We start from the raw sequence: 112705 nt of genomic DNA, 5'->3' as shown, positions 1-112705 counted from the left end.
ACCAGACGAATTCAACGGGAGGGGGCCATGCGAGCAATCATCAGCAAAGAGCCATGGTGGGCGATGCCACCGAAACCGGGTCAGGATGAGTCCGAGCTGGAATGGGGCTGGCTGGTTCACTATAGCGAAGGTGAGCCGCGCTTCGAATTCGTGAGGGAGCGGCCGACGGACAGTGAGATCCGCAACCGCAAAAGTTGCAGGATCACCCCGTCGGCGGAGTGATCCTTTGGTCGGGATCAGGCCTTTACAATCACTTCGAAACCACCAAAGACCAGGCGCTGACCATCGAATGGCATCGGATTGACGTCCGGCTGCATGCGCGGATCGTTCATGAGTTTGTCCATGCCCGCATTACGGGTGGCCTTGTCGGGCCAAATGATCCAGCTGAATACCACGGTTTCATCTTCCTTGAGTTTCACCGCCATGGGAAACGAGGTCAGCTTGCCGTCCGGCACATCGTCGCCCCAGCACTCGGTGACGCTGAGCGCGCCGCTTTCCTTGAAAATGACGGCGGCGGTTTCGGCGTGTTTCTTGAATTTCTCGCGATTGGCGGTGGGTACGGCAGCGAGGAAGCCATCAACGTAGGACATGGTGTTTCTCCTTCGGCTATGGAACGGTCTGCTGGTTAGTCGATTCCGCAGGGCTCCAATCGACAGCGCCGTTGCCCGAACTGACCGGCGGTATGTCGGCACTCCCCGCCAGGTTGCCCTCGATCTGCGCAGCCAGGTAGAACGTTCCCGCCATCACGCCGGTGGTCGGGTTTTGCACCAGCTTCATCCAGGCCTTGTCGAACGTATTGCCCAGGCTGCTGCGAATCAGCGCCTCACTGTCCGGACGGTCGGCGGCCTGAATCATCGCGCGGATTCCCGCCACCCCCACCGTAATAAGCCCTCCCGCCAGTCGCCCGGCCGCAGCCGCCACCGCGCTGGCCGCCCCACGCGGGGCCATTTCCGCTTCCATCCGCTGGCTGGCGCGCTTGGCCACCGGCGCCATCGCCGTATCAGTCGACCCAACGCCCCTGTCGCCGCCGGCCTTGTGAATCTTTTCGATCAACGCCGCGTAGGCCGGCAACGTATTCAGCGGTTGGGTGCGTACAACCTGATACAGCGACGCATCGCGAGCAGATGGCGGGCCCAGAGCAATCGCCGGGATTTTCTGGAGGCGGCCATTGAGCTGAGCCATCGGCACGCCGTGACGCTGGGAGATTTTCTGTAATTCTTCCTGAAGAATGTCCACGTAGAAGGCCGTCGCCAGACCAAGAATCGCGTCGGGATCGATCTCCACCGCGACCGGCGCCAGCACGCGCTTCTGGTATTGCTCCAGCAGGTAGGCCGCCAGGCGCTTGGCCGAGGCATCCTGCTCGCCCGCAGCGCTGAGGGAGTACCAGCTGACCTTCATCGATAGCCATTCCTGGGTCCAGTAACTGCTGAACCAGGGAATAAAGTTCTCTTCAGTCAGTTGGTAGACGCGGGTACGCCAGTAATCCATGGCGCCGCGGGCGTAGATCTTGGTCTGTTCGGTGGCTGATTGCGACGCTGCGACAATCTCCTGGTCCACTTGGCGCCAAGTACTGTCGGCCACCACCACAATCGGCACCACCACCGGGGCACGCACAGGCGTGGCGCATCCCGCCAACACCACCATCACGGCGACGATCAGCGAACGCAGGTTCAAGATCGCGGTTTCCTACGGTGATCCCCGGACGGAATGTCCGGAGTTCGAAAAGCCTATTTATTTGAGTATAGGTGGCGGTGTTTGTTCGCTTGGGGTTGGTGGTGATTTTCAGGGCCTCATCGCGGGCAAGCCCGCTCCCACAGGGATTGGCGTCGTTCGCAAATCTGAGTTTCACCACAGACCACTGTGGGAGCGGGCTTGCCCGCGATGAGGCCCTCCAGAACACTAAAAAATCCGCTATCAACGCCGTCGATACTCACCATCGCGATGATTGCCTTCCGCTCAAAATCCGCCAGGCGCAGGATCAACCCATCCCAAGGCAAAACCCCACACCGGAGGGGAAAATCATGTTGATCCATCTCCTGACCTGCCTGGCCCTGACGGCCATTACCCTGACTGTTTTTTCCTACATCGTCCTCGCCGAGGAGCGCAGATCATGATCCACGCCATTACCCTCTCCGTAAGCTTCCCGGTGTTCGGCAACAACTTCTATTCGCAGGAATTCGTCTCTCGCAAAGAGCTGTCGCTGGTGTTCGACAAAAAATTCGAGGCCTTGCTGATACCGGCAGCCGCGAACCACTTCAACAACGAAGTGGTCGGGCTCAATGATCAGTTCCGGTTTCTCAATGACGTCTTGGTTGAACATCTGCTGGAGATCGAATTGGCTCAAAGCGCCCCTCGGTCGTCCCGTGCGTTCACGTTCTAGGATGAAGCGGGCCGACGAACGGCCCGCACCTTGCCGCTGTTCCCACCGCCGCAGAAAAACCGGTCTGCACCGTCGGACTCAAGCCCTGACACGCCGACACCGGTTGGCAGCTTGAGGCTTTCCAGCACCTCGCCGGTGTTCGGGTCTACTCGCCGCAATTCACCTTCCTCTCCTTCCCATGTGCCGTGCCAGAGTGCGCCTTCCACCCAGGTCACCCCAGTGACAAATCGGTTGGACTCGATCGTGCGAAGAATCTTGCCGCTGTCGGGGTCGATCTGATGGATCTTGCGCTCCCGATACTGACCCACCCACAGCGTGCCTTCGGCCCACGCGAGCCCTGAGTCGCCACCGCCGCCGGGCGCTGGAATGGTGCCGAGTACCTGGCCGTTCGAAGGATCGATTTTCTGAATGCGATCCTCGGCGATCTGGAACAGGTGCTGGCCGTCAAAGGCTGTCCCGGCATGCGCGACGATATCAATTGAGCGCAGTGTCTGCCCGCTGGTCGGGTCGAGGGCGTTGAGTTTTTCTCCGGAAGCGAACCAGACGTGCTGTCCGTCATAAGAAACGCCATGCACGCTCTCGACGCCCGGAAAGGGACCGTATTCGCGGATGATTTCGGCGGATGATTGCTTCATGGTTGCATCCTCTTCGTTGGGGGGTGGAATGGATCCTAGACACCCGGCACCCAAGCTGTGAGTAACAAAGTCGTCGCGAATCCCGGCATTGGCGGCGTCATCCAGCGCCGGGCCCGCCCGCGGCCAAACGACTGCACTTTGCCGGCGGTGGCCAGCGAATCGAGTGCCCGTTGCACGGTGCGCTGACTGGCCTTCAACGCCAAGGCGAGCGCCGAACTCGACCACGACTCGCCGTCCGCCAGGAAAGCGAGCAGCGCCGCCTGCGGCTCTTCGACGGGCTGCGCCAGCACCACAACGTCGTCCGCAATCAATGGTTGCAGCGTAAACCCGCGCTTCGTCGCACTGACACCGGCCAGAGGCTTCAACGCCGTGCGAAGCCGACCGATTTCGACGCGCAGCCTTGCGCGATGGGATTCATCAGTGAGCTTCAAGCGAAAGGCCTGGGTGATCAGTGTTTCCCTCGCCACGTCCGCGGGCCAGGCTTCGGCCAGCGCCCGCAGGAGGGTAAACAACACCGGGCGTTTGGCCAGGGACACCGACATCCCGGAAGCGCGCACGCCGTATCGGCACGCGTCCACCACCAGGGATGTCGAACCGAGCAGCACTTCCACTTCATCCAGCAACAGGGGGCGCTCTTCGCCCCGGGCGATCAACCGCGCGGCGGGCGTGTTGAGGACTTGAACGGCGTGTTCAACCTCGGCGGTCAGTGCAGGAATGCCGGCGACGAATGCCGCGCGTTCGGCCCTTTCCAGCGCAGACCGCGCCCGCCTTGTCTCGAGTCGCCGCACGGCGATCCCTGCCACCACCAGCTCATGAACGGCGCGCAATGCCGGCGGCAGTGGCGCGGGGTCGAGCTCGGCGAGCAACCCATCGACCTCATCAAGATGCCCGATCAACAATAAACGTCGAATCTGCAAATACCGCGCATGGGCCGCATTCAGGCCATCGCCGTGCGCCTCCAGTGTCACTCGTGCCGCTTCGAGCGCTTTCACTGGCCAGCCGAGATCCCTTGAAGCCAGGGCGATTTCGGCCTCGGCGACCACACACCGCGCGCGGGCCACAGGCGCTTTCGGACCGAAGGCGCGGGCGGCACGGCGCACCAATTCCTTTGCCCGAACCAGATCGCCCAACTGCGCCATGGCGATGCCGCGAAGCGCCAGTGCAGGTGCATCGTCGCGCAGGGCAACCCGGTTCAGCGCGCCGAGGGGATCACCCGCCGCGAGTGCGTGCGCTGCAGCGGTGATCAGCGAGTCCATTTGAAATGCGCCACAGGTGTCACTCCCACGGTTCGATGCCCGTTGATGAGTCTATCTCACGGCCACCAAACAGCCCGCTGGTTAAGCGCAATCCCTGTGGGAGCGAGCTGTGGCGAGGGGATTTATCCCCGCTGGACTGCGAAGCAGGCCCAAGATTTTGGGGCGGCTGCGCCACCCAACGGGGATAAATCCCCTCGCCACAGCTCGCTCCCACAGGGATTGTGTTCAACCGGCCAGGTGTGATCACCGCAGGCGTTTTGCGTCTTGGCCCCACTCGCGCGGGCTGGTGCCGGTTTTACGCCGAAAAGCCCGGGCCAATGCCGAGGGGCTTTCGTAGCCGACTTCATCGGCGATCAGCGCAATCGACTTGCCTTCACGCAAACGTTTCTGCGCCAGGCTGATGCGCCAGCTCACCAGGTAGTCGACCGGCGTCTGCCCCACCACCGAGCGGAAGTATTCGGCGAAACTGGCCCGGGACATGTTGGCCGCCGCCGACAGTTCGGCCACGGTCCAGGCTTTGCCGGGCGAGTCATGCATCAGGCTCAACGGGCGCGCCAGGCGCGGATCGGCGAGACCGGCCATCATGCCGGGCGTCTGATCACGACTGGTCAGAATGTGCCGCAACAACTGAATCACCAGCAGTTCGAACAGCCGGTCCATCATCGCTTCGCGGCCACAAATGCCACCGAACGCCTCGCTGAATAGCCAGTCCAGCGTACCGGCCATGGTCGGGATGCTGTCGAGTTTGAGCACCAGGTATTCAGGCAGCGCGGCCGCGAGGGCATTGCCCGACCCACCGTCGAACTCCAGGGTGGCGCACACCAGTTGAGTGCCCGACGCTTCGTTGGCGAACAACCGATGACGATAGGGCCGCGGGAAAAAAATAAGCGTCGGCTCATTGAGATGCAGGTCTCGCTCATCCGCGAGTTTGAGCGTCAGTTCCCCGGCCTGAAGCAAATGCAGGTGGCCGGTGGCCTGCTCGCCATCAAAAGCCGTGACGCCGCAAAAATCCCCACTGTGGAAGGTTCCGGCACTGATACCGAAATGCGTGAGCAAGGTGGACAAGCGATCCATGGAACGACTCCCGGGGACATATCTGGACGATCTGTCGCATATCCTCGACGATTTGCACCCTCAAGGCCAGCGTTGATCAATAGCATGGACCCCGTACCCAGCGCATACCGCGCTTGAATCGACGGAGCATCACCCATGAGCCGCATCACTACCCTGAGCCTTGAACAAGCCACCGAAACCACCCGCCCGCTGCTGGAAGGCGTGCAGAAAAAAATCGGCTTCTTGCCCAATGTCTTCAAGACGCTGGCCCATGCCCCTGCCGTGCTGGCTGCCTATCTGCAACAGTCGGTGGCCCTGGGCAAAACGTCCCTGACCGCCCCTGAGAAAGAAGCCATTTTTTTGGCCACCTCGCAGGTCAACGGTTGCGACTACTGCCTGGCGGCACACACCCTGTTTGCCGGCAAGGCCGGGCTGTCTGCACAAGACATCCTTAGTGCTCGACACGGCCAACTCAATGCCTTTGCCACGTTGGCCCAGCAAATTACTGAAAGTCGCGGCCACCTGAGCAACGAGCAAATTGAAGCGGCGCGTGCAGCCGGGATCACCGACGCCAAAATCATCGAGGTGGTCGCCCACATTGCCTCGCAGACCCTGACCAACTACCTCAACAATCTGGCCCTGACCGAGATCGACTTTCCTGCGATCGACGCTTGAATCGCATCTCCAATCTGAGGAGTAAACGCTATGAGCACTGTGACGCTTTACACCACTGACACCTGCCCTTATTGCCGCAATGCCAAGGCGCTGCTGGCCAGCAAAGGCATCGCCACCCGGGAAATCAACGTTCAGTCGGAGCCCGGCAAATTCCAGGAGATGCTCACCCGCAGCGGTCGTCGCAGCGTGCCGCAGATTTTCATCGATGACACCCATGTCGGAGGCTTCGACGACCTGGCCAAACTGGACCGTCAAGGTGCCTTGATGTCGATGCTGGCCTGAAGCAGTGATTCAGAGTCCCTTCCCCTTGCCCGGCAAGATTTCTATTACCCCATAGAAGTCTTGCCAGGTTGTTTTGCCACTATTCAATTATTTTCCGGCGCTGGTAGGCCGACAAGCCTTCCGTATCTGAACAAAAAAATCCCGCCCAGGAACACCTGAGCGGGATTTTTCTATGCGGCCAGCTTAGGCAATCGGGATCAGCGGATCCGCCGCAGCCCATGCCGTTTCGCGATTGGCCACGGGTGGGTAGATCCACACGGTGTTGATCTGGGTTTTCAGCGACTTGCCCTCCTCCTTGATCAGCTTGACCTGGCGGTCCCAACCCTCGGTGTAGACCGCGCCCCAGGCGCCCAAATCCAGGCAGGTCACATACTTCGGCTGACTGTACGGCGTCGGGTCCACGCCGAGGATCTGCGCGGCGACGTTGTTGCCCGCATGCCGGCCCAGGACGATGGCGTGTTGGCACGTCATCAGGGCGTAGTTGCCGATGTCATCAGAAGCAGCGTAAGCCACGTCGCCCGTAGCGAAAATGTCGTCCTGGCCGATGACTTTCAGATGCGCGTCGACGTGCAGGCGGCCAAGGTGATCGCGTTCGGCCGGGATCTGCTCGGTCAGCGAGCTTGCCCGTACACCGGTGGTCCAGACCACGGTCTTGGCGTCGATGCGTTGACCATCGGCCAGGGTCACACCGTTTTCATCGACGGCAACCACCGAAGATTTCAAGCGCCATTGCACGCCCAGCTCAGTGCTGGCTTCGGCGATCGACTGGGCGATCTCGCTGCCCATGGACGCACCGACTTTTTCACCGCGATCAACGATGATCACTTCAATGTCGGCTTTGTCACCGAGGATGGCCCGCAAGCGCGCCGGCATTTCGGTCGCCGTTTCAATCCCGGTGAAACCGCCACCGGCCACCACTACGGTATTGCGGGCTTTGCTGTCTGGCAGGTTGGCCAAAGATTTCAGGTGGTTTTCCAGGCGTACGGCTTGTTCGATCTGGTCTACGTCGAAGGCATGTTTGACCACGCCGGGAGTGTTGGGCAACGCCAGACCGCTGCCGGTGGCCAGAACGAGTTTGTCGTAGCTGCACACCTGTTTGGCACCCGACGCATCGGTGTAGCCAACGTGTTTTTGCTGCACATCGATGGTTTCTGCGGCGCCCTTGATGAACTTCACACCCACGGCATCGAACAGGTCGCCGATGGGTGCGGCGAGCTGATGAGCATTCGGCTCGTAGAAACGCGGACGCACACGCAGCTCGGCCTGAGGCGCCAGTACCGTGACTTCTACGTCGTTGTGATGATGGATGTCGAACAGGCGCGTGGCGCTCAACGCTGTCCACATACCACCGAAGCCTGCGCCGATGACCAGAATGTGCTGTTTCATTGTTTAACTCCGAAGAAGACCAAAGACTGAACCCGTCGCCGAGCTGACAACGGCGACTATAGTGATCCGAGTTGCAAGAAGCAACGACCTTCTATCGATGGTTGCCATCACACATCCAGACACCCCTGATACCCAGATCAAGCCTCTGATCTATAGCTGCACAGTGCAGAAAGACGATTTACCCAGGCCGATGGTTCGTTGCGCCTCAAACCATCGGCTGGTAGTATTGGCGACTCACTCAGTCGGAGATGACCATGTCTCTTTACAGCGCAGGCGTTGAATACGGCATTCACTGCCTGCTTTTTCTGGTAGGCGATTACGGCGATAGCCGTGAGGCAAGCGTGCGCGACCTCGCTGAGCTGCAAGGCGTGCCGCTGGATTACCTGGCGAAAATCTTCACCAAGATGGCCAAGGCCAAACTGGTGGTGGCGACCGAGGGCGTGCGCGGCGGGTTCAAGCTTGCGCGGCCGGCGGACGAAATCAGCGTGCTGGATATCGTCAACGCCATCGATGGCCAGAAGCTGATCTTCGATTGCCGTGATATCCGCGGGCGCTGTGCGTTGTTTGACGGTTCACCGCCGACGTGGGCCGTGGAAGGTCATTGCTCGGTGCACGCGGTGATGATGACTGCGCAGAAACGCATGGAAGACGCCCTCGCCCAGCAGACCATTCTCGACCTGGCCCGCAGGGTCGGACGCAAAGCCCCGGCCGACTTCAGCGCCCAGGTGGACACGTGGATGAATGATCGTCGGGAAAAGAAAAGCGGCACCAGCACGCCGGTCGATCAGGAGCAGATCCCGCTGGCTGATATTTCTGACTGAATGTGAAGGTCGCGGGCTAGCCTATGGGCAAACCCGATCGGAGCGCTCTATGATTGAACCCCATGACGACCCTGCCTGCGATCCGCCAACCCTGCCCGCCCGGCGCCTGCGACTGCGGGCGTGACCCGCTGCTCGAAACACCGGGCGCGGACGTGCGCATTCTGTTGCTGACCCGCTCGGAAGAAAAACGCCTGATCGAACGCCTGGAAACCCTCCAGAGCCTGGCGGACCTGGAAAAATTGCAAAACCGCATGTACGCACAACTGGGCATCCGCGTGGAGATCGCCCCAAGCTTCAACGAAGTACGGACCATGCGCGGCATCAGCATCACCCTCGGCGAATTGCCCGGCCTGTGCCGTAAAACCCGACAGTCGATCCCGGCCGCCATCCGCCGCAGCCTCGAGAATCGCCCGCAGATTGCCTACGATATTCTCAACGCCAACGACCTGTTGCGCGACGCCTGAGGTCAGCCCCATGAACCTCGTTCTCGAATTCCCCGTGACCGACGAAATACTGACGTCGTATGCGCTGGTAATCGGCGCTGACCTGCCGGGTTATCGCAATCACATTTATCGGGTGCTGAACTTCTACAGCGCCATCAGCGGCATTGAAGGCCTGCCCTCCGATGCCGTGCAAATCGCGGCGGCGTTTCATGATCTGGGCATCTGGACGGACGGCACCATCGATTACCTGGAACCCTCGCTTCGCCAGGCCACCGACTATCTTGCCAATCGGCAACTGTCGCACTTAAGCGAAGAAGTGACGGCGCTGATCCTGGAACACCACAAAGTGCGGCCCTACGCTGCCGATCATGCGCTCAGCGTCGAGCCCTTCCGGCGCGCCGATGTCATTGATGTGTCCCTCGGGCTGCTGACGTTCGGCCTGCCACGGGCCTACATCAGAACGGTGAAATCGGCGCTGCCCAATCATGGCTTTCACGGGATGCTGCTCAGGCAAACCGCGCGGCAATTCCTTCGTTCCCCGCTCAAGCCGCTGCCCATGTTTCGTTGGTGATACAGGTGCCGGCCACGACGTCGCCTGCTCATTGAAAAAGCCCATTAACAGGATCAGCGGTCGTACGCAGACGGCCCGGCGCTGCTATGCCTTCACAAGGGGCAAGAAGCTGTAGACACAGCGCCACCGTGGTCCCGGCGCCAACCCGGTGCGCACAGACAAACAGGTGCCAATCCATTGAAGGAGGTGGCAAATGTTATTCATCGTCAGTTGGTCGATCAATCCGGAAAACCGCAACAAGGCAATCGAGCGTTTTCTCAAGACCGGGGCCGTACCACCCGCCGGCGTCAAGATGCTCGGGCGCTGGCATGCCGTTGGCGGTTCAAGCGGTTTTGGCGTGGCAGAAGCCAGTGATCTGGTGCAGATACAAAAGTGGGTGCTGGAGTGGAACGACGTCATGAAGATGGAGGTTAAGGCGGCACTGACCGATGAACAGATGGCGCCGTTGTTGGCGGGCACGGTCGGCAAGTAGCCGTCATCAGGCGGCGGGTACTGCTCGCCGCCTCACGACTCGAAAGTACCTTCATACTGACTGGAAATTTCTCCGTGCGAACCTACGCTCATCGCGAAGGATCCGGTTTCAGCCAGGGTTGTCTTGCCTGGACTGGCCGGGCCGACCCTGCGCTGAACCCACGGAGTAGAAAATATATGAACCTGTCGCAGAAACTGTTCATCGGCGCTGCACTTGCCAGCCTGTTGCTCGGCGGCTGCACCTCGAAAATCACCGAAAAAGACCAGTATTCAGGCTTCCTGTCCAACTACAACAACTTGCAGCAAGTCACCACTACCAGCGGCGAAACCGCCATGCGCTGGGTGAGTCCGTCCTGGAATCCGGATGCCTACAACACCGTCGCGTTCAACAAGCTGGAGCTGTACCCGGCGCCGCAGCCCAGCGAGCGGGTCAATCGGCAAACCCTGGATGAACTGCAGAACTACATGAGCAGCAAGGCCAAAGGCGTGCTGGGCCAGAAATACAAGGTTGTATCGAGCGCAAAAGCAGCGCCGGCCGGTTCGAAAACCCTGATCGTGCGCTCGGCGATCACCGGGGTGAATGCCGAGAACGAAGGCATGAAATGGTATGAAGTGGTGCCTGTCGCGGCCGTGGTCGGTGGTGTTTCGGCTGCCAGCGGGCATCGGGATCAGGACACCACGTTGTTCATCGAGGCCGAGTTCGTCGATGCGAGCAACAACCAGACAGTGGCCAAGGTTGTACGCAAAGTGTTTGGCAGCACGCTGGAAAACGCCAGCCAGAAAATCACCGCCAAAGACTTCAAGGTCGCGATCGACAAACTGACCAGCGATCTGCAGGCGTTTATCCGCTAACGGCAACGCGATCCGTAGCAGCTGCCGAGCAGCGCGAGGCTGCGTTCGGCGACGCAGTCGTCGTGAAATCAGGCCGCACGGTGCATCAGGATGACCGCATGCGCAGGTTTTACGACGACTGCGTCGCCGAACGCAGCCTCGCGCTGCTCGGCAGCTGCTACAAAGGATGCGGTTAACCAAGGGGGCTATTTTTTCATGCCGACCCGCCGACGCATGTCGGCGGTGATCGCTTGCCGGGTTTTCCTCAGGTCCGCCCAGGGCTCGTCACCCACTTCGGCCAGGCGCTCGTGCACGTTTTGGATGTTCCACTGATTACCGCCCTTCAATTGCGCTACCTCTTCACGAAAGACCGGCACCGACACCGGCATCCCTTCGCGGGTGCGCGCGGCGTAGGCGCAAATGGTGGTCGCGCCCAGACCATTGCGCAGGTAATCGATGAAAATCCGCCCGACCCGATTCTTCGGTCCCGACACCGCGGAAAAACGCTCCGGCAGCAACTTGGCCATGTGGCTGACAATCGCATGGCTGAAGTCCTTCACCTCATCCCAACCCAGCTTGCGAGTCAGCGGCACCACCAGGTGAATCCCCTTGCCGCCGCTGGTCTTGAGGAAGGCCTTGAGCCCGAGTTCATCGAGCACCGACAGGGTCAGTTGGGTCGCCTCGACCATGCTTTTCCACGGCAGCGCCGGGTCCGGGTCGAGATCAAGGACGAAGCGGTCAGGTTTATCGAGGTTGTCCGAGGTGGCGTTCCAGGTATGCAGTTCCACGGTGCTCATCTGCACGGCGCCAATCAGCGCTTCAGCGTTGTTGATGATCATCACCGGTTGGCCAGTGAGTTCCTTGTCCAGCGTGGTGATCCCGGGAATGGCCAGGCGCTCGGCGTTCTTCTGGAAGAACAGTTCGCCGGCAATGCCGTCCGGAGCACGCACCAGCGCCACTGGCCGGTCCTTGAGCTCGGGCAAAATCCATTCGGCGACACTGGCGTAATACTCCGCCAGTTGCACTTTGGTGGTGCCGCTGCTGGCATCAATCACCCGGTCCGGGTGAGTAATGCGCACCTTGCCTGCACCGAGGCCGATTTGTGAGGGCGCGGGCGCTGCCTTGGCAGGCTGCTTTTTCGCCGCGGCGGCCGGTTTGTCAGCGGCGGCTTTCTTGGTGGTCTGGGCTTTCACGGCTTTCGGACGCTCCTCGGTGATGTCTTCGGCGGGTTTGTCATCGCGCAGCCCATGGAACACCGCGTGGCGCACCGAGCCGTCCTTGGTCATCTCGGCGAACGCGATTTCTGCGAGCAAGACGGGTTTGAGCCAATGCACGCCCTTGGCTTCAAAACCCGTGGGTGGATTAACCACCGCGGGCTTCTTCGCCAGCAACGGTTTCAGCTGTTCGTAAATGTGCTTGAGCGTGGTCTCGTTGAAACCTGTGCCGACCTTGCCGGCGTAGCGCAACTCGCCGCTGTCACGGTCATGCAGGCCCAGCAGCAACGCTCCGAAGGCATTGCGCGCACCTTTGGGATCGGTATAGCCGACCACGACGAATTCCTGCCGATGCTTGCACTTGAGCTTGATCCAGTCACTGCTGCGCCGGGACACGTACGGCGAGCCCAGGCGCTTGCCGATCAACCCTTCCATCTGCATCTGACAGGCGCTGTTGAGCAAGGCTTCGGGCTCTTCGCCGAACGCGTCGGAGAAGCGCAGCAGCGGATCTTTACTGGGTTTGAGCACCGTCGCCAGCGCGACCCGCCGTTCCTCGACCGGCACCTCGCGCAGGTCCACGCCATTGAGGTAAGGCATGTCGAACAGGTAGTAAACGATGTTGCCGCTGCGATTGGATTCGAAGGCATTTTGCAGCGCCTGAAAGTCCGGCACTCCCTGCTCGTCGGCCACCACCATTTCACCGTCGAGCCAGGCAGATTCGAGGCCCAGCGACGCTAACGCCTCGGCCTGTTTCGGCAGTTTGTGGGTCCAGTCGTGGCCGTTGCGGGTGAAGAGTTTCACCTCGTCATGGTCGATGCGGGCCATGATCCGATAGCCATCGAACTTGATCTCATAGCTCCACTCGCCCTGCGGGGCTTTTTCCACCAGCGTCGCCAGTTCGGGTTTGAGCTGGTCGGGCAGTTTGGCTTTGTGCGCCCCGGTGAGTTGGGCTGACTGTGCTTTAGGCGCGACCTTGCGCGCCGGCTTCTTCACCGATTTGGGTTTGTCGGCGGTCTTGGCCTTTTTGGGGAGGATGGTGCGGTCACTGAGCACGCTGTCCGGCTCGGCGACGACCACGTCGTAATCGCTTTCAGGTTTCGCCGCGCCGTCCTGATGCTTGATCAGAAACCATTGCTCCTGTTTGCCCGGCATGTGTGTGCGCACCAGGTTCCACAGGCCACCGAGTTTCTCGCCTTTGAGTTCGAACTTGAGCTTGCCCTTGGCGTACGCCTTGGCCGGATCTTCCTGGGGGATCCACACGCCACGGTCCCAGACAATCACGTCGCCAGCGCCGTAATGCCCTTCGGGAATGCTGCCCTCGAACGTGGCGTAATCGATCGGATGGTCTTCAACGTGGACCGCCAAGCGCTTGACCTTGGGGTCCAGCGAAGGGCCTTTCGGCACGGCCCAACTCTTCAAGGCGCCGTCGAGTTCCAGGCGAAAGTCATAGTGCAACCGCGAGGCATCATGCTTCTGAATACAGAACTGCAAGGCATGGTCTTTCGCGGTTTTCTTGCCCGAGCGTTTCGCGGCGGGTTCAGAGGTCGCCGAGAAGTCGCGCATGCGGTTGTAGTCGTCCAGATTCTTGCTCATGGCGCACCTGCCGACTCAACGCTTCCCCCAATGCCGGGGCCGACGCGCGTAACGATCAGGGCCACGACCGCAATTCGCTCGACCCGTTGATAGCCAGGGGTCAGTAGTTCTTCACCAAACACGTCGGGATCCAGTTCGCGATAGGTCCAGCCGAACATGGGCGACTCCAGACGCGGGATCAGCGCCTCCAGAAACGGATCCTGACCTTCAATCATTGCCACCCCCGTGTACAACACCAAAGAGCCACCGGGCGCCAGGCGATACAACGCCTGCTCGACGATGCGCAACGACAATTGCGCACCCAACTCACCGCCACCATGGCGATAAGCACGCTCGGCGGGGTCGGCCATGTACGGTGGATTGGCGACGATCAGGTCGAAATGGCCGTCGACGTCCTGCAGCACATCGCTGGCTTCGACGGTGACATTGGAGACTTCGGCAAGCGCCGCGTTGACTGCCGTGAGGCGCAAAGCCGCTGGATTGATATCGACGGCCAGCACTTCGGCCTCATGGCGTGCCCGGGCAATCACAATCGCCCCGACACCCGCGCCGCAACCAATGTCCACGGCGCGTCTGATCGGTGCGAAGTTTTGTTGTAGGTGCGCATGAATCAGCTGCGCGAAACGGTAGGTGTCCGGGCCGAAGAACACCGCATCCGCCGCATCGGTGGGGAACCCCGAGTGCACGAACAGCAGGTCATCCAGGCTGGACCAGCGCACGCAACTTTTCAGTCGGCCGTTGCTTTCTTGAAGGACGCCCGCCTGCTGCAACTGCCGCTGCTCGTCTGTCGACAAAAGGCCTGGTTCAAATGAACGCGACCAGCCGAACACATCGCGCAGAGTCCGGGCGTTTTGCCCGAAGGCACGGTCATTGACCCGCCGATGGGTGAGCGGCGTCGGGGTAATGAACCGGTAGCCATCGGCCTGCAAGCGCCGCCCCAGTTGCACCAACGCCAGATCGGCAGCGTCCAGTTGCTCTTCCTGATTCATGCAGTGCTCCTATCGCAGGCTGGATTTGAGTTCGATAAACCGTCGCGTAGCCATCAGGCCGGCCGGATGAGAATGCCGATGGGCCGACAGCCACGGGATCAACACCGGCATCTGTTCGTGTGCGGCGAGCCCGTCCAACGCAGTTTGCAGGCTCTGGATATCCGGGTCGTTGTCAGACACCGTCGCCTCTGTCGCGACACTCGTGCCCCGGCGAACCGCTGCGGCTGCGCGCTCAGGCGTCCAGTCGCCGGCGATCCAGTCATGCAGCAGCTGTTTTTCGTAAGGGCTGAACACCCCGAACATGGCGGCGCCGTCCCCCTCGATCAACTGCCAGAAACGGCTGGCTTGAGGATCCTGCTGACGTTTGATCCAGCCTTTGTTTTCCAGGGCGGTGAGGAAACCGGGCAACTGTTCTGGCGCCGACAGCCATTGGTTGACGGTCTTGCCTTCGAAACGGCAGTAGTCGGAATGCATGTGCTGGCCGAACGGACGCTTGCGCTCAAGCATGTTGAGCAACTCGGCGTCGAGGTCGAACGATTCGATGATCGCGCGACTGCCCTGCCCCAGATCGTTGAGCCGATAACCCAACGCGACCCGGCGCAGAAAGTCTTCGCGGTCGCCTTCCACCGGCAGGAGTTGCAGCACCGACTGCACCGCTTTGTGCGCATGACCGGTGCTGGCATTGTCGATGGTCACGTGCAGCGTGAAGTAGTACGGATCGATGCCCAATTCGCTGAGTTCATAGGCACTGATCAGCAAATGCAGCGGCAGTTGTTCGTAGCCGAGGTTGTAGCCGATCACCTCGGGCAGAAACTCGTCGGCGGATTCGCCCAGCGCCAGTTGTATCGCGCCTTGCAGGTAGTGCTCGTCGGCGATCACCCCGGTGTCTTGCAAGCCATGTTCGGCGAGCAGCTTGCGGTATATCACCACATGATTTTGCGCCGGATTGCCGTCGCCCAACTCTTCCAGATAGGTGCAAATCAGCCCCTCGAAACGCGGGTCGCGCCAATGACGCAACAGGCCATACAGCCACGCACCGTCGACCAGTTTGGTCGGGGCAACGGCTTGCAGGAAAAACAGTGCGTGCGCCTTGTTAGTGAAGAATTGCCGGGGCCCGCCGTCCTTGCGTTGTTTCAGGTATTCGGCGTATTGGCCGGCGACATCGACGCTGTGCTGTTCGACGAACGATTGCAGGGCCGACAAGTCATTCGGCATGTCCTGCGGCAGGTCGGTGGCGTGTTCGAGCTGCGCCTCGAGAAAGGTTCGGGCGAGTGCGCGCCGTTGCTCGGGATCATCGCCAAGCAGCATGTGTTCATAGGCCTGTTTCAGGCTCCCGTCGGGCGGGATCGGGTGTTCGTGGGCGGGCCGCGATTCAAGTCGTGTCAGGGCAGTCATGGGCGCATCTCTCGGTCTGAGGCCAGTGGCAGGACGCTGAATCAACGCGTCTCTACTTCAGAAGAGCGATTTGCCCGGAAAAAAATTCAATCGGCGTTGAAATTGCCCTGACGGACGGGCCTGTGGTGCGGCGTTCAGTCGGCGCGCCAGGCATATACTCAGCGGGTGTTTACTCATCTTCGGAGAGCAATCATGCGAACGGTGCACGTCATCGAGCAATCGCCGGCGCCGGTGAACGTCGTGGGCGAAGCAATCACCATCCTGGCCGGCGGCGATCTGAGTAAACCCTTTGAAATGCATATCCAGGAAGGCGTGCAAGGCGGAGGGCCGCCACCGCACTTTCACCCGTGGGACGAGGCGTTTTACGTGGTCGACGGCCAGGTCGAAGTGACCGTGGAGGGGACGTCCACCACCGTCTCGGCCGGGGGTTACGTGCACATTCCCGGGGGTTCCATCCATGCCTACAAGAACATCAGCCCTACCGCGAAGATGATTGGCGTGGTGTCTGACCCGCGTGGCGGGCAGTTTTTTGCGGCCGTGCATCAATTAAGAGTGCCGGAGGATTTGCCCCGGATACTGGAGATTGCCGAAGCGCATGGGGTGATCTTCCTGATCCCGAAATCACGACCGAGCCTGTAGCAGCTGCCGAGCAGCGCGAGGCTGCGTTCGGCGACGAAGTCGTCGTAAAACCTGCGCATGCGGTTATCCTGGTGCACCGCGCGGCCTGATTTCACGACGACTTCGTCGCCGAACGCTGCCTCGCGCTGCTCGGCAGCTGCTACAGGTCGACGGTGTTCGGGATTACATCACTTATGCCACGCCACCCTTGGCCTGCTGCTCCAGATGCACTTGCAACTCCGGATCGATTTTCAGCGCGGCAGCCAGTTCATCCAGATAATTGCGCTCGGCATCCTGCTGATCGTCCACCAGCATCACGCTAGCGAGGTACATTTCCGCAGCAATTGCCGGATCTGTCGCCGACTGCGCCACATCAGCAGCATCCAGCGGCCGGGCAACTTCGTCATCCAGCCATTGCTGCAGTTCCGGGTCATCGGTATGGCGGCCGATTTCGGTGCTGATCATCTGCTTCTCGGAATCGTCGATCCGGCCATCGGCCTTCGCTGCAGCTATTAATGCGCGCAGGACTGCATGGCTGTGGTCCTCGATTTCCGGGCCGGATAAAAGATCCACGGTGCGCGGTGCCTGTTGCGGCGCAGCAGCCTGATTGCGTTGCCACGCCTGATACGCCTGAAAGGCCATCATCCCGAGCGACGCCAGGGCCGCGTAGTTGGTGCCACCCCCCGAGCGAGTCCGGGTCGCGCCGCCCATGGGCGAACCGCCGCCCAGCAGGCCACCGAGCAAACCACCCAATCCGCCACCGCCCACGCTTGAGCCGGCGCCACCGCCCAACAGCCCGCCCAGCAATCCACCAAGACCGCCGCCGATGCCTCCCTGAGCGGATCTGCCATCCTGTTGCGCCCCGGTGCCTTGGCCCCGCAGGAGTTGTTCGAGCAAATCGCTGGTGTTCATGACGACGTCCTCATCGATTGGAGTGACCGGTCAGGCAACAATAGTCCTCGCTACTAAATGCGCCACCACCGTTTGGCCTGAAGCACCTTATTTAAGTGAACATCAGTGCGGATTAATCCAGAGTATTTCCTGGCGGCCCAGCTAAGATTTACAGACGATGAACCTTATTCCCCGATTTTCGGTCGATACCTGCAACCAAAATGGTTTGCCGCCGCCCTTGATGATGAGGGTGATGACTGGCTTGCTTTACTTTCTGGAGAACGCCCCTGTGATATCCACCCTACACATCGCCAGGCTCAAAGCATGGGGCGCCCATGGTTTTACCGCCACCGGCGTGGTCACTGCCTTCCTCGCCACCCTCGCCTTGCTGGAGAATCAGGCCACCAACTGCCTGCTGTGGCTGGGCGTGGCCCTGATCGTCGATGGGCTGGACGGTGCCCTGGCGCGCAAGGTCAATGTGCAGTCGGTGCTGCCGAGCTTCGATGGATCGATCCTCGATCTGGTGATCGACTACCTGACGTATGTGTTCATCCCCGCGCTGTTCATCTATCGCTACATCCCGTTGCCGGACTACACGCTGCTGCTGACCGTGTCGCTGATTCTGGTCTCGTCGCTGTTTTGCTTCTGCAACGTCAACATGAAAAGCAAGGACAACTACTTCCAGGGCTTCCCCGCCGCGTGGAACGTGGTTGCCTTATGCCTGTACATCATCGCCCCGTCGCCGTGGATTACCTTCCTGACCGTCATCGGCCTGGCCTTGTTGACCGTGACGCGAATGAAATTCCTGCACCCGTTCCGCGTGCGCAAGTTCATGCCGATCAACATCGCCGTGACCGCCATCTGGTTGCTGTGCAGCTTGTCGCTGGTGGTCAACCATCCGGTCATCAACCCGATGGTCATGGGGCTTTGGCTGCTGATGTCGGCTTACTTCCTCGGCATCTGCATCTGGCGCACCGCCATGGAGTGGTTTGACGGATCGCGTCACAAGTAACCCGACATGGCCATCCATATCGTACGACTCGGCTCACCCCGCTCGACCGATGAAGGCCTTCGGATCGGCACGGTACGCCGCCCACCTCGCGGTGTACCGAAGGCCGAGTTTGCCAGTAGGGATTTTTATGATGTGTGGCAGCCGCTGCTTTCGCCGAGTGCGGAATTGGTGGCCGAGGCCAAAGCGGCTGAGGATGAAAAGGCCTGGGAAACGTTCAGGCGCAAGTTCAAGGCTGAAATGAACCATCCAGCGCCCAATCAGTTGCTGGATCTGCTGGCTGCCCTCTCCCATCAAACTTCGCTGGCGGTTGGGTGTTATTGCGAGGAAGAGGCGCATTGCCATCGATCGGTATTGCGCGAGCTGCTGGAAGCACGCGGCGCCCGGATTAAGTGATTATCCCCTGTGGGAGCGAGCCTGCTCGCGATGACTGCTTCCCAGCCGATGTAGATATCGACTGACACTCCGCCATCGCGAGCAGGCTCACTCCCACAGGGGATTTGTGTGTTCAAGGGATTGAGGTAGCACTATGAAACCGCAAATAAGGGCCGCCACTGCAGCCGACGTGGATGCCATCAGCCAGGTCATCATCCAGTCGCTCCGCCAGTCCAATGCCCTGGACTATCCACCCGAAGTCATCGCGCAGGTGGAAAAAAGCTTTTCAACCGAGTCCATTCACGCGTTGTTGAGCCAACGCCAGGTCTTCGTTGCAACGATCGACAGTCATGTCGTGGCCACGGCCAGCCTTGATCACGATGTGGTGCGCAGCGTATTTGTCGATCCCGAACACCAAAGAGCAGGCCTCGGCCGACATTTGATGGCAACGATCGAAACCCTCGCCACCGAGGCGAAAATCGAGGTATTGCGCGTCCCCTCCTCCATCACCGCAGAAGCCTTCTACTCCAGGCTGGGCTTTCGAAAAGTCCGCGACGAATTCCACGGTGTCGAGCGCACCATCATCATGGAACTGCACTTGTCCCGGGGCTGACGGACGGGAGGTCGATCATGGTCAATACTTAAGGATTGAATGACCGCTGTCTCTTCGTTCATCCACGGGAGGTTCGCCATGTCTGGTCAATCACGTTTCATGCTGGTCGCCTCGCCATTGATGGAGCACAGCCCCGCCTTCGACAGGGCTGCGGCGCTGGCCAAGGCCGAAGACGCGGCGTTGCACATCGTGGCTTTCGATTATCTGGAAGGCTTGGCCACCGCCAGCCTGGTCAACGAAAAGGCCCTGGAGCAGATGCGCTTGGGCTACGTCGATCGGCACCGTCAGTGGCTGGAAGAACAAGCCCGGCCCTTGCGCAAGATCGGTGTCCACGTCACCACCGAGGTGGCATGGGTCGAAAAACCGCTGGAAGAAATCCTTATTCACCTCAAAGAACAGCCGATGGACGTGCTGATCAAGGCGCTGGAGCACGAATCGCTGCTGTCGCGGCTGATGTTTACCCCGCTCGACGTGCATCTGCTGCGTGAATGCCCGGTGCCGCTGCATTTCGTCAGCCATGCCGTTCACGCCCTGCCACGCCGGATCGTCGCGGCGGTCGACCCTTTCCATCGCGATGATCACTACAAAACGTTCAACGACCGGATCCTTCATGAAGCGGCGAAACTGGCGAGTGCCTGTAACGCCGAACTGGATGTGGTCTACGCCTACGACCTTTCATCCATCAGCGCGGACGAGTTCGGCTTCGACAATGGTTCGGCGTTTTTCAATTCAGGCAAGGCCAAGACCCTGTTCGACTACCAGGAAGACGCCTTCAACGAATTGGCTGAGCGCAACGGCATCGCGCCCGAGCAGCGGCACATGATCATGGGCAACCCGGCCAAGGTCCTGACTCGCTATGCCGATGCGTATGACGTCGACGTGATTGTCATGGGCCGGGTCGGTCATCGCGGTTTGGGCCGGTTGATTGGCAGCACGGTGGAGCATTTGCTGTACAAAATGCCGTGCAGTGTGTGGGTGGTGTACACCGAGCGGGTGGATGAGTGACCGCTTTCGACAAAACACCACAATCCCTGTAGGAGCGAGGCTTGCCCGCGAAAACGGAGTGTCAGGCAACATATTTATCGATTGACACACCGCCTTCGCGGGCAAGCCTCGCTCCTACAGGGGTTTTGTGTTGTTGGTTCAGCGTCGGGTGATGACGACCTCCAGGTATTCACTCGGCACCACCAGCGACTTCTCTCCCGCCCTGTTCATCTTGTTGATCAGTCCGCCCAGGTCGCTTTCCAAGGCCTGGCCACTTTCGGGAGGCAACGCCGCGAAGGCCTTGTGAACCGGGCCGTACCAGGTGCGGAAGGTGTCAATAAAGTGCGCCGCCGAGCGATAACGGAAATTGAAGGTGCGACGCGTCACCTGGACCTGGAAGTCGCGCTCATCGAAGTGCGTGTGCAACCAGGCTTCGGTTCCCCAGTTTGAAGGCGGTTGCGCGCCTGCCGGTGGCGGCAGATGACGGCCCAGGGTCTTGAACATCTGGCCGACAAAACCTTCAGGCGTCCAGTTGGCCAAACCGATGCGGCCGCCGGGGCGACACACTCTGGCCAGTTCCGAAGCCGCTTTGGGCTGGTCTGGCGTAAACATCACACCGAAGGTCGAGAGCACGGCATCGAAGCTCGCGTCCTCAAACGGCAGCGCCTCGGCATCGGCAACCTGGAAGGTCACTTCCAGACGTTCTGCCCGGGCCCGGTCTTCACCACGTTCCAGCAGCGCCGCGACATAGTCAGTGGAAGTGACGTTGCAGCCCCGGCGTGCGGCGGCCAGCGTCGCATTGCCATTGCCGGCAGCCACGTCCAGGACCCGCTCGTCGCAGAGCAAATCACAGGCTTCGGCCAGTTGCTCGCCGACAATCTGCAGGGTGGTGCCGATCACGGCGTAGTCGCCGCTGGCCCAGGAGGCCATCTGGCGGTTTTTCAAGGCAGTGAGATCAAGGGGGGTACTCATTGAATCTGCTCCGTACAAGTTGGAACGCTGCCCCGGCTTACTCCGCCGTGGTCGGATCGATGATGTTCATGACTTGAGAAATGCGGTTGGCCGGGAAACCGCTCTGCCTGGCGTGCTCCTGGATCAGCGCTTCGCTGGGCGAGATGTACACGCAGTACAACTTGTCGCCCGTGACATAACTCTGAAGCCACTGCACCTCCGGCAGCTCGCGCAACGCCCGGCAGGACTTTTGCGAAGCGGCTTTCAAATCCCTTTCTGACAGTGTTCCAGCACCTGGAATCTCGCGCTCGATAACGAACTTCGGCATGGCAACCTCTCATTCTTGTTATGGATGACAGGGTCGGCAGTGGCCCTGTAGGCAAACTATCGCCCTGCCGCACGCCTGCGTCCTGCCCGATCGTCGGGCAACACTGCCCGATCGTCCGGAGAATTCACGTTTGGCGCAGACGCGCTCACAATCAGAAAGCCCTCAGCCCGGGAAACCACCATGGACGCCCTGTCCCAAACCCTGCGCGTCGTCCGCCTGGTCGGTGCGATTTTCATCAATGCCAGGTTCACTGCGCCCTGGTGCTACCAATCGCCCAGTGCCGACACCGCGGCACCGTTTCTGGAGCCCGGCGCAGAGCGGGTGGTGATCTTTCACTTGATCACCGAAGGCGAGTGCTATGTCGAGATGGGCAACGATCCGCCACTGCGACTGACGGCTGGCGATGTGGTGGTGTTCCCTCAGGGCGACGCCCATCGCATGAGTTCTCAACCGGGACTGACGCCGGTCACCGGCAAGCGCCTGGACGTGGTGCTGGCGCGGCGTCCACGGCAACTGAGCTACGGCGGTGGCGGCGCGGTCACGCGTCTGGTGTGCGGTTATCTGGCGTGCGATACGCGGCTGGCGGGCATGTTGCTCACGGGATTGCCGGCCGTGGTCCGGGTCAATGTGCGCGGCTCGAATGCCGGTATCTGGCTGGAATCTTCGGTTCGTTATGCCCTGGCCGAAGCGCGCTCGCCCAGGCCTGGCGGTGAAGGTGTACTGGCGAAACTGGCCGAGGTGTTGTTCATCGAAGTGCTGCGTCTGTACATGAACGAACACGGTGAAGGCCGGACCGGTTGGCTGGCGGGTGTGGGTGACCGGATCGTCGGCGCTGCCCTCAACGCGTTACACAAAAAACCCTGTCACGCCTGGACGCTGGATGAACTGGCGCGGACTGCCGGGACGTCAAGGTCGGTGCTGGCGGAGCGCTTTGCGCAATTGGTGGGGAGTTCGCCGATGCAGTACCTGACGCAGTGGCGGATGCTGCTGGCGGCCAATCTGTTACGCAGCAGTAACAGCTCGTTGATGCGGATTGCCGAAGAGGTGGGCTACCAGACCGACACGGCGTTCAGCCGGGCTTTTCGTCGAGAGTACGGTGCGCCACCGGCAGCCTGGCGGCGCAATCAGGAGAAAAAACCAATGGCCCACGGCGCGCAGCCAGTGAGCCATTGATGTCGAGGGTTACGCGGCAGGTGCCTTGGCCTCTTCCAGCAGTTGCTGAATCATTTTCTCCTGGGTTTCGTAGGCGCCTTCACCGAAGTGGGTGTAACGCACCTGGCCCTTGGCGTCGATCAGGTAGTGAGCGGGCCAGTACTGGTTGTCGAAAGCGCGCCAGATCGCGTAGTTGTTGTCGATGGCCACCGGGTAGGTAATGCCGAGCTCTTTGACCTGATCCTTGACGTTGTCGATGATGCGCTCGTAACCGTATTCAGGGGTGTGGACACCGACGACCACCAGGCCATCCTTCTCGTATTTCTTCGCCCAGTCCTTCACGTACGGCAAGGTGTGCTGGCAGTTGATGCAGTCGTAAGTCCAGAAGTCCACCAGCACCACTTTGCCTTTGAGCGAGTCATTGCTCAGCGCTGGCGAGTTGAGCCATTGGACCGCACCGGACAGCGACGGCATGGCGCCCTGGGCGTTGTCCATGGACGAGTCTGCCTTGACCTTGCTGACAAAGTAGTCGACGACTTTCGGCACGGTTTCCAGCACACCTTTCTCGAGGCTGCTGACGCCTTCGGATGAAGTACCGGCGAGCAGGTTTCTATCGGCACCGGTGGAAATCACCGCAACGGTGGCCAACACAGCTACACCTGCACCACGACGCAGCCAACCGGTGACCGGGATCGACACTTTCAAGCGATTGACCAGGCCGCGACCGAAAAAGATCAAAGTACCCAGCGACAACGCGCTGCCCAGGCCGTACGCCAGCAGCAACAGGCTGGTCTGGGCGTTGGCGCCTTGCAGCATGGCACCGGTGAGAATCACCCCGAGGATCGGTCCAGCGCACGGCGCCCAAAGCAGACCCGTGGCCACGCCGATCATGACCGAACCCAGCGGGCCGGACATTTTGCGGGTGTCGGGGTCTAGGCGATTGCCCAGCGCCACGAACGGACGGGCCATCCAGTCACCGACACGGGCGGAAATCAGCGACAGAGCAAACAACCCCATCACGAAGAGCGCGACGTGGCGACCGGTGTTGTTGGCTTGCACCACCCATTCACTGCTGACCACCGCCAGGCTGGAGATCAGGGCGAAGGTCAGGACCATGCCGCCGAGGGTGAGCAGGATCGAGGAACGGGTACGTTTGACCCCGGCGAACAGGAACGGCACGACCGGGAGGATGCAAGGGCTGAGGACGGTCAATATGCCGCCCAGGAAAGCGATGAGAAACATGGGATCACCTAAACATGTGGAGGGTGGCGATTCACACCAATTCCCTGTGGGAGCGGGCTTGCCCGCGATGAGGCCAGTACATTCAACATTGATGTCGACTGACACTCCGCTTTCGCGGGCAAGCCCGCTCCCACAGGATCGGTGGGGTTCACAAAACAGTGTTCGGGCTTCAGGCCGTCTGGTTATCCAGCTGCTGGCCCTGCGGCGTACGGCTTGCACCGTCCTGTGCCAGGAAGGCATGACCGCCCTGCTCCGCCACAGGCGTTAACTGGAAGCAGGTCGCGCTGCCGCAGCTTTTCTGTTCAACCGCGGCATTGGCATGGGCCGCCGCGCCGGCGACGGAGAAGGCAACAGCGGTCCAGAAGCGAGTGATGTTGTTCATGGTGTTCTTCCTGTTTTAAAGGGGATTGGCAATCGGTCAGCGAAGGACTCAGTTGTCCGAGTTGCAGCCGTCCGCAAATTTGCGGTAATCCAGCACCTGGGTTTTGTGCTGGGAGTCCAGGTAGGTCAGCTTGGCATTCACAATCCCGCAGGAAGGCGCAGCGTCTTCTTTCACCGACACCACTTTCTTTATGTCCAGGTGGCTGCCGTAGGTGTAGGTTTTGGCGCTGACATCGGCGGCTTCGGCGCGGGCCGACAAGGTGCAGATGTTCAGGGCGGCAAACAGGCAAGCGGCGTAGATGGCTTTGGTGTTCATGGTGTTTTCCTCAAGGCTTCAATGGGTAGGTCGTTCAATTGAGCCGAGGCGTCTGGTTTGCCTCGATGGAACCCATTAGAAACTCGCGAGGTATCTCGTCTGTGTCGAAAACAGCCGCGTGTAAATCGGTACGTATCAAAGTCGGCCCCTGATACAGAGCGATACAAAACCGCTGGAAAACCGCATTTTTACGTTTGCGTGTATCCGCCGCTACGCCAGATACACTGCAATACAAAGGGGGGCGGGCGAGCGGGCCAAGGCTCGATAGACTGCGCAACATCCCCCATTGATAGAGGCTTGGCCCCATGGAACACGTCGATCACATTCTCATCGTGGACGATGACCGCGAGATCCGGGAACTGGTAGGCAACTACCTCAAAAAGAACGGCCTGCGCACCACGGTCGTCGCCGACGGGCGTCAGATGCGTACCTTCCTTGACTCCACGCCGGTGGACCTGATCGTGCTCGACATCATGATGCCGGGCGACGACGGCCTGATGCTTTGCCGCGAGTTGCGCGCCGGCAAACACAAGGCCACCCCGGTGCTGATGCTCACCGCCCGCAACGACGAAACCGACCGCATCATCGGCCTGGAAATGGGCGCCGACGATTACCAGGTCAAGCCCTTCGCCGCCCGTGAACTGCTGGCGCGAATCAACGCCGTGCTGCGCCGCACGCGGATGCTGCCGCCGAACCTGGTGGTCACCGAAAGCGGCCGCCTGCTGGCGTTCGGGCGTTGGCGCCTGGACACCTCGGCGCGGCACTTGCTGGATGAAGACGGCACCATGGTCGCGCTCAGCGGCGCTGAATATCGATTGCTGCGGGTGTTCCTCGATCACCCACAGCGGGTACTCAATCGTGACCAGTTGCTGAATCTGACCCAAGGCCGCGACGCCGATCTGTTTGACCGTTCCATCGACTTGCTGGTCAGCCGTTTGCGCCAGCGCTTGCTGGACGATGCCCGCGAACCGGCCTACATCAAAACCGTGCGCAGCGAAGGCTATGTGTTTTCCCTGCCGGTGGAAGTGCTCGGTGCGCCGTCATGAACCTTTCGCTGCGTTGGCCGCGCACCCTCGCCTCCCGGTTGTCGCTGATCTTTCTGATCGGCCTGATCCTGGCCCAGGCGTTGTCCTTCGGCGCGCAGTACTACGAGCGTTACGAAAGCGCGAAAAACACCATGCTCGGCAACCTGGAAACCGACGTCTCGACCTCCATCGCGATCCTCGACCGCTTGCCGGCCGAAGAGCGCATGAGCTGGCTGCAACAACTGAACCGCCGCAACTATCGTTATTTGCTGGACGAAGGTTCACCGGGCGTGGCCATGAGGGATACGCCCATCGCGATGACCTCGATCAAAGACGCCATCGGCAAGGATTACCCGATGACCGTGACGGACATTCCCGGCGAGCAGAAACACTTTCAAGTCCACCTGAAACTCGCGGACGGCAGCCCGGTGACCATCGACGTGAGGCCATCGATGATACCGTTGTCGCCGTGGTTGCCCATCGTCCTACTGGGTCAGTTGGCGCTGATGATTCTCTGCACCTGGCTGGCCGTGCGAATCGCCATCCGCCCCCTCACCCGCCTTGCCGAGGCCGTGGACAACCTTGATCCCAACACCCACGCGGTGCACCTGGACGAAAAAGGCCCGACCGAAGTCGCCCATGCCGCCATCGCCTTCAATTCGATGCAGGCGCGCATCGCCGCGTACCTGAAGGAGCGCATGCAACTGCTGGCAGCGATTTCCCACGACCTGCAAACCCCGATCACCCGCATGAAACTGCGCGCCGAATTCATGGACGACTCCAACGAAAAAGACAAACTGTGGAACGACCTCGGCGAGATGGAGCATCTGGTGCGCGAAGGCGTGGCGTATGCCCGCAGCGTTCACGGCGCCACCGAAGAAAATCGTCGCACCGATCTGGATTCGTTCCTCGATAGCCTGGTGTTTGACTATCAGGACGTGGGCAAAGACGTGCAGCTCAGTGGCAAATGTGGCGCGGTGATCGATATCCGGCCGCATGCCTTGCGGCGGATCCTGGTGAACCTGACGGATAACGCACTGAAGTTCGCCGGGGCCGCTGAACTGAAGGTGGAAGCGAAAAATGGCAGCTTATCGGTGAAGGTCATGGATCGCGGACCGGGCATTGCCGAAGAGGAACTGGCCCACGTGATGGAACCGTTTTATCGGGTAGAGAATTCACGCAACCGCAGCACCGGCGGCACCGGTCTGGGGCTGGCGATTGCGCAGCAATTGGCATTGGCGCTCGGGGGATCGTTGACGTTGAGCAATCGTGAGGGCGGCGGGTTGTGTGCGGAGTTGAAGCTGCCCGTACGCTCTTTGTAGGAGCGAGGCTTGCCCGCGAAGAACGATGACGCGGTTCCCATTTGATACCGCGTAACGGCCTTCGCGGGCAAGCCTCGCTCCTACAGAAGCCAAACTGGCAGACCCGAAGGCAATGGAAAGCCTTTATATTGTCGGACACTGTCGCGCTACGCGCGCCGACAGCAACCGACACTTATATGGATATTGGCAAATGGATGACAACCGACGGCCCATCAAGACGCGCTCTGCGGGCTGGGCAAAACACATCACCGACCTTCTGGTGAAAAGAGACATTTCCCCCAATCAGATCTCCGTCGCCAGCATCGCCTTCGCGCTCGCCGGGGCGGTGGCGCTGATTATCGATAACGGTCTTGTCGGCTCGCTCCTCTGCGCTGTCGGCATTCAATTGCGCCTGCTGTGCAACCTCTTCGACGGGATGGTGGCGATCGAAGGCGGCAAGAAATCCGATATCGGCAGCCTCTACAACGAACTCCCCGACCGCATTGCCGACAGCTTGCTGATCGTCGCGCTGGGGTACGCCATCGGCTACTCCGATCTCGGCTGGTTTGCTGCGTTGGCCGCGGCACTGACTGCGTATGTCAGGGTGTTCGGCGGCTCGATTGGCCTGAAGCAGAGCTTCATGGGACCCATGGCCAAGCAGCATCGAATGGCCGTGATGACCGCAGGCCTCGTGCTGAATGCCGTCGAAGCCACGGTTTATGGCACTCACTACGTGCTGCTGATCGCGCTGGTCGTCATCGCCGCCGGATCCGCCGCGACCTGTGTCACGCGAACCCTGGCCATCGCACGCCAGCTGAAGGGGAATCACCATGTGGATCAGTAACGCGCTGATTTCTGTTCTTCGATTCGTCATCGGCGTCACGGCCCGCTGGGAAAGCCCGCCGGACCTGACACGCCAGCGCATCTACTTTGCCAATCACTCCAGTCACATGGACACCCTAGCAATCATCGCCGCCCTGCCACCGGAAGCCCGAGTGAACGTGAAGCCGGTTGCGGCCGCTGACTACTGGGGGAAGAACAAATTTCTGTCGTACATCTCGCAGAAAGGCCTGAATGCCGTGCTGATCGATCGTAACCCCGCGCCCGGCGTCAACGTGCTGGAGCCGATTTTTGATGTGGTGCGCGCCGGCCATTCGATCATCATCTTTCCGGAAGGCACGCGCGGCACCGAGGCGTTGCCCGGCCCTTTCAAATCGGGCCTGTACCGCTTGGCCGAGACATTCCCCGAGGTGGACCTGGTGCCCATCTACCTGGAAAACCTGCATCGCTCCATGCCAAAAGGCAAACACGTCCCGCTGCCCATCATCTGCACGATCCGTATCGGCGACCCGCTGCCACGGATCAGCGGCGAGGAAAAACAGGTGTTTCTGGATCGGGCGCGTGAAGCGATTGTGAGGTTGTCGGAATGAATCTTGATGAAAAGTTTTTGTGGTTCTTCGGCGCCATTGCCGCCCTGTTGGCGATCGCTTCGATCATCGGCCGGATACTGGCCAGGCGAGCCACAACAGAAGGCTCGATCTCGACCATCGAAAACCTCAATCAGCGTGTAAATGCCTGGTGGGGCATGGTCATCATTTTCTTCGTGTCCTACCTGCTGGGCGGGAACGCGACGGTCATTCTGTTCGGCTTCATTTCACTGTTCGCGCTCCGGGAGTTCATCACCCTGACGCCGACCCGTCTTGGCGACCATAACGCGCTGTTCTCGGCGTTTTTCATTCTGATCCCGCTGCAATACGTGCTGATCGGCACGCATTGGTATTCGCTGTTTACGCTGTTGATTCCGGTGTACGCCTTCCTGCTGTTGCCAGCGATTGCGGTGCTGAGCCAGGACACCGACGCCTTCCTGGAACGGGCGGCCAAGATTCAGTGGGGGGTGATGATTTGCGTCTACTGCATCAGCCACGCGCCTGCCCTGTTGCTGCTGGACCTGGAAGGCTTCAAGGGACAAAACGCGTTGCTGCTGTTTTACCTGGTGTTCGTCGTTCAATTGAGTGACGTGTTGCAGTACGTGTTCGGCAAACTGTTCGGCAAGCACAAGGTTGCACCGCTGGTGAGTCCGTCGAAAACAGTAGAAGGATTGGTCGGTGGTGGCCTGGCCGCTACGCTGATTGGCGGGTGCATGTTCTGGATGACACCGTTCAGTTTTTGGCAGTCGCTGCTGATGTCGCTGGTGATCGTGGTGATGGGTTTTCTGGGTGGGCTGGTGATGTCCGCCATTAAACGCAGCCTGAGTGCGAAGGATTGGGGGACGATGATCAAGGGCCATGGCGGCATGCTGGATCGGATGGATTCGATTTGCTTCGCGGCGCCGATCTTCTTTCACCTGACGCGGTATTTCTTTTCCGCCCCATAAAAATCGCAGCCTGTGAGGTCGCAAACACACCAAATACCCTTGTGGGAGCGGGCTTGCCCGCGATGACGGACTTTCAGCCAACATCAACGTTGGATGTGCCGACCTCATCGCGGGCAAGTCGAGTCGTCGCACCGCCGCTCCCACAGGTTTTTGGGTATTTGGGCAGTTGCCGTCAAGCGACGATGCCAACCACCCCTTCCCCATGCATCTGCCGCAACAATGCCGCCCCACCCTCCATAAACTCTGGCGACCCGGCGGCCCCCGCCTCCACCGCCAACCCTTCAAGCTGCGCCCGCCCATCGAACTCGGGAAATTCCTCGATTCGCTGCAACAGCCGCCACGCCAACGGGCTCAGCTCAGAAAATTTCACACTCCAGTCCTCGGCCCGACGCACCAACAATAACGTGGGTTGAGGCGGTGCAATGTCCGGCTGATGATCCGGCCCCACCAACTGCACCGGCCACGCATACGCCAACGGCCACGCCAGCGGCGACACCTGCAACGGTCGATCCAGCAACAACCCGGCATCGCTGGTCGCCAACGGTTCAGCCTCGGATTGCTGCAAGGCCATCTCGACCCACTCGTAATGCGCCAGCTCCACCATGAACGGCGGCCACACGCCCTCGCTCAATGCTTGCGGCCCGGAGGCCAGGAACTCGACGAACTCCTTGGCGATTTCACCGAATTTCGGCGTGTGCGCGCGGTAGTCCCGCAGGAAGATTCGCACCAGCGAACGCCAGTGTTCATCACCGAGAATTTTGATCAGCACCGGAAAGGTCCCGCTGAGCAGCGCCGACAGATTCGCGAAAATCAGGTCGCGGTAAACCTGGGCCCGCGCAGTGTTCATTTCGCTGGGCGGCGCGCAGTGCTCGGGATCGCGCAGGTAAAGGCCCATTGCCGTTTGCTGTTGAAAAAGATTCGACTTATCCACGGTTCACCCCCTCGGCCTGCAAACGGCGAATGGTCTGCAATTCCGCCACCAGTTCAGAAAACGCCGGGAAGTTGAAATCCCGCTCCAGCAACGTCGGTTGCGCGCCAAATCGAGCGTAAGCCTGGGCCAGCATCGACCAGACCACCGGTTTCACCGACGCGCCATGGGTGTCGATTTTCAACGTATCGGACTCATCGAAGTGCCCGGCCACGTGCATCGCCACCACCCGGCCCGCATCGATGCCCGCCAGGAAGGTCTGCGGATCGAAACCATGATTGATCGAGTTGACGTAGACATTGTTGACGTCCAGCAACAGGTCGCAATCGGCTTCACGCAGGACCGCGTTGGTGAACGTCACTTCGTCCATGTCCTGCTGGGGCGCGGCGTAGTAGGACACGTTTTCCACCGCCAGGCGCCGACCGAGAATGTCCTGCGCCTGGCGAATTCGCGCGGCCACGTGATGCACCGCTTCTTCGGTAAACGGCAGCGGCAACAAGTCGTAGAGATGACCGTCATCGCTGCAATAGCTCAGGTGCTCGCTGTACAGCGGCACGTTGTATTGATCGAGAAACACGCGGACTTCCTGGAGAAACCCGACATCCAGCGGCGACGGCCCACCCAACGACAGGGACAAGCCGTGACAGGACAACGGAAACCGCTCGGCCAGGGCACGCAACGCATGGCCATGGGCGCCGCCGATGTCGATCCAGTTCTCCGGCGCGACTTCCAGAAAGTCGAAATCGCCGTTACGGGCGGCCTGAAGGTCTTTCATTAAACCGCGACGCAGGCCAAGCCCGACGGTCGCTTTCGCTGAGGTGATGGGGGTCTGCATGATGTCGGTCTCAAGGGTTGCCAGTACGGAATCACAGTTAACCGAGGTGCTGTATCGGGGTTGTGTTCCGGTCCGGCGGTAAATCGCAGCGGTTGTATCGCCGGCGGGTCTGTACACACTTCGGTACAGACCCTTCGGCAGGCGTTACGCCAAGTCGTATTTCTCGCGCACCAGATGGCCGATGCCGATGCGATCGAGCACGTCCATCGGGCACAGGAAGGTCACGCGGACGGTGCCCGGCAAGCGGCTGATGTCGATCGAGCCGGTGATGGTCGCGCGGTTGAGCACTTCGTCATACGGCAGGCCGGTGACCGATGCGGCGCGTTTCAAGCCGTTCTCAACGGCGACGTTGAGGTTCTCGCCGCTGCCGATAAAGGTGATCGGGCCGCTCTGCTCGATGGCGTGCTGGCCCCAGCGCTCGCCCAACTCACGGACTTTCTGCCGCTGTTCGGCATTCATTGGCCGGGCCATCGGTGGCAGATCGTCGAGGTTTTGCAGAAGGATCGGCCCTTCGATCGTGAGGTTTTTCACCACTTGGACCACCACTTCGGTTTCCCCGGAGCAATCGGTGGCGTGCCCGGCGATCTCGCCGTTGCCTTGCTGGGCGTGCATGTCGCCCATGTACACCCCGGCCCCCGGCACTTTCACCGGGCAGATCAAGACGCAGCCTTCGCGAATCGAGTTGGTGTCCATGTGGCCGTCGGTCTTGGCCGCGTGCAGTTCTTCGCGGGTCATGCCGAAACGGTGCGGGGCGTTGATCAGGTATTGGCCGAAGTCGGCGCAGTTGTGCGAATCGGGCAAGTCACGGGATGGCGTGGTGCCGATGTTGCCGAGGAACGGGCGCATGTGCGCGGCAACGCCGGGGATGTCGGCGCGGGCCAGGGACAGGATCGAATGCTGGGCCGCGAACTCGGGCAGCGCCGACATTTCGGAAGCATTGCCGGCCAGTTGGTTGGCGACGTCCTGATTGACCGTCAGGCTGACCTGGTTTTGCGCATCGAACACGATCACGTAACCATGGCTGAAGCGGAACGCGCTGACCTCGGCGCCACAGTTGTTACAACGAATCGACTCTTCGCCGATGCCTTCGACATGGCTGGCCGGGTGGTCAGTGCCGCACTTGGAGCAGAATTTGGCGACGAACGGGTCGCCGTTGTAGCGCCCCTCCACGAAGCTCATGACCCCGGACGACGTCGCCAGCGAGGTGACGCGCATGCGTTTGATCTTGATTGCCACCGCATCGCCGATTTCCGCACCGGCAATGGCCACCGGTTGCGTCACTTCGTGGCCGCCCTCGAAGGCCGGCGTGATCATCGGGCCCCAACAGCCCGGCGGTGTGCCGGTGATCAGGGTGCCGCCGTCGGCGAGCGGACCGAGCATTGGCTGGCTAGGGCCGATGAGGCCGTTGGTGTACTGATCGACGCGCAGGTGATTGACGGGGGTGGATTTCAGGTCGGTTTCAGGCAGGAGCGTGGTCATTATTGTTCCCTTGGCGGAGTCACGAGCGAAGACGGCCGCCTGGTGCGACGACCTAAAAGTGCCTCGACAGCCCCGGATTTCGGGCGCTGGACAGCCTTTACAGTTCATCGCAGGTTTGTATCTGGTCTGTGTTCGGCAGTGCCGTGGTATTGAAGGGAACTGTATCGGGAAGGCGGTTGGATACAGTGCGATACACACCGCAAATCCCCTGTGGGAGCTAGCCTGCTAGCGATGGGCGTTAACGATGACGCCTGCTGTCTGAATGAACGCGGTGTCTGGACCTCCATCGCTAGCAGGCTAGCTCCCACAGGGGATCAGTGGTGTCTGGGAGATGGGCTTTCGTCGCTTCAGACGGCGGCGCATGTTCCGCGAACTAAACTTAGTGCACCCAGGACGCGGTTATCGTCCTGTTCATTCCCACGACCACCGCCCAGGGGTGAACGCCTCGAAAAACAAGGCCTCTGGACCGTGATCCTGTTGAAGGAGCACACGTGATGGACGAGGCCAGACTCAATGATTTCATGGGCAAACTGGTGAACGACATGGGCGGCGCGGCGATGCTCGCCAATGTCATCCTCGGCGAAGAGCTCGGCCTGTACCGGGCCATGGCCGACAGTCAGCCAATCACCCCTGAAACACTCGCCGACAAAACCGGCTGCAACCCCCGCCTGCTGCGCGAATGGCTCAGCGCCCACGCCGCTTCCGGTTACATGGAACACCGGGACGGCCAGTTCCGCCTGCCCGAAGAGCAAGCCCTGGCATTGGCCATCGAAGACTCACCGGTCTACATCGCGGGCGGTGTCGGGGTGGTCGCGTCGTTTTTCCATGACAAGGACAAACTGGTCAACGCCATGCGCGGCAACGGCGCCCTGGCCTGGGGCGATCACCATCCGTGCATGTTCAGCGGCACGGAGCGGTTCTTCCGGCCCGGTTACAAGGCGCATCTGATCGCCGAGTGGCTGCCGGCCCTGGAGGGTGTGGTCGCCAAACTGCAGGCGGGCGCCAAAGTCGCCGACATCGGCTGCGGCCACGGTGCTTCCACCGTGATCATGGCCCAGGCGTTCCCGGACTCGCGGTTCGTCGGTTTCGACTACCACGCACCGTCCGTCACCGTCGCCACCCAGCGCGCCGAAGAAGGTGGCGTTTCCGGGCGCGCGCGGTTCTTCCAGGGCACCGCGAAAAGCTTCCCCGGCGATGACTATGACCTGGTCTGCTACTTCGACTGCCTGCACGATATGGGCGACCCGGTGGGCGCGGCAAAACACGCCTATGAATCGCTGAAACCGGACGGCACGGTGCTGCTGGTGGAACCGTTCGCCAACGACTCCCTCGACGACAACGTCACCCCGGTTGGCCGGCTGTTCTACGCCGCGTCGACCTTTATTTGCACACCGAACTCGCTGTCCCAGGAGGTCGGACTCGGGCTCGGTGCACAGGCCGGTGAAGCGCGGTTGCGCAAGGTTTTCACCGAAGCGGGGTTCAAGAGTTTCCGCCGGGCCACGGAAACGCCGTTCAACCTGATTCTGGAGGCGCGAAAATAACCACCACTGACTGCTCGCTGCCCCCCCTGTAGCAGCTGTCGAGTGAAACGAGGCTGCGATCTTTTGACGTTGGTTTTTAAAAAACAAGATCAAAAGATCGCAGCCTCGTTTCACTCGACAGCTGCTACAGGGGATCGAGGGGATTGCGTTCGGGCAGGTTAGCAAGTGCTACCCTGCAAACACTCAAGGTCCACCGGAGTGTTGAACATGCTCGACCGCCGCATCCGCGAACAACTCGATCGGCTCCAGCAGCTGATGGCCGATCAACCGTTTGTGGTGCTGACCGGCGCCGGCATCAGCACCCCGTCGGGCATTCCGGACTACCGCGACAACCAGGGCGTGCGCCGCGGCCGGCAACCGATGATGTATCAGGAGTTTCTGTCGGCCCCGGAATCACGCCGACGCTACTGGGCGCGGGCGATGCTCGGCTGGCCGCGCGTGCGCCAGGCTCAGCCGAACGTGGCCCACGAAGCCTTGGCCAGCTTGCAAAGTACGCGGCAGATCAGCGGGCTGATTACCCAGAACGTCGACACCCTGCACGACCAGGCCGGCAGCCATGATGTGATCGAACTCCACGGCAGCCTGCACCGGGTGTTGTGCCTGGACTGCGGGCAGCGCAGCGAGCGGGATTCGATTCAGCAATTGATGGAAGCGCAGAATCCCTATCTGGCCGGAGTCGATGCGGTGCAGGCGCCGGATGGCGACACGCTGCTGGATGCGGCGTTCGAGGCGCGGTTCCAGGTGCCGCACTGTCCGCATTGCGCGGGGGAGCGGATGAAACCGGACGTGGTGTTTTTTGGCGAGAATGTGGCGCAGGTGACGGCCGCCAAAGCGATGGCTGCGGTGGAACAGGCTGCGGGGTTGTTGGTGGTGGGGTCGTCGCTGATGGCGTATTCGGCATTTCGGTTATGCCGGGTGGTCGCGGATCAGGGGAAGCCGTTGATTGCGATCAATCTGGGCAAGACTCGGGCGGATGATCTCCTCGACCTGAAGATTGAAGCCTCCTGCGAACAGCTGTTGCCTTTGCTGGCCCAGCGCCTCTCTTCCTGATCACCCAGAAACCCTGTGGGAGCGGGCTTGCCCGCGATGAGGCCGACACATCCAAAATATTTATCGACTGACACACCGCCATCGCGGGCAAGCCCGCTCCCACAGGGTCTAGGTTGATCAGGAAGACAATCGTTGGCCAAGGTTTTCGGCCTTGAGGATATCGAACAACGCCTGCGCCGCCGCCGACAGTTCCACCCCAGGCTTGGTCAGCACCCCGATCGCCCGCTCCACCACCGGGTCGCGCAAGGTAATGCACCGCGCGCCCAGCTCGCGCATCTGCCCCGCGCACAACGCCGGCACCGCGCTCACGCCCAACCCGCTGGCCACCATTCGCCCGACCGTCGCCAGTTGATGGCTCTCGAACTCCACCGGCAATTTCATCCCACGCGCCTGCAAGTGTTCTTCCAGCATCACCCGCACCGTCGACGGGCGCTGCAAGGTAATGAACGGTTCCTTGAGCAAGGTCTGCCAATCGATGTCTTGCCGTTCGGCCAACGGCGAATCGTCCGGCACCACGGCAACAAAACGGTCCCTATACAACGGCGTGAATTCCAGGGATGAACTCTGCGTCGGCTCAAACGCGACCCCCAGTTCCACCTGCCGGTCGCGCACCATTTCCAGCACTTGTTCGTTGATCACGTCGTTCACCGTGACGTTGACTTTGGGATAACGGGCGCGAAAGGTCTTGAGGATCGGCGGCAGCAGATTGCCGGCAAATGAGGGCATCGCCGCCAGGGTCACGCGTCCGCGCTGGAGGGTGAAGCGTTGGCGCAGCTCATCCTCGGCATTGTCCCAGTCCGCAATCAACCGGCGCGCCAGTGGCACCAATGATTCGCCTTCGGCCGTCAACGCCACATTGCGCGTGTTGCGGGTGAACAACCGCCCGCCCAGCCCCTCCTCCAGGGCCTTGATGGTCAGGCTCAATGCCGATTGCGACAGGTGCAACCGTTCGCAGGCTACGGCAAAGCTCAGGCTCTGGGCCACGGCCAGGAATGCGCGGATCTGCTTGACTGTCATCTCGCTTCGCTCCAGTTGTACGCTACAAGCTTTAAGCTGCAAGGAGTCTGTGGGAGCACGGCTTGCCGGCGATGGCGTTCTGGAGATCGCCTTCGCGAGCAGGCTCGCTCCTACAAGGGTAATTGGTGAGTTTTATCTATCAATCAACCTTAAAAATCAACTTAACAAATGAATTTGTCAGCGCGACACTCACTTCCACTACGGCTAGCCAGCCGCCCACAAAGAATAAAAGAGGTGCATATGGCAGGTTTCGACAAGCGCGTGAGTTCCTATGAGGAAGCTCTGGCAGGTCTTGAAGACGGCATGACCGTGATCGCCGGCGGCTTCGGCCTGTGCGGGATCCCGGAAAACCTGATCGCCGAGATCAAGCGCAAAGGCACCCGTGACCTCACCGTGGTTTCCAACAATTGCGGCGTCGACGGTTTCGGCCTCGGTGTGCTGCTGGAAGACCGGCAGATCAAAAAAGTCGTGGCCTCCTACGTTGGCGAGAACAAGCTGTTCGAAGACCAACTGCTGAAAGGCGAAATCGAAGTCGTCCTGACCCCGCAAGGCACCCTCGCTGAAAAAATGCGCGCAGGCGGTGCCGGCATCCCCGCTTTCTTCACCGCCACCGGTGTTGGCACCCCCGTTGCCGACGGCAAGGAAGTGCGCGAATTCCATGGTCGCCAGTACCTGATGGAAGAATCCATCACCGGTGACTTCGCCATCGTCAAAGGCTGGAAAGCCGACCATTTCGGCAACGTGATCTATCGCCACACCGCCCAGAACTTCAACCCGCTGGCTGCCACTGCCGGCAAGATCACCGTGGTCGAAGTCGAAGAAATCGTCGAACCCGGCGAGCTGGACCCGTCGCAGATCCACACCCCTGGCATCTACGTCGACCGGGTCATTTGCGGCACATTCGAGAAGCGCATCGAACAGCGCACCGTGCGTAAGTGATCTCCAGCCCCCGGACTTGAAGGAAAAATAACAATGGCACTTTCCCGCGAACAAATGGCTCAACGCGTCGCCCGCGAAATGCAGGACGGCTTTTACGTGAACCTGGGCATCGGCATTCCGACCCTCGTCGCCAACTACATCCCTGAAGGCATGGAAGTCATGCTGCAGTCGGAAAACGGCCTGCTCGGCATGGGCCCCTTTCCTACTGAAGAAACCATCGATGCCGACATGATCAACGCCGGCAAGCAAACCGTGACCGCGCGTATCGGCGCGTCGATCTTTTCCTCGGCCGAGTCCTTCGCGATGATTCGCGGTGGTCATGTCGACCTGACCGTGCTGGGCGCCTTTGAAGTTGATGTGCAAGGCAACATCGCCTCGTGGATGATCCCGGGCAAGCTGGTCAAGGGCATGGGCGGCGCGATGGACCTGGTGGCCGGTGCAGACAACATCATCGTCATCATGACCCACGCGTCCAAGGACGGTGAGTCCAAACTCCTGTCCAAATGCAGCCTGCCGCTGACCGGCGCCGGGTGCATCAAGCGTGTGCTGACTGACCTGGCTTATCTTGAAATCGAAAACGGCGCGTTCATTCTCAAAGAACGTGCGCCGGGCGTCAGCGTCGAAGAGATTGTCGCCAAGACCGCCGGTAAACTGATCGTGCCGGATCACGTTCCGGAAATGCAGTTCGCTGCCCAGTGAGGAATCATTCCATGCAAGAAGTCGTCATTGTCGCCGCCACCCGTACTGCCATTGGCAGTTTCCAGGGTGCCTTGGCGAATGTTTCCGCCGTTGACCTCGGCGCTGCGGTAATCCGTCAGTTGCTGGCGCAAACCGGCCTGGACGTTGCCGAAGTTGATGAAGTGATCATGGGCCAGGTATTGACCGCCGGTGCCGGGCAAAACCCTGCGCGCCAGTCCGCGATCAAGGCCGGCCTGCCGTTTACCGTGCCGGCCATGACCCTGAACAAGGTCTGCGGCTCGGGCTTGAAAGCGCTGCACCTGGCTACTCAGGCGATTCGCTGCGGCGACGCCGACGTGATCATTGCCGGCGGCCAGGAAAACATGAGCCTGTCCAACTACGTCATGCCCGGTGCCCGCACCGGTCTGCGCATGGGTCACGCGCAAATCGTCGACACCATGATCAGCGACGGCCTGTGGGATGCGTTCAACGGTTACCACATGGGCATCACCGCCGAGAACCTGGCGGACAAGTACAGCCTGACCCGCGAGCAACAGGACGCCTTCGCCGCGGCCTCGCAGCAGAAAGCCACGGCTGCCATCGAAGCCGGGCGTTTTGTCGATGAGATCACGCCGATCCTGATTCCTCAGCGCAAGGGCGATCCGCTGTCCTTCGCCACCGATGAGCAGCCACGCGCCGGCACCACCGCTGAAGCGCTGGGCAAACTGAAACCGGCCTTCAAGAAGGACGGTTCGGTGACCGCCGGTAACGCCTCGTCCCTGAACGACGGTGCCGCCGCCGTGATCCTGATGAGCGCCGACAAGGCCAAGGCTCTGGGCCTGCCAGTGCTGGCGAAAATCGCTGCTTACGCCAACGCGGGCGTTGACCCGGCAATCATGGGCATCGGCCCGGTATCGGCTACTCGTCGTTGCTTGAGCAAGGCCGGCTGGTCCATCGACCAACTGGACCTGATCGAAGCCAACGAAGCCTTCGCCGCGCAATCCCTGGCGGTGGCCAAGGACCTGGAATGGGACTTGAACAAGGTCAACGTCAACGGCGGCGCCATCGCCCTGGGTCACCCGATCGGTGCGTCGGGTTGCCGGGTGCTGGTGACCTTGCTGCACGAAATGATCAAGCGTGACGCCAAGAAAGGCCTCGCCACCTTGTGCATCGGTGGCGGTCAGGGTGTAGCGCTGGCGATCGAGCGGGCGTAAAGCGTTCAACAGACTGCGCGGGGACCCACGAAGAGCTGCCGCGGTCTGGCAAAACACCCGGTGCGACTCATGTCGCACCGGGTCCTACAGTCAGTCACAAATCTGCACCGCACCACATACTTTGTAGCAGCTGGCGAAGCCTGCGTTCGGCTGCGAAGCAGTCGTAAAATCAGGCAATGCGGTGTATCAGAAAGACCATGTACTCAGGTTTCACGACTGCTTCGCAGCCGAACGCAGCCTCGCGCTGCTCGGCAGCTGCTACAGGTCGTGGTTTCAGGCAAATTTCACCAGGTTCAGCGTGGGCAACGGTCCGCCCGGAAACTGCGCCAGTCGCGCGCCGACACTCAATTCCCCAAGATCAATCCCGAAGAAGCCCAATCGCTCGGTCAACCCGATCACTTGTGCGTTCGCCTCGGCATTGTCGCCAGACACAAACAGCACCCTTTGACCGCCCTCCGCCGCCGGATCGCTCTCCAGCAAACGCGCCGCCAGATGATTGAACGCCTTGACCACTCGCGCTCCGGTCACCCACTCGGCAAATACTTCGCTCGACATCCGCCCGTTCAGATCAACCGCTTTGAACAACGGCGCCTCAATCGAATTGTTGGCGTCGATGACGATCCGCCCGCCGAAATCCGGCAGGCCGGCCAATGCGAGCGGCAGCTTCGACCAGTTGACCGCCACCAGCACGATCGCTTGGGCAGCGGCTTCTTCACGGGTGCCGGCGCGTGCCGTCGGCCCGAGTTCTTGCACCAGCGCGGCCAGGCTTTCGGGGCCACGGCTGTTGGCGATCACGACTTCAATGCCTTGGCGCGAAAGGGCCCGGGCAAAGGCTGAGCCGATGGCGCCGGCACCGATGATTCCAATTGTGTTCATGATTGTTTACTCCGAGGGGTTGTCGTTGGAGTGAATACTGCGCTTGCGATTAGGGCTTGATTAGGCGGTAATGCCTTGAATGTTTTTCAAGCATTGCTATCAGGTGCAAGCCATGGAAACCCTCGCCAACCTTGAGTCTTTTGTCCGCAGTGCCGAAACCGGCAGCTTTTCTGCGGCGGCACGTTTGCTCGCGCTGACACCCGCTGCCGTCAGCCGCAACGTGGCGATGTTGGAAAGGAACATCGGTGTGCGACTGTTCCAGCGCTCGACCCGCAAGCTATCGCTGACCGAGGCGGGTGAACGTTTTCTGGCGAGCATCGGCGGTAATTTGCAGGCATTGCAGTCGGCGATCAGCGCGGTGAGCAGCGATCAAGGTGAACCTGCCGGGGTGCTCAAGGTCAGCCTGGCGCCGACGTTTGGCATCGGTCATGTGCTGCCGTTGCTGCCGGAATTCCTCAAGCGTTACCCGCTGGTCAAACCGGAATGGCACTTCGAAAACCGTCAGGTGGACCTGATTGCCGAGGGGTATGACGCGGCCATTGGCGGCGGTTTCGAGTTGACGCCTGGGGTCATCTCTCGAACATTGGCGGCGGCGGATATCGTGGCCGTGGCTTCACCGGGCTACCTTGCGCAACACAGCCTGCCCGACAACCCGGCAGACCTGGCCCGATTGCATGGCATCGTGATGCGCGGCACCCGCACCGGACGGATCCGGCAGTGGGTCATGCAGGATGGTGCGGGCAATGAGGCGCAGGCGATTTTGAACGAAAACATCGTCCTAAATGACCCGGCTGCCATGCGTGAGGCGGCGATCCTCGGTTTGGGCGTGTCGCTGCTGGTGTTGCCGGACGTGGCCGCGAATATCCAGCGCGGCGAACTGGTGCGCCTGCTGCCCGATTGGCATGCCGACGCGGGGCCGATTTCGTTGTACTACCCGAGCCGGACGTTGATGCCGGCCAAGACCCGGGTGTTCATTGATTTTGTGGTTGATGCATTTCAGAAATAGACCGCGTCATCGTTCATCGCGGGCAAGTCGAATCGTCGCACCGCCGCTCCCACAGGGATCGTCAAGCGCCACAAATGTGTATACGACGACTAACCTGTGGGAGCGGGCTTGCCCGCGATGAGGCCAGCCCAGTCACCCGAGAAACTGAAAGATCAGCCAGCTATTCGCCCCACTGATCACCACAAACAACCCCCAAGCCAACACCCGCGTCGGCCAGCGATTCACCAACGCCCCCATCAATGCGTGATCGTTGGTCATGCGAATCAACGGATACAACGCGAACGGCAACTGCAAACTCAGCACCACCTGACTCAACACCAGCAGCTTGCCGATCGCGTTGTCGCCCATCAGCCAGACGCCGATAAACGCCGGGATCAACGCCAGCCCCCGGGTAATCAGCCGCCGTTGCCAGCAAGGAATCCGCAGGTTCAGATAGCCCTCCATGATCACCTGCCCCGCGATTGTCCCGGTAAAGGTCGAGCTCTGCCCGGAAGCGAGCAACGCGACCCCGAACAACACGCTGGCCAACGCACCGCCCACCAGCGGATCGAGCAAGTGATAGGCATCCTGGATGTCGACCACATCGGTATGCCCGCTCTTGTGAAACGCCGCCGCGGCGAGGATCAGGATCGCCGCATTGACCAGCAGCGCCAAGGCCAGTGAGCCAATGGTATCGATCCGCGCCAGTTTGACCGCATCCTGCTTGCTGGCCAGGTCCTTGCCGATCATTCGGGTCTGTACGATCGAGGTGTGCAGGTACAAGTTATGCGGCATCACCGTGGCCCCGAGAATGCCGATGGCCAGGTACAGCGGCGCGGCATCGCCAAGGGCTGACAGGGACGGCGTAAAACCACGGGCGACATCAGGCCAGTAGGGCTTGATCAGCAGCAACTCGACGAAGAAGCACACGCCGATGGTGCTCACCAGCACCAGCATGATCGCCTCCAATCGGCGGAAACCGCGGTTTTGCAGGGCCAGCACCAACAACGTGTCGAACGCGGTCAGCGCAATGCCAACGGTCAGCGAACAGCCCAGCAGCAGATGGAAGGCCAGTGCACAGCCGAGCACTTCCGCCAGATCGGTGGCGATGATCGAGATTTCCGCCAGCACCCATTGAGTCCGCGCGGTCCGCGTGCTGTAGCGCTCCCGGGACAGTTGCGCCAGGTCACGACCGGTGGCGATGCCCAGGCGCGAACACAGACACTGCACCACCATCCCCGCCAGGCTCGCCAGCAGCACCACGAACAACAGGCTGTAACCAAACCGCGAACCCGCCTCGATGGCGGTGGCCCAATTGCCCGGGTCCATGTAGCCGATGGACACCAGCAAACCGGGACCGGCAAAGCGCAGGACCCGTTTGAAGAACGACGCACGCGGGTCAACCGCAACGCTGCCGGCCACTTCCGGAGGACAAAACGGCGCCGTGCCGATTTTGGGCAAACTGAATTTCACGCAAACATCCGTCGACAGGTGGAAAAACGCAGCTTAGACGTTTCAGCCTGTGCGCCCAAGGGGCAAATGCCCGAGTATCAGGCGCCGTGTCGGCGGAAGAACAACGTCACCTGGCCTAACTCAACGCCGAACTTGGTCATGGCGGAGCGGTTGGCCATGGTGTTTTCGTCCAGCAAGTACATCCAGTCATCGAAATGCACCTGGTAGACCTTGTCATCCACCGGCAGGCTGAGCTCATAGCGCCAGTGCAAAGCGTTGCCGGCCACCTCACCGCGAGATTCCCCGACCACATCGCCGGCCGTGCCGCGCCAACGGCCTGGACCGTCAGGGTACAACGTCCACACGCGGGTCTGTTTCGTGCCGTCGCTGTAGGTAAAGGCTTCATGCATGATCAGGTTCTGGCCGTCCATTCGACTGTTGATCAACACATGAAAACGCTTGATCACCTCGCCCGAGCGTTTCTGGAACATTCCCCAGCCATCCACTCGCCCGACGAAGAACCCCGGCAGATCGAGCTTGGGGGTTTGCTCGCTGTAGCGCTGCACATCAACGCTGCAACCGGCCAGGCAGACGAACAACACCAGCAGCAGTTTCTTCAGCATGTCATGCACCTCAAGGATTGGCGCTGCCCAGCAACTGCTGGCGCAACTCGGGATTACGCGTACGTGGGTCGAGCCAGATAGCGAAAAAGGCCCGAGCGAATTGCAAGTCTTTCACTTCGTGTTGCAGTTGCTGGCCGACAAAGAACCGCGCGCCCTGTCCCGGCAAATAAATGCCAGTAATGCGGGTGCCGGCTTTTACATCGACGAACGACTGTTGCATCTGCACCTTCCAGCGCTCGAGTTGCTCGGTGCTGACCGAGGCGCCGGACAATCGCTTGATTTCATCGACACTGGCCTGCACCAGATCATCGCGGGAAATGCTGCGTTGATAGATCAGTTCCAGGGCAAACGGCTGGTCCAGCGCCAATGGCCGTGCCGCACTCCAGAGCCGGGCGTTGTAGACATCAAACCCAAACACCTGAAACTCGCCGGCGCCGATAATCTGCGCACCGGGCAATGCCTCCTGCCAATTGGCCAGGGCCTGGGTGCCTAACAATCCCAGCAACAACACACTGTGGTGCAGGCGAAACCGGGGTCTGTTCATCGCAATCTTTTTACCGTGGGAACCTGCTAAAAACTTATACGCAAAGCATCTATTTGTACAATTATTTGACCGATGGCTTTGTATACAAAATCCATTAAGTTCTAGAGCAATTCAACGTCCGCGGTGCTAACGTTGGCGCCTCACTCAGGTCGGAGACGCGTGCGTGTTGATGCTTAAACTGGTGGTGATTCCTGGTTTTCTGTTGCTGATTTCCCTCGCGGGTAAACGCTGGGGCCCGAGCGTGGCCGGTTGGCTGTCGGGATTGCCGGTGGTGGTCGGGCCGATTCTGTTCTTCCTCGCCATCGAGCAAGGCGAAGTGTTTGCCGCGCAGTCAGCGACGGCGGCGTTGTCAGCGATGTTCGCGATGATTGCCTTCTGCGTGACCTACGCCCAGGTCGCTCAACGGGCGGGATGGCCATGGGCATTAACGATTTCACTGCTGGTCTGGGCGACCGTGGCGGTGGTGCTCTCGCTAATACCGCCCTCGCTGGCGTTCTCGGTGATCGCGGCCGCCACCGCACTGTTGGCGGCGCCGTACCTGTTTCCCAGCGTGCAACCCATCGTTTCCGGTCCAGCGCCAAAGTCCGACAAACTGCTGCTGCGCATGATTGCCGGCGCCCTGCTCACCCTCGCCGTGACGTTACTCGCCAGCACCGTCGGCGAAGGCTGGAGCGGTCTGCTCGCGGTGTTCCCGGTGCTCGGCAGCGTGATGGCGGTGTTTTCCCAGCAAACTCGCGGCCCGGCGTTTACCGCCGCATTGTTGCGGGCGACCGCGACCGGCATGTATTCGTTCGCGGCGTTTTGCCTGGTGTTGGCGCTGGCGTTGCCCGAGATGGGCATGAGCGCGTTTGCGCTGGGGGTTGCGGTGTCCGTGGGCATGCTGGGAATCACCCGGCGCTTGCTGGCGCGACCGGTCAACCCGACGACCGTGGCTGGACGATCAGCGATCAAACGCTAAGCTCCATCACATCCAGAGGGCCAGGATGTCGCCCGCTACGTGCTGAAGGAACAGACATGAGTCTCGCAACGTCCCTCGTCAGTACTCCCCACTCAGCCACCGCCGTGGGTGTGATCGCGATATTTCTCTGGTCCTGCCTGGCGCTGTTGACCACCCTCACCGAAGGTATTCCACCCTTTGAACTGCTGACCCTGAGCTTCGGCATAGCGTTTGTGGCGAGCCTGGTGATTCTGGGTCGACACGGGCTCGCCGGCTTCAGCAGCTGGCGCCAGCCCTGGGCCGTTTGGGCGACCGGGTTCGTGGGCATTTTCGTTTATCACGCGCTGTATTTTTTCGCGCTCAAAGTCGCCCCGGCGGCCGAGGCCAGCCTGATCAACTACCTGTGGCCGTTGTTGCTGGTGCTGCTCTCGGCGCTCTCGGCCGGGGAAAAGCTGCACAAACGGCAAATGCTTGGCGCGCTGCTGGGACTGGCCGGTACCGCGTTTATCATGCGACAACATAGCCCGGAGGCCGGCGCTTCGATGCCGATCGCCGGTTATCTCGCGGCCTTCGGCTGTGCGCTGATCTGGGCTGGTTATTCGGTGATCAACCGACGCTTCAGCAACGTGCCCAGCAGCATCATCGGTGGGATCTGCGGTATGTCGGCCGTGTCAGGCCTGATTTGTCATTTGGCCTTTGAAACCACGGTGCGGCCTGATCCCGGCCAATGGGCAGCGATTGTGGTGCTCGGCCTCGGGCCGGTCGGGATGGCATTTCTTGCCTGGGACCACGCCACCAAACACGGCAGTCTGGCGACACTGGGGGCGCTGTCCTACCTGGCGCCGTTGATTTCTACGTTATTGCTGATCGCCGTGGGACGCAGTCATGCCGGTCCGATCCTGATCGTCCCCGCGGTGTTGATTATCGCCGGGGCGGTGATTGCCACGTCGCGAGCAAGCGAAAAAGCCCCCGCAACACGTTCGATCGTTCCGAACGAGTAGAGCAAAAACCTCGTACGTCAATCGAACGGGTTTGCCCCACCATCAGCCTCAGTTCCTAACCCACTGACTGAGGCCTACACCATGAAGTTCTTTTTCCACCCTTCGCCGAACCCGATGAAAGTTGCCCTGCTGCTTGAAGAACTGCAAACGCCCTACGAATTGATCGGCGTTGATACCTTCAAGGGCGAGCAACATTTGCCAGCCTTTCTGGCAATCAACCCGAACGCCAAGGTTCCGGCCCTGATCGACGGTGACGCCACCGTGTTCGACTCCCAGGCCATACTGCTGCATTTGGCGCAAAAGCATCAGCGCTTCCTGCCGACCTCCTTCGCCGGCCAGGCCGAGCTCCTGTCATGGCTGATGTTCATCGCCACCGGCCTGTCGCCGTTCTCGGGTCAAGCCGTGCATTTCCTGCACCACGCACCGGAAGACCTGGCCTACGCGAAAAACCGCTACCTCAAGGAAGTCGAACGCCACTACCGCGTGCTCGACAAGCGTCTGGCCGATCATCAATACCTGGCCGGCGACACCTACAGCATCGCCGACATGGCGCTGTGGGGCTGGGCCAGCTACGCGCCGTACATCCTCGGCGAGAACGGTTTGGCGGCCTACCCGAACGTCAAGCGTCTGTTCGATGAAATCAGCACCCGCCCGGCGGCCCAGCGTGCGCAGGGCCTGAAAGAGAAACTGGTGTTGAAGGCCGAATTCGACGAAGAAACCCGCCGCAATCTGTTTCCACAGAATCAGGCGCAGTAGTTTCCGGGGGCGATCAAAAACCACCGTCCCGCCGCACTCCTGTAGCAGCTGCCGAGCCTGCGAGGCTGCGTTCGGCTGCGCAGCAGTCGTGAAATCAGGCACCGCGCCGTATCAGTAGAACCGTGCATTCAGGATTTACGACTGCTGCGCAGCCGAACGCAGCCTCGCAGGCTCGGCAGCTGCTACAAGGGCGGTTTCGGGAGCTGATACAAATCGTATTCCATGGGATGATTGCGGCGAATGCGCGATCATCCCTGGAGTTTCCGAATGTCATTGTTGAGTAAAAAAGCCGTTGTCCTGTTACTGACGGCGGCCGCCAGCCTGGGGGCTTTGAATGCCTATGCCGCCAAGGCCACTGCCAGCGACAAAGCGCCTGCACAAGAGGTCTCGATGCTCGGCGGCAAGTTCAAGTTCACCCTGCCCAAGGGCTTCATCGCCAACCCGTTGCCCGCCGGCGACGCGGCGGCCGGTACTGCCGGGGCAACGGGCACCATGTACACCAATCAGACCACTAAAACCGTGGTGATCGCGGCCGAAAACACCATCCCCGGTGGCGCCAACGTCAAAGACAACGACGGTCCGTTCCTCGACTCCGCGGCGTCCGACTTCGCCACCGAGCAAGCCAAGGCGCTGCCGGACTTCACCAAGCTCAGCGAAAAAAGCCTGACCCAAAAAGGCACCGGCCTGGGCCTGCGGCAGATCGACAGCACCGCCACCCAGGGCGGCGGTAAAACCCTCGACACCACACTGATGGCCGCGTCCAACACGCGCATGGCGATCGTTCAGGTGATTTCCCGCCTCAGCGACAATGGCGGCCACGAGACGCTGGTCAAACAGATCGTCACCGGCAAATAAGACTCAAGGGTTGAGGCGCTGCAACCAGGCGCTCAGATCCTGTATTTCGGTGGCACTGATGCTGTGGCCAACGCCAGGATAGGCGTGAAATTCAGGCTTGAGTGACAGGCTCTGCAACAGGCTGTCGGCCTCGGTGCCGTCGATGTAGGGCAAGCGTTTGTCTGCCGTGCCATGACCGATGAAGATCGCCAGCTTCTGGCGTTTTTCATCCGGTTTGAGCTCGGATTTCAGCACCGGTAGAATCCGCCCGCTCAGCGCCGCAATCCCGCCCACCGCCTCGGGATGACGCAACGCCACCTCATAAGACATGATCGCGCCCTGGCTGAAACCCACCAGGAACACCTTGTCGGGTTCGGTGTGATATTTCTTCGCGGCCTGGGCGATGAAATCCAGCAGCACCTGGCCGCTGGCCTTCAGATCATCGGTTTCACCGTTGTAGCCAGCGTTGCCCTTCTCGCGGAACCACTTGTAACTACCCTCCTCCATCACCATCGGCGCTCGCACAGACAGGAAGTTGTACTGCGCCGGTAACTCATCCTTGATGCCGAACAGATCCTCCTCATTACTGCCGTAACCGTGGAGGAAAATTACCAACGGCTGGTTGCGGGATTCGGGGTTGGCCTGCTCCAGGTACTTGAGCGGCAGATCGGTGTGCAGTGGGGTTTCAGCGTGGACTGTGGTCGAGGCCAGCAACGTCAGCAGAGCGAGAAACTTCAACATAAACCTTCCTTCATGGAGCGCAGGATTCGGGGGAGAGCCTAACACCGTGAAGCTTGCCGGGGGACATTCGGCGCTGCTGATGCAGTCATCGCGGGCAAGCCCGCTCCCACAGGTTTTGTGAACACCGAAAATACTGTGGGAGCGGGCTTGCCCGCGATGAGGCCCGAAAGAACAGCGACAATCCTCAGTCGTTTACCAGTTTCCCCACCCGAATCGGCTCACGCCCCGCCACCTTTGCCTGCCACGTTCCTGGCTGCGTATACCGCCCGCGATCAATCGCAAACAACACGCCGCTGGTCCCGGCGCGCACGGTGGTTACGCGGTCGCTCAGCGGATCAACCACCTCAAACAGCGCATCACCCTTCTCCACCCACTCACCCGAATCACGCAGGAAACTAACCACCCCGTGATGCGGCGCGAACAGGTATTCGGTGCCCTCGAACGGCATGCCTTCGCAGCACCCGCTCGGGGCTGCAGGCCAGGTGCCGCTGATGAAACCCTGCTCGGCGAGGAACCCGAGAATCGCTTCGCAATTGGCCTGGGCCTGATCGACCCGGGTGTCGCCCATGCCGCCCAGCTCCAGCGTGGTCGCCAGGTTGGCCGGCGGAATCGCCGCCTCGGGAAAGCCCCGCGCCAGGCGCAACCACGGCGATGAACAGGACTCATCAAAAGAACTGCCGCCGGAATCTTCACAGAGCAATGCCACCCCGGCCTTCAGGCGTGCCGCCAGGGACTGCCACTGCGGCCAGTGTTGTGGCAAGGCATACAGATGAATCGCCGCGTCGAAATCGCAGTGCAGATCCAGGGTGATGTCGGCCTCGCAAGCGTGGCGCAACAGCAAGCGATGCATGGCTTCCAGCTGCGAGGCCGGCGCCGGCAAGTCGTCGAGGACCCTGCCCATGGTTTGGCGAATCAGCGCGATATTGGCCTGCGCATCGTTACCCAACCGGTCGCCAATCAACTCGGCCACCGGGGCGCTGAGTTCGACGAAGGAACGGTTGAAGTTCTTGCCGCTGCCCAGCTCGAAGCGGCCCATGTGGCTGCCTTGCAGATGCTGGTCGAGGCCGATTGGATTGGCCACCGGCACCAGTTCGATCACGCCCTGCAACTGGCCCTGGGTCTCGAGTTCCGCCAAGCGCTTCTTCAGCTCCCACGCCGTGCGCATGCCGGGCAACTCGTCGGCGTGCAGGCTGGCCTGGATGTAGACCTTGCGGGTGCCGGCGCCATAACGAAACACGCTGAGGGTGCGTTCGGTGCCCAGGTGGCTCCAGGGCAGTGAATGGTCGATGCGTTGCATGGAGACTCCAATATAAGGGGCACTGAAATACCCTGTGGGAGTGAGCCTGCTCGCGATAGCGGTGTGTCAGACAGCAAATTTTTCACTGAAAAATCGCCATCGCGAGCAGGCTCACTCCTACAAGGGATCTCATTTCAACAGAGAGAGCGCATAAAAAAAGTGGCAACCGCGTCAACGGTTGCCACTTTTTGCACGGCGTGATTACTGGCCGTAAACGTCAAAGTCGAAGTACTTGTCTTGCACTTGCTTGTACTTACCGTTGGCGCGGATTTCGGTGATGGCGGTGTTGAATTTGTCTGCCAGTTCGGTATCGCCCTTGCGCACCGCAATACCGGCGCCGCCGCCGAAGTACTTGGCGTCTTCGTAAGTCGGGCCGACGAAAGCGAAACCTTTACCGGCGTCGGTTTTCAGGAAACCGTCGTCCAGGTTGACCGAGTCGGCCAGCAGCGCATCAACGCGGCCAGAGACCATGTCCAGGTTGGCTTCCTGCTGGGAGCCGTAGCGAATCAGGTTGATACCGGCCGGCACCAGCACTTCAGTGGCGAAGCGGTCGTGGGTACTGGCGCGCAGCACACCGACTTTCTTGCCTTTGAGTTCGGTCAGCGGGTCTTTGATGTCGGTGCCGGCCTTCATCACGAAGCGCGCCGGGGTGTGGTAGTACTTGATGGTGAAATCGACGTTCTTTTTGCGATCGTCAGTGATGGTCATGGACGACAGGATCGCGTCGATTTTCTTCACTTTCAGTGCCGGGATCAGGCCATCGAACTCTTGCTCGACCCAGGTGCACTTCACTTTCATCTGCTCGCACAGTGCGTCGCCGATATCGACGTCGAAACCGGTGAGTTTGCCGTCAGGGGTTTTCATCGAGAATGGCGGGTAACCGGCTTCGATACCGATGCGGATCGGCTTGGCCTCATCGGCCACAGCGGTCAGGGACAACATCGACAGTGCCAGGGCACCAAACATCACTAGCTTCTTCATTTATAACTCCTGTGTGCGGAGACTTTTATTGGCAGCTTTCGAATGACTTTCGGTCGGTGACGATCGAAGTGGCCGGCAGTCTAGAGCGGCTTTCAGCGAGCAAATTGTGTTTAAGCGACAAATACTTATAGAAAAGTGGCCCGCTAATTCAAAGCCCTTGAAGCGTGCGCCAAGGCGGTGCAAGGACTGTAGGACACGCCCTTTTTTCAGACAAAACCTACACGCAAAAACTACAAGAGAGTACCGATGCCGACTTTGAATCTGATCCAGCACCACCCCGCCGAAGGTCCTGGCGCCATAGCCGATTGGGCCGCGTCTCGAGGGATGACGCTGAACGTCTTTCGCGCCGACCTCGGCCAGTTACCGCCGGTGAGTGCGGCGCCTGTAATTGTGCTGGGTGGGCCTTATGAATCCAGTGCCGGGCCGGCGTGGCTGGAAGCGGAACGGCAGTGGCTGGCGGCCAGCCTGGACCAGGGCGCGGCGGTGTTTGCGATTTGTCTGGGGGCGCAGCTCCTGGCCCTGAGTCTGGGCGGGAAGGTGCGGCGGATGGATCGGACTGAAACCGGCTGGACTAACGTTAGGTTCGTCGATGGCCAGACGCTGAGGGTGCTGGAGTGGCACGAAGATGCGTTCGACTTGCCGCCCAATGCGCAATTGCTGGCCAGCAGCGAACAATGTGAACAGCAGATGTATCGCGTGGGGTCGACGCGGGTGGGGTTGCAGTTTCATCCGGAGTGGAATGCCGCGTCGGTGGCGATGCTCAATGAACACTTCGCCGAGGATTCACCGCTGCCCCGCGGGCAACAGGACAGCGCCACCCATGCAGCCGTGTTTGAGTGGTTGCAGGTGACGCTGGATGGGTGGTGGGCAGTGGCGGATTAAAAAAGCAAGATCAAAAGCTCGCAGCCTCGTTTCACTCGACAGCTGCTACAGGTCTACGCAATCCCCTGTAGCAGCTGTCGAGTGAAACGAGGCTGCGAGCTTTTCCACTACCTCAACATTCGCAACCGATCACGGTGCTGGCAGGCCGTTGCACCGCAACACTCAATTCCAACCCTTCATCCAGCCACCCGGTCACGCCGCCGATCATCTCCTTGACCGGATACCCCAGCGCCGCCAGTTTCACCGCTGCCTTGTGCACACCGTTACAGTGCGGCCCGGCGCAATAGACCACGAACAAGGTGGATGTCGGGTAGTCCGCCAGGCCCTCGGCGGTGAGCAGGCGCCCCGGAATGTTGATCGCACCCGGTACATGCCCGCGTTCGAACGCTAACGGTCCGCGCACGTCCACCAGGACAAAATCCACCTCGCCGGCCTGTTGACTGCTGTACACGTCGGAACAGTCGGTTTCAAAGGTCAGACGGTTGCTGAAGTGCATCAGGGCAATGGCCGAAGGTGCTGCGGGAATGGCACGGACCTGGCTGGTCATGGGCTGTACTCCAAAGTCTTGAGTGGTGTGAGAAGACTTTATCCGCCCGACGCTTGCGGCTACAGTGGCGGACAAGACACTCACCGGGAACTTTCCGCCATATGCAGCCCAACCCTGGATTGGTCGCGATTCTGGCTTACGACGGCCTCTGTACCTTCGAATTCGGCATCGCCGTGGAGATCTTTGGTCTGGCGCGGCCGGAGTTCGACTTCCCTTGGTATGAGCACCGTATCGTGGCAGTGGATCAGGGCCCGATGCGCGCCATGGGCGGCATTCAGGTCCTGGCCGATGGCGGCATGGAACTGCTTGAAGACGCCCGAACCATCATCATTCCCGGCTGGCGCGACCGCACCGCGCCGGTGCCGGAACACTTGCTCGCCGCCCTGCGCCAGGCCCATGCGCGGGGTGCGCGGTTACTGTCGATCTGCTCCGGCGTGTTTGTGCTCGCGGCGACCGGCCTGCTGGACGGTCACGGCGCTACCACGCATTGGCGCTACGCCGCTGAGTTGGCCGAACGTTTTCCGAACATTCTGGTGGACCCGGACGTGCTCTACGTCGATTCCGGTCAGTTGATCACCTCGGCTGGCAGCGCGGCAGGTATCGACGCGTGCCTGCACCTGGTGGCGCGGGATTTTGGCACCCAAGTCGCCAACTCGGTGGCGCGGCGCCTGGTGATGTCGCCCCAACGCACCGGCGGGCAGGCGCAGTTTATTCCTACGCCCGTCAGTCCTACGCCGCGCAGCGATTTGTCCCGCGTCATGCAGTGGGCGCGTGAGCGCTTGCATGAACCGCTGGAGGTTCGCGAGCTGGCGAGTAAGGCGGCGATGAGTGAACGGACCTTTCTGCGCCGGTTCAGCGAAGCCACTGGCATGCCGCCCAAGGCATGGTTGCAGCATGAGCGGCTGGCGCGGGCGCGGGAGTTGCTGGAGAGCACGAATCAGAACACCGATCAGATTGCCGACCAGTGTGGTTATCGCTCGGTGGAGAGTTTTCGCGTGGCGTTTCGTGGGGTGGTGGGCGTGCCGCCGTCGGTGTATCGGGAGCGGTTTGGGCGTGGGGTAAAAGCAATAATTTGAGGTGTATTCGAGGGCGCCTTCGCGGGCAAGCCTCGCTCCACAGGTTATGCGTGATCCTTGTAGGAGCGAGGCTTGCCCGCGAAGGCGTCAGCCCAGACACCATCTACCTCAAGGCTTACGCAACAGGTAGGTATCCATAACCCACCCATTCGCCACCCGCGCCGCCTTGCGCACCCGCTCAATCTCATCCGCCACGTCCTTGAGCTTGCCGCTGATCAAAATCTCATCCGGGGTCCCCAAATAGGCCCCCCAGAAAATCTCCGTCTCCTGATCCGCCACCTGATGGTAGGAATCCTCGGCATCGAGCATCACCACCAGGCTGTCGGCCTCGCTCACCTGCCCCGCCGCCAGGCGTCGGCCGGTGGTGATTTCAATCGAGCGGCCGATGCGATTCAGCGGCACCTTGTGCTGCGCCGCCAACGCCTGAACGCTGGTGATGCCGGGGATCACCTCATACTCGAACGCACAACGGCCCGAGGCCAGGATCGCCTGTAAAATCCGCAGGGTGCTGTCGTACAACGCCGGATCGCCCCACACCAGAAATCCGCCGCACTGATCGTCGGAGATTTCCTCATTGATCAGCCGCTCGAAGGTTTGCTGCTTGGCGAGATTCAGATCTTCGACACTGGTCTTGTAGTCCACATCCCCGCGTTCGCGCTCCGGGCTGTGGGCTTCGACGAAGCGGTAGCCATGATTGGTGATGTAGCGTTCGCAGATCTCACGGCGCAGGTCGATCAGCTTGTCTTTGCTCTGGCCCTTGTCCATCAGGAAAAACACGTCGACGAGGTTCAGCGCCTTTACGGCCTGCATCGTGATGTAGTCAGGGTTGCCGGCGCCGATGCCGATGACCAGAAGCTTTTTCATCAAATGACTCCTTCAAGCAAACGCAGGCGCCAGCGGCCGGTGAAGCGCAACTCGATGGCCGACAACGGTTCGACGTCGATCAGGTTGAACGCCGCAGCCTGCAACACCTGCGTCAGCGCGGCGCGAATGACTAACGGATGGGTGATGGCAAGGACATGCCCCGGTGTTGTCTCAAGGGATTTGAGCCACTGCGCCACGCGCTCACCCAGTTGCGCGACCGACTCACCGCCATGGGGCGCCGAGGTCGGGTCGTCAAGCCAGGCTTGCAGCGCCTCGGGTTCGGACTTTTGCAGGTCATCGATCCGCACCCCGTTCCACCGTCCGAAGTCGCAATCCCTCAGCGCCGAGACGATTTCAACATCATTGCCAAACAACTCGGCCGTCTGCTGCGTGCGCAACTCCGGACCACAGAGCACCCGTGGCGCCTCCTCGAACTGGCGGCTACGCGAACCCTTCGCCGATTGCCGATAAAATTCCAACGGCTCGTTTGTAGGAAAACTCGCCAATTTTTGTGCGACGGTTCGAGCGTGGCACATCAGGGTCAAACGGGTTGCCTGCACGGATTGTCACCCTGTCGATGAAATGGGAAACGGCACGATGCCGCAAATAATCACGCAATTGTGCCGCAAGACGCTTGATCCAGGGCGTTTCGTTTGAATCAGCAACGACGGGGGGCGGGCTCAATTAACCATTGAAATTCGGCAATCTCCGACACCCGCGGGGGCGATGGACTACAAGGTCGGTCGACTTCCGTGTAGCCCCCAGCGCACGGGCTTTTCGCCTCATTTTTGACGCTGAAAAATCCATGGAAAAATTCACTAGACATGTAGCATGCGCTACATAAATACTGTTTTAGCAATTTATGAAACAAAACCGACATACCCATCCAGCAGGAGCCCGGATGCCCTCTCTTAGAGACCTGATCACCGATCCCGGCCTGGACCTTACGCCGGCGGAACGCAAAGTCATTCGTGCCTTGCTGGACCAGTACCCGCGTAACGGGCTGGGGCCGATGTCACGTTTGGCCGAACATGCCGGTGTCAGCGACCCCACCATCGTGCGACTGGTCAAAAAACTGGGTTTCAGCGGTTACGCCGATTTCCAGGATGCCCTGCTCAGTGACATGGACCACCGCCTCCGGTCCCCCAGCGCCCTGTTGCAGCTTCGTTCCCATCTTCAGAAAGGCGACGCATGGAGCCATTACCTGGCGGACACCCATCGGGCGCTGGTGGATACCCACGCGCTGACCCAACCCGAAGATGTGCGGATTCTGGTGGAATGGCTGCTCGACACCCGTCATCAGGTTCACTGCTTCGGCGGGCGCTTCAGCAGTTTCCTCGCCAACTATTTGCTCAACCATTTGCGCCTGCTGCGCCCGGGCTGTTTTGCCCTGGAAGACAACGCGCAACTGCCGGACCGGCTGTTCGACGTGCAGCGCCAGGACGTGGTGCTGGTGTTCGACTATCGCCGCTACCAATCACAAGCCCTGCGCGTGGCCAATGCGGCGAAAAGCCGATATGCCCGCGTGGTGTTGTTCACTGACATCTATGCTTCACCGCTGCGGGAAATGGCCGACCTGATTATCAGTGCGCCGGTGGAATCCGTGTCGGCCTTCGACAGCATGGTCCCGGCGTTGGCCCAGGTCGAGGCGCTGATTGCCTGCCTGACCCTGCGCAGTCCGGAGCTGGCCGATCGCCTGGAAGGCATCGATGCCCTGCGGACCGACTTCGACACCCACCTGCTGGAGGATAAATAAGGATGTTCATGTTCACGCTCCCCCACCACTCGCCCCGGGACTTGCCGTTCACAGCCGATCACACCGCGCTGTTGCTGGTGGACATGCAGCGTGCCTGGCTCGAACCACAGTTCGACCCGCACCTCAACGGACCGGACGGCGAATACTTCCTGACCCGCACCCACATGCAGGTGGTGCCCAATCAACGTCGGCTGCTCAGTGCCTTTCGCAGCGCGCGGCAAAACGTGCTGCACACGATCATCGAAAGCCTGACCGCCGATGGCCGCGACCGCTCGCTGGACCACAAACTCTCGGACATGCACTTGCCCAAGGGCAGTACGCAGGCGCGAATCATCGACGACCTGACACCGACAGAAAACGAAATGGTCCTGCCCAAGACCTCCTCCGGAGTGTTCAACTCCACCAACATTGACTACGTGCTGCGCAACCTTGAAACGCGGCACCTGATCATCGCCGGCATCGTCACCGACCAGTGCGTGGACATGGCCGTGCGTGACGCCGCGGACCGTGGCTACCTGGTGACGCTGGTGGAGGATGCCTGTGCGACCTACACGCCACAGCGTCATCAAGCCTGCATGAACGCGATCAAGGGTTACTGCTGGATCACCGATACCCAGACCGTGCTCGGCCGGTTGCAGGAGATGCAGCCATGAGCGAACGCCTGTCGCCGCTGCCCATGACCACCATCGTCACCACCGACTTGATCGGCGTGACGCGTGGTCGCTCGTTCCCGACGGACGAACTTGAACACTATCGGGCGGCGGGTTGCGGCTGGGTGCCGGCCAACAGCGCCCTGACCCCGCAAGACATCATCGCCTCCACCAACCCGTGGGGCGCTTATGGCGACTTGCGCCTGATTCCCGACCTGAGCAGCCGGGTGACGGTCAGCAATGGCCCGGATGCCACGGCCCCGGTGCTGGATTTCATCCACGGCGACATCAACGAAACCGATGGCCGTCCTTGGGGGGCCTGTCCGCGAACGTTGTTGCGCAATGAAGTGGAGCGTTATCGCGCCGAACTGGGCGTGCAGGTCAACGCCGCGTTCGAGCATGAATTCAACCTGAGCAGCGACGCGGCCGATCAGCTGGCGTTCTCCCTTGAGGCCCAGCGCCAGGGCGCCGAGTTCGGTGGCTGGCTGCTCAGCGCCCTGCGCGCCGGTGGCGTCGAACCGGAAATGTTCCTGCCTGAATACGGCAAGCATCAATACGAGATCACCTGCCGCCCCGCCCTTGGTGTGGCGGCGGCGGACCGCGCGGTGAACGTGCGCGAGATCACCCGCGAAATTGCCCGGCAGATGGGCCTGGACGTGAGCTTTGCGCCCAAGACCTCCGAGCATGCCGTGTGCAACGGCGTCCATCTGCATGTCAGCCTGCTGGACCTGGACGGTCAGCCGCTGTTGTACGACGCCGGCACCCTCAATGGCCTGTCGACCCTCGGCCAGCACTGGGCCGCCGGTATCCTGCATTACTTGCCGGCACTCTGCGCGTTTACCGCGCCGACACCGGTGTCCTACGAGCGATTGCAGCCGCATCACTGGAGCGCCTCCTACGCCTGCCTCGGCCAGCGCAACCGCGAAGCGGCGTTGCGGATCTGCCCAACGGTGAGCCTGGGCGGCAAATCCGTGGCGGCGCAGTACAACCTGGAATTTCGCGCCATGGACGCCACGGCCTCGCCGCACCTGGCCATGGCCGCACTGCTGATCGCCGGTCGCCTGGGCATCGAGCAACGCCTGGCCTTAAACGCGATCACCGATGAAGTCCCCGATTCCCTGAATGAAGAACAACGCCACGCCCGAGGCATCGTCGCCCTGCCCGCTTCCCTTGCCCAGGCGCTCGAGTGCCTGCGCAACAGCGAGGCGCTGATCGAAGCCCTGCCGAGCGCGTTGATGGACACCTACTTTGCCCTTAAAACCGAGGAAATGACGCTGACGGAACAGCTGTCGCCCGCCGAACGCTGTGAGCACTATGCACGCCTGTACTGAATCCGCTGAACTCGGTCTTTTTACCGAGCCCGCGTACACCCTGAGCCGCGAAGACTCAGAGCACCCGTTGATTCTGGTGTGCGAACACGCCAGTCGTTTTATCCCGACCGGGCTAAATGACCTGGGCCTGAGTCACGACGCGGCGCGCGAGCACATCGCCTGGGACATTGGCGCACTGGCACTGGCTGAGGAATTGTCCCGGGCACTGGGTGCAACGCTGCTGGCGGCCAATTACTCACGGCTGTTGATTGACCTCAACCGCCCACGCCATGCCCCGGACAGCATCCCGTCGCAGAGCGAGATTTATCAGATACCGGGTAACCGGGGTTTGGACGAGGCCACGCGCGAGTACCGCCGCGAGTGCCTGTTCAAACCGTTTCATGCCCGGCTGCAAACCTTGATCGACCAACGTATCGCAAAAGGGCGGCCGGTTCGGGTCGTCGGTATTCACAGCTTCACCCCGGTTTTCCACGGCCAGCCGCGCACGCTCGAAGTCGGCGTGCTGTTTGGCGAAGCCAGGGGCTACGCGCAACGCCTGATTGACGGGTTGAGCCTGCATCCCTTGAAGGTCGCCGGCAATGAACCGTACAAAATCAACCCGCTGGGCGACATGACCGTGCCGGTCCACGGCGATGCACGGGGACTCGAATCGGTGTTGATCGAGGTGCGCAACGATCTGCTGCGCACCCCTGAAAACGTCAGTCGCTGGACAAGTTTCCTTTCACCACTGTTGTAAGAAAATCGCGTCAAACTTGCAGCTTGCAGCTGCTTTCATCCCAAGGAGTAGGGCTTCATGGAAATAGAAGAATTCGGCTACAAACAAGAGTTGAAACGTAGCCTGTCGCTGACCGACCTGGTGGTGTACGGGATGATCTTCATGATCCCCATCGCCCCGTTCGGTGTGTACGGTTACGTCAACGCCGAAGCACCGGGGATGGTGCCGCTGGCCTACATCATCGGCATGGTCGCGATGCTGTTCACGGCCCTGAGTTACGGCAGCATGGCACGTGCCTTTCCGATTGCCGGCTCGGTGTATTCCTACGCGCAACGCGGCCTCAACCCCCATGTCGGGTTTATCGCCGGTTGGCTGATGCTGCTCGATTACCTGCTGATTCCGCCGCTGCTCTACGTGTACGCAGCCATGGCGCTGAATCACCTTTACCCGGACATCCCCAAAGTCGGCTTCATCCTGGCGTTCCTGGTCAGCGCGACCTTCGTCAACCTGCGCGGCATCACGTTCACCGCACGCATGAACATTGTGTTTCTGCTGGCGCAATTGGTGGTGCTGGGGATCTTCCTGTTCTACGCCTGGAATGCGCTGCACAGCGGCGGCGGCAACGGTCAGCTGACCCTGGCGCCGTTGTACAACCCCGACACCTTCAACTTCGCCCTGCTGATGCAAGCCGTGTCGATTGCGGTGCTGTCCTTCCTCGGCTTCGATGCGATCTCCACCCTCGCCGAAGAAATCAAGGGCGACCCGGGCCGTAGCGTCGGCAAGGCGGCGCTGATCACGCTGTTGGTGATGGGCGTGATCTTCGTCGTGCAGACCTGGATTGCCACTGACCTGGCGGCCGGCATGGGCTTCACCTCCGCCGACACTGCGTTCTATGAAATCGCCGAAATCGCCGCCGGCAGTTGGCTGGCAACCCTGACCGGCGTGGCCACGGCCCTGGCCTGGGGTGTAGCGGTAGCCATCACTTCGCAAGCGGCGGTCTCGCGCCTGCTGTTCGGCATGGCCCGTGACGGCAAACTGCCGAAAGTGCTGGCCAGGGTTCACCCGAAACACAACACCCCTTACCTGAGCATCTACCTGGTGGCCGTGCTGTCGCTGGTGATCTGCTACCTGTTCATTAACTCGGTAGACACCCTCACCTCGCTGGTGAACTTCGGCGCGTTGAGCGGTTTCATGTTGCTGCACCTGACCGTCATCAATTATTACTGGCGTCGGCAGAAGTCCGGCCAGGTGATCCGTCACCTGATCTGCCCGGTGATTGGCTTCATCATCGTCGCGGCCATCATGTACAACATGGGCGTCGATGCACAAAAACTCGGCCTGATCTGGATTGCCTTGGGCCTGGTGTATCTGTTTTTCCTCAACAAGCTGGGCGCCAGCACGGCGCTGCCCGACCCGAGCAACGGCTGACAAGAAAAAGAGCGGCGTCTGACAAGAAATCAGGCGACCGCCGATTTAATGCGTGGAAACCGACAGTGATAGTCAGGTTCGGGATACATCGCCGAACCCTTTGATACAGGAGTACATCCATGCTGGTCTTACGCCCAGTCGAGTTAACCGACCTGCCCCAGTTGCAGCAACTGGCGCGCGACAGTCTGGTCGGTGTCACGTCCTTGCCGGACGACACGGAACGCCTGCGGCTGAGGATTCTCGACTCCTGCGCCTCGTTCGAGAGCGACGTTGAGGTTCATGGCCCGGAGAACTATTTCTTCGTGCTGGAGGATCTCGCGGACCGGCGTCTGGTGGGGTGCTCGGAGATCCTTGCCACCGCCGGTTTCAACGAGCCGTTCTACAGCTTGCGCAACCGTCACTTCACCAGCGCCTCCCGGGAGCTGAACATCGAGCACGGTGTGCCTGCGTTGTCGTTGTGCCAGGACCTCAGCGGCCACACCTTGCTGCGGGGCTTTCATATAGACACGGCGCTGGTTCGCACGCGGTTTTCAGAGTTGCTGTCCCGGGCGCGTCTGTTGTTCATTGCCGCCCATTTGCAGCGCTTTTCCGAAGCGGTGATCACCGAGATCGTCGGTTACAGCAGCGATGAAGGGCAATCACCGTTCTGGGATGCGCTGGGCAAGCATTTCTTCGATCTGCCCTACGCCGAGGCCGAGCGGCTCTGCGGTCTGGAGAGCCGGACCTTCCTCGCCGAACTGATGCCGCACTACCCGATCTACGTGCCGATGCTGCCCCAGGCGGCACAGGATTGCATCGGCCGGATCCACCCTGATGGCCAGGAAGCCTTCGATATTCTTGAGCGCGAGGGATTTGAAACCAACAGCTACATCGACCTGTTCGACGCTGGCCCGACGCTGTACGCGCGCACTTCGAACATCCTCTCCATCGCCCAAAGCCAGACCGCCACGGCGCAACTGGCTTCGCCCATCGATGGGCGCGGCAGTTACCTGGTGAGCAACGATGCGCTCAAGGATTATCGCGCCATCGTCGCCGATTTGAATGTCCAGGCCGGGCAACCGGTGGGGCTGAGCGCCGAGATGTGCGCCGCCCTGAACGTCACTGATGGCAGCCCGATCCGGCTGATTGCCCTGTGAGCATCACCCGGCCCCGTGCCCAACGACAACGCCCGAACGGGCGCGAAGAAGGAGCTGCATCATGATTGTCCGCCCGGTTCGCATCACCGACCTGCCCGCCTTGATGGATCTGGTGCAACAGGCCGGCCCCGGGTTCACCACCCTGCCGGCCAACGAAGAACGCCTGACGCACCGGGTGCGCTGGGCCCAGCGGACCTTCGCCGAGCAGGTCGAGCGTGCGGATGCCGATTACCTGTTCGTGCTGGAAGATGACGATCAGCAAGTGGTCGGCATCAGTGCGTTGGCCGGCGCCGTTGGCCTGCGTGAGCCCTGGTACAACTATCGGGTCGGGCTGACTGTCAGTTCGTCGCCGGACCTGGGTATTCAGCGGCAGATTCCGACGCTGTTCCTGAACAACGAAATGACCGGCCAATCGGAAATCTGCTCGCTGTTTCTGCGTCCCGATCAACGCCGTGGCAGTAATGGTCGGCTGCTGTCCCTGGGGCGCCTGCTGTTCGTTGCCGAGTTTCCGCACCTGTTTGGCGACAAGCTAATCGCCGAACTGCGTGGCAGCGCCGACGAACAGGGCTGTTCACCGTTCTGGGACAGCCTGGGCCGGCACTTCTTCAAGATGGATTTCAGCCACGCCGATCACCTGTCGGGGCTGGGCAGCAAATCGTTCATCGCCGAACTGATGCCACGCCAACCGCTCTACACCTGCCTGCTCACCGAACAGGCCCAGGCCGTCATCGGCAAGGCACACCCGAACACGGAACCGGCACTGAAGATTCTCAAGGCCGAAGGTTTTGTTCATCAGGGCTATATCGACATCTTCGACGCAGGCCCGGTGATCGAAGCCCCGATCGCTAAAATCCGCACCGTACGCGACAGCCAACCGCTGGTATTGGCCATCGGCACGCCTGACGAGCAGGCCCCGGTGTGGCTGATTCACAACCGCCGCCTGGAAAACTGCCGCATCACCACTGCCCAGGCGCGGCTGGTGGGCAACAGCCTGATCGTCGACCGACTCACCGCCAAACGCCTGCAACTGCAACCGGGGAATTCTGTGCGGGCGGTGCCGCTGCCCGATCAACAGCGGCAGGCTGTTGCCGCGTAATCGCAATCTGAATCCTCCCCACCCCTGTGGCGAGGGAGCTTGTCGGAACGCCGCACCGTCCCGCTGGGCTGCGAAGCGGCCCCAAAACCTGCCACCCTATTTTTCCAGACGCACCGCACCCATCGTTTTGCGACTGCTGCGCAGCCGAACGGGAGCAAGCTCCCTCGCCACAGGTAAACCCTCTCACCTCAGCCAACCCCCTCACCACAGACAAGCCCCCTAGCCACACGAGTCAGCATCAATCCGAGCCACCCCACAAAATTCGTCATCATCTTCCCCTCGTCCGCGTGATAGCCTTTTGTTCCTTCGGCGTTGACACCTTTGCTCAAGCCTTTCCATTCCTTTGTATTGGTGGAACTCATATGTCCAGGCTTTCTCATCAAGATTTGCGCCGTAATTTCCGTGAGCTGTTTGCTTCCAACGCCTGCTACCACACGGCGTCGGTCTTCGATCCGATGTCGGCCCGCATTGCCGCTGACCTGGGGTTTGAAGTGGGTATCCTCGGTGGCTCAGTCGCCTCGTTGCAAGTGCTGGGCGCCCCCGACTTTGCCTTGATCACCCTCAGCGAGTTCGCCGAACAGGCCACGCGCATCGGCCGTGTCGCCCAATTGCCGGTCATCGCCGACGCTGATCACGGCTACGGCAACGCCCTCAATGTGATGCGCACCATCGTCGAACTGGAACGCGCCGGCATCGCCGCCCTGACCATCGAAGACACCCTGCTGCCGGCGCAATTCGGTCGCAAATCCACCGACCTGATCGGAGTGGCGGAAGGCGTCGGCAAGATTCGCGCGGCACTGGAAGCCCGGGTCGACTCGGAAATGGCGATCATCGCGCGGACCAACGCCGGGATCCTGCCGGTCCAGGAAATCATCAGCCGCACCCAGCAGTACCAGAAAGCCGGTGCGGACGGGATTTGCATGGTAGGTGTTCGTGACTTCGATCACCTCGAACAAATTGCCGAACACCTGAGCGTGCCGCTGATGCTGGTGACCTACGGCAACCCGGCGCTGCGCGACGACAAACGCCTGGCTGAACTGGGCGTGCGGGTGACCATTGACGGGCATGGCGCTTACTTTGCCGCGATCAAGGCGACTTACGACAGCTTGCGCGAACAGCGACAGATCTTTACCCAAGCGTCGGATTTGAGCGCGACCGAGCTGACTCACACGTATACGCAGCCTGAGGAATACATCCGTTGGGCGGAAGAGTTTATGAGTGTGAAGGAATAGCTTTCATCTGGCGTAATTTGTAGCGTGCAACGGCCCCATCGCGAGCAGGCTCGCTCCCACAGGGTTTAGCGGTGAAGGGTCAGACCGGGTCGAGCAGTTCGTGTTGGGGCTGGCCGTCGACGCGGCAGATAACGCGGTTGCGGCCGGTGCTCTTGGCTTCGTAGAGCGCCTGGTCGGCATCGTTGAGCCACAGGGTGGCGTCGGTGTGGGCCGGGTTGAACGCCGCCAGGCCAATGCTCAGGCTGACTTTAAGCGCCGGGTCCTGCTCGTAGCCCAGGGAGGCGAAGCGATCACGCAAGGCGTCCATCGCAGCCGCCGCGCTATCGAGGGGCAAGTCCGGGAGGAGCACGCAGAATTCGTCACCGCCATAGCGCCCCGCCACATCAGTCGCCCGCAGATTCTGCTTGAGCATTTTGCTCAGCTGCCGCAGCACGATGTCCCCGGCGACGTGGCCGTAGGTGTCATTGATTATTTTGAAATGGTCGATGTCGATCAACGCAATCGCCCCGCCCTGCTGCTGGCGTTGGCAGCGCTGGAATTCAACTTCGAGCTGATCTTTCCAGGCGCCATGGTTCAGCAGGCCGGTGAGGCTGTCGGTTCGGCTCAGGGCCAGCAGCTCGCGTTTGTGCCGGCCAAGGGTGGTGGCCTGGCGAAAGCAGATCCAGCCCAGCGCCAGTGGATACAAAATCAGCAGCGGTAAGCAGGCATACAGTTGCAACGCACTGGTTTGCGCGAAGAAGACCGGTGTGAAAATCAGCATGCCGACACCGATCCCGAGTACCTGCGCGGCCGTGCCTACCAGCAGGAAACGCAACCCGCCGATCGCCACGTTGTTCATGGCCATCATGGACAGCGTCGCCGCGCTCGGCAGCGGGTTGAAGTGCATGGCGGCAACCCAGAAGCCGCCGAGAAAGGCATCGACCAGGATGTTGCGATGTTCGGCGTGAAAGGGCACCTCCGCCCGACGCGCCCATTGATAGGCAACATGTGGCCAGATAACGCCATTAAAGACCATAAGTCCCCAAACCCAAGGCGCCGGGTTGAGTGGATACATCGCCGCGCCTACGCACAACAACCCCAAGGCCAGCCCCAGGGTTCGCGATGTATAGAGCCTCCTGGCCAGTGAAAGTCCTTTTCCTCCCGTTTTTCCCATAGAGGCCTCTGCGCCACAGAACGGAACCTGACACCACAAGGGTTGCGGGCGTGCTGGGAGTCTATCAGGGCAACGTTAAATAGCCATCACCGGCGGGCAGCCTGAAGACAATGCAGTCTGTAGGAGCGAAGCTTGCTCGCGAAGAACGATGACGCGGTTTTGCCTGATATACCGCAGCGCCCCATTCGCGAGCAAGTCGGATCGCCGCACCGTTCGCTCCTACGGGTTACGTGGGCAATGTTTGGGCTATACATGAAGGAAGGTTTGGATAAACAACGATAAAAAAGGAGGCCCATGCAAACCTTTCAAGTGTTGATCATCGGCAGCGGTTTTGGCGGTCAGTGCGCGGCGATCAATTTGCTCAAGGCAGGCATCGACGATTTTCGCCTGCTGGAACGACGAAACTTCTTTGGCGGCACCTGGTGCCAGAACACCTACCCCGGCGCGGCCGTCGATGTGCCCTCGCCGCTCTATTCACTGTCCTTCGCCCCTTACCGCTGGACGCAAATGTTCGCCGATCAGGCTGAACTGCACCACTACACCCAGTACGTGGTGGAGCACTTCGGCCTGCGGGACAAGGTCGAGCTGCAAGCCAATGTCGAGCGCATCGAGTGGGACACCGACGGCCAACGCTGGGCGGTGCACACCGGCGCCAAAGGCACGTTTTACGCGCAGTTCCTGATCAACGCGACGGGGCCGCTGAGCCAACCCGTCGTCCCACACTTTGAAGGTCAGGAACGCTTTCAGGGCAAGACTTTTCACACAAACAATTGGGATCACGCCTTCGACTATTGCCACAAACGCGTCGCCATCGTCGGCAGCGGCGCCAGTGCGGCGCAGGTCATTCCGGCCATTGCCCCCGACGTCGAGCACTTGCATGTGTTCCAGCGCACGCCGCACTGGGTATTGCCACGCGCCGACCGCACCTTCGGACCTTTCCAGCGTTGGCTGCTGGGCCTCAAACCGGCATACAAACTGCTGCGCTGGATGCTCTATTGGCAGTTCGAAACCCGTGTCATCGCCTTCAAATACTCGAAACCGGCCATCCGCCTGGTCCAGCAACACGCCCTGCGCTTCCTCAAACGCCAGGTGCCCGACCCCGAATTGCGCCGCAAATTGACCCCGGACTTCACCATAGGCTGCAAGCGCGTGATTGTCTCAAGCACCCTTTACCCGGCGCTCGGCCGCAGCAACGTGACGTTGCACAGTCGCGAACAGGGCATCGCCTCCATTGACGAAACCGGCATCGTCACCCAGGACGGTCAGCACATCGACCTGGACCTGATCGTCTGGTCCACCGGGTACGACGCCACCGACGGGGTGATTTCCTACCCGGTCACCGGCAAAAACGGCACCCGACTCAAAGACGTCTGGGCGCAGTACCCGCGGGCCTATCTGGGCACCAGCCTGCCGGAATTCCCCAACCTGTTTATCGTCACCGGACCCAACACCGGCATCGGCCACACCTCAGCGCTGTTCATCATCGAATCGCAGATGAATTACATCCTCGACTGCATCCGTACGCTGAAAGAACACGGTTTGCGCAGCATCGAAGTACGCCCCGAAGCAGAACGTACCTACACTGAGATGATCCACCGCGAAATGGAGCGCACCGTGTGGAAGTCCGGAGGTTGCCACAGTTGGTATCAAAGCAAGAGCGGTCATGTGATTGCCATGTTTCCGGGGTTCAGTTTCAGCTATCACCGTTTGACCCGGGCACTGAAACCCGCTGACCACATTTTGTCCTGATCACGTAAAAGGAAGATGCCTGATGCTTGTGTTGGTTGTCCTTATCGCGGTTTTTGTAGCCTGGAGTTGGCTGAGTTACCCGGCCATCGGTTACTGGGTCTATGACCTGAGTATGGCCATGGAAGCCAAGCTGTATCGGCTGCACAAGATCGTCGTACCGATCACGGAAATGACCGTCTCGACCTGGCAAGGCGGGCCGTACGAAGCGTCCAGCAGTGTGCTGATGTTGCACGGGTACAGCGCCGACAAGAACATCTGGCTGCGCTTCGCCCGGCACTTTGTCGGCAATTATCGGGTGATCATCCCTGACATCGCCGGTCATGGCGAAACCGGGTTCAAGGCCGGTGGCGGCTACGATATTCCTCTGCAGGCCAAGCGGATGATCCAGCTGCTGGACGTATGCGGGGTCGAGAAAGTCCATGTGATCGGCAACTCAATGGGCGGCTACATCGCGGCGTGGCTGGCGGCGACATACCCGGACCGGATTGCCTCCGTCGCCCTGATCGATCCGGCCGGCGTCACGTCTCCCGAGCCCAGCGACCTGGAGCGACATTTGGCCAAGGGGCACAACCCGTTTTTGATTCATTCACGGGAGGAGTTCCAGCGCTTCTACGCCATGACCATGGCCGAGCCGCCGTGGGTGCCCGGCGTGGTGCTGGACGCCATCGCGCAGCGTTATGAACAGAGTCGCGATGAGCTGGAAGAAATCTTCAACGACTTTCGTGCCAGCCCGCCGATGGAGCCCAAACTGCCCGACATCAAGTGCCCGGCGCTGTTGCTGTGGGGGCACAAGGACCGCCTGATCGACGTCAGCAGCGTGGCGGTGTGGAGTAAAGGCATCGCTGATTTACGCGTGGATATCTGGGATCACAGTGGCCATATGCCGATGGTCGAGCAGCCGGCCAATACCGCACGGTTGTATGGCGAGTTTTTGGGGTCGCTGCGCTCGGAGAGCCGTTCGCATCTGTAATCCCCGAGATCGTGTAGCAGCTGCCGAGCTGCGCGAGGCTGCGTTCGGCTGCGAAGCAGTCGTAAAATCAGGCACCGCGCGGTTTCAGTAATACCGTGCATTCAGGATTTACGACTGCTGCGCAGCCGAACGCAGCCTCGCGCTGCTCGGCAGCTGCTACACCGGCACAGTGAATGCAGTCCCTGGGAGAATGAAGTCCGTAAGATTCTTCGTTTGTCGGCGTTGCAGAAGGCTGCGATCTTTTCCCACATCCTTCTCGTTACCGTGCCAGGAATTTTTTTCATGAGCCACCCAAGCTTCGTCAGCCCTGACCTGATCCGCCAACGCTTCTCCAAAGCGATGTCCGACATGTACCGCGAAGAAGTGCCGCTGTACGGCGCGCTGATGAAGTTGGTGGAGCAGACCAACCTTCACGTGCTGGAAAGCGATCCGCAGGTGGCCCGCCAGCTTAACAGCACCGGCGAAATCGAGCGGCTGGACCTGGAGCGTCACGGCGCGATCCGCGTCGGCACCGCTGACGAACTGGCCACCCTCGCCCGACTGTTCGCGGTGATGGGCATGCACCCCGTCGGCTATTACGACCTGACTCCGGCCGGCGTTCCAGTGCATTCCACGGCATTTCGCGCCGTGCACGAAGCTTCGTTGCAGATCAGCCCGTTCCGGGTGTTCACCTCGCTGCTGCGCCTGGAACTGATCGAAGACCTGGAACTGCGAGCTTTCGCCCAGTCAGTGCTGGATAAACGCCAGATCTTCACCCCGGCAGCGCTTGCACTGATCAAGCGTGCCGAAGCCGAGGGCGGTCTTACCGAACAAGAAGCCCAGGATTTCGTCGAACAGGCGCTGGAAACCTTTCGCTGGCATCACAGCGCCACGGTCACCGCCGAGCAGTACCAGAAACTCAGCGCACAGCATCGACTGATCGCCGACGTTGTTGCGTTCAAGGGCCCGCACATCAATCACCTGACGCCGCGCACCCTGGACATCGACATCGTCCAGGCGCAAATGCCCGCCCACGGCATCACGCCCAAAGCCGTCATCGAAGGCCCGCCCCGCCGTCAGTGCCCGATTCTGCTGCGCCAGACCAGCTTCAAGGCGCTGGACGAGCCGATCGCCTTCACCGATCAAGCCGAGACCCGCGGCAGCCACAGCGCCCGTTTCGGTGAAATCGAACAGCGCGGCGCAGCACTCACGCCAAAAGGCCGGGCGCTTTATGACCGTTTGCTCAACGCCGCCCGTGATGAGTTGAAGGACTTCCCCAACGAGGCCAATGCCGCGCGTTACAACGCGCTGATGGCTCAGCACTTCAGCGAATTCCCTGACACCTACGAAGGCATGCGCCAACAAGAGCTGGCGTACTTTCGCTACTTCGTCACGGAAAAAGGCCTGGCGGCGGATGAGCTGAAATCGTTGCCGCTGGAAGATTTGCTCAGCGGCGGTTATTTGCGTGTTGAACCATTGGTGTATGAGGATTTTCTGCCGGTGAGCGCGGCGGGGATTTTCCAGTCGAACCTTGGGGACGCAGCGCAGACCCACTATGGCGTGCATTCAAACCAGCAAGCGTTTGAACAGGCGCTGGGGCGCTCGACCATTGATGAATTGGGACTGTATGCCGAAACGCAGCGACGCTCGATCGAGCAGTGTTTTTCCGCGTTGAACCCCGCTATCTAAGGCGCCGCGGACCTGTAGCAGCTGTCGAGCAGCGCGAGGCAGCGTTCGGCTGCGCAGCAGTCGTAAAACCTGAGATTGCGGTTTTCCTGAAACACCGCATCTCCTGATTTCACGACTGCTTCGCAGCCGAACGCTGCCTCGCGCTGCTCGACAGCTGCTACAGGTCCGGCGGTTAGGCTAGTTTCTTCAACAACGCCTCAGCCGCAGCCTCGGACGACGCCGGGTTCTGCCCGGTGATCAGCAAGCCATCGGTGAGCACATAACTCGCCCAATCCGCGCCCTTGGAATACTCACCACCCTTCTCCTTCAGCATGTCCTCCACCAGAAACGGCACGACATTCGTCAGTTGCACCGCCTCTTCCTCCGTGTTGGTAAAGCCTGTCACACGCTTGCCTTTGACCAGTGGCTGACCATCCGCACCCTTGACGTCACGCAACACACCCGGCGCATGGCAGACCGCTGCGACCGGTTTTCCTGCCTTGATAAACGCTTCGATCAACGAAATCGAATAGCTGTCTTCGGCCAGGTCCCACAGCGGACCATGACCGCCAGGATAAAACACGGCGTCGTAATCGGCTGGTCTTACGGTACTCAGCACAGCCGTGGAAGCCAGCGCCGACTGCGCCGCGGAGTCTTTGCGAAAGCGCTCGGTGGCAGCGGTTTGCGCGTCCGGCTCGTCGCTTTTCGGGTCCAGCGGCGGCTGGCCACCCTTGGGCGAGACCAGCGTCAGTTGAGCACCGGCATCCTTGAAGGCGAAGTACGGTGCGGCGAATTCTTCCAGCCAGAAGCCGGTTTTCTTACCCGTGTCACCCAATCGATCGTGGGACGTTAAAACCATCAGGATTTTCATGTCGTGCTCACTCCACTTCAGGCTTGTTCGGACGCTCGACGGCGCTGTTTTTATGGACCACTCGGGCAGTTGATTCGTTGCACTGGATGCCAGGCGCCTTTGAGTGATGGCGTAAAGCCTTGCTGCGCAAGAAGTTGCGCACTGCTCGCGTCAAAAGCCCCTGAAGGATCGCTGATCGCCCGGCCTGTCAGGCCCTCCAGCCAAGTGCGCAAGTTCTTGCGCAGTACTGCGCAAGAACTTGCGCATATTCAGGCGACAGCGCTTTTAGAAATATTCGCCGCCCTCTAAAACAAGCCTCAATACCTTGATTTACATGGCCTTAACCGTTTCTGGCACGGACCTTGATAACAGTCAGGCACCCACCGGGCGATACCGCCTCCCGGGCACTCTCACTTTATTCAGCAAGGAGCACATCCATGGCTACTCCAGCGTACATGTCCGTCACTGGCGAAAAACAAGGTCTGATCACTGCCGGCGCATTCACCGCCGACTCGGTTGGCAACACCTACCAGGAAGGTCACGAAGACCAGGTCATGGTTCAGGCTTTCAGCCACGACGTGATCATCCCGCGTGATCCGCAGTCCGGCCAGCCAACCGGTCAGCGCGTTCACAAGCCAGTTGTAATCACCAAGGTCTACGACAAGGCTTCGCCACTGCTGCAAGCTGCTCTGACCTCCGGCGAGCGCATGAGCGAAATCGTTATCCAGTGGTACCGCACTTCGGCTCAAGGTACCCAAGAGCACTACTACACCACCAAACTGGAAGACGCGATCATCGTCGCCATCAACAACAAAATGCACAACTGCCAGGATCCGTCGAACTCCCACTTCACGCACCTGGAAGAAGTACAGTTCACCTACCGCAAAATCACCTGGACCCACGAAGTATCCGGTACTTCGGGTTCCGATGACTGGCGTCTGCCGGTCGCCTAAATCAGGCCGACCGTCACAAGCATCGGCCAGCTCTGCTGGTCGATGTTGTTTCCGCCCTTCCAGAATTTCGCGTCCGTTGACCCGGTTTCCGGGTGTCAGCGCATGCCGCAGCACTGCACGAGGAACAAGGGATGTTCGCGCCGGCCAATCAAACTCACTTTGCCCTGACCATCGAAGGTCTTTCCAGCGACTTTCAGGTCCTTTCCCTGCAAGGTCGGGAAGCCATCAGCCAGCCTTTTGTGTTTGAGGTGGAACTGGTCAGTGAACAGCCGTCCCTGGACCTTGAGACCCTGCTGCACAAACCGGCCTTTTTGCAGCTCTCGCCTGACGGCAGCGGCATCCATGGCCAGATCTACCGCGCCGCCCAGGGTGATTCCGGCAAACGCCTGACCCGCTACACGGTGACCCTGCGCCCGCAACTGTCCTACCTCGCGCACCGCATCAACCAACGCATCTTCCAGAACCTCACTGTGCCGAAAATCATCGGCATGGTCCTCGAAGAGCACGGCATCCAAAGCAACGCCTATGAATTCAAAGTCGGGGCGATTTATCCCGAGCGCATTTACTGCGTTCAGTACGATGAGTCGGACCTGCAATTCATCCAGCGCCTGTGCGAGGAAGAAGGTATCCACTACCACTTCCAGCACAGCGCCACAGCCCACAAACTGGTGTTCGGCGATGACCAGACGGTGTTCCCGAAACTCGCACCCGTGGCCTATCAGCAAGACTCCGGCATGGTCGCCAACGACCCGGTGATCAAGCGCTTCGACCTGCGCCTGGAAACCCGCACCAGCCGCACCACCCGCCGCGATTACGACTTCGAAAAACCGCGCATCACCCTCGAAAGCGAAAATCGCGGCGACGCCCTGCCCGACCTCGAAGACTACGATTACCCCGGTCGTTTCATCGACCGCGAGCGCGGCAAACACCTGGCCAAGCGCAACCTGGAACGCCACCGCAGCGACTTCCAACTCGCCGAAGGCAAAAGCGATCAGCCGTTGCTGGTCAGCGGCCACTTCCTGGCCCTGACCCAACACCCGAAAGCCAAATGGAACGACCTGTGGCTGATGACCGAAGTCCTGCACGAAGGCAAACAGCCGCAAGTGCTGGAAGAGTCGGTCACCAGCAACACGACCAATCTCAAGGGCGACTTCCACCAGGGCTACCGCAACCGCTTCCAGGCCACGCCATGGGACGTGCCGAACCGCCCGCCGCTGACGCAAAAGAAGCCGCGCATCCTCGGCAGCCAAAGCGCCGTGGTCACCGGGCCCAAGGGTGAAGAGATCCACTGCGACCAGTACGGCCGCGTCAAAGTGCAATTCCACTGGGACCGCGAAGGCCAGGCCGACGACAAGACCAGCTGCTGGCTGCGCGTCTCCTCCGCCTGGGCCGGCGCCCACTACGGCGGCATCGCCATCCCGCGGATCGGCATGGAAGTCCTCGTCACCTTCCTCGAAGGCGACCCCGACCAACCGCTGATCAGCGGCTGCCTGTACCACAAGGAAAACGTCGTCCCGTACCCCCTGCCGGCGAACAAAACCCGCAGCACCTTCAAAACCCTCAGCTCCAAGGGCGGTGGCGGCTTCAACGAACTGCGCATCGAAGACAAAAAAGGCCAGGAGCAAATCTTCCTGCACGCCCAGCGCGACTGGGACGAAAACGTCGAACACGACCAGAAAATCCGCGTCGGCAACGAACGCCACGACACCGTCGAGAAAAACAGCTACAGCGAATTCAAGGCCGAAGAACACCACACCGTCTACGCCGACCGCAAAGTCGAAGCCCGCGCCAACGACCACCTGACCGTGGGCGTGAACCAGCACATCAAGATCGGCACCGGGCAATTCATCGACGCCGGCCAGGAAATCCACCTGAGCAGCGGCATGAAAGTCGTGCTCGAAGCGGGCAGTGAACTGACCCTGATTGGTGGCGGCAGCTTTATCAAGATCGACGCCAGCGGCGTGACCCTGAGCGGGCCGGTGATCAACATGAACTCTGGGGGTGGGCCGGGAAGCGGGACGGGGGCTGCGCCGTTGTTGCCGGGGGTGTTGAAGCAGGCGGATGCGGATAAGGCGGGTGCGGTGTTGACGCCGGCGCAGATCAATACGTTGAAACGTAATGCGCCTTTTTGTGAAGAGTGTGAAAGGTGCAAGGCGGGTGTATGCGATATAGCAAAACCAGCCCAAGATACTGAAAAAACCAGTCACGACTTAGTGTTTTTAGTCAATGATGAAAAAACGGGTAAACCAAAGCAGAATGTCCCCTATCGAATAACGCTTGAATCCGGGATTATTGTTGATGGAGTCACTGACAATAAGGGGATGACCCAAAAAGTCTCATCTAACAAAGCTGAAAAAGCCACTATCGAGGCCCCGTATTATGGCAACACAACAAGCGACGCTCACTCCCACCACGGATCAGACACCTGTAACTGTTAGCATCCCGACCAAGGAGCTAAGCGGCACGCAATGGGTTGCACGATTTCCGACCAGTACAAGTGTGGGCGACCTCACGACTGAATTCGAAGCAAACGTGAACAAATTCATTGCCGCCATAAAAGAAGCCGGAGGCAGTGTCTCAATTGCTGCAACCTATCGGCCCAAAGAGCGTGCGTATTTAATGCACTATTCCTCAGCAATCTCTAAAGGAATTATTGCAGCGGAAGACGTACCTGAAATGGACGGTGTAAACATTGAGTGGGTTCATAGCACCTCAGCGCAATCGATCAGCGCCGCGACCAGCATGGCGTCGGGCTATGGAATCGTTTATCCGCCGGCACTGACAAGCCGCCACACACAGCGAAAAGCCATTGACATGACAATATCCAACATGTCTGGAAAAACAATTGTCAATGCTTCTGGCGCCTCCGTTGTGATTACTCATTTAAGCGACTTGAATCCAGTAGGTAGTACATATGGAGTTAAAAAGCTTGTTTCCGACCCTCCACATTGGTCAACCGATGGACATTAAACTTGCCCTGCTCATCATTCTGACTATTTTTTCAGGGCCAGCATCTGCCCAAGACATTGGGTTTGGATTTATTAAAAGTAATCCAGACGGGAAAACTTATTTATATACAACCCAGAAAATTGAAAGCAACGAAGTCATTTCAGTCCAATTCCCTAAAGACAAGGGAACCGCTGCTTGCTGCAAGTTAACAAAAACAACTGGGGAAAAGCAGCAGCCGGGTGATGCAATGGACCTGCTCAACGAATCCGACATACACATCTATGGGCTCGACATTCAATACAAAGAGCCTTTCATCGGCATAGCGGTAGTGGGTAAAAATGCAACCGAAAACGGCGCCTCGGCCGTTGAGGTCAAGGATCAAGCTACAACTATCAGCACCTGCTTGAGCCAAGAAGGCGTTCACCTCTTCTCAAGAAAAAATGGGAACTTGAACGGTCACCTGTATTTGAGCCTCGGTTACGACGTAGAGCCAACGTCGAATTCTTGTGAAGCGGAAAATCATGAGTCCGTTCCGACCGACGTCTCCAGCTACATCAAAAACAGAGACAACTGTGACTCTTTACGCGGTGATATTCCTGAGCCGGACCCTGCCGACCCGGGAAATCTCGATCGTGTCATCAGCGATATCAATAAATATTGCAAGGGCACAGACCAACAGCTGAAGCAGTTAAAAGAAAAATACGCCGGAAACGAAAGCGTTGAGAAGTTGCTCTCGACTTACGAAGAAAACATTGAAGCTGACATGAGTTTTTAGATTCACTCATCAAGGACGGCTGTTGTGACATCTGAAAACATTTCCCCACAGGTCTGGTTATCCGAAGCCCCGCTGCTATCGGGTGAGCGTCTTTACGCCGTCATCAGCAATGCCAGCGATGCCGATCCGCTCAAGGCGTACTACCAACACGATGCGGCCGCAGAATTGCAGCCCATCTGGAGCGGTACACCCTACGCTGACTGGCAACCGGTCATGCCCTACCTCGCCGAGTTGAAACCCAATGCCGGTTTTCTGCAGTGGATCGGCGAAACCGATGCCCTGGACTGGGGTTGGCTGGCAGTGTCCACCAGCGAGCCGGACGTAGTTTTCGAGCATCTTCGCAGCCTGACCCAAGTGCGGACACCCGACGGTACCGAGGTGTTTTTCCGGTTCTGGGACGGGCGGCATATTTACCCGATTCTTGAAGGACTGGGCGCCAGCGCTGGCGAGGTTCTGCCCGTGTTCGACCGTTACTTGATCAACGGGCAGAGCCTGACGGTGGGACCCAGGTCCGTACCTCCGGCGAAGAAATGGCCGTGGTGGGAAGTGCCACAGAAGCTGCTCGATACGCTGGCGGAAAAAGATCACACCACCGTCGTTGACAACCTGATGCAGTGGCTGGGTGAAGACTGCCCGGAACTGTTCTTCGCCTTCCCCGAAAGTAACTTGCGGCACAAGGTCGAGCGCTTCGTTCGCCAACAACCCAACACAGAAGATATGGCAGAGCGTCTTGCTGCTCAGCTGACAAAGGAAGTCACGTCATGAATACCCCGATTGGTACCTTGGTCTTGCGCGTGCTGGACGCCAAAACGCCTGACGTGAACCTGATTCTCAAAGACTTCAAGAACTGCCTGAGCGATTACAAGGAGTGGGCGGACGGTTTTCTCACTGGCTGGGCACTCGATGTCGACCAGACATTCAAAGTCGGCAATGAAGTCAGCGTGACCAAACGCAAGACCAAAACCGGTGCGGTCGAGACCTACGCGACCTGCCCCCTGGCGGGCGACTTCACCCTGATCCACATGTTCGAATCGGCGCGCTTCGTCCCCATAGGCAATACGCCGGTGAAACTGGAGCCCGTCACCAAAGGCACGCTCTACGACGACGTCACCGGCCCTGTCATTGAAACAACCATCGGCCCCAGCGGCATCAAGGTGATCGACGGCTGCAAGAAAGGCCAGATGTACCGCATCACCTTTTTCCCCAACGTTTCCCAAAGCGACGTCAAAGCACTCTACGACTCGTATCAGGGCGTAATCGGCAATCTCGACGGTTGGCTGCAAAGCGAGTGGTCGGGCAAGTTTCAGCCACAGTGGGCCAGCTACTCGGCGGCCGACCGCATGGGCCGTTCGGTCATCCTGTTGAAACAAGCGATGGATGGCCTGGAAAAAGCGTTGCTCAGGCTGTGGGATGACATCAAAAGCCTGTTCGAACTGCTCGCACATCCAAAGGAAAATCTCGAAAAGCTGCGCAAATACTTATCGGATGTCGAAATCGACAAGCTCTATGCCGCCTCCAAGGAATCCATAGCTTCAGGCCTGTTGATCCTCAGTGACGAACCCCTGATGTTCATCTACGTTTCGGCAATTGTCGCTTGGGTCGGAATGCTGCCTCCGCAGGTCATTGTCGACGTGGTGACGGCGATTGCAGCGGAGTTCCTGATCAACGTGGTGCTGGGCATTTGCCTCACCGGTGGTGCGGGGATCGCTGTGCGGGTGGGCACCAAAGCCCTATCGACAGTCAAGTCCGGTACAGCCATCAAGTACCTCGAAGAACTGGCCGCGAAACTGATGACGTTGAGCGGCAAACACAGCCTGCCGGCACACGCTGAAGTGTCGAAACCGTTGATTGCCAGCGCCAAGAATGTGCCGATGAAGCCGACCAAAACGGCGGCGATTAAAATCGACGAGGCTGCCGCCAACGGGTCCAAAAGTCAGGTTCCAAAAACCACGGATACGCCGAAGCAGGAAGTGAAAGACGCTTCTTCGTTTCCGCGTGGCAAGAAAGAAAAACAGACCACCCTCACCCCAAAGGAAAAGGTCGACGACGTTTCGACGCAGTCGAAGACGCCTGACGATAAAAGTGCTACCTGCGCCAAGAAAACCTGCACCAATGGTTGCCCCGTATCGATGGTCACGGGCGAAGAGCTGCTGACCCTGACCGATGGCGAGCTCGGTGGTTTGTTGCCCTTCATCTGGACGCGACTCTACCGCACCAGCGCTGCAGAAATCGATTGCGGCCTCGGCTACGGCTGGAGCCATGCCCTGGCCCAACGCGTTGACATCCACGAAGACGAAGTCATCTGGACCGACCACGAGAACCGTGTCACCACGTTCCCGCTGCCAAGCGTGCAGCGTCCGGCGATCACCAACAGCCTCTCGGAAGCGGCCATTTTCATCGGCGATGACCCTTCCGAGCTAGTCCTCACACAGGCCGGCGAGCGCAAACAGTTCTACCACTTCCGCTACAACAGCAAGGGCGCAACGCTGATCGCCATCAGCGACGATTACGGCAATCGCCTGCACATTACCCGTGACATCCACGGGCGAATCAAGCGTGTCGATAACGGTGCCGGTCGCGCCCTCCTCGTGCGTTATGACCGCAAGCACATCGTCGCCATCGACTATCAGCAATTCAGCCCGGCGGACAATCTGGAAGATGCCTGGAGCACCGTTCAGACCCTGGTCACCTATGGCTACGACGCCCAGCATCGCCTGATCGAAGCCCGAAACGCAGCCGGTGAAGCAGAACGCTACGCCTACAACGATCAAAACGTCATTCTTGAGCGCCAACTGGCCGGCGGCGCGAGTTTCTATTGGGAATGGGAAAAGGAAGGTAAATCGGCACGCTGCATCCATCACTGGGCGAGCTTCTCGCAGATGGACGCGCACTACGCCTGGGATGACAAGGGCAGCGTCACGGTCACCAACGCCGACGGCAGCGAAGAAATCTACACCCACGACGATCAGGCCCGACTGGTCGCCAAGGTTGACCCGGATGGTGCCGAACACCTCAAGGCCTACGATGACAAGGGCCGACTGATTGGCGAAAAAGATCCACTGGGAGCAGTCACCGAGTACCAGTACAACGAAGCCGGCCGACTGGTCGCGGTGATTCCACCGGAAGACGCCCCCACCACTTACGAGTACTACCACGGCTTCGTCCGTGTAGTGAACCGAGGTCCGGCCACCTGGACCTACTGGCGCAACGATCAGGGCGACATTACCGAACAAATCGACCCGGACGGCAACTCGACCCACTACAGCTACAACCGCCAGGGCCGTCTGCTGGAGATCCGTCATCCTGATGGCAGCCGCCATCAACTGGGCTGGAACAACCTCGGTCAACTGCTCGAAGAACAGCTGCCCGACGGCGGTCATCGCAAGTATCGCTACGACGCGTTGGGCCGACAGATCACCCGCCAGGACGAAAGCGGCGCAATCACCCACTATCAATGGGACGCGGCGAACCGCCTCGCGCAAATCACCCTGCCCGGCGGTGCAACCCGTGCGTTTACCTATAACGCTTACGGCAAAGTCACCGCCGAACGCGACGAACTGGGCCGCGTCACCCGTTACGAGTATGCAGATAACCTGCATCTGGTCAGTCGTCGCATCAACCCGGACGGCAGCCAACTGCGTTACCACTACGACAACTCGCGCCTGCTACTCAGCGAGATCGAAAATGAACGTGGCGAGCACTACCACCTCGATTACTACCCTAACGGCCTGATCCAGCAGGAAACCGGCTTCGACGGTCGCCGCACCGCTTACGAGTACGACCTCAACGGCCAATTGCTGAAGAAAACCGAATTTGGCGACGACGGCAGCGAACTGGTTACCGAGTACCAGCGCGACGCCGCTGGCCGCTTGCTGGTTAAAACCTTGGCCGATGGCGAAGAAATTCACTACAGCTACGACGCACTGGGTCGCCTGGTAAACGTCGACGACGGCCACTGGCCTCTCGCCTACGAATATGACCTGCAAGACCGGCTGATCACCGAACACCAAGGCTGGGGCACCACGCGTTACGAGTACGACAAACTCGGCCAACTGAGCCACTGCCGCCTCCCCGACGGCAGCAAACTCGACTACCGCCACCAGTCCGGTGGCCGCCTGAGCAGCATCGACCTCAACGGCTCACGCCTGACCACTCACCAGTTCAGCGCCGGCCGCGAGCAGCAACGTCAACAAGGCCTGCTGCTCAGCCAATACCAGTACGACGAACAAGGCCGACTGCAAGCCCACACGGTGGGTCAGCAAGATCGCAACCTTTTCCAACGGCGCTACGCCTACGACGCCAATGGCAATCTCGCCGGCATCGACGACAGCCGCAAAGGCAATCGCAGCTACCACTACGACCCGCTCGACCGACTGATCAACGTCCGTGGCAGCACCCCGGAAAGCTTTGCCCACGACCCGGCAGGCAACCTCCTGGGCCAGGGCGACCAGCCAACCGCAAACCTGGCCAACGTCAAAGGCAATCGCCTGCTCATGCAGGGCGACCGCCACTACGACTACGACGCCTACGGCAACCTGGCGCGCGAACGTCGAGGAACCGGACAGAAACTCGTCACCGAGTACCGTTACGACTGCCAACACCGCCTGATCGGCGTCAGCCTCCCCGGCGGCAGTAACGCAACCTACAGATACGACGCCTTTGGCCGCCGCATCGCCAAAACCGTCGATGGCCACACCACGCAATTCCTGTGGCAAGGCGAACGCCTCATCGCCGAAAGCGCCGACAACCGCTATCGCAGCTACATCTACGAACCGGGCACCTTCCGCCCATTGGCCATGCTCGATGGCGAAGGCCCGCTCAAAGCCGAACCGTTCTACTACCAACTCGACCACCTCGGCACCCCGCAGGAACTCACCGACTACAGCGGCCAGATCATGTGGTCGGCGAAATACCGCGCCTACGGCAACCTTGCCACCCTCGACATTGCCGAAATCGACAACCCGCTGCGCTTTCAGGGTCAGTACTTCGACGGGGAAACGGGCTTACATTACAACCGGCATCGCTACTACAATCCGGGCACTGGGCGGTATCTGACGCCGGATCCGATCAAGCTGGCTGGGGGGTTGAATAACTACCAGTACGTGCCTAACCCTACGGGGTGGGTGGATCCGTTGGGGTTGAATAACTGCCCTGGCGCAGATGGTTGTAAGCCCGATAGGGCAATAGAAACCCCAGAAGCACAAGCCAAAGTAGACCCGGGTGATCCTGGCATACCAAGCGCAAAAGTTCTTCAAGCAAGACAACGCCAAGCTCAGATGTTAGAAGACAATGTTGGGTACAACATTAGCCCAATAGCGTGGGATAAATACCCAAGCATCGGAAGAGACGGATCCTTTATTTCTGACAAAAAAGGCATCAGCGATCTAGTTGGAGATTTCTCAGCAAATGGAAAAATGACACTGAGCAAAGACCAAATTCTCAATTTAGAAGCCGCATTTGGATTAGAAAAAGGAAGCCTTCAGAATGGCTTTAAAATCAGAAAAATTGATGGAATCCAAGAACGCTCGCCTAGAAGCCCACTTGCAGGTAATGAAAAATTTGAAGGCCCAGGAAACCATCTACCGGGAGGGGCGCCAGAGATGGTAATCGATTCTATCCCCACTACCGATGCGCCTGGTGTGTCTACCATGACAGAGATTTTACTGAAATGAATACAATCCATGCCTATGTCACAAAATCCGACAGCGATTTTGTCAGAGTTAAAATTCTAGAGGCTAGAACCAAAGAAAAACTTCTCGATATTGGCTTTACAAATGATATCGATCTTAACGAATATAAAATCAACACACCAACCGATGAAAAAAAAGCCGAAGTATTTAATAAACTAAGAGAGCTTGATTTTTATTTTTCTGATGGTAGAGAGTGGTGTCCTGCAGAAGTATTTGAATATTTAAGAGACAAAGGACTTCTAAATGGAAAATTCAAGATGATCAGCTGGACTAGCCCTGACAAATACATGATCACACTCGACAAATAAACCACAGAAATTCAAATACAAACAAGCGGGACAAACAAGAAAAAAAGGGGACGGATTTGAATGGCACTTACTTAGCAGCTAACCAATTGAGCTGAAAGCAAAAAATGAAGAAGGGCTGGTCTTGGTCTACGGTGATAGTTGCGAACACACCCCGACAAACCAAGGACACAGCCCCAGTGAATCGTAGACGTCAAATTCTCCAGCATCAACAGCAACGCTTTCATCGACACGCTTCGAACTGTGATGCCTATGCGTTTTTCAACCTGCTCACTGCGCCCGAACTGTTGCAGCGCGTCGAGTCTGCATTGCCGGAATATCGGGAGCGCCTGTTTCCGCCGACTGAAACGCTGTCTATGTTTCTGGCTCAAGCAATGAGTGCCGACCGTTCCTGCCAGAACGCCGTCAACGACTTGTCCATTAAACGGTTTTGTGGCGGCATGAAGCCCAATAGCACTCGCACGGGCGCCTACTGTAAAGCCCGCAAGCGCCTGCCTGTGGAAATGGTTTCCACGCTGGTCAGACACACCGGTGCTTCGATAAGTGATAACGCACCTTCGTCGTGGCGCTGGATGGGACGGCCTGTACGCCTGGTGGACGGTACGACGGTCAGCATGCCCGACACTGCGGCCAATCAGGGGGCCTATCCGCAGTCACGCGGTCAGAAAGTCGGTCTTGGTTTTCCCCTGTGTCGCGTGGTTGGCATCGTTTGCCTTTCCAGCGGCGCCGTCTTAGATGCCGCCCTTGGACGTTTCCGAGGCAAGGGCGGCGATGAGCAAACGCTGCTCAGATCAATGCTCGACACGCTGAAAACAGGCGACATTTTATTGGGCGACGCTTACTACGCTACCTATTTCTTGCTGTGCGAGTTGCAACGAAGAGGTGTCGATGGCGTGTTCGAACAATACGGTGCTCGACGGCGCAGCACGGACTTTCGCTTGGGTCAAAGTATCGGTTCGGAAGATCACCTGATCGAGTTGAAAAAACCTGAAAGGAGACCGCCGTGGATGAGTCAAACGCATTACGAACAGGCACCTGAAAGACTGACCGTGCGAGAGTTGAAGGCTGGTGGAAAAACTTTGGTCACCACGTTGCATTGCCCGAAGCAGACACCCAAAACAGCCCTCAAATCGCTGTACAAGGGACGATGGCATGTCGAGCTGGATTTGCGAAATCTCAAAGCTACGCTGGGACTTGGAAAGTTAAGCTGCAAGACCCCAGGCATGGCAGTCAAAGAGTTATGGGTCTATCTGTTGGCACACAATCTGATCCGAATGCTCATGGCACAATCGGCTCTGTTAGCTGACTGCCTACCTCGCGAACTGAGCTTCAAACACAGCCTTCAACTATGGCTGGCACTGCGACAATATGGCAGCCCTGAAGACGAGGATGGCCTGTCGAATTTATTGATGTTGATTGCTCAGAGGCGCGTCGGGAATCGGCCTGGTCGTATCGAGCCGCGAGCCATAAAACGAAGACCTCAAGCCTACCCCTTGCTGACCAAACCACGTCGGTCAGCAAGGGCAGATGTCAGGAAAAATGGGCACGCAAAACATGTTAAGTAAGTGCCATTCGGGACGGATTTATTTTATCTGATGAAAATAAATCCGACCCGAATGGCACTTACTTAGCAGCTAACCAATTGAGCTGAAAGCAAAAAATGAAGAAGGGCTGGTCTTGGTCTACGGTGATAGTTGCGAACACACCCCGACAAACCAAGGACACAGCCCCAGTGAATCGTAGACGTCAAATTCTCCAGCATCAACAGCAACGCTTTCATCGACACGCTTCGAACTGTGATGCCTATGCGTTTTTCAACCTGCTCACTGCGCCCGAACTGTTGCAGCGCGTCGAGTCTGCATTGCCGGAATATCGGGAGCGCCTGTTTCCGCCGACTGAAACGCTGTCTATGTTTCTGGCTCAAGCAATGAGTGCCGACCGTTCCTGCCAGAACGCCGTCAACGACTTGTCCATTAAACGGTTTTGTGGCGGCATGAAGCCCAATAGCACTCGCACGGGCGCCTACTGTAAAGCCCGCAAGCGCCTGCCTGTGGAAATGGTTTCCACGCTGGTCAGACACACCGGTGCTTCGATAAGTGATAACGCACCTTCGTCGTGGCGCTGGATGGGACGGCCTGTACGCCTGGTGGACGGTACGACGGTCAGCATGCCCGACACTGCGGCCAATCAGGGGGCCTATCCGCAGTCACGCGGTCAGAAAGTCGGTCTTGGTTTTCCCCTGTGTCGCGTGGTTGGCATCGTTTGCCTTTCCAGCGGCGCCGTCTTAGATGCCGCCCTTGGACGTTTCCGAGGCAAGGGCGGCGATGAGCAAACGCTGCTCAGATCAATGCTCGACACGCTGAAAACAGGCGACATTTTATTGGGCGACGCTTACTACGCTACCTATTTCTTGCTGTGCGAGTTGCAACGAAGAGGTGTCGATGGCGTGTTCGAACAATACGGTGCTCGACGGCGCAGCACGGACTTTCGCTTGGGTCAAAGTATCGGTTCGGAAGATCACCTGATCGAGTTGAAAAAACCTGAAAGGAGACCGCCGTGGATGAGTCAAACGCATTACGAACAGGCACCTGAAAGACTGACCGTGCGAGAGTTGAAGGCTGGTGGAAAAACTTTGGTCACCACGTTGCATTGCCCGAAGCAGACACCCAAAACAGCCCTCAAATCGCTGTACAAGGGACGATGGCATGTCGAGCTGGATTTGCGAAATCTCAAAGCTACGCTGGGACTTGGAAAGTTAAGCTGCAAGACCCCAGGCATGGCAGTCAAAGAGTTATGGGTCTATCTGTTGGCACACAATCTGATCCGAATGCTCATGGCACAATCGGCTCTGTTAGCTGACTGCCTACCTCGCGAACTGAGCTTCAAACACAGCCTTCAACTATGGCTGGCACTGCGACAATATGGCAGCCCTGAAGACGAGGATGGCCTGTCGAATTTATTGATGTTGATTGCTCAGAGGCGCGTCGGGAATCGGCCTGGTCGTATCGAGCCGCGAGCCATAAAACGAAGACCTCAAGCCTACCCCTTGCTGACCAAACCACGTCGGTCAGCAAGGGCAGATGTCAGGAAAAATGGGCACGCAAAACATGTTAAGTAAGTGCCATTCAAATCCGACCCCTTTTTTAATTCACGATAATGAATGAACCTGATCTATTTTCTGTCCAAGCCGAGTTGAGAGTTTGAAAAAGGCTCTATGAAAACAAAATTTCAACTAGCAATGGAAAATACCGAACCCACAGAGTTCTTCAAAGGTCAAGGACAATATTTTTCCCCAGATCCTGACTGGGGAGACCACCTCTACATCAACAACTGGCAGGGGCTTTGCGGGCACCTTAAACTGAAAGACAACCCAAATGAAATACTGCTTGAAGTATTCAGTAAATACTTAATATCGCTGAAAAATACCTATGAAGATTCGAACTCCTTACTACTAAACATCAGTTGCTACTACTCAATGCGAAAAGACACACCTTTCATGTCCGCCGATGGTTTTGATTTGGTATCAAACCTTAACAAACCAAACAAAAAAATAATCGGAGATCTATTTAGAATACTTCGTAGTGGGTACGCCAAAAAAAACGTCGGCAAACCCGTGATAAGTCCCGATCAATTCCTGTCCGAAATCAAAACAAATGGCTGTAAAGTTGACTTAGAAAAACTGTAGTACGTAAAGCAGCAAGCGAGGGAGATTGGAGGCCATCAGCTATTTTTTTTGGAGAGCAACCAAACGCGGACCAAAAGAAATAGCTTTAATTGGATCAGAGAGTATCACCCATGACAGGCGGGTGGGGACGTTGTTGAGAAACTTAGACGCGCGAAAAATAAACCCAATGAAAACCACGTTCGAAACTGCCTTAGATCAACATGAAATTTCCGATTTTTTCAAAGGAAATGGTATCTACTTTGCTAGAGGATCCGACTGGGGCGATCATCTATATGTAGGCAACTGGGCAGGAATGTGCAGCGTACTTAAAACCCAGAAAGCTGCGCAGGGCTTATTGACGACTATATTTGAAGAATACGCGAGACACCTCAATGAAAACTACGAAGACGCTGAAGGTCTACTTTCAAACATAACAGCATATTGCATAACAAGACAAAAATTCCCATTTCTATCCGCCGACAACTACGACCTGATCAAGAGTCTCGACAACAAAAGCAAAGAAAATATAGGTCGCCTATTTAGACTTTTAAGAAAAGAGCACGATATAAAAACCAAAGATCTACAAATGCTTTCATTCGAACAACGAGTTCAAAAACTAAAAGGCATCGGCTGCTCCATTGATCTTGAAAGTCTTTAAATGACAGAAACCCGCTCCCTTTTTTTTAAAATCAGCCCCTCTTTAACCGAAGCCAATTTTTATGGCTGGGAACATCTTCAATGATCAGCAACTTTGAGAAAGCGCTAAACAGAGACGAATTCCCAGACTACTTCAGAGGAACCGGCATCTATTTCACAAGAGATCCCGACTGGGGTAATCAACTACACATCATCAATTGGCAAGGGCTTTGCAGCTTTCTCGAGACACAAAAAAATCCCGTGCCCATTCTAAAAAACGCGTTTGAAAAATACGTAATTACCGTAAAAAACAGTCTAGAGGACGCAAACGACCTTCTCGAGAATATAGGGTGCTATTACTATATGCGAAAAAAGGCACCAGTCTTATCTGAAAACAGGTTTGACCTAATCCTGGATATGTCTAGCAATGAAAAGCAGTTAATATCTAAATGCATGGAATTCCTGCATCAAGAAATAAATAAAACGCCGAACGCGCAGGACATTGAGCTTTACAACCGGCGACTATCAAAGCTTATCAATGATGGCGGCCCTAGCGATATCGCAAACCTTTAGAGAAAAAATGAAATTCAATGACACGCTGACAAGCATTTCCGAGCGCTTCTCTATTGGTATAGAACTGGAAACTGGAAAACCCTATGTCTCGATACCCGTCAGCAGTCGTCTGGTGGATTACGAAGAGTACTATCAGATAGATGGAGTTGCTTATGAACTCTACATGTCTGATCCAACTGCAGCCTTAGAATTTGTTAATCTCTGCAGGAACCGGGAAGTCGATTACCTGCTCATCTTTGAGCCCGGCACAGATCGTGGAAAGGCTACATCGTCCTGAAAAACTCAAAAAAGATCCATAATCCGGGTCTCAAATGGTTTCACACATGACAGGAGTCTACCGATGCCTTTTGCGGATCTGCAAAATGCGGTTAAGCGTGCCGGGTTCTCCGTCATCGAATTCTCGGACCAGCGCGCATTTTTCGGCTGTTGGTCGCTGAATGTCGAAAGTCAAGGAACTACCTACCTGATCGTCAATGAAGGACGCGAAGGTTGGATGATATTTTATCGAGCGAGTGCAGTCGATGCATTTACGGAGCTGGATAAGAAAGAATCGGCCTGGATGGACGATGCCGATAAGGTAGCCCAATGTCTGACTTGGCTCTCTGACTGTCTGTGCTCCACAAAACGACAAAATTCCGAAAAGCAGGAGAAGCAGGAAAAGTGAGACAGTCGCCACTTTCAGAACGTCTACCTATCAATCAAACAAGCAGGATCTCTCGTGAATAAACACCAGATCAGTCTTTCAAACGGCTGGATTGCAGAATTCGAAAATCAAGGCGAATTTCGCATGTCAGCTGAAGGCTGGAATTTGGTTTTGCAAGGACCGGATCAGCGAAGCATCCAGTACTTCAGAGACAAGATCATTGTGGTGAACGATGACGACGGTGCTCAGGCAAAATCATGTATTCGGCTATCAAATGATGGCGTTTACGGCTATTTGAGCACTGGGCTGGATCAAGGCTGGGTGATTGATTTTGCGCGAGGCATGATCGCTCCGCACAGGGTTAGCATCTCCCACAGCCATGACGGATACGATGAAAGCATCTCGATGTACGAACAACCTGCCTTCAAACGTGCACGCGAATATATAAGTGTTAAAGGCAAGTACATTTATCTGACTTTCCCCCTCACTAAAGATGAAGATTTCCCAAAGGTATGGGAGGAATATCTGCGGATTCGGAGACGGCAACTGGATGAGCTTTACTTCAGGAATTGATCCGGATGTACTGGCTCAACCCTATCGACTAGTGCTTCGCCCCCCAAAAGCTCTATCGACTTCCAAACAAAAACGAGCAATTTTAAAATCACCCGTTTCTTCATACATTCACGACCATAAACTCTCCTCAACCTCATACTTAACAACCACCCGATTCTTATAAAGCCGTTCATCCTCCAACACCTCACTCCCCTGCCCCTTGCTCCTCACCTCCCGCCATATCTCATTCTCCCGAAACACCCGCCCGCCCTCGCGCAAAAACCGATGCCCAACCTGATAAACGTGATACCGATACTCCCTTACCCGGTCACACAACAACTCCCCTTCCAACTGCTGCTCCCCAACATTCAATTTCAACTGAAAATGCCTATCCGTCGGGTTATGCAGCACCAGATCAATATAATTGTAAAAAATCGCCGCCCCGGAGCCGAACGGCAACACCCGCCCTTCATCAGGAAATGGATCGAAGCTGTGGTTCGATCGTTCAACCACCACCAGCGGTGAGTGAATGGCCATCCAGTGAATCAGGTTGCTCAGTTGGCAGATTCCGCCGCCGATGCCGCTGCGTGCTTCACCAAATGACAGTTCCATGCCTTCGACGTAACCGCGTTTGTGGGTCGGTCGGCCCACTAGGCGGCAGAAGGAAAAGTATTCGCCGGGCGCGATGACTATGCCGTTTATCGATGACACGGCCAGTTTGAGGTTGATGACTTTGTTGTGTTGCAGCGCAATATCGGAGTTACCGAGCCTTCGGATCAGCTTGGAGGTGTGTTTGAGGTAGCGAAAGGGCAAGCGGGATTCGGTGTTGATCGAAACGGCGTATTGCCGGCTGGAGAAGTGCCAGGCTATTTGCCGAAACAGTCTTTTTTGCCACACGCGCAGCCAGTAGAGGGCCGGGTGATAAAGGGAGAGTGGTTTCATCCGTGTCAGAACGGCGGCGGCCGTTTTCATCCTTGATGTGAAAAGTGCCGCGCATCTTAACGTATTGCTGCAGGTGCGTATCGAACTCGGAGGTGTTCGCCCAGTGTAATGGCCTCGGCAATCCCTGCACTGGTAAAGAGCCCTGCCACTGGGCGAACGGGAAGTATTTTAATTGAAGTCGGCAAACTTGTCCGTATACATAATCATGAAATTTATCGATACCACATTAATTAAATGTCATTTCAAATATGATTTGTACGACAACAAAAAAACTCACCAGTTAGACCATTAAAACTGATTGCTCTTATACAAAAAAGTTGTACAAGAACAATCAATATATAGAGCTAATACTCAGCTTTCGTGTTTGCTGGTTACTTTAAGGATGTCGGTGTAGGTCACTACGACACTTTGTCCAACTTTCAGGTCTTTCAATTTTGCTTGAACTTCGGGCCGTACGACGTCGATGGTTTTGGACTGGCCGGCGGGGTTTTCGAAGGTCACCTGGTTTTTCTTCAGATCGATTTTGGTGATTTTCAGCTGAACCTGCACCTGACGGTAGGCTTCGCCGCCCGGGTTGTCGCTGCCTGGGGCGGCACGGACTTCGCCGGCACGCTCGACAGTGCCTGGCAGGCCTTTGTCGACATCAGTGTCGAGGTAGGCGGCGACGGAGCTGGTGACCTCGATGTCGACTAGATCGCCGACTTTCAGTTTGTCGAGGTTTTTGGCCTTGTCGGTCAGTTGCACATGAACCTGACGACCTTCCGGCCCTTCAAGGACGACCTGATGCTTGGCAGCATCGACCGAGACAACTTTGGTGGTGACCTGATCCGCTTCCACAACGGCAGACAGCGGAATGTCCGCAGCCATGGCGCCAAGGCTGGTGGCAGACAGCAAGGTAGCGAGGGTGATGGCTTTAGTCAGTGCGTGGAGTTTCATAAGCAATACTTTCCCTGTGATTGGTGGCAGCAGACGGCTCTGACCCGTGGGTCAGCGCCGACTGTGCAAATCAGCATAGACGCAGTTCAGGGAGTTTTTGCAGTTTCTTGCGCGGTGGATTCGCCGCTTTCCGTGCCCTTGCCGCTCTCCTTGCGCCGAGTCGGGTCTGTGGGGCGCAGGGCATCGTTGTCGCGCTCGACTTCGCCGGGTGGTCGCGGTTCGTCGGGATGTTCTGTGGTGTCGGGGGATTGGGGTTTCATGATGGTTCTCCTCAGGCTTCGGGGTCATCAACCTCTTGGGCGACGTTCACCGCGGGCGAGTCTTTGTGGGATTGCTCGGCCTTGGCTTTCAAGGCCTGCCATTGCTCCAGATCGATGGCGCCCTGCCCCAGCAAGTCGTCGGCCACCCGCAGCAGTTCGCTGTAATGGGCGTCGGGGGATTGCTGCCAGTAGGCCTTGTCTTCGAATAGGCGCTGCCAGGCATCGAGGTCGGGTGGTTTGAGGTCTTCGCTCATGTGAGGGCTCCTGCGGGGCGTTCGTACGGTAGAGGCTTGCGCGGCGTTTGGAGTTCCGGGGGATTTGGTGAGATGCGATCGCAGCCTCGTTTCACTCGACAGCTGCTACAAGCTGCTACGGGGAGTTTTAGTAGCCGGTCATTTCGAGGTAGCCGGTGCCGCCGTTGAATTGCACCGGGCCTTCCCAGTATGGAATGCGCAAATCCATCCAGGCATTGGGGTTGAGCGCGGTGATGGTGATGTCGAGGTGCTTGGCGGGGATTTTGATCGACCAGCGCACCGGCATTTCGCGACCGGCGACTTTGGCGGTGTCTTGCGGTGTGAGGCTGATGTCGTCGGCGTGCAGCAATTGCGTCTGGCCTTGAGCGTCGATCCAGGTGCCGGTGAGGTAAGGCGCGCCGTCCTTTTGCCGCATGCGGTAGAGCATGACCTGTTCGCCACTGTCCAGGTGCAGCGAAAACCAGTCCCAACCCGTTTGATTGACGGTCAGGGGCTGGCTGCTCCACTCGCGGTCGAGCCAGGCCGGACCGCTGACCTGATAAGTCTTGCCATCGATTTCCAGCGCGCCACTGGCCTGGAAAAACGGTTGGCTGTAGTAATACGACGCCTGCCCTTGTTCGGATTTCTGACTGAAACCCTTGTCGCCTTGAAGCACCAGCGGACGTGTGGACGTCAGCCGCAATTGGTAGCTGAAGCCCTTGTCCCGAGCGCTGAGTTGAAGATTCGCCAAGGCATCGGTTCCCTGACTGCTGAAGTGCCAATCGTCGATCCAGGCATTGAACGGTGCGAGATTCACACCTGCCTGACCAACGCCGCCACGGGCGTAGCGTTCTGCCGCGTGATGGGCCGTTGCCGATGTCACGGCCGCGTGCCCCAGCCAAATGGTCTGATTGCCCCAACCCGGCTGCTCCGAAACAGCCTTCAACGCACTGCGGAACAACGTCCATTGCACGCCAAACTCGCGGCCCTGATCGTCCTTGAGATTGGCCGTGACGTACCACCATTCGATGCGAAAGCCGTCATGCGGCCCATGATCGGCCGGGAAGCTGAACACCCGACCGGGCACCACCGGGGTAAACGCGGAGGCCTCACCGCCGAGCCCGGCGAAGCCTTTATCGTCAGGCACCGAGTTATCGCAGCCGCTCAGAAACGCCGATAGCAACGCCAATAGCAACACAACGACCTTAATCCTCATGCGCAAACGTCCTCAACAGGTCCGCCGGTTGCGTGCGATACAGCGAATACAGCGGCCACGCCGACGCCAGCAAGGTCGCGAGCAAGGCCAGCCCCATCAACTGCAACAGCTGCAGCGGAAACAACCGCAACGGCAGCCGCCAGCCAAACGCCTGCACGTTGATCACCGTGTCCAGGCACCACGCCAACGCGATCCCCAGCGGCAACGCCAGCACCAGCGTCAGCACCGCCAGCAGCCAGGTCTGCCCCAGGTTGAGCAGCATCAATTGCCGCCGCGTCACGCCCAGCGCCCACAGCGGCGCGAGTTGCCCGAGACGGCTCTGGCTCTGGGTCAGCAGGCTGATGAACAGCGCCACACCGGCGACGGCCAGGGTCAGGCTGTTAAGCGCGGCAGTGGCGGCGAAGGTGCGTTCGAACACTTGCGTGGACCACCCCTTGAGCCGCGCCTGATCGAAGATTCGGCTGTCGTCCAGGGTGAAGCGGGCTTGAAGCGTTTTGAGGAATGGCGGAATCAACGCCGGCTCGATGCGCAGGTTGAAACGATTGGGCGTGAGCTGCGGCCACCCGCGCAGCAGATGGTTGCCGTTTACCAGAATGTGGCCCTTGGGATTGCCGTAGTCGGCGTAGATCCCGACGATCCGTGGCGACCACGGGCCGCCCGGCGTGGGGAGGGTCAAGTGATCGCCGAGTCGTACGTTCAAGCGCCGGGCCAGTTGTTCGCTGAGCATCATTGCATCGTCCTTGGCCAAGCGGTCCCAGGGGTTGTCGCCCAAGGCCTCCAGCAACGGCCAATGTTGGCGATAGGTCGGGTGATCGATCACACCGAAGACGTCCGCCGGCCAGCCCTGCAACTGGATCGACACTTGCCAGTTGGGCAGCACGGCTGTCAATGAAGGCTGCTGTTTCAGCCAGGTGTGCAGTTCTCGGGACTGGGCCGGGTTTTGCGGATTGACGTAGAGCTCGGCGGTCAGGCGTTGTTCGAGCCAGTCGCTGAAGGTTTCGCGAAAACCGGCGGTCATGCTGCCGGCGCCGATGTTCGCCGCCAGTGCCAACAGCAGCGCCATCAGCGCCAGGCTCAGCGCTGGAAGTTGCTGACGGCAGTCGGCGAGAAACCATTGGCCGAGCACCGAATGGCTGCGGCTCAACGCCAGGTTCAACACGATATTCAGCACCACCGGCAAGGCCAGTGCGGCGCCGATCAACAGCGCCGCCATCAGCACAAAACCACTGGCCAGGCTGTCGCCCCAGAACAAGGCGATGAGCGCAATGACAGCGGCCAGTGCCGCGACCCAACCCTGACGCCGTAACCAGCGCGCGTGAGCCTGATGCCAGGCTTGCGGATCGGCCAGCGCCAGCAAGGGTAAACGCGCCGCCCGCAACAAACTGCTGGCTCCGGCCAGCAGCGCGCCGAGCAAACTCAAGCCCACACCGCTGAACCACCACCATGGGCTGAGGCTCAACTGCCCCCCCACTTCGGCGCCGTACAACCCGCGCAGACTGGCGGTCACATCCGGCAGCAGCACGCTGGCCAGCAGGTAACCGCTGACGACACCGGCAATGCCGCCAATCAGCGCCAGCGCACCGAGTTCAACCACCAGACACGTAATCAGCATGCGTGCGCTGACCCCGCAAGCGCGCAGGGTTCTGAGCAATCCTCGGCGTTGTTCCAGCGCCAGCCCGATCGCGGCGTGAACGATGAACAAACCCACCACGAACGACAGGAACCCCAAGGCATCGAGGTTCAAGTGAAAGCTTTCAGTCAGTCGCGACAGATTGTTTTCTTCATCGCTGGTCTTGAGCTGCAACTGGCCTTTGTATTGATCGGGTAATGCAGCGCTGAAATCCTTGGGCAGCAGCAGACGCGACAGTTGCTCCGGCAGACCGAGAATCTGCTGGGCGAAGCCGATGTCCACCAGCAACATGCCGGGGGCCATGTCGGTTTGAACCTGCAATGGCGGCAATGCCACGCCGCTTGCGCTCAGCGGTTGTTCGCCTTCATGCAGCCCCAGCGTCTGCAAGGTCTGCGGTGAAATCCAGGTGCGGCCCGGCGGGGTGAAAAACTCGACAATCTGCTCGATCGCCAACGACCGCCCCGCCACCGCCGAACCGGCCGGCAGCGACACCGGTTCGATGCCCATCAATTGCAAACGCTGGTCTTCATGGCCCTTGAGCGTCACCCGCCCTTGCAACACGGGCGATACCGGCCAGCCCGCGCGGCGCAGGTCGACAAACACTTGCTGGGAGAAGGTCGCGCCACTGGGCGCGCTGAGGCTGGCTTGCGGTTCGCCGCCGATCAACTGACTGGCCCGGGCATAGCTTTCCCGCGCCTGGCTGTTCAGCGCTTCCACGCCGGTCAGCAGGCTGGTGGCGAGCCAGAGCCCGGTCAACACACTGAAAAATTGCACCGGGTGCTGCCACCAATGGCTGAGCAGCGCCCGGAGCGTTTCGCGAAAGACTCGCACCTCAGCGCTCGTCCGCGCCAGCCAGACGGCCGCGGTGCAGCACGACTTTTTCCGCCAGGCGTGCGGCAACGCGGTGGCTGTGAGTGACCATCAATAAGGTGGTCGGGCTGTCGTCGAGCAATTCCAGCAGCAACTTCAATACCTCATCGCTGGTGGCTTCATCCAGGCTGCCGGTGGGCTCGTCGGCCAGCAGTAATTTCGGCTGCGACGCCAAGGCGCGGCCCAACGCGACGCGCTGCTGTTGCCCGCCGGAGAGCTGCTCCGGATAACGCCGCAGCAAATCACTCAGGCCCAGTCGCCGCACCAGATGCGCCTGCCAACGCGGATCATACCGCCCCGCCAGCCGCGCCTGAAACGCCAGATTGTCCTCGACCCGCAGGCTGCCAATCAGGTTGAACTGCTGGAACACCAGGCCGATTTCGGTCCGGCGCCAGTTCGCTAGCTGCCCTTCGTTCATTTGGTCCAGTCGATGTTCGCCACTGCGGATGCTGCCCTGATCGACCTTGTCCAGCCCTGCAATCAAGTGCAGCAAGGTGCTCTTGCCGCTGCCCGACTCGCCCATCAGCGCCAGGCTGCTGCCGGGTTTCAACGTCAGGTCGACACCTTGCAGCACCGGCAATGGACCTTGCGGAGTGGCGAAGCTTTTGAAGACGCCTTGGACCTGAAGCATGGGCGAGCCTGTTTGATGAACGTGGGGCAAGGATAGCGGCCTTGCATGGTTTTTGTCCGTTGCGGATTGCTGCCCTCACTGGCCGCCGCCCTAACCTCAAGACTGGTCTAACCATAACGATAAAAAACGGAGACGCCATGCCTCGTTTCACTTTAAGCCCTCGTGGCCTGCTGGCCTGCCTGGTCACGGTTTGCCTGACGCAATCGGTGTACGCCGCCGATGTACCGGCCGATGCCAGTTCGATCACCTCAACCAACAACGCCGCCGTGCTGCAGCACCTGCCTTTCAGTGACCGCACCGATTTTGAATCGGTCAGTCGCGGTTTGATTGCGCCGTTCAAGGGTCAGGTCAAGGACGCAGCCGGCAAGGTCATCTGGGATATTGCGGCCTACGATTTCCTCGACAAGGATCAGGCGCCCTCTTCCGTCAATCCGAGCCTGTGGCGCCTGGCCCAGCTCAGTGCTCACGCCGGGTTGTTCGAAGTCAGCCCGAACATCTATCAGGTGCGCGGCCTCGATGTGGCCAACATGACCATCATCGAAGGTGACGACGGGCTGATCATCATCGACCCGCTGACCATGGCCGAAACCGCGAAGGCCGCCCTGGCGTTGTACTACCAGAACCGCCCGCAGAAGCCGGTGGTGGCGGTGATCTACAGCCACACCCACGTCGACCACTTCGGCGGCGTGCGCGGGGTGATCGACGAAGCCGACGTCAAGGCCGGCAAGGTCAAGGTGTTCGCGCCGTCCGGGTTCATGGAACACGTGATGAGCGAGAACGTCTACGCCGGCAACGCCATGAGCCGCCGCGCGCAGTATCAGTTCGGCAGCCTGTTGTCTCGGGGTGAAAAAGGCCAGGTGGATTCGGGTATGGGCAAAAGCCTGCCCACCGGCGGCACCATCACCTTGATCGAGCCGACTGACCTGATCAGCAAGGAACTCGAAACCCGTACCATCGCCGGCATCGAGGTGGAATTTCAGTTAACACCGGGCACCGAAGCGCCGTCGGAGATGAACCTCTACCTGCCGCAGTTGCGCGCCTTGTGCATGGCCGAAAACGCCACGCAAATGATGCACAACATCCTCACCCCGCGTGGTGCGCCCGTGCGCGATGCCAAGGCCTGGGCGCAATACCTGGACAGCAGCCTGGCGCGTTATGGTGACAAGAGTGATGTGTTGTTCGCCCAGCACAACTGGCCGACTTGGGGCGGTGAGCGGATTCGCACGTTCCTCGCCGATCAGCGCGATATGTACGCGTTTCTCAACGACCGCACCTTGCACCTGTTGAACCAGGGCCTGACGCCGATGGAAATCGCCGAGAACATGCAGAAACTGCCCGGCGATCTCGACCAGAAGTGGTACACCCGTGGTTACTACGGTTCGCTCAGCCACAACTCGCGGGCGGTGTATCAGCGTTACATGGGTTTCTACGACGGCAACCCGGCCAACCTCAATCCGCTGCCGCCGGTGGAGACCGCCAAGCGCACCGTCGAGGCCATGGGTGGCGGCGTGGCGGTGATCGAGAAGATGCGCGCGGCGATGGCCAAGGGTGACTATCGCTGGGCGGCGCAGTTGGGCAATCAGCTGATGTTCGCCGAACCCGACAACGTGCCGGGACACAGCGCCCAGGCGGATGCGCTGGAGCAGTTGGGTTATCAAAGCGAGAACGCGACCTGGCGCAACATGTACCTGACCGGGGCAATGGAATTGCGCAGCGGCGTGCCACAGCATGCCGGCAGCTCGGTGTCGGTGGACATGGTGCGGGCGATGACGCCGGAGATGTTTTTCGATTACCTGGCGATTCGTCTCGACAGCGATAAGGCTGTGGGGCATGACCTGACGTTGAATTGGACGTTTGAAGATCAGCACAAGGATTTCAACCTGACCTTGCGTAATGGGGTGCTGACTCACCGTACAGGGCTTAATCCGGCGGCGGATGCCAGTGTGAGTTTGAGCCAGTTGACACTGCAGCAGATCAGTCTCAAGCAGCTGGACTTTCCGACGGCGATGCAGAAAGGGTTGATCAAGTTGCAAGGGAACGGGAAGAAACTTGGGGAGTTGCTGACGAGCCTGGATAGCTTCAGTCCGCAGTTCAATATCGTGACGCCTTGAATGGGTGACGCGGGGAAACCGCGTCGCGCCCTTCGCGAGCAGGCTCGCTCCTACAGTTGATCTTCGGTGAACCTGGTATTTGTGTCCGGCTTCGATTCTTGTAGGAGTGAGCCTGCTCGCGATTGCGGTGGGTCAGCAGGCGTCAATGGTGAATGTCAGTCCGCTATCGCGAGCAGGCTCGCTCCCACAGTTGATCTGTGGTGAACCCGGTATTTTCATTCGGCTTCGATCCCTTGTGGGAGTGAGCCTGCTCGCGATGGCGGTGGGTCAGTCGGCGTCGATGGTGAATGTCAGTCCGCAATCGCGAGCAGGCTCACTCCTACAGTTTGATCTGTGGTGAGCCTGGAATTGGCATTCGGCTTCGATCCCTTGTGGGAGTGAGCCTGCTCGCGATTGCGATCTACCGGGTTACGCAGTAATTACCTGAACCACCGGCATCCGCCACATGGGCTCAATCACCTCCCGCCCCGGTCCATACAAGCGCAACACCAGGGTAAACGCCCCGCTCGCTGGGGTCGGTAACCAGTTGCTCTGCGCTGGCGGTGCCGAAGGTTGCATCACCAGCGTCAACCCGCCATCCGCGTCCGCCTGCAACTGATTGCGACTGCTCAGGCAATAACGATCAATCGAATTGGCCACCAGTTGCCGGTCCGGCAGGTCATACAGCGTCAACGACCAAAATTCGCTGACTGGCGGCAATTGCCCCGGCGCGAAGCGTAATTGGTACTGACGACCACCCTGCAGTGGCTGGCCCTGGTTGTCCTGCCGAGTGCCGGTGTAAAACGCCTCTTCCACGCTGTTGCCGTAGATGCCGACGTGCGCGGCGATGGCGCGGTTAAGGGTGTTGCCCTGCAACGCGTCACGAGTGCCAAACAAGCCGAGGGTGGTGCGAACCTGACTCACCGCCGCTTGCAGTTGCGCCTGCGCATCCTGAATTCCGGCGATCAAGGCCTGACGCGTTTCCACCGGTAGTGCCGCGACATCGAAACCCTGGCCGGGCACGATGCCGATACGCGCGAATCGTTCGCGCAACGCCGCCTCGGAGGGATGAGTCGGACACAACGTGAGGATCTGGTTCAGCGCCGTGATGAACGACGGCCCCAACCCGGTTTTGCTGTCCCACACCGGCCACGCAATCGCGGGCGCCGCGGCAGGTGCCGGGCTACCGGAGTAGTCATGCAGCGCACGCAATCGATAGTGCTGTTGCAACGCGCGCACCGCCGGCAAGTCATCAGCGTTTTTCAAACCGGTACGCCCGAGCACCATGACAATCGCGGTCTCGCTGCGCAGCACGGCCTTGATTCCGGCCGGTGTCGGCCCTTGCCAGTCAGGCCCGGCGATCAGGTAGTCCCCCGCCTCGCGCCCGGTGCTGAGCACGCCGACGTAGGCGAAATTGTGGGTGTACTGGTCAACCAATTGGTGAACGTAGTAACGATCATCGTCGACCGCCGGCACGCTCAGCACTTGTGGTTCGCTGCGCAGATCCAGCCAGGCCCAGGAGTACGGCGTGTCGTTGTTCGGCGTGACGATTTCGCGGTTTTTCGGGGTGTACAACTCGCTGTAGTGACGGAAGCGATTGAACCCGCCGACATACTCCGGCGCGGCAGGATTGAGCAGCTGTTTTTCCAAGGTCTGATAGTGCATCAGCATCGGGTAGGCGTAGATCCACGCCTCCCGAGCGATGGCCCGAGTGTCGTCCGCGTCGGCGGCCAGCAACCAGCGTGGAAACATCAGACTTCCTCCCAGCACACCCATGCCACCGAGTACGCGACGACGACTGAAGATCTGGTTCATGGCTCGACCCTCGCGATCGTCGGCATCCGATAACTGCCGTCCAGCGCTTCGGGTTTGGGCAGGTACAAGCGCAGCAACAGATTGAACGGGCCTTCAGGCGTCGGCAGCCAATTGCCCTGATGCGTTTGCGCTGGCGCGGTGGGTTGCAGAATCAGGGTCAGGCCGCCGTCAGCGTCGTAGTGCAAACCGGGGCTGCGATCGCCCAAGGCGTAACGCTGAATCGGGTTGGCGGCGAGCAATTGGGTTTTGCCGTCGTACAGGGTCAATGACCAGAAGGCATTCACCGGCGGCAACTGGCCGGCAGGAAAATGCAGGCGATAGCTTTTGCTGCCGTCCAGTGTCTGGCCCTGCGCATCGTGCAACGCCATCGGGTAGACCGCTTCCACCGGATCGTTGGCGTAGATGTAGCGCCACGCCACCGCCGCTCGGGTCAGGTCATCGTCGCCGAATTTGCCGACATTGGTCGGCGAACGGAACCAGCCCTGCTGCTCCACCGATAGCTGGCTCGAGGCGGCACGGACTTGTTCGCGGCCGGCCTCTGCGCCTTGAGCGATCGCTTCAATCAAATCCGTCGGCGGTTCGAAGGCCACGCCGGGCTTCACGCCAATGGCGGCGAAACGCTGCAGCTTCGAGCGTTCAGCGGGTGTCCATTCATGCAGCGGAGCCAAGGCATTGAAGGTGCCGAACAGTGCCTGCGCCGGCCCCTGTTTCGTGTCCTGATACGGCGGCAATTGCAGCGGGGGCAACGCTTCAGGCACCGCGCCACCGATCACCTTGGACAACGGTTGCAGCGCATAGCCCGTCAGCACGTTCGACGCGTCCTTCTGGTCGGCGTCGCCCTTGACCTCGGTGCGCCCGAGCAAGAACACCAGCCGACTCGGCGAGCGAATCATGCCGTTGAATCCCGCCGGCATGTCGCCCTGCCAGTCCGGCCCGGTGATCAGGTAACGCCCCGCCTGGTCGCCCGTGGCGCGAGTACCGATGTAATCGAGGTTGTCGGTGCGCATGTCGACCAGTTGAAAGCTGTAATAACGCGCTTCCACCGCCGGCACCTCCAGCACCACGGGCTCGCCGCGCAGGTCGAGCAAGGCCCGGGAATAGAACGTGTCGTTGTTCGGCGACACCACTTTGTTGTCCTGCGGCCCGAGCAATCGCGGTTCGCTGTAGAGCCGGTTGAACGGCAGTCTGGCAGCGATGGCGGTGAGCACTTTGTCGTGCTCGACCGTGGCGTAGGCAAAGACGTAAGCCTCTTGCGCCAGTGCCCTGGCCTGGGTTTGATCGAGGGTTGCAGCGTGGACAGAGCCCAGGCTTGCGCCCAGGGCGAGTGCGGATATCCAGTAGCGCACGGCAGATCTCCTGGTAGATACAGAACGGCAGAAAGCACCGCGAACATTGTGGGAGCGGGCTTGCCCGCGATGGCGGTGTATCAGTCAACAAAGATGCTGAATGTTATGGACTCATCGCGGGCAAGCCCGCTCCCACAGGGGATTTGTGTGGCTTTAAATTGCGGTCACTTGGCCCAGCGGCGCAAATCCGAAGGGGTGTAGTCATCCGTTTTGGCGGCGAAGCCAACACGCATCGGCTCAGTCTCTTCGTTGGCCAGGCCACCGGCGTAGTAGCGGCCGGAAATCAGGTCGTAGGAGGTTTCCAGCACGTTGTAGGTGAAGCCGTGGTCGTACTGCTGAATCGCGTGCAACTCCCCGCTGCGCCACAGTTCACCACGACTGTCGTACTGGTCCGACTGCGCGATCTGCCAGCTGTCCTCGTCCACATAGAACCGGCGCTTGGCGTAGATGTGCCGGGCGTTGGGCTTGAGCGTGGCTTCCACCACCCACACCCGGTGTTTTTCGTAACGTGCCAGGTCCTGGTTGATGTGATTGGGTTTGATCACCTCGTCATACTTGAGCCCGTGGCTGCCGATCTTGTAGCTGTTGTAGGGGATGAACAGCTCCTGTTTGCCGATCAGTTTCCAGTCGAAACGGTCCGGCGCACCGTTGTAGCCATCGATGTTGTCGGCGGTGATCAGGCCGTTGCTGTAACGGGCGCTGTTGTCATACGCAATCATCGGCGCGCGACGCACCCGACGCTGGCCCGGCAGGTATTGCCACGCCGAACGCGGCTCGGCGACCTGGTCGATCGGCTCATGCACCAGCACCGCTTCGCCGGACAGACGCGCCGGCTCCAGCACGCGGCTCTTGAACATGAACAGGATATTGGCGCCCGTTTCCAGCCCGCCCACGGTGTCGGCGAAGTTGATCAGCGACTGGTTGCGCACGTAACTGGTGGCGCCGTTTTCACGCACCAATGCCGAGCTGCTGATGCGTTCGTAACTGCCGCCGCGATAGCGGGTCATGTGGTTCCACATCACCTCTAGACCTTCGGTGGGCAGTGGGAACGGAATGCCCCGGGCGTAATCGTGCAAGCCGTTGCCGCCGTCGGCCAGGCTGGTTTTGGCGATATTGTCGCGGCTCTGCGCCAGCACATCCTTGGGCAGATTGGCGCTGCGGTGCGTCGGGTATATGTTCATCTTGTAGCTGTCGGGAAAACGCTTGAACAACGCGATCTGCCCGGGGCTGAGAAACTTCTGATACTGCGCGACGTTCTTCGAATCGATGGTGAACAACGGCTTCTCAGCGGCATACGGATCGCTGTAACCGCCCTTGCTGTCGACGGTGCCGGCATTACTGGCCAGGCCTCCGCTCCAGGCCGGAATGCTGCCGTCGGCGTTGCTCGCCATTTCCGAACCCATGGGGGTCAGGGTTTTGCCAAGGGCGGCGGAATCGGTGCCTTTGGCCTGAGCCAAGCCGACGGTGCAGGCCAAAGCCAGCACGCACATTTGCATACGCATAACGGTTCTCCTTAGAAGTCTGCCTTGAAGCTGACGGATGCGAAGTCGCGGTCGTCGAGGGTGCTGTAGTCGTTGGAACCGAAGAACGCGTTGTAGGCCAGTTCCACGCTGTAGTCGTTCATGTAAACGCCGGTCAGGCTCAGGCCCAGGGCTTGCTGACCTTCCTGGAACGGCCCTTGCGGGTCGTAGGAATAACCCGAGACGTCATGCCGCCAGTTGACCGCCGGAATCAGGTTGATCCCCGGAAGCACGTCGCTGTATTCGAGGCTTGCGCGCAGGCGATAACCCCACGACCAGTCGGTGGCGAACCCCTTGTCGGTGCAGTACTGATTGGTCACGCCAGAGGCCACGGTGTTGCAGGCCGTGCCGTTGCGCGGCGCGCTACGGCCGAACGCGGCGTTGCGTCCCAGGCGCTCGTCGCCAAGGTCGTCGATGTGCACGACACCGGCCTCACCGAACAGGCTCAAACGGGTCGCGCCCAGGATGTGGTCGAAGGCCTGGGTCGCCGAGCCGGTCATCTGCCACACGCCTTTGCGCACCCAGCCGTCGTAGCGGCTGCCGCCGTTGGTGTTAAACCCCGGTGGCAGGTCGACCCAGGAACTGCCGCCCGGCCCGGAAATCACCGCGACGTTGATGTCCGGTGCGTTGATCGCCAGTGGCATGTTCGGCCGATAGCTCAACTCACCGGCCAGGGAAATGCCGCTGTTGGGTTCGACGCCATTCAGGCTGATGCCGTACAGGCGAATGTTCTCCGGAAACGCTGCTGCGTAGCTCGGCGCCTGAATACCACCGGGAAAGGTGCCTGACAGGCTGGTGTTCCTCGCATCAAGGGTGAAATAAGGCAGCCGCGAGTGATAGTTGATGAAGTAGATCGAGGCTTCGGCATCGTTCAGCGCGTGGATCATATTGCGCAGGGCGAAGCCGAACTGGCCGTTATCGGACGGCGATTCGTTGCCTCGTGAAGTGGCGTACAAGCCAGCCGCCTGCATCTGTTGATCGGTCTGCACCTGGCTCAGATACAACGGCCCGCAACCCTTCTGGATCGCATCGCTGCTGGCGAAGAACGTGCCGCAACCGTCAAGCACGCTGGGGCGCCAGTTGTATTGGTAGAAGCCTTCGAGGTTGAGGCTGTCGGTCAGGCCAAAGCTGAACGACACCATCTCCACGGGCAACTGCCCTTCCTTGATTTCCACGCCCGGACGGTTGAACGCCGAGACGTCCAGCGGGTTGATCACGTTGATGCCGTTCTGGATCAACAGCGACTCGCCCCACGACAACACCTGGTTGCCGACCTTCACACTCAATGGATGTTCGGCGACCTGGAAGTCCTTCCAGACGTAGGCGTCGAGCATCTCGAAGCCCTTGAACTTCGACAGGTCGTCCCACCCCGAATCGTCAAAATCCTTGAACCGGCCTTTGCGGGTTTCATAGGCGTGGTCGTACCAGTATTTGAAGCGTATGAACGCGCCCTGGCCCTGGCCATCGAGACTGAAATCAGTGAGGCCCTTGAAGGTCTGCGAAATGGGATCGCCCTTCTCGAAATTCAGCCGATTATCGTCGGCGCTGACGCTGCTGCCGTTGGCGCGCACGCCTTGGGCTTGCAGGGCGTTGGCGCGGGTCATCAGGCTTTTGTCGGGGTTCTGCGTCGACCAGCTGCTGCCCACGGACAGCGTGGTTTTGGTCGACAGGCTCCAGTCTTCGTTGATGTCGAAACTGGTGGCATAAGAAGGCCCCGCAAGGACAGCAAGAATCGCCAGCGCAAGGGGTTGCGGGCGGGTGTGGCCAAGCCGATGCGGTCGCTGGAGGACTGCGGCTGTGGCCGAGCATTTTCTTATCATTATTAGGCTCCGGTCAGGATTACTCAGCCCGGACACGGTGCCCAACAATCCACCGATACACGCAAGCGATGGCCGACAAAAAATAATCATCACCGTGCATCTCGGTGTATTTGATGACCTCTTCAGCAAAACCGCCCCGTAGCAGCTGTCGAGCCCCAGCGAGGCTGCGTTCGGCGACGAAGTCGTCGTGAAATCAGGCAGCGCGGTGAGTCAGGAAGACTGCATGCGCAGGGTTTACGACGACTGCGTCGCCGAACGCAGCCTCGCTGGGGCTCGACAGCTGCTACGCAGCAAGGCGGGGTCGGCAACGGAGTCACAGCAAGGTGGTTGTCACAGCGAGAGTCGAAACTGCTTGGGGGTGATGCCGAACTGTTTGCGAAAGGCCCGGATGAAGTTGCTCGGCTGGCGGTAACCGAGGCGTTCGGCGATGCGTTCGATCGGCTGGTCACCGGCCGTCAGCCAATGCCGCGCCATGTCCAGGCTATCGCTGCGCGTGTGTTGCGCGGCCTCGGTTTTCCAGTGGCGGAGCATGCTTTGATGCAGAAAGGGATTCGCACCGAGCAAGGGTTCGTCAAGGCTCGCCGACGGCAGTTTCAGGCATGGATGCCCGCCCTCTTGCACCTCGATGCCAACGCTGCGCAACCAGTCGCCGGCCGCTTGCTGCGGTGTCAGGCTGACACCGACAAACACCTCTCCCGGCGCCCGCCCGAGGCGCCTGGCGATGTTGCGCACCAGGGTCAGCGTCGCCGCGTCCAGAGCATAAAAGTGCGGCTGCCCGTGGGCGGCGCGCAGGTGCAGTCGGGCCTGCCCATTGACCTCTTCGAGTTCGGCCACCACGTAGTTGGTCACCCGCGGCAGGAACCCGGTAAAACAGGCCAGACTGGCGCGCAATGTCGCGGCGGAATCGAGCAGGATGTTCAAACCTTGCAGGCAGGTGGTCGCCATGCCGTTGACCAGTTCGCAGCCGAACGTGGCAGCAGCGCCCGCGCGCTCGCATTCGCGCCACAGTTGTTCGACCAGGTGCGCGGGGATGTGCTGACCCTGCCCGTCCAGCAACGACACGCTGATGCCGGCGCGCTGCAGCAACTGGTCCTGGCACAGGCCGGACTGCCGGGCATGGTTGAGAATGGTTCGGGTAAACGCACTGGAAGCGAAGGATTGATCAGGCATGGCAGGCTACGGCGAGAAGACAGGGTTGTACTTATGCCAGTCGCCGTGGTATCGATCCAATGCATTAAAAGTATCCGCTGAATGCAGGAGACGCATGATGGACTTACGCCAGCTTCGCCACCTCGTGGCCCTCGCCGATTACCGCAGTTTTGGCCGCGCCGCCGAGGCGATCAACCTCAGTCAGCCGGCATTCAGCCGCAGCATCCAGACCCTGGAACGGGACCTCGATTGCGCGTTGGTGGAGCGCAGCAGTCGCGAGTTCCGCCTCACCGGTCAGGGCGAATTGGTGTTGCAACACGCCCGGCGTCTGCTGGCCGGCAGTCAGGCATTGCACAACGAACTGACCCAATACAATGGCCTGACGGGTGGCGAGTTGCATTTCGGATGCGGCCCTTATCCGGCGCAGCTGTTGGTGCCCGAGGCGCTGGCAGAATTTATCCAGGCCCATCCGGCGATCCGCACGAGTTTCCACCTTGGCGATTGGGAACAACTGGCGCTGTGGTTGCGCGAGCAGCAAATCGAATTCCTGGTGGCCGATTCGCGTTACTTCACCGGGGACCCGCAGTATCAGGTGCAACTGCTGCGACCCCGGCGCGGGAGGTTCTTCTGTCGGGTCGATCACCCGTTGGCAAACCGAGAAAACCTGACCCTGCGTGCCCTGCTCGGCTACGCCGTGGTCGGCACGCGCATCCCGCCGATGATCCGCAAGATCCTCGCCGACGTGCAGGGCGAACCGGACTTCAACCCCAGCGTCGAATGCGCACAATTCGATGCGATCCGCCGCGTGGTGATGCGCTCTGACGCCGTCGGCATCGCGACCATGGAAGCCCTGGCTGAACCGGCCGAGCAAGGACTCATTCGCCTGCTTGATTTCGTCGACGTCCCCAGCGATGACCCCGGCCTGCAACTGCATTACGGTATCGTCAGCCGCTCCGGTTACTCGCTGACACCGGCGGCGCTGGCGATGGTCGATGCGGTTCTGGCGGTTGACCAGCGATTGTTGGCGGTGAATCAGCCATGATGCCAGCCCCAGCCGAGCTGATAAATTGTGGCGAGGGGGCTTGCCCCCGTTCGGCTGCGCAGCAGTCGTGAAACCTACACGCGGTTTACTTGAATCACTGCAGTGGTTGAATTTTTGGGGCGGCTTCGCCACCCAACGGGGGCAAGCCCCCTCGCCACAAAAGCCCAATTTCCACAAATGATCGCTCGGCCATCGATCGTTGCTACGCGCGACGTGCGAGCGACTGCAACGCTCGCGGCTCACCCAACGCACGCAGCAAACAATGCATCGCCTCTTCGCGGCTACGCTCGAAGCGATAACGGGATTCGATGTACAGCGCCAGTTTCAACTCCACCGGTTCGTCCAGCGGCAGCGGTACTTGCTGCAACCCCAGCACCGTGGCGACACGGCTCGGCAGGCTCATGCCGAACGGCTGCCGATCGGCGATCAATTTCGCCGCCAATGTGCTTTGGGTATTCACCGCCACCGTTCGGCGCAGGCTTTTCAAACCGAGGTGCAAGTCCACCGGGCTGAGGCCATCGCGACGGCTGGAGACCTGAATCTGTGGCTGCTGCAGATACGCTTGCAGCGTGCGCGGTGGTTCCTTGAGCGCGGCGCCATAGGCAAACACGTAATGGTCGGCCGGCAACACCTGCTTGTGCAGACCGGCGAGGCCGGCCAGCGGTTGATCAAGGTCAATCAGGATGTCGAGTTTGCCGCTTGCCAGTTCCTGCAAAGCATCGCGACGGCGTGGCTGGAAATAGCGCACCTGCCAGTCGGCATGCGGCGCTTCGAGCAAGGCGTCGAGCAGCACCGGTTGCAGGCAGTCCAGGCAACTGATGCGCAGCAACGGGTTGTTCTGCCGCGCGGCCGGAATCATGCGCAAACCATCGCGCAACGACTCCAGGGCGGCGCGCACATAGTCGGCCAGCCGATGCGCCACCAGCGTCGGCGTCACGCCGAGACGGCTTTTGATGAACAGCGGATCGCCGCACAATTCACGCAAGCGGCGCAGCGCGTTGCTCATGGCCGGTTGCGACAGGCACATCACCTCGGCGGCGCGGGTGACGCTGCGTTGCTGGTAAATCGCGTCGAAGGCGAGCAGCAGGTTCAGGTCGAGCTGGCGTAAATCAAGCATGGTCTTGCTCCGGCAAATCGCTTAACGTCGGGCAGCCTAACCAGTGTCCCGGAACAAGCTGTGAGCCCTACATGACAAAAAGTGATCAGCCATTGCTCCATCAACCATTGCCCAATGCGTTTTATGCGCCGACCTTGCTGCCGGCCATCGAAGAACTGTTGGCCCGGGGCGTTGCCCGGGAAACCCTTGAAGGCCTGTTTCGCCGCAGCCTGTTCGAACTGCGCGCGCCGTTCATGCGCATTCCGCTGTTCCTTTCGCGGCGCTTCTGGGCGTTTGCGCTGGAGCACACCGGCGACCCGTTGATCGGTCTGGCGGCGGGCCGACGCTTCGTCTCCACCGCCACCAATGGCCTGACGTACCTGTTCGACGTCGCGGCGTCGCTGGAAAGCGCCTGCGATTATTTCGAGCGATTCTTTCCGTTCTTCAACGGGCACTTCCGGGCGCAAATCGTGCGTGACGATGACGGCGTCGAGTTGCGGCTACTGGACTGCGGCAGCCTGAAAGCCAGTGCGTCGACCACCGATTACATCGTGATCAGCCTGTGCAGCATGCTGCGTCGAAAATTCCTCGCCAGCGGGCTGGAGCGTGATCCGATTCTCGAGATCGGTATGGCGTGGCCACGTACCGCCAACCCGCAGGCGCATGAACAGGCGTTCCGCGCGCCGGTGCAGTGGGCACAGCCGCATCATTCGATCCGTCTCGATCCGCAGTTGTTTGTGACAGCCTTGACACCGGGCAACCATGAGCTGGAACACACGCTGGTAGACCTGCTGGAGCAGACTCGGCGCAACAGCGAGCCGACGTTGCTGGAGCAGGTCAGCGACCATCTGATTGCGGACCTTGCCGGTGCAAACTGGCAGCATTTTTGCGCCGACCATCACTTGCTGGAACGCACCGCTGCCCGGCGCTTGAAGGCCTTGGGCTGGAGTTTTTCCGAGCTGCAGGATGAGTATCGCCGTCGCCTGGCCGAGGATCTGTTGCAGGCAGCGGATCTGGAGTTGGTGGAGATATCGGATCGGTTGGGGTACAGCGATGTGCAGAGCTTCAACCGCGCGTGTCTGCGGTGGCTGGGGTGTGCGCCGGGGGTGTATCGGACGCGGTGGCAGCAGCCTTCAGATTTGTGCTGACCGGCGGGCCTCTTCGCGGGCAAGCCTCGCTCCTACAGGGTTTTGTGAACGCCGCAAATCCACTGTAGGAGCGAGGCTTGCCCGCGAAGGGGCCCGCCCAGACACCTCACACCTCACACCTCACCGCCCCACCACTTCAAGTCGCGGTTAGCCGGCTGCGGCCATGAAAACAGGTCAGCAAGCCGAAGCAACGGAACATGACCGTACGTCGGAAAACCGCTCATACCTGTTACTTCTGACAGTAGCCAGTCGCCGCGTTTGTACGTGTAATCAGTGCGCAACTTATTCCTCAATCAGGAGTTACGTATGACTACCGACACCACGACCACTGCCCGACTTGAAGCACCAATCGTTAAAGAAGCTGAAGGTAAATACCTTTACTTGAAGGACATTCCGGACGGCGCCCATGTGCAGGTTTGGGTAAAAGCTCCACCCTTCGCTTTGAAGGATATTGTTGAGCTCAACGTTAAGGTAGGCGCTTCCGTAATCCAGGAAACGGTTACAGTCGAAAACTTACCGCATGTCCTCGAGTTTAAAGTAGGTAAAGATAAGCTGGAGCAGCACGTCAACTCACAAGCCTTGTTTTCATATCGAGTAAACGGCACCTCCGAATCTCCCCCCCTTGAACTTGAGATTCGCTAAAGTTTTTAAGCCTTCCCCGAGATTGGCACTCAATCTCGGGGAGCGCTTTCATCACTGCCCCACCGCCACACTTGTAGCCGCCTGCCCCGGCGTCACAATGCTTTTCAGATCAATATGCTTCCACTCAGGCTTGGCCCCCAGCCGCGCATTGAACCGGTAGTTGAACGTAAAGTCGTCCGCCGTCGGCACGCTTAACGGCTTGCCATAAACTGCCTCGATCCCCGCCAGGTCATACCCCATCAACTGCAACAGCGTCGGGAAGATGTTGTAGTGGCTCGACCGATCCTTGTTCCCGGCCAGCGCCTTCTGCCAATCCAGTGTGCGCAACTGATCCCCTTGAATCACCACCAGCGGCACCAGGCCCTCCTCCTGCACCGGATCACCGCCACAGTGCAAATTCAACCCGGGGTTGCCCCGCTCATGCAGGTCTTGCCCATGGTCCGAGGTGTAAATCAGCAGTGCATTACTCATGTCCGCCTTGGCAAAAACCCGTGAGAAAAACTCCCCGACGTTCCACAGCAGCGTGTTCTTGTAGGCATTGCGGTACAGCACCCAGTCATCCGGCTGGCCATTGAAGCCATCCCGCGTGCCGGTGTCCGCTATCTCGACAAACTGCCCCCGGGGCAAGGTCGGACGATACGCCATGAACCCATCCGGGTACTTGTCGTGCACCGGGAAATGCGCGCCGACCTTGTTGATCACCACCAACTCGGGCTTACCGTCGTTGAGCAAGTCGATCAGTTTCGCCGCTGCCGCCATGTCGCGATCGCGCACGCTGGTCTGGTCGAATTGCACAAACTCGTCGATGTCCTTTTTCTCGGCCTCGTTCATCAGGTTCTGCAAGTTGCCGCCGGTGCGCTGGGCATCGATGTAAACGGTGCGCAGGCCAGCCTTCTTCGCGTACTGCCAGATCGACGGCATCGTGCTGTTGATGCGCATGTAGTCGGCGCGGGTGCCGCCGTAGCGCAGGGTGATGTTGGTGTCGGCGCTGCAATTGGCAATGGACGCGGCGTAACCGTAATTGAAGATCGCGACGCCCGGGCGCGGTTCCTTGAGGTTGCTGTGCACACCGAATGGCGCGTTGATGTCCAGGTAATTGCCGGAAATGCTTTCGTCGATGATCAGCACGATGTCGTGCCCCCGCGGTGAGTCGTTGCGTGCCAGGCTCACTGATTCGCGCGGACCAACGGTGTTGTGCAGGGCTTCATAGGTAAACAGGTTCAGATAGGCCAGCGGCGTGTACATGATCGGCAGGCCGCGGGCACCTTCGCCCGCTCGTACGAACAACACCGCACTGAGCAACAGCACCCCGAGCACCGGCGCCGCCACCAGCAACGCACCAGGTAACGGCATGCGCCGACGCGGCTTGAGCCCGATGCCAAACAGCAGCAGCAAGCCGCCAACCACCCCACTGATGATCGCGTCGCGGTACTGGTACGCCGCTTCCTGGATGAACCCGCCGGAATACACCAGCGACACGAAGCTGCTGTACGTCAGGTAGTCGGCCGTGACGCGGGTATAGACATCGAAAAACACCGCCGAGGCGAACATCGCCAGGGCGAACACATGACGGATCAGTGTCTGGCGGATGTAGGCGGTCATGAAAAGCGCCACTGTCAGCGCGATAAACATCCCGCCAAACAGCAGCACCGGGAAGCCGATGCCCATCGCGCTCAGGCGTTCCAGGTAATAGTCGTAGTTCTTAACTAAATAGAGAACTAAGAGCAGTTCTTTGAGGTATCGAATCATAGTATTTCCGATGCTCGCGGCCGTTCGTTGGCCAATAGATTGTCGGCCATTTTTTGACACTAGCACCGGGCCATCAAAGCGCAAGAAATGTCGGGTGTTTTGACAAAGCGTCAAAAAAACGTTGACTCAAATCTGACACACTCGATCGTCTACAACCCTTGTGTTTCAAGCCCTACGACCGTTTATCGTTTTCTTCGAAATGTGAATAACCCGTCAAAACCGCGGCAAATCCAGCTGCGGCAAGCACTTGATGGCAAATCGCCCCAAAAATGGGCCTGTTATAGCAACGCAACATGTCATTTTGCTGACACGTTTTCCCAGCGCTGGGCTATACCCCTTTTGACAGTCTTATTTCAGTTCTTTCAACCGTCTTACGAGGCACGCCAATATGGACGTGAGCGTATTTGGTACGGGCTACGTCGGCCTGATACAAGCAGCGGCACTGGCCGATGTCGGACATCGTGTCCTATGTGTCGACATTGATCCGAACAAGATCAAACAACTGCAACAGGCCGTGCCGCCGATCAGCGAACCGGGGTTATCCGGCACGCTGGAAGAGAACATCAAGGCCGGCCGTTTGCTGTTCACGACCCAGGCCAGCGATGCGGTCGAACACGCCGAGCTGATTTTCATCGCCGTCGGCACGCCCGCCGATGAAGACGGTTCGGCCGACCTCAGCCACGTCCTGAATGTGGCCCGCCAGATCGCCAGTTACATGGAGGCCGATCGCACACTGATCATCAAGTCCACCGTGCCGGTCGGCACCGCGGACCAGGTGGCCGCCACCGCCAACGAAGAACTGCATTGCCGTGGCAAGAGTGCCCTGAAGGTGCGGGTGGTGTCCAACCCCGAGTTTCTCAAGGAAGGCAGCGCCCTCGCCGATTGCATGCGCCCGGACCGGATCATCGTCGGCACCGATGACGACGAAGCCCGTGGCCAGCTGAGCGAGCTCTACGCGCCGTTCTGCCGCAACCGTGAAAAGCTGATGTTCATGGACAACCGCAGCGCCGAGCTGACCAAGTACGCGGCCAACGCGATGCTCGCCACGCGCATCAGTTTCATGAACGAACTGGCCAACCTCACCGAGCTGCTGGGGGCCGACATCGAAGCGGTGCGCAAAGGCATCGGTTCGGACCCGCGCATCGGTTACCACTTCATCTACCCCGGTTGCGGTTTTGGTGGCTCGTGCTTCCCCAAGGATCTGCGTGCCCTGCTGCACACCGCCGAACACAACGGCATGCCGTTGCGTCTGCTGCGCAGCGTCACTGACGTCAACGACAGTCAGCGTCACATTCTCTTCAGCAAACTGAAAGCGCAATTCCCCAACGGGCTGGCCGGCAAATCCATCGCGATCTGGGGTCTGGCGTTCAAGCCCAACACCGATGACATGCGCGAAGCACCCAGCCGTTACCTGATGGAAGCGCTGTGGGCCGAAGGCGCGAGCGTGCAGGCCTATGACCCGGAAGCCATGTCCGAATGCCGGCGCATTTACGGCTACCGCAATAACTTGCACCTGTGCGCCACCCGCGACGACACCCTGGAAGACGCCGACGCCTTGGTGATCTGCACTGAGTGGAAGAACTTCCGCGTGGTCGACTTTGACTTGCTGGCGAGCAAATTGCGTTCACGGGTGATCGTCGACGGTCGCAACCTCTACAACCCGGAACACGTGGCGGCGGCCGGTTTGCACTACAGCGGCATCGGCCTGCGGCACATCGTTCCCGAGGCGCCGCGACCATGAAGATTCTCGTCACCGGAGCGGCCGGTTTCATTGGTGCCCACTGCGTATTGCGACTGATGCGCGACGGGCACGACGTGTGCGGGCTGGACAATTTCAACGACTACTACGACCCGCAACTCAAACACGACCGCGTGGATTGGGTGCAGGAGCAGGTTGGCGATTTCCAGCTCGCGACGGTTGACCTGGCCGACGGTCCGGCCATCGAGGCACTGTTTGTCCGTGAAAAACCCGAGGTGGTGATTCACCTCGCGGCGCAGGCCGGGGTGCGTTACTCCCTGGAAAACCCTCGGGCGTACCTCGACAGCAATTTGAACGGGTTCCTCAACATCCTCGAAAGCTGCCGCAACCACCCGGTCAAGCACCTGATCTACGCCTCGTCCAGTTCGGTGTACGGCGCCAACCAGCAAACGCCTTACTCCGTGAAGGACGGCGTCAACCACCCGCTGTCGCTGTACGCCGCGACCAAGAAAGCCAACGAGCTGATGGCCCACAGCTACAGCCATCTGTTCGGGATTCCCTGCACCGGCCTGCGCTTTTTCACCGTGTACGGGCCCTGGGGCCGGCCCGACATGTCGCCGATCCAGTTCGCCCGGGCGATTGCCGAAGGTCAGCCGTTGAAGTTGTTCAACTACGGCGAGCACCAGCGCGACTTCACCTACATCGACGACATCATCGAAAGCATCACGCGCCTGATCGAACGTCCACCGCAAGCCAACGCCGAATGGGACCGTGAACAACCGGACCCGGCCAGCAGCATGGCGCCGTGGCGGATCTACAACATCGGCGGCCAGCACCCGGTGGAACTCAAGGATTACCTGGCGCTGCTGGAAAAACACCTTGGACAAAAAGCCCTCGTCGAGCTGCTGCCTCTGCAGCCGGGCGATGTGCTCAACACCTGCGCCGATGCCAGTGACCTGGCTCGGGCAACCGGATTTCAGCCTTGTATCGAGCTGGATGAAGGACTCGGGCGCTTTATCGCCTGGTTCCGCGACTACTACCCACTGCCTATCGCCCACGCGCCGCTCGCGGCTGAACTTCAGCGGAGGATTCTATGACTGGACATGAAAAAACGGTGCCCGTGCAACAGATGCGCCGGGACAAGCGCCTGGACCCGGAGCACCGAATGCGCCTCGATACTGCGATCCATATGCAGGGTCGTGGCTGGATGACCGGCCGTGATGGCGGTCGGCCGTGGACGCTGTCACGCACCAACCGCGTGGTCGCCTGCTTCGGTGCGCTGGTGATTCTGCTGCTGATCTCGCCCATCCTGCTGGGCCTGGCACTGGCGATCAAATTCAGCAGCCCGGGGCCGGTGATGTTCGTGCAGAAACGCACGGGCTACCGCGGTCGCAAGTTCGGCATGTACAAGTTTCGCACCATGGTGGCCAACGCCGAGGAGCTCAAGGAGTCCCTGCGTCACCTGAACAAGCACGGTGCAGACGCGATCGATTTCAAGATCGACAAGGATCCGCGCATCACCGGCATCGGTGGATTCCTGCGGCGAAGCAGCCTGGACGAGCTGCCGAACCTGATCAATGTGGTACTCGGCGACATGCGCCTGGTGGGCCCGCGCCCAACCTCGTTCAACGCCTACCGCTACAAGGACAATCACCTTGCACGCCTGAGCATCTACCCCGGCATGACCGGCCTGTGGCAGATCTCCGGGCGCAGCAATATCGACTTCGACCAGCGCGTTGAGTTGGACCTCAGCTATATCGCCGAGCAGAGCCTCTTGCTCGATCTGAAGATCCTGTTGAAAACCCCCTTCAAAGTATTCAGCGGCCACGGAGCGAGTTAAATGGACGGTTCATCAGCCAAAAGCCTAAGCATTGCCAACCCGAGCGAGTCCAACCTGACCTCGACCGTGCTCGATCAAGATCTGCGGATCCTATTTCTGACCGCCGCCAGTCCCGGCGCAGGTACAACCACCAGTGCCCTGGCACTGGCCAGCCAACTGGCGCAAATGAGCAGCGGCGAGGTGCTGCTGGTCGATGCCAGCCATTCGGCGACCAACCTCACCCAGCAGTTGGGGCTGACTAAAGAGCGCGGTTTTCGCGACTTGCTGTTCAACACCCAGAGCCCGCCGTTGCTGCAGGACTGCGTGGTGAACGTTTCCAGCCTGCCCTTCCACATCCTGCCTAACGGCCGGTTCGTGCGCGGCAACGAACACCTGACACCCGAACTCTTGGGCCCGTTGCTCGATCAGCTCGGCAGTCAGTATCGCTTTGTGGTGATCGACGGCGACGCGGTGTATTCCGCCGCCGACACCATGATCATCAGCACCCAGGTGGACGGCGTGATCATGGTCGTGCGCTCCGAAGACACGCGCTGGGAAGTGGCCCAGGCGGCGGTTCAGCGCCTGACCCAGGCCGGCGCGAAACTGGTCGGCAGCGTCTTCAACCGGCGCAAGTACTACATGCCGAAGTGGCTGTACAAAAACCTGTAAGCAACCAGAAAGGGATGACGACATGAACGCCAAAATGCTTGTCCTGCTGTTGCTGCCGCTTGCAGGTTGCTCCAGCACTTCCGATACCCAGAACATGCCGGTGAATATCCTCACGGCCTCACCGGCCAATGCCCAGGCCACCGACATGCCCAAGGTCGAACAGACGTTGCGGCCACAGGATGTGCTGGACGTGATCTTCCGTATCAGCACCACCGGCTCGAGTGCCTACCGCATCCAGTCCGGTGACCAGGTCGGCCTGAACTTCACTGCCGCCAGCCAGCTCAACGGCAGTCAACTG

112 protein-coding genes (1 of these 112 only partly in view) are annotated in these 112705 nt (G+C 59.6%); 67 read left to right on the top strand and 45 right to left on the bottom strand.

The window, feature by feature from the left end; translation table 11 throughout:
- The first annotated feature begins 27 nt into the window (after window positions 1–27).
- Window positions 28–222, top strand: coding sequence for a hypothetical protein (locus tag ACYZT6_RS10030; protein ID WP_131062293.1), 195 nt, complete (start codon window positions 28–30; stop codon window positions 220–222).
- Window positions 223–236: 14 nt separating this feature from the next.
- On the opposite strand, the gene ACYZT6_RS10025 is transcribed toward ACYZT6_RS10030, so the two are convergent.
- Together ACYZT6_RS10025 and ACYZT6_RS10020 are read right to left on the bottom strand one after the other, a co-directional pair.
- A complete protein-coding gene (locus tag ACYZT6_RS10025) occupies window positions 237–590 on the bottom strand; it encodes a DUF1428 domain-containing protein (protein ID WP_462026746.1) in 354 nt (117 codons plus the stop codon).
- A gap of 16 nt (window positions 591–606) precedes the next feature.
- A complete protein-coding gene (locus ACYZT6_RS10020) occupies window positions 607–1674 on the bottom strand; it encodes a hypothetical protein (RefSeq protein ID WP_462026745.1) in 1068 nt (355 codons plus the stop codon).
- 436 nt (window positions 1675–2110) lie between these two features.
- Here ACYZT6_RS10020 and ACYZT6_RS10015 point away from each other — a divergent pair, with 436 nt between their 5' ends.
- Complete coding sequence (locus tag ACYZT6_RS10015) at window positions 2111–2380, top strand: hypothetical protein (protein WP_462026744.1); 270 nt, start codon at window positions 2111–2113, stop codon at window positions 2378–2380.
- Here ACYZT6_RS10015 and ACYZT6_RS10010 read toward each other — a convergent pair.
- The 3 genes from ACYZT6_RS10010 to ACYZT6_RS10000 form a co-directional block, all read right to left on the bottom strand.
- Window positions 2377–3015 carry a Vgb family protein gene (locus tag ACYZT6_RS10010; RefSeq protein WP_462026743.1) on the bottom strand — a complete coding sequence of 213 codons (639 nt, stop codon included), beginning with the start codon at window positions 3013–3015 and terminating at the stop codon, window positions 2377–2379. The genes ACYZT6_RS10015 and ACYZT6_RS10010 overlap by 4 nt on opposite strands.
- Window positions 3016–3050: 35 nt before the next feature.
- A complete protein-coding gene (locus ACYZT6_RS10005; protein WP_462026742.1) occupies window positions 3051–4271 on the bottom strand; it encodes a helix-turn-helix domain-containing protein in 1221 nt (406 codons plus the stop codon).
- 243 nt (window positions 4272–4514) lie between these two features.
- Window positions 4515–5345, bottom strand: a complete 831-nt coding sequence (locus ACYZT6_RS10000) for an AraC family transcriptional regulator (protein ID WP_462026741.1) — start codon at window positions 5343–5345, stop codon at window positions 4515–4517.
- Window positions 5346–5480: 135 nt separating this feature from the next.
- Here ACYZT6_RS10000 and ACYZT6_RS09995 point away from each other — a divergent pair, with 135 nt between their 5' ends.
- Together ACYZT6_RS09995 and grxC are read left to right on the top strand one after the other, a co-directional pair.
- Window positions 5481–5999 (top strand): carboxymuconolactone decarboxylase family protein, encoded by a 519-nt coding sequence (locus tag ACYZT6_RS09995; protein ID WP_462026740.1) that lies wholly within the window; start codon window positions 5481–5483, stop codon window positions 5997–5999.
- A 30-nt stretch (window positions 6000–6029) separates the two neighbouring features.
- Complete coding sequence (gene grxC / locus ACYZT6_RS09990) at window positions 6030–6281, top strand: glutaredoxin 3 (RefSeq protein WP_462026739.1); 252 nt, start codon at window positions 6030–6032, stop codon at window positions 6279–6281.
- Between the two features lie 183 nt (window positions 6282–6464).
- Here the strand turns inward: grxC and ACYZT6_RS09985 are convergent, their stop codons facing one another.
- On the bottom strand, window positions 6465–7667 hold the full coding sequence (locus ACYZT6_RS09985) for an NAD(P)/FAD-dependent oxidoreductase (RefSeq protein ID WP_462026738.1): 1203 nt from the start codon (window positions 7665–7667) through the stop codon (window positions 6465–6467).
- Between the two features lie 254 nt (window positions 7668–7921).
- Between ACYZT6_RS09985 and ACYZT6_RS09980 the strand changes: the two genes are divergently transcribed.
- The 5 genes from ACYZT6_RS09980 to ACYZT6_RS09960 all read left to right on the top strand — a co-directional run bounded on the left by ACYZT6_RS09980 (window position 7922) and on the right by ACYZT6_RS09960 (window position 10825).
- Entirely contained in the window at window positions 7922–8488 is a 567-nt protein-coding gene (locus tag ACYZT6_RS09980; protein ID WP_462026737.1) for an RrF2 family transcriptional regulator, read from the top strand.
- Window positions 8489–8550: 62 nt separating this feature from the next.
- The gene (locus ACYZT6_RS09975) at window positions 8551–8952 is read left to right on the top strand and encodes a hypothetical protein (RefSeq protein WP_462026736.1); all 402 of its coding nucleotides are present in this window, start codon (window positions 8551–8553) and stop codon (window positions 8950–8952) included.
- Window positions 8953–8962: 10 nt separating this feature from the next.
- Complete coding sequence (locus tag ACYZT6_RS09970) at window positions 8963–9502, top strand: HD domain-containing protein (protein ID WP_462026735.1); 540 nt, start codon at window positions 8963–8965, stop codon at window positions 9500–9502.
- Between the two features lie 193 nt (window positions 9503–9695).
- Window positions 9696–9974, top strand: a complete 279-nt coding sequence (locus tag ACYZT6_RS09965; RefSeq protein ID WP_461958358.1) for a DUF3303 domain-containing protein — start codon at window positions 9696–9698, stop codon at window positions 9972–9974.
- A 176-nt stretch (window positions 9975–10150) separates the two neighbouring features.
- Window positions 10151–10825, top strand: a complete 675-nt coding sequence (locus ACYZT6_RS09960) for a DUF3313 domain-containing protein (RefSeq protein WP_462026734.1) — start codon at window positions 10151–10153, stop codon at window positions 10823–10825.
- A gap of 185 nt (window positions 10826–11010) precedes the next feature.
- On the opposite strand, the gene ligD is transcribed toward ACYZT6_RS09960, so the two are convergent.
- Genes ligD through ACYZT6_RS09945 form a run of 3 tightly spaced genes read right to left on the bottom strand, consistent with a single transcriptional unit; the run spans window position 11011 to window position 15995 of the window.
- Entirely contained in the window at window positions 11011–13611 is a 2601-nt protein-coding gene (gene ligD, locus ACYZT6_RS09955; RefSeq protein WP_462026733.1) for a DNA ligase D, read from the bottom strand.
- Window positions 13608–14600, bottom strand: coding sequence for a methyltransferase (locus ACYZT6_RS09950; protein ID WP_462026732.1), 993 nt, complete (start codon window positions 14598–14600; stop codon window positions 13608–13610). Before ACYZT6_RS09950 ends, ligD begins: the two co-directional genes overlap by 4 nt.
- A gap of 9 nt (window positions 14601–14609) precedes the next feature.
- Window positions 14610–15995, bottom strand: a complete 1386-nt coding sequence (locus ACYZT6_RS09945) for an iron-containing redox enzyme family protein (protein WP_462026731.1) — start codon at window positions 15993–15995, stop codon at window positions 14610–14612.
- Window positions 15996–16187: 192 nt separating this feature from the next.
- Here ACYZT6_RS09945 and ACYZT6_RS09940 point away from each other — a divergent pair, with 192 nt between their 5' ends.
- Window positions 16188–16634 (top strand): cupin domain-containing protein, encoded by a 447-nt coding sequence (locus tag ACYZT6_RS09940; protein WP_462026730.1) that lies wholly within the window; start codon window positions 16188–16190, stop codon window positions 16632–16634.
- Window positions 16635–16805: 171 nt separating this feature from the next.
- On the opposite strand, the gene ACYZT6_RS09935 is transcribed toward ACYZT6_RS09940, so the two are convergent.
- Complete coding sequence (locus ACYZT6_RS09935) at window positions 16806–17525, bottom strand: tellurite resistance TerB family protein (RefSeq protein ID WP_462026729.1); 720 nt, start codon at window positions 17523–17525, stop codon at window positions 16806–16808.
- A 268-nt stretch (window positions 17526–17793) separates the two neighbouring features.
- Here ACYZT6_RS09935 and pcsA point away from each other — a divergent pair, with 268 nt between their 5' ends.
- The 4 genes from pcsA to ACYZT6_RS09915 all read left to right on the top strand — a co-directional run bounded on the left by pcsA (window position 17794) and on the right by ACYZT6_RS09915 (window position 20506).
- A complete protein-coding gene (gene pcsA, locus ACYZT6_RS09930; RefSeq protein WP_094471814.1) occupies window positions 17794–18516 on the top strand; it encodes a phosphatidylcholine synthase in 723 nt (240 codons plus the stop codon).
- 6 nt (window positions 18517–18522) lie between these two features.
- On the top strand, window positions 18523–18909 hold the full coding sequence (locus ACYZT6_RS09925) for a DUF488 domain-containing protein (RefSeq protein ID WP_462026728.1): 387 nt from the start codon (window positions 18523–18525) through the stop codon (window positions 18907–18909).
- 133 nt (window positions 18910–19042) lie between these two features.
- Window positions 19043–19501, top strand: a complete 459-nt coding sequence (locus ACYZT6_RS09920) for a GNAT family N-acetyltransferase (protein WP_462026727.1) — start codon at window positions 19043–19045, stop codon at window positions 19499–19501.
- Between the two features lie 78 nt (window positions 19502–19579).
- Window positions 19580–20506 (top strand): universal stress protein, encoded by a 927-nt coding sequence (locus ACYZT6_RS09915; protein WP_462026726.1) that lies wholly within the window; start codon window positions 19580–19582, stop codon window positions 20504–20506.
- A gap of 138 nt (window positions 20507–20644) precedes the next feature.
- Here the strand turns inward: ACYZT6_RS09915 and ACYZT6_RS09910 are convergent, their stop codons facing one another.
- Together ACYZT6_RS09910 and ACYZT6_RS09905 are read right to left on the bottom strand one after the other, a co-directional pair.
- A complete protein-coding gene (locus tag ACYZT6_RS09910; protein ID WP_462026725.1) occupies window positions 20645–21457 on the bottom strand; it encodes a class I SAM-dependent methyltransferase in 813 nt (270 codons plus the stop codon).
- 37 nt (window positions 21458–21494) lie between these two features.
- Window positions 21495–21764 carry a DUF4242 domain-containing protein gene (locus ACYZT6_RS09905; RefSeq protein ID WP_461958347.1) on the bottom strand — a complete coding sequence of 90 codons (270 nt, stop codon included), beginning with the start codon at window positions 21762–21764 and terminating at the stop codon, window positions 21495–21497.
- Between the two features lie 180 nt (window positions 21765–21944).
- Between ACYZT6_RS09905 and ACYZT6_RS09900 the strand changes: the two genes are divergently transcribed.
- On the top strand, window positions 21945–22937 hold the full coding sequence (locus ACYZT6_RS09900; RefSeq protein ID WP_461958346.1) for an AraC family transcriptional regulator: 993 nt from the start codon (window positions 21945–21947) through the stop codon (window positions 22935–22937).
- A gap of 9 nt (window positions 22938–22946) precedes the next feature.
- On the opposite strand, the gene ACYZT6_RS09895 is transcribed toward ACYZT6_RS09900, so the two are convergent.
- The 3 genes from ACYZT6_RS09895 to ACYZT6_RS09885 form a co-directional block, all read right to left on the bottom strand.
- Entirely contained in the window at window positions 22947–24158 is a 1212-nt protein-coding gene (locus ACYZT6_RS09895) for a cytochrome c biogenesis protein DipZ (RefSeq protein WP_462026724.1), read from the bottom strand.
- Between the two features lie 169 nt (window positions 24159–24327).
- Window positions 24328–24540, bottom strand: a complete 213-nt coding sequence (locus ACYZT6_RS09890) for a hypothetical protein (protein WP_462026723.1) — start codon at window positions 24538–24540, stop codon at window positions 24328–24330.
- A 48-nt stretch (window positions 24541–24588) separates the two neighbouring features.
- Window positions 24589–24855, bottom strand: coding sequence for a DUF2790 domain-containing protein (locus ACYZT6_RS09885; protein WP_462026722.1), 267 nt, complete (start codon window positions 24853–24855; stop codon window positions 24589–24591).
- 305 nt (window positions 24856–25160) lie between these two features.
- Between ACYZT6_RS09885 and ACYZT6_RS09880 the strand changes: the two genes are divergently transcribed.
- The 5 genes from ACYZT6_RS09880 (at window position 25161) to ACYZT6_RS09860 (ending at window position 29555) form a co-directional block, all read left to right on the top strand.
- A complete protein-coding gene (locus ACYZT6_RS09880) occupies window positions 25161–25901 on the top strand; it encodes a response regulator (protein WP_462026721.1) in 741 nt (246 codons plus the stop codon).
- Window positions 25898–27202, top strand: coding sequence for an ATP-binding protein (locus ACYZT6_RS09875; protein WP_462026720.1), 1305 nt, complete (start codon window positions 25898–25900; stop codon window positions 27200–27202). The genes ACYZT6_RS09880 and ACYZT6_RS09875 overlap by 4 nt, the downstream gene beginning before the upstream one ends.
- 190 nt (window positions 27203–27392) lie before the next feature.
- Entirely contained in the window at window positions 27393–28025 is a 633-nt protein-coding gene (locus ACYZT6_RS09870; protein ID WP_462026719.1) for a CDP-alcohol phosphatidyltransferase family protein, read from the top strand.
- Window positions 28012–28611: a lysophospholipid acyltransferase family protein gene (locus ACYZT6_RS09865; protein WP_462026718.1), complete on the top strand. Its 600-nt coding sequence runs from the start codon at window positions 28012–28014 to the stop codon at window positions 28609–28611. The genes ACYZT6_RS09870 and ACYZT6_RS09865 overlap by 14 nt, the downstream gene beginning before the upstream one ends.
- A complete protein-coding gene (locus ACYZT6_RS09860) occupies window positions 28608–29555 on the top strand; it encodes a phosphatidate cytidylyltransferase (protein ID WP_462026717.1) in 948 nt (315 codons plus the stop codon). Before ACYZT6_RS09865 ends, ACYZT6_RS09860 begins: the two co-directional genes overlap by 4 nt.
- Window positions 29556–29727: 172 nt before the next feature.
- On the opposite strand, the gene ACYZT6_RS09855 is transcribed toward ACYZT6_RS09860, so the two are convergent.
- From ACYZT6_RS09855 to ACYZT6_RS09845, 3 genes are all read right to left on the bottom strand, one after another.
- Window positions 29728–30486 carry an HvfC family RiPP maturation protein gene (locus ACYZT6_RS09855; protein ID WP_462026715.1) on the bottom strand — a complete coding sequence of 253 codons (759 nt, stop codon included), beginning with the start codon at window positions 30484–30486 and terminating at the stop codon, window positions 29728–29730.
- Entirely contained in the window at window positions 30479–31318 is an 840-nt protein-coding gene (locus ACYZT6_RS09850) for an HvfB family MNIO-type RiPP peptide maturase (protein WP_462026714.1), read from the bottom strand. The genes ACYZT6_RS09855 and ACYZT6_RS09850 overlap by 8 nt, the downstream gene beginning before the upstream one ends.
- A gap of 144 nt (window positions 31319–31462) precedes the next feature.
- Entirely contained in the window at window positions 31463–32797 is a 1335-nt protein-coding gene (locus ACYZT6_RS09845; protein WP_462026713.1) for an acetamidase/formamidase family protein, read from the bottom strand.
- Between the two features lie 494 nt (window positions 32798–33291).
- Here ACYZT6_RS09845 and ACYZT6_RS09840 point away from each other — a divergent pair, with 494 nt between their 5' ends.
- Window positions 33292–34338 carry a class I SAM-dependent methyltransferase gene (locus tag ACYZT6_RS09840; protein ID WP_462026712.1) on the top strand — a complete coding sequence of 349 codons (1047 nt, stop codon included), beginning with the start codon at window positions 33292–33294 and terminating at the stop codon, window positions 34336–34338.
- Between the two features lie 207 nt (window positions 34339–34545).
- Window positions 34546–35388, top strand: a complete 843-nt coding sequence (locus ACYZT6_RS09835; RefSeq protein ID WP_461981142.1) for an NAD-dependent protein deacetylase — start codon at window positions 34546–34548, stop codon at window positions 35386–35388.
- A gap of 117 nt (window positions 35389–35505) precedes the next feature.
- Here ACYZT6_RS09835 and ACYZT6_RS09830 read toward each other — a convergent pair whose 3' ends face one another.
- Window positions 35506–36405: a LysR substrate-binding domain-containing protein gene (locus tag ACYZT6_RS09830; RefSeq protein WP_462026711.1), complete on the bottom strand. Its 900-nt coding sequence runs from the start codon at window positions 36403–36405 to the stop codon at window positions 35506–35508.
- A 240-nt stretch (window positions 36406–36645) separates the two neighbouring features.
- Between ACYZT6_RS09830 and ACYZT6_RS09825 the strand changes: the two genes are divergently transcribed.
- The 3 genes from ACYZT6_RS09825 to ACYZT6_RS09815 are packed head-to-tail and all read left to right on the top strand — an operon-like array spanning window position 36646 to window position 39236.
- The gene (locus tag ACYZT6_RS09825; protein WP_131063187.1) at window positions 36646–37344 is read left to right on the top strand and encodes a CoA transferase subunit A; all 699 of its coding nucleotides are present in this window, start codon (window positions 36646–36648) and stop codon (window positions 37342–37344) included.
- 33 nt (window positions 37345–37377) lie between these two features.
- On the top strand, window positions 37378–38043 hold the full coding sequence (locus ACYZT6_RS09820; RefSeq protein WP_010455523.1) for a CoA transferase subunit B: 666 nt from the start codon (window positions 37378–37380) through the stop codon (window positions 38041–38043).
- A gap of 11 nt (window positions 38044–38054) precedes the next feature.
- Window positions 38055–39236, top strand: coding sequence for an acetyl-CoA C-acetyltransferase (locus tag ACYZT6_RS09815; protein ID WP_462026710.1), 1182 nt, complete (start codon window positions 38055–38057; stop codon window positions 39234–39236).
- A gap of 273 nt (window positions 39237–39509) precedes the next feature.
- Here ACYZT6_RS09815 and ACYZT6_RS09810 read toward each other — a convergent pair whose 3' ends face one another.
- Entirely contained in the window at window positions 39510–40112 is a 603-nt protein-coding gene (locus ACYZT6_RS09810) for an NADPH-dependent F420 reductase (protein ID WP_462026709.1), read from the bottom strand.
- 112 nt (window positions 40113–40224) lie between these two features.
- Here ACYZT6_RS09810 and ACYZT6_RS09805 point away from each other — a divergent pair, with 112 nt between their 5' ends.
- Window positions 40225–41118 carry a LysR family transcriptional regulator gene (locus ACYZT6_RS09805; RefSeq protein WP_462026708.1) on the top strand — a complete coding sequence of 298 codons (894 nt, stop codon included), beginning with the start codon at window positions 40225–40227 and terminating at the stop codon, window positions 41116–41118.
- A 132-nt stretch (window positions 41119–41250) separates the two neighbouring features.
- Here ACYZT6_RS09805 and ACYZT6_RS09800 read toward each other — a convergent pair whose 3' ends face one another.
- The 3 genes from ACYZT6_RS09800 to ACYZT6_RS09790 form a co-directional block, all read right to left on the bottom strand.
- Window positions 41251–42570: an Nramp family divalent metal transporter gene (locus ACYZT6_RS09800; RefSeq protein ID WP_462026707.1), complete on the bottom strand. Its 1320-nt coding sequence runs from the start codon at window positions 42568–42570 to the stop codon at window positions 41251–41253.
- A 77-nt stretch (window positions 42571–42647) separates the two neighbouring features.
- The gene (locus ACYZT6_RS09795; RefSeq protein ID WP_462026706.1) at window positions 42648–43172 is read right to left on the bottom strand and encodes a DUF3833 domain-containing protein; all 525 of its coding nucleotides are present in this window, start codon (window positions 43170–43172) and stop codon (window positions 42648–42650) included.
- A gap of 10 nt (window positions 43173–43182) precedes the next feature.
- Window positions 43183–43716: a chalcone isomerase family protein gene (locus ACYZT6_RS09790; protein ID WP_462026704.1), complete on the bottom strand. Its 534-nt coding sequence runs from the start codon at window positions 43714–43716 to the stop codon at window positions 43183–43185.
- A gap of 163 nt (window positions 43717–43879) precedes the next feature.
- Here ACYZT6_RS09790 and ACYZT6_RS09785 point away from each other — a divergent pair, with 163 nt between their 5' ends.
- The 4 genes from ACYZT6_RS09785 to ACYZT6_RS09770 all read left to right on the top strand — a co-directional run bounded on the left by ACYZT6_RS09785 (window position 43880) and on the right by ACYZT6_RS09770 (window position 47265).
- Window positions 43880–44674, top strand: coding sequence for a hypothetical protein (locus tag ACYZT6_RS09785; protein ID WP_462026703.1), 795 nt, complete (start codon window positions 43880–43882; stop codon window positions 44672–44674).
- A gap of 56 nt (window positions 44675–44730) precedes the next feature.
- On the top strand, window positions 44731–45654 hold the full coding sequence (gene yddG / locus ACYZT6_RS09780) for an aromatic amino acid exporter YddG (RefSeq protein WP_462026702.1): 924 nt from the start codon (window positions 44731–44733) through the stop codon (window positions 45652–45654).
- An 81-nt stretch (window positions 45655–45735) separates the two neighbouring features.
- A complete protein-coding gene (locus ACYZT6_RS09775; protein WP_462026701.1) occupies window positions 45736–46410 on the top strand; it encodes a glutathione S-transferase family protein in 675 nt (224 codons plus the stop codon).
- Window positions 46411–46677: 267 nt separating this feature from the next.
- On the top strand, window positions 46678–47265 hold the full coding sequence (locus tag ACYZT6_RS09770; RefSeq protein WP_462026700.1) for a DcrB/PsbP domain-containing protein: 588 nt from the start codon (window positions 46678–46680) through the stop codon (window positions 47263–47265).
- A gap of 3 nt (window positions 47266–47268) precedes the next feature.
- Here ACYZT6_RS09770 and ACYZT6_RS09765 read toward each other — a convergent pair whose 3' ends face one another.
- From ACYZT6_RS09765 to ACYZT6_RS09755, 3 genes are all read right to left on the bottom strand, one after another.
- Complete coding sequence (locus ACYZT6_RS09765; RefSeq protein ID WP_462026699.1) at window positions 47269–47985, bottom strand: alpha/beta hydrolase; 717 nt, start codon at window positions 47983–47985, stop codon at window positions 47269–47271.
- A gap of 184 nt (window positions 47986–48169) precedes the next feature.
- Window positions 48170–49282, bottom strand: a complete 1113-nt coding sequence (locus ACYZT6_RS09760) for a succinylglutamate desuccinylase/aspartoacylase family protein (RefSeq protein WP_462026698.1) — start codon at window positions 49280–49282, stop codon at window positions 48170–48172.
- 201 nt (window positions 49283–49483) lie between these two features.
- Window positions 49484–50263 carry an ABC transporter substrate-binding protein gene (locus ACYZT6_RS09755; protein WP_462026697.1) on the bottom strand — a complete coding sequence of 260 codons (780 nt, stop codon included), beginning with the start codon at window positions 50261–50263 and terminating at the stop codon, window positions 49484–49486.
- Window positions 50264–50509: 246 nt separating this feature from the next.
- On the opposite strand from ACYZT6_RS09755, the gene ACYZT6_RS09750 reads away from it, so the two are divergent.
- Window positions 50510–51145 carry a type 1 glutamine amidotransferase gene (locus tag ACYZT6_RS09750; RefSeq protein ID WP_462026696.1) on the top strand — a complete coding sequence of 212 codons (636 nt, stop codon included), beginning with the start codon at window positions 50510–50512 and terminating at the stop codon, window positions 51143–51145.
- A gap of 112 nt (window positions 51146–51257) precedes the next feature.
- Here ACYZT6_RS09750 and ACYZT6_RS09745 read toward each other — a convergent pair whose 3' ends face one another.
- A complete protein-coding gene (locus ACYZT6_RS09745) occupies window positions 51258–51692 on the bottom strand; it encodes a rhodanese-like domain-containing protein (protein ID WP_462026695.1) in 435 nt (144 codons plus the stop codon).
- A gap of 101 nt (window positions 51693–51793) precedes the next feature.
- Here ACYZT6_RS09745 and ftrA point away from each other — a divergent pair, with 101 nt between their 5' ends.
- On the top strand, window positions 51794–52768 hold the full coding sequence (ftrA, locus tag ACYZT6_RS09740; RefSeq protein WP_462026694.1) for a transcriptional regulator FtrA: 975 nt from the start codon (window positions 51794–51796) through the stop codon (window positions 52766–52768).
- Window positions 52769–52876: 108 nt separating this feature from the next.
- On the opposite strand, the gene cobF is transcribed toward ftrA, so the two are convergent.
- Window positions 52877–53632: a precorrin-6A synthase (deacetylating) gene (cobF, locus tag ACYZT6_RS09735; protein WP_462026693.1), complete on the bottom strand. Its 756-nt coding sequence runs from the start codon at window positions 53630–53632 to the stop codon at window positions 52877–52879.
- Window positions 53632–54192, bottom strand: a complete 561-nt coding sequence (locus ACYZT6_RS09730) for a histidine phosphatase family protein (protein ID WP_462026692.1) — start codon at window positions 54190–54192, stop codon at window positions 53632–53634. Before ACYZT6_RS09730 ends, cobF begins: the two co-directional genes overlap by 1 nt.
- 341 nt (window positions 54193–54533) lie before the next feature.
- Between ACYZT6_RS09730 and ACYZT6_RS09725 the strand changes: the two genes are divergently transcribed.
- From ACYZT6_RS09725 to ACYZT6_RS09690, 8 genes are all read left to right on the top strand, one after another.
- Complete coding sequence (locus tag ACYZT6_RS09725; protein WP_462026691.1) at window positions 54534–55388, top strand: MurR/RpiR family transcriptional regulator; 855 nt, start codon at window positions 54534–54536, stop codon at window positions 55386–55388.
- 8 nt (window positions 55389–55396) lie between these two features.
- On the top strand, window positions 55397–56041 hold the full coding sequence (locus tag ACYZT6_RS09720; RefSeq protein WP_462026690.1) for a cysteine hydrolase family protein: 645 nt from the start codon (window positions 55397–55399) through the stop codon (window positions 56039–56041).
- Window positions 56038–57369 (top strand): glutamine synthetase family protein, encoded by a 1332-nt coding sequence (locus ACYZT6_RS09715; RefSeq protein ID WP_462026689.1) that lies wholly within the window; start codon window positions 56038–56040, stop codon window positions 57367–57369. The genes ACYZT6_RS09720 and ACYZT6_RS09715 overlap by 4 nt, the downstream gene beginning before the upstream one ends.
- A complete protein-coding gene (locus ACYZT6_RS09710) occupies window positions 57353–58105 on the top strand; it encodes an N-formylglutamate amidohydrolase (protein ID WP_462026688.1) in 753 nt (250 codons plus the stop codon). The genes ACYZT6_RS09715 and ACYZT6_RS09710 overlap by 17 nt, the downstream gene beginning before the upstream one ends.
- Window positions 58106–58162: 57 nt before the next feature.
- The gene (locus tag ACYZT6_RS09705; protein WP_462026687.1) at window positions 58163–59512 is read left to right on the top strand and encodes an APC family permease; all 1350 of its coding nucleotides are present in this window, start codon (window positions 58163–58165) and stop codon (window positions 59510–59512) included.
- 119 nt (window positions 59513–59631) lie between these two features.
- Window positions 59632–60648: an arginine N-succinyltransferase gene (locus ACYZT6_RS09700; protein WP_462026686.1), complete on the top strand. Its 1017-nt coding sequence runs from the start codon at window positions 59632–59634 to the stop codon at window positions 60646–60648.
- Window positions 60649–60709: 61 nt separating this feature from the next.
- Window positions 60710–61744, top strand: a complete 1035-nt coding sequence (astA, locus tag ACYZT6_RS09695) for an arginine N-succinyltransferase (protein WP_462026685.1) — start codon at window positions 60710–60712, stop codon at window positions 61742–61744.
- Window positions 61745–62106: 362 nt separating this feature from the next.
- Window positions 62107–62976: an isocitrate lyase/PEP mutase family protein gene (locus tag ACYZT6_RS09690; RefSeq protein WP_461981091.1), complete on the top strand. Its 870-nt coding sequence runs from the start codon at window positions 62107–62109 to the stop codon at window positions 62974–62976.
- Between the two features lie 79 nt (window positions 62977–63055).
- Here ACYZT6_RS09690 and ACYZT6_RS09685 read toward each other — a convergent pair whose 3' ends face one another.
- Complete coding sequence (locus ACYZT6_RS09685) at window positions 63056–64129, bottom strand: diguanylate cyclase (RefSeq protein ID WP_462026684.1); 1074 nt, start codon at window positions 64127–64129, stop codon at window positions 63056–63058.
- A gap of 294 nt (window positions 64130–64423) precedes the next feature.
- Between ACYZT6_RS09685 and ACYZT6_RS09680 the strand changes: the two genes are divergently transcribed.
- From ACYZT6_RS09680 to hglS, 3 genes are all read left to right on the top strand, one after another.
- Window positions 64424–65878, top strand: a complete 1455-nt coding sequence (locus ACYZT6_RS09680) for a flavin-containing monooxygenase (RefSeq protein WP_462026683.1) — start codon at window positions 64424–64426, stop codon at window positions 65876–65878.
- 22 nt (window positions 65879–65900) lie between these two features.
- Window positions 65901–66848, top strand: coding sequence for an alpha/beta fold hydrolase (locus ACYZT6_RS09675; protein ID WP_462026682.1), 948 nt, complete (start codon window positions 65901–65903; stop codon window positions 66846–66848).
- Window positions 66849–67130: 282 nt separating this feature from the next.
- Window positions 67131–68516 carry a 2-oxoadipate dioxygenase/decarboxylase HglS gene (gene hglS / locus ACYZT6_RS09670; RefSeq protein WP_462026681.1) on the top strand — a complete coding sequence of 462 codons (1386 nt, stop codon included), beginning with the start codon at window positions 67131–67133 and terminating at the stop codon, window positions 68514–68516.
- A 172-nt stretch (window positions 68517–68688) separates the two neighbouring features.
- On the opposite strand, the gene ACYZT6_RS09665 is transcribed toward hglS, so the two are convergent.
- Entirely contained in the window at window positions 68689–69366 is a 678-nt protein-coding gene (locus ACYZT6_RS09665; protein WP_462026680.1) for a type 1 glutamine amidotransferase domain-containing protein, read from the bottom strand.
- Window positions 69367–69782: 416 nt separating this feature from the next.
- Here ACYZT6_RS09665 and ACYZT6_RS09660 point away from each other — a divergent pair, with 416 nt between their 5' ends.
- The 15 genes from ACYZT6_RS09660 to ACYZT6_RS09590 all read left to right on the top strand — a co-directional run bounded on the left by ACYZT6_RS09660 (window position 69783) and on the right by ACYZT6_RS09590 (window position 86106).
- Entirely contained in the window at window positions 69783–70298 is a 516-nt protein-coding gene (locus tag ACYZT6_RS09660) for an Hcp family type VI secretion system effector (RefSeq protein ID WP_033058787.1), read from the top strand.
- 131 nt (window positions 70299–70429) lie between these two features.
- Complete coding sequence (locus tag ACYZT6_RS09655) at window positions 70430–72736, top strand: type VI secretion system Vgr family protein (protein WP_462026679.1); 2307 nt, start codon at window positions 70430–70432, stop codon at window positions 72734–72736.
- On the top strand, window positions 72678–73268 hold the full coding sequence (locus ACYZT6_RS09650) for a hypothetical protein (protein WP_462026678.1): 591 nt from the start codon (window positions 72678–72680) through the stop codon (window positions 73266–73268). Before ACYZT6_RS09655 ends, ACYZT6_RS09650 begins: the two co-directional genes overlap by 59 nt.
- Window positions 73228–74022 carry a hypothetical protein gene (locus ACYZT6_RS09645; RefSeq protein WP_462026677.1) on the top strand — a complete coding sequence of 265 codons (795 nt, stop codon included), beginning with the start codon at window positions 73228–73230 and terminating at the stop codon, window positions 74020–74022. Before ACYZT6_RS09650 ends, ACYZT6_RS09645 begins: the two co-directional genes overlap by 41 nt.
- A gap of 24 nt (window positions 74023–74046) precedes the next feature.
- A complete protein-coding gene (locus tag ACYZT6_RS09640; protein WP_462026676.1) occupies window positions 74047–74787 on the top strand; it encodes a DUF4123 domain-containing protein in 741 nt (246 codons plus the stop codon).
- Window positions 74784–79694, top strand: a complete 4911-nt coding sequence (locus ACYZT6_RS09635) for an RHS repeat-associated core domain-containing protein (RefSeq protein ID WP_462026675.1) — start codon at window positions 74784–74786, stop codon at window positions 79692–79694. The genes ACYZT6_RS09640 and ACYZT6_RS09635 overlap by 4 nt, the downstream gene beginning before the upstream one ends.
- A complete protein-coding gene (locus tag ACYZT6_RS09630) occupies window positions 79691–80020 on the top strand; it encodes a hypothetical protein (RefSeq protein WP_462026674.1) in 330 nt (109 codons plus the stop codon). Before ACYZT6_RS09635 ends, ACYZT6_RS09630 begins: the two co-directional genes overlap by 4 nt.
- A gap of 176 nt (window positions 80021–80196) precedes the next feature.
- On the top strand, window positions 80197–81582 hold the full coding sequence (locus tag ACYZT6_RS09625) for an IS4 family transposase (RefSeq protein WP_462026673.1): 1386 nt from the start codon (window positions 80197–80199) through the stop codon (window positions 81580–81582).
- Window positions 81583–81749: 167 nt separating this feature from the next.
- Complete coding sequence (locus ACYZT6_RS09620) at window positions 81750–83135, top strand: IS4 family transposase (RefSeq protein ID WP_462026673.1); 1386 nt, start codon at window positions 81750–81752, stop codon at window positions 83133–83135.
- A 96-nt stretch (window positions 83136–83231) separates the two neighbouring features.
- Complete coding sequence (locus tag ACYZT6_RS09615; RefSeq protein WP_462026672.1) at window positions 83232–83702, top strand: hypothetical protein; 471 nt, start codon at window positions 83232–83234, stop codon at window positions 83700–83702.
- Window positions 83703–83727: 25 nt separating this feature from the next.
- Entirely contained in the window at window positions 83728–84339 is a 612-nt protein-coding gene (locus tag ACYZT6_RS09610) for a hypothetical protein (protein ID WP_462026671.1), read from the top strand.
- Between the two features lie 80 nt (window positions 84340–84419).
- Window positions 84420–84890 (top strand): hypothetical protein, encoded by a 471-nt coding sequence (locus ACYZT6_RS09605; protein WP_462026670.1) that lies wholly within the window; start codon window positions 84420–84422, stop codon window positions 84888–84890.
- A gap of 7 nt (window positions 84891–84897) precedes the next feature.
- A complete protein-coding gene (locus ACYZT6_RS09600; RefSeq protein ID WP_462026669.1) occupies window positions 84898–85167 on the top strand; it encodes a hypothetical protein in 270 nt (89 codons plus the stop codon).
- A 63-nt stretch (window positions 85168–85230) separates the two neighbouring features.
- Window positions 85231–85554, top strand: coding sequence for a hypothetical protein (locus ACYZT6_RS09595; protein WP_462026668.1), 324 nt, complete (start codon window positions 85231–85233; stop codon window positions 85552–85554).
- Between the two features lie 54 nt (window positions 85555–85608).
- On the top strand, window positions 85609–86106 hold the full coding sequence (locus ACYZT6_RS09590) for a hypothetical protein (protein WP_462026667.1): 498 nt from the start codon (window positions 85609–85611) through the stop codon (window positions 86104–86106).
- 108 nt (window positions 86107–86214) lie between these two features.
- On the opposite strand, the gene ACYZT6_RS09585 is transcribed toward ACYZT6_RS09590, so the two are convergent.
- The 7 genes from ACYZT6_RS09585 to ACYZT6_RS09555 all read right to left on the bottom strand — a co-directional run bounded on the left by ACYZT6_RS09585 (window position 86215) and on the right by ACYZT6_RS09555 (window position 92803).
- A complete protein-coding gene (locus ACYZT6_RS09585; protein WP_462029922.1) occupies window positions 86215–87027 on the bottom strand; it encodes a VanW family protein in 813 nt (270 codons plus the stop codon).
- Window positions 87028–87378: 351 nt separating this feature from the next.
- Window positions 87379–87963 (bottom strand): hypothetical protein, encoded by a 585-nt coding sequence (locus tag ACYZT6_RS09580; RefSeq protein WP_462026666.1) that lies wholly within the window; start codon window positions 87961–87963, stop codon window positions 87379–87381.
- 86 nt (window positions 87964–88049) lie between these two features.
- A complete protein-coding gene (locus ACYZT6_RS09575) occupies window positions 88050–88223 on the bottom strand; it encodes a hypothetical protein (protein ID WP_462026665.1) in 174 nt (57 codons plus the stop codon).
- Between the two features lie 11 nt (window positions 88224–88234).
- Window positions 88235–88477, bottom strand: a complete 243-nt coding sequence (locus ACYZT6_RS09570) for a hypothetical protein (RefSeq protein WP_109632873.1) — start codon at window positions 88475–88477, stop codon at window positions 88235–88237.
- A 127-nt stretch (window positions 88478–88604) separates the two neighbouring features.
- Window positions 88605–89672: a lipocalin-like domain-containing protein gene (locus tag ACYZT6_RS09565; RefSeq protein WP_462026664.1), complete on the bottom strand. Its 1068-nt coding sequence runs from the start codon at window positions 89670–89672 to the stop codon at window positions 88605–88607.
- Complete coding sequence (locus tag ACYZT6_RS09560) at window positions 89662–92133, bottom strand: ABC transporter permease (protein WP_462026663.1); 2472 nt, start codon at window positions 92131–92133, stop codon at window positions 89662–89664. The genes ACYZT6_RS09565 and ACYZT6_RS09560 overlap by 11 nt, the downstream gene beginning before the upstream one ends.
- A 1-nt stretch (window position 92134) precedes the next feature.
- Complete coding sequence (locus ACYZT6_RS09555) at window positions 92135–92803, bottom strand: ABC transporter ATP-binding protein (protein ID WP_462026662.1); 669 nt, start codon at window positions 92801–92803, stop codon at window positions 92135–92137.
- A gap of 137 nt (window positions 92804–92940) precedes the next feature.
- Between ACYZT6_RS09555 and ACYZT6_RS09550 the strand changes: the two genes are divergently transcribed.
- Window positions 92941–94914, top strand: coding sequence for an alkyl/aryl-sulfatase (locus tag ACYZT6_RS09550; protein ID WP_462026661.1), 1974 nt, complete (start codon window positions 92941–92943; stop codon window positions 94912–94914).
- Between the two features lie 408 nt (window positions 94915–95322).
- Here the strand turns inward: ACYZT6_RS09550 and ACYZT6_RS09545 are convergent, their stop codons facing one another.
- From ACYZT6_RS09545 to ACYZT6_RS09525, 5 genes are all read right to left on the bottom strand, one after another.
- Window positions 95323–96708 carry a DUF1254 domain-containing protein gene (locus ACYZT6_RS09545; RefSeq protein WP_462026660.1) on the bottom strand — a complete coding sequence of 462 codons (1386 nt, stop codon included), beginning with the start codon at window positions 96706–96708 and terminating at the stop codon, window positions 95323–95325.
- Complete coding sequence (locus ACYZT6_RS09540; protein ID WP_462026659.1) at window positions 96705–98054, bottom strand: DUF1254 domain-containing protein; 1350 nt, start codon at window positions 98052–98054, stop codon at window positions 96705–96707. The genes ACYZT6_RS09545 and ACYZT6_RS09540 overlap by 4 nt, the downstream gene beginning before the upstream one ends.
- Window positions 98055–98218: 164 nt before the next feature.
- A complete protein-coding gene (locus tag ACYZT6_RS09535; protein WP_462026658.1) occupies window positions 98219–99556 on the bottom strand; it encodes a DUF1329 domain-containing protein in 1338 nt (445 codons plus the stop codon).
- A gap of 11 nt (window positions 99557–99567) precedes the next feature.
- Window positions 99568–101394: a DUF1302 domain-containing protein gene (locus tag ACYZT6_RS09530; RefSeq protein ID WP_462026657.1), complete on the bottom strand. Its 1827-nt coding sequence runs from the start codon at window positions 101392–101394 to the stop codon at window positions 99568–99570.
- A 330-nt stretch (window positions 101395–101724) separates the two neighbouring features.
- On the bottom strand, window positions 101725–102564 hold the full coding sequence (locus ACYZT6_RS09525; RefSeq protein WP_462026656.1) for an AraC family transcriptional regulator: 840 nt from the start codon (window positions 102562–102564) through the stop codon (window positions 101725–101727).
- A gap of 94 nt (window positions 102565–102658) precedes the next feature.
- Here ACYZT6_RS09525 and ACYZT6_RS09520 point away from each other — a divergent pair, with 94 nt between their 5' ends.
- Window positions 102659–103585, top strand: a complete 927-nt coding sequence (locus ACYZT6_RS09520) for a LysR family transcriptional regulator (RefSeq protein WP_462026655.1) — start codon at window positions 102659–102661, stop codon at window positions 103583–103585.
- A 202-nt stretch (window positions 103586–103787) separates the two neighbouring features.
- Here ACYZT6_RS09520 and ACYZT6_RS09515 read toward each other — a convergent pair whose 3' ends face one another.
- Window positions 103788–104702, bottom strand: a complete 915-nt coding sequence (locus ACYZT6_RS09515) for a LysR family transcriptional regulator (RefSeq protein ID WP_462026654.1) — start codon at window positions 104700–104702, stop codon at window positions 103788–103790.
- 71 nt (window positions 104703–104773) lie between these two features.
- Here ACYZT6_RS09515 and ACYZT6_RS09510 point away from each other — a divergent pair, with 71 nt between their 5' ends.
- Together ACYZT6_RS09510 and ACYZT6_RS09505 are read left to right on the top strand one after the other, a co-directional pair.
- Window positions 104774–105829 (top strand): AraC family transcriptional regulator ligand-binding domain-containing protein, encoded by a 1056-nt coding sequence (locus ACYZT6_RS09510; protein WP_462026653.1) that lies wholly within the window; start codon window positions 104774–104776, stop codon window positions 105827–105829.
- Window positions 105830–106135: 306 nt separating this feature from the next.
- On the top strand, window positions 106136–106471 hold the full coding sequence (locus ACYZT6_RS09505) for a hypothetical protein (RefSeq protein ID WP_462026652.1): 336 nt from the start codon (window positions 106136–106138) through the stop codon (window positions 106469–106471).
- 51 nt (window positions 106472–106522) lie between these two features.
- Here ACYZT6_RS09505 and ACYZT6_RS09500 read toward each other — a convergent pair whose 3' ends face one another.
- Window positions 106523–108220: a sulfatase-like hydrolase/transferase gene (locus tag ACYZT6_RS09500; RefSeq protein ID WP_462026651.1), complete on the bottom strand. Its 1698-nt coding sequence runs from the start codon at window positions 108218–108220 to the stop codon at window positions 106523–106525.
- 388 nt (window positions 108221–108608) lie between these two features.
- Here ACYZT6_RS09500 and ACYZT6_RS09495 point away from each other — a divergent pair, with 388 nt between their 5' ends.
- The 5 genes in view from ACYZT6_RS09495 to ACYZT6_RS09475 are tightly spaced (at most 22 nt apart) and all read left to right on the top strand, a layout consistent with a single transcriptional unit that may run on beyond the window.
- On the top strand, window positions 108609–109961 hold the full coding sequence (locus tag ACYZT6_RS09495) for a UDP-glucose dehydrogenase family protein (protein WP_462026650.1): 1353 nt from the start codon (window positions 108609–108611) through the stop codon (window positions 109959–109961).
- Complete coding sequence (locus ACYZT6_RS09490) at window positions 109958–111016, top strand: NAD-dependent epimerase (RefSeq protein ID WP_462026649.1); 1059 nt, start codon at window positions 109958–109960, stop codon at window positions 111014–111016. Before ACYZT6_RS09495 ends, ACYZT6_RS09490 begins: the two co-directional genes overlap by 4 nt.
- Window positions 111013–111759, top strand: coding sequence for a sugar transferase (locus ACYZT6_RS09485; RefSeq protein WP_462026648.1), 747 nt, complete (start codon window positions 111013–111015; stop codon window positions 111757–111759). The genes ACYZT6_RS09490 and ACYZT6_RS09485 overlap by 4 nt, the downstream gene beginning before the upstream one ends.
- Window positions 111760–112407: a CpsD/CapB family tyrosine-protein kinase gene (locus tag ACYZT6_RS09480; protein WP_462026647.1), complete on the top strand. Its 648-nt coding sequence runs from the start codon at window positions 111760–111762 to the stop codon at window positions 112405–112407.
- A gap of 22 nt (window positions 112408–112429) precedes the next feature.
- Window positions 112430–112705 carry the start of a polysaccharide biosynthesis/export family protein gene (locus tag ACYZT6_RS09475; protein ID WP_462026646.1) on the top strand. It continues 750 nt past the right edge of the window, so only the first 276 of its 1026 coding nucleotides appear in the window; it begins with the start codon at window positions 112430–112432; the stop codon falls past the right edge of the window.

It is taken from the genome of Pseudomonas sp. RT6P73 (assembly GCF_054897715.1).
This window is presented reverse-complemented; position numbering and strand designations above follow the sequence as displayed.

Bases quoted from the DNA above. Each gene is read 5' to 3' on its own strand.
- ACYZT6_RS10030 (WP_131062293.1), top strand. From the start codon at position 28: ATGCGAGCAATCATCAGCAAAGAGCCATGGTGGGCGATGCCACCGAAA.
- ACYZT6_RS10025 (WP_462026746.1), bottom strand. From the start codon at position 590: ATGTCCTACGTTGATGGCTTCCTCGCTGCCGTACCCACCGCCAATCGC.
- ACYZT6_RS10015 (WP_462026744.1), top strand. From the start codon at position 2,111: ATGATCCACGCCATTACCCTCTCCGTAAGCTTCCCGGTGTTCGGCAAC.
- ACYZT6_RS10010 (WP_462026743.1), bottom strand. From the start codon at position 3,015: ATGAAGCAATCATCCGCCGAAATCATCCGCGAATACGGTCCCTTTCCG.
- ACYZT6_RS10005 (WP_462026742.1), bottom strand. From the start codon at position 4,271: ATGGACTCGCTGATCACCGCTGCAGCGCACGCACTCGCGGCGGGTGAT.
- ACYZT6_RS10000 (WP_462026741.1), bottom strand. From the start codon at position 5,345: ATGGATCGCTTGTCCACCTTGCTCACGCATTTCGGTATCAGTGCCGGA.
- ACYZT6_RS09995 (WP_462026740.1), top strand. From the start codon at position 5,481: ATGAGCCGCATCACTACCCTGAGCCTTGAACAAGCCACCGAAACCACC.
- grxC (WP_462026739.1), top strand. From the start codon at position 6,030: ATGAGCACTGTGACGCTTTACACCACTGACACCTGCCCTTATTGCCGC.
- ACYZT6_RS09985 (WP_462026738.1), bottom strand. From the start codon at position 7,667: ATGAAACAGCACATTCTGGTCATCGGCGCAGGCTTCGGTGGTATGTGG.
- ACYZT6_RS09980 (WP_462026737.1), top strand. From the start codon at position 7,922: ATGTCTCTTTACAGCGCAGGCGTTGAATACGGCATTCACTGCCTGCTT.
- ACYZT6_RS09975 (WP_462026736.1), top strand. From the start codon at position 8,551: ATGACGACCCTGCCTGCGATCCGCCAACCCTGCCCGCCCGGCGCCTGC.
- ACYZT6_RS09970 (WP_462026735.1), top strand. From the start codon at position 8,963: ATGAACCTCGTTCTCGAATTCCCCGTGACCGACGAAATACTGACGTCG.
- ACYZT6_RS09965 (WP_461958358.1), top strand. From the start codon at position 9,696: ATGTTATTCATCGTCAGTTGGTCGATCAATCCGGAAAACCGCAACAAG.
- ACYZT6_RS09960 (WP_462026734.1), top strand. From the start codon at position 10,151: ATGAACCTGTCGCAGAAACTGTTCATCGGCGCTGCACTTGCCAGCCTG.
- ligD (WP_462026733.1), bottom strand. From the start codon at position 13,611: ATGAGCAAGAATCTGGACGACTACAACCGCATGCGCGACTTCTCGGCG.
- ACYZT6_RS09950 (WP_462026732.1), bottom strand. From the start codon at position 14,600: ATGAATCAGGAAGAGCAACTGGACGCTGCCGATCTGGCGTTGGTGCAA.
- ACYZT6_RS09945 (WP_462026731.1), bottom strand. From the start codon at position 15,995: ATGACTGCCCTGACACGACTTGAATCGCGGCCCGCCCACGAACACCCG.
- ACYZT6_RS09940 (WP_462026730.1), top strand. From the start codon at position 16,188: ATGCGAACGGTGCACGTCATCGAGCAATCGCCGGCGCCGGTGAACGTC.
- ACYZT6_RS09935 (WP_462026729.1), bottom strand. From the start codon at position 17,525: ATGAACACCAGCGATTTGCTCGAACAACTCCTGCGGGGCCAAGGCACC.
- ACYZT6_RS09925 (WP_462026728.1), top strand. From the start codon at position 18,523: ATGGCCATCCATATCGTACGACTCGGCTCACCCCGCTCGACCGATGAA.
- ACYZT6_RS09920 (WP_462026727.1), top strand. From the start codon at position 19,043: ATGAAACCGCAAATAAGGGCCGCCACTGCAGCCGACGTGGATGCCATC.
- ACYZT6_RS09915 (WP_462026726.1), top strand. From the start codon at position 19,580: ATGTCTGGTCAATCACGTTTCATGCTGGTCGCCTCGCCATTGATGGAG.
- ACYZT6_RS09910 (WP_462026725.1), bottom strand. From the start codon at position 21,457: ATGAGTACCCCCCTTGATCTCACTGCCTTGAAAAACCGCCAGATGGCC.
- ACYZT6_RS09905 (WP_461958347.1), bottom strand. From the start codon at position 21,764: ATGCCGAAGTTCGTTATCGAGCGCGAGATTCCAGGTGCTGGAACACTG.
- ACYZT6_RS09900 (WP_461958346.1), top strand. From the start codon at position 21,945: ATGGACGCCCTGTCCCAAACCCTGCGCGTCGTCCGCCTGGTCGGTGCG.
- ACYZT6_RS09895 (WP_462026724.1), bottom strand. From the start codon at position 24,158: ATGTTTCTCATCGCTTTCCTGGGCGGCATATTGACCGTCCTCAGCCCT.
- ACYZT6_RS09890 (WP_462026723.1), bottom strand. From the start codon at position 24,540: ATGAACAACATCACTCGCTTCTGGACCGCTGTTGCCTTCTCCGTCGCC.
- ACYZT6_RS09885 (WP_462026722.1), bottom strand. From the start codon at position 24,855: ATGAACACCAAAGCCATCTACGCCGCTTGCCTGTTTGCCGCCCTGAAC.
- ACYZT6_RS09880 (WP_462026721.1), top strand. From the start codon at position 25,161: ATGGAACACGTCGATCACATTCTCATCGTGGACGATGACCGCGAGATC.
- ACYZT6_RS09875 (WP_462026720.1), top strand. From the start codon at position 25,898: ATGAACCTTTCGCTGCGTTGGCCGCGCACCCTCGCCTCCCGGTTGTCG.
- ACYZT6_RS09870 (WP_462026719.1), top strand. From the start codon at position 27,393: ATGGATGACAACCGACGGCCCATCAAGACGCGCTCTGCGGGCTGGGCA.
- ACYZT6_RS09865 (WP_462026718.1), top strand. From the start codon at position 28,012: ATGTGGATCAGTAACGCGCTGATTTCTGTTCTTCGATTCGTCATCGGC.
- ACYZT6_RS09860 (WP_462026717.1), top strand. From the start codon at position 28,608: ATGAATCTTGATGAAAAGTTTTTGTGGTTCTTCGGCGCCATTGCCGCC.
- ACYZT6_RS09850 (WP_462026714.1), bottom strand. From the start codon at position 31,318: ATGCAGACCCCCATCACCTCAGCGAAAGCGACCGTCGGGCTTGGCCTG.
- ACYZT6_RS09845 (WP_462026713.1), bottom strand. From the start codon at position 32,797: ATGACCACGCTCCTGCCTGAAACCGACCTGAAATCCACCCCCGTCAAT.
- ACYZT6_RS09840 (WP_462026712.1), top strand. From the start codon at position 33,292: ATGGACGAGGCCAGACTCAATGATTTCATGGGCAAACTGGTGAACGAC.
- ACYZT6_RS09835 (WP_461981142.1), top strand. From the start codon at position 34,546: ATGCTCGACCGCCGCATCCGCGAACAACTCGATCGGCTCCAGCAGCTG.
- ACYZT6_RS09830 (WP_462026711.1), bottom strand. From the start codon at position 36,405: ATGACAGTCAAGCAGATCCGCGCATTCCTGGCCGTGGCCCAGAGCCTG.
- ACYZT6_RS09825 (WP_131063187.1), top strand. From the start codon at position 36,646: ATGGCAGGTTTCGACAAGCGCGTGAGTTCCTATGAGGAAGCTCTGGCA.
- ACYZT6_RS09820 (WP_010455523.1), top strand. From the start codon at position 37,378: ATGGCACTTTCCCGCGAACAAATGGCTCAACGCGTCGCCCGCGAAATG.
- ACYZT6_RS09815 (WP_462026710.1), top strand. From the start codon at position 38,055: ATGCAAGAAGTCGTCATTGTCGCCGCCACCCGTACTGCCATTGGCAGT.
- ACYZT6_RS09810 (WP_462026709.1), bottom strand. From the start codon at position 40,112: ATGAACACAATTGGAATCATCGGTGCCGGCGCCATCGGCTCAGCCTTT.
- ACYZT6_RS09805 (WP_462026708.1), top strand. From the start codon at position 40,225: ATGGAAACCCTCGCCAACCTTGAGTCTTTTGTCCGCAGTGCCGAAACC.
- ACYZT6_RS09795 (WP_462026706.1), bottom strand. From the start codon at position 43,172: ATGCTGAAGAAACTGCTGCTGGTGTTGTTCGTCTGCCTGGCCGGTTGC.
- ACYZT6_RS09790 (WP_462026704.1), bottom strand. From the start codon at position 43,716: ATGAACAGACCCCGGTTTCGCCTGCACCACAGTGTGTTGTTGCTGGGA.
- yddG (WP_462026702.1), top strand. From the start codon at position 44,731: ATGAGTCTCGCAACGTCCCTCGTCAGTACTCCCCACTCAGCCACCGCC.
- ACYZT6_RS09775 (WP_462026701.1), top strand. From the start codon at position 45,736: ATGAAGTTCTTTTTCCACCCTTCGCCGAACCCGATGAAAGTTGCCCTG.
- ACYZT6_RS09770 (WP_462026700.1), top strand. From the start codon at position 46,678: ATGTCATTGTTGAGTAAAAAAGCCGTTGTCCTGTTACTGACGGCGGCC.
- ACYZT6_RS09765 (WP_462026699.1), bottom strand. From the start codon at position 47,985: ATGTTGAAGTTTCTCGCTCTGCTGACGTTGCTGGCCTCGACCACAGTC.
- ACYZT6_RS09760 (WP_462026698.1), bottom strand. From the start codon at position 49,282: ATGCAACGCATCGACCATTCACTGCCCTGGAGCCACCTGGGCACCGAA.
- ACYZT6_RS09755 (WP_462026697.1), bottom strand. From the start codon at position 50,263: ATGAAGAAGCTAGTGATGTTTGGTGCCCTGGCACTGTCGATGTTGTCC.
- ACYZT6_RS09750 (WP_462026696.1), top strand. From the start codon at position 50,510: ATGCCGACTTTGAATCTGATCCAGCACCACCCCGCCGAAGGTCCTGGC.
- ACYZT6_RS09745 (WP_462026695.1), bottom strand. From the start codon at position 51,692: ATGACCAGCCAGGTCCGTGCCATTCCCGCAGCACCTTCGGCCATTGCC.
- ftrA (WP_462026694.1), top strand. From the start codon at position 51,794: ATGCAGCCCAACCCTGGATTGGTCGCGATTCTGGCTTACGACGGCCTC.
- cobF (WP_462026693.1), bottom strand. From the start codon at position 53,632: ATGAAAAAGCTTCTGGTCATCGGCATCGGCGCCGGCAACCCTGACTAC.
- ACYZT6_RS09725 (WP_462026691.1), top strand. From the start codon at position 54,534: ATGCCCTCTCTTAGAGACCTGATCACCGATCCCGGCCTGGACCTTACG.
- ACYZT6_RS09720 (WP_462026690.1), top strand. From the start codon at position 55,397: ATGTTCACGCTCCCCCACCACTCGCCCCGGGACTTGCCGTTCACAGCC.
- ACYZT6_RS09715 (WP_462026689.1), top strand. From the start codon at position 56,038: ATGAGCGAACGCCTGTCGCCGCTGCCCATGACCACCATCGTCACCACC.
- ACYZT6_RS09710 (WP_462026688.1), top strand. From the start codon at position 57,353: ATGCACGCCTGTACTGAATCCGCTGAACTCGGTCTTTTTACCGAGCCC.
- ACYZT6_RS09705 (WP_462026687.1), top strand. From the start codon at position 58,163: ATGGAAATAGAAGAATTCGGCTACAAACAAGAGTTGAAACGTAGCCTG.
- ACYZT6_RS09700 (WP_462026686.1), top strand. From the start codon at position 59,632: ATGCTGGTCTTACGCCCAGTCGAGTTAACCGACCTGCCCCAGTTGCAG.
- astA (WP_462026685.1), top strand. From the start codon at position 60,710: ATGATTGTCCGCCCGGTTCGCATCACCGACCTGCCCGCCTTGATGGAT.
- ACYZT6_RS09690 (WP_461981091.1), top strand. From the start codon at position 62,107: ATGTCCAGGCTTTCTCATCAAGATTTGCGCCGTAATTTCCGTGAGCTG.
- ACYZT6_RS09685 (WP_462026684.1), bottom strand. From the start codon at position 64,129: ATGGGAAAAACGGGAGGAAAAGGACTTTCACTGGCCAGGAGGCTCTAT.
- ACYZT6_RS09680 (WP_462026683.1), top strand. From the start codon at position 64,424: ATGCAAACCTTTCAAGTGTTGATCATCGGCAGCGGTTTTGGCGGTCAG.
- ACYZT6_RS09675 (WP_462026682.1), top strand. From the start codon at position 65,901: ATGCTTGTGTTGGTTGTCCTTATCGCGGTTTTTGTAGCCTGGAGTTGG.
- hglS (WP_462026681.1), top strand. From the start codon at position 67,131: ATGAGCCACCCAAGCTTCGTCAGCCCTGACCTGATCCGCCAACGCTTC.
- ACYZT6_RS09665 (WP_462026680.1), bottom strand. From the start codon at position 69,366: ATGAAAATCCTGATGGTTTTAACGTCCCACGATCGATTGGGTGACACG.
- ACYZT6_RS09660 (WP_033058787.1), top strand. From the start codon at position 69,783: ATGGCTACTCCAGCGTACATGTCCGTCACTGGCGAAAAACAAGGTCTG.
- ACYZT6_RS09655 (WP_462026679.1), top strand. From the start codon at position 70,430: ATGTTCGCGCCGGCCAATCAAACTCACTTTGCCCTGACCATCGAAGGT.
- ACYZT6_RS09650 (WP_462026678.1), top strand. From the start codon at position 72,678: ATGGCAACACAACAAGCGACGCTCACTCCCACCACGGATCAGACACCT.
- ACYZT6_RS09635 (WP_462026675.1), top strand. From the start codon at position 74,784: ATGAATACCCCGATTGGTACCTTGGTCTTGCGCGTGCTGGACGCCAAA.
- ACYZT6_RS09630 (WP_462026674.1), top strand. From the start codon at position 79,691: ATGAATACAATCCATGCCTATGTCACAAAATCCGACAGCGATTTTGTC.
- ACYZT6_RS09615 (WP_462026672.1), top strand. From the start codon at position 83,232: ATGAAAACAAAATTTCAACTAGCAATGGAAAATACCGAACCCACAGAG.
- ACYZT6_RS09605 (WP_462026670.1), top strand. From the start codon at position 84,420: ATGATCAGCAACTTTGAGAAAGCGCTAAACAGAGACGAATTCCCAGAC.
- ACYZT6_RS09600 (WP_462026669.1), top strand. From the start codon at position 84,898: ATGAAATTCAATGACACGCTGACAAGCATTTCCGAGCGCTTCTCTATT.
- ACYZT6_RS09595 (WP_462026668.1), top strand. From the start codon at position 85,231: ATGCCTTTTGCGGATCTGCAAAATGCGGTTAAGCGTGCCGGGTTCTCC.
- ACYZT6_RS09585 (WP_462029922.1), bottom strand. From the start codon at position 87,027: ATGAAACCACTCTCCCTTTATCACCCGGCCCTCTACTGGCTGCGCGTG.
- ACYZT6_RS09580 (WP_462026666.1), bottom strand. From the start codon at position 87,963: ATGAAACTCCACGCACTGACTAAAGCCATCACCCTCGCTACCTTGCTG.
- ACYZT6_RS09575 (WP_462026665.1), bottom strand. From the start codon at position 88,223: ATGAAACCCCAATCCCCCGACACCACAGAACATCCCGACGAACCGCGA.
- ACYZT6_RS09570 (WP_109632873.1), bottom strand. From the start codon at position 88,477: ATGAGCGAAGACCTCAAACCACCCGACCTCGATGCCTGGCAGCGCCTA.
- ACYZT6_RS09565 (WP_462026664.1), bottom strand. From the start codon at position 89,672: ATGAGGATTAAGGTCGTTGTGTTGCTATTGGCGTTGCTATCGGCGTTT.
- ACYZT6_RS09555 (WP_462026662.1), bottom strand. From the start codon at position 92,803: ATGCTTCAGGTCCAAGGCGTCTTCAAAAGCTTCGCCACTCCGCAAGGT.
- ACYZT6_RS09550 (WP_462026661.1), top strand. From the start codon at position 92,941: ATGCCTCGTTTCACTTTAAGCCCTCGTGGCCTGCTGGCCTGCCTGGTC.
- ACYZT6_RS09545 (WP_462026660.1), bottom strand. From the start codon at position 96,708: ATGAACCAGATCTTCAGTCGTCGTCGCGTACTCGGTGGCATGGGTGTG.
- ACYZT6_RS09535 (WP_462026658.1), bottom strand. From the start codon at position 99,556: ATGCGTATGCAAATGTGCGTGCTGGCTTTGGCCTGCACCGTCGGCTTG.
- ACYZT6_RS09530 (WP_462026657.1), bottom strand. From the start codon at position 101,394: ATGATAAGAAAATGCTCGGCCACAGCCGCAGTCCTCCAGCGACCGCAT.
- ACYZT6_RS09525 (WP_462026656.1), bottom strand. From the start codon at position 102,564: ATGCCTGATCAATCCTTCGCTTCCAGTGCGTTTACCCGAACCATTCTC.
- ACYZT6_RS09520 (WP_462026655.1), top strand. From the start codon at position 102,659: ATGATGGACTTACGCCAGCTTCGCCACCTCGTGGCCCTCGCCGATTAC.
- ACYZT6_RS09515 (WP_462026654.1), bottom strand. From the start codon at position 104,702: ATGCTTGATTTACGCCAGCTCGACCTGAACCTGCTGCTCGCCTTCGAC.
- ACYZT6_RS09510 (WP_462026653.1), top strand. From the start codon at position 104,774: ATGACAAAAAGTGATCAGCCATTGCTCCATCAACCATTGCCCAATGCG.
- ACYZT6_RS09505 (WP_462026652.1), top strand. From the start codon at position 106,136: ATGACTACCGACACCACGACCACTGCCCGACTTGAAGCACCAATCGTT.
- ACYZT6_RS09500 (WP_462026651.1), bottom strand. From the start codon at position 108,220: ATGATTCGATACCTCAAAGAACTGCTCTTAGTTCTCTATTTAGTTAAG.
- ACYZT6_RS09495 (WP_462026650.1), top strand. From the start codon at position 108,609: ATGGACGTGAGCGTATTTGGTACGGGCTACGTCGGCCTGATACAAGCA.
- ACYZT6_RS09490 (WP_462026649.1), top strand. From the start codon at position 109,958: ATGAAGATTCTCGTCACCGGAGCGGCCGGTTTCATTGGTGCCCACTGC.
- ACYZT6_RS09485 (WP_462026648.1), top strand. From the start codon at position 111,013: ATGACTGGACATGAAAAAACGGTGCCCGTGCAACAGATGCGCCGGGAC.
- ACYZT6_RS09480 (WP_462026647.1), top strand. From the start codon at position 111,760: ATGGACGGTTCATCAGCCAAAAGCCTAAGCATTGCCAACCCGAGCGAG.